The organism is Actinomyces oris, assembly GCF_001929375.1.
GTDB lineage: Bacteria > Actinomycetota > Actinomycetes > Actinomycetales > Actinomycetaceae > Actinomyces > Actinomyces oris_B.
In genome coordinates this window covers 1-115,343 of the sequence record NZ_MSGO01000005.1, presented here as the reverse complement: position 1 = coordinate 115,343, position 115,343 = coordinate 1, and the positions used below count along the sequence as shown (strand labels likewise).

Annotated in this window: 90 protein-coding genes and 1 riboswitch (1 of these 91 running past the window's edge); of the genes, 71 read left to right on the top strand and 19 right to left on the bottom strand. The window is 68.7% G+C overall.

What is annotated here, in order from left to right:
- The 19 genes from thrS to BKH32_RS00980 form a co-directional block, all read left to right on the top strand.
- Positions 1 to 1,554, top strand: the 3' portion of a protein-coding gene (gene thrS / locus BKH32_RS01070; RefSeq protein ID WP_143222641.1) for a threonine--tRNA ligase. It extends 498 nt beyond the left edge of the window; the window shows 1,554 of its 2,052 coding nt (coding positions 499–2,052); its start codon lies off the left edge, out of view; its stop codon occupies positions 1,552 to 1,554.
- Entirely contained in the window at positions 1,547 to 2,161 is a 615-nt protein-coding gene (locus tag BKH32_RS01065) for an HIT family protein (RefSeq protein WP_075248231.1), read from the top strand. Before thrS ends, BKH32_RS01065 begins: the two co-directional genes overlap by 8 nt.
- A 118-nt stretch (positions 2,162 to 2,279) precedes the next feature.
- Positions 2,280 to 2,912 (top strand): phosphatidylinositol phosphate synthase, encoded by a 633-nt coding sequence (pgsA, locus tag BKH32_RS01060; RefSeq protein WP_075248230.1) that lies wholly within the window; start codon positions 2,280 to 2,282, stop codon positions 2,910 to 2,912.
- Positions 2,909 to 3,907 (top strand): phosphatidylinositol mannoside acyltransferase, encoded by a 999-nt coding sequence (locus BKH32_RS01055; protein ID WP_075248229.1) that lies wholly within the window; start codon positions 2,909 to 2,911, stop codon positions 3,905 to 3,907. Before pgsA ends, BKH32_RS01055 begins: the two co-directional genes overlap by 4 nt.
- Positions 3,904 to 5,085, top strand: a complete 1,182-nt coding sequence (locus BKH32_RS01050; protein ID WP_075248228.1) for a glycosyltransferase family 4 protein — start codon at positions 3,904 to 3,906, stop codon at positions 5,083 to 5,085. Before BKH32_RS01055 ends, BKH32_RS01050 begins: the two co-directional genes overlap by 4 nt.
- Before the next feature lie 32 nt (positions 5,086 to 5,117).
- Positions 5,118 to 5,885 (top strand): hypothetical protein, encoded by a 768-nt coding sequence (locus BKH32_RS01045; protein ID WP_081376643.1) that lies wholly within the window; start codon positions 5,118 to 5,120, stop codon positions 5,883 to 5,885.
- Between the two features lie 244 nt (positions 5,886 to 6,129).
- On the top strand, positions 6,130 to 7,191 hold the full coding sequence (locus tag BKH32_RS01040; protein ID WP_256690273.1) for a PrsW family intramembrane metalloprotease: 1,062 nt from the start codon (positions 6,130 to 6,132) through the stop codon (positions 7,189 to 7,191).
- Between the two features lie 162 nt (positions 7,192 to 7,353).
- Entirely contained in the window at positions 7,354 to 8,256 is a 903-nt protein-coding gene (pdxS, locus tag BKH32_RS01035; protein WP_004564804.1) for a pyridoxal 5'-phosphate synthase lyase subunit PdxS, read from the top strand.
- On the top strand, positions 8,253 to 8,891 hold the full coding sequence (locus tag BKH32_RS01030) for an NUDIX hydrolase (RefSeq protein WP_075248226.1): 639 nt from the start codon (positions 8,253 to 8,255) through the stop codon (positions 8,889 to 8,891). The genes pdxS and BKH32_RS01030 overlap by 4 nt, the downstream gene beginning before the upstream one ends.
- A 63-nt stretch (positions 8,892 to 8,954) precedes the next feature.
- Positions 8,955 to 9,653: a pyridoxal 5'-phosphate synthase glutaminase subunit PdxT gene (gene pdxT / locus BKH32_RS01025; RefSeq protein ID WP_218638453.1), complete on the top strand. Its 699-nt coding sequence runs from the start codon at positions 8,955 to 8,957 to the stop codon at positions 9,651 to 9,653.
- Positions 9,654 to 9,697: 44 nt separating this feature from the next.
- The gene (locus BKH32_RS01020) at positions 9,698 to 10,462 is read left to right on the top strand and encodes a YebC/PmpR family DNA-binding transcriptional regulator (RefSeq protein ID WP_075248224.1); all 765 of its coding nucleotides are present in this window, start codon (positions 9,698 to 9,700) and stop codon (positions 10,460 to 10,462) included.
- Positions 10,463 to 10,533: 71 nt separating this feature from the next.
- Positions 10,534 to 11,139, top strand: coding sequence for a crossover junction endodeoxyribonuclease RuvC (ruvC, locus tag BKH32_RS01015; protein WP_256690349.1), 606 nt, complete (start codon positions 10,534 to 10,536; stop codon positions 11,137 to 11,139).
- 115 nt (positions 11,140 to 11,254) lie between these two features.
- Positions 11,255 to 11,908, top strand: coding sequence for a Holliday junction branch migration protein RuvA (gene ruvA, locus BKH32_RS01010; protein ID WP_075248222.1), 654 nt, complete (start codon positions 11,255 to 11,257; stop codon positions 11,906 to 11,908).
- Entirely contained in the window at positions 11,901 to 12,941 is a 1,041-nt protein-coding gene (ruvB, locus tag BKH32_RS01005) for a Holliday junction branch migration DNA helicase RuvB (RefSeq protein WP_075248221.1), read from the top strand. Before ruvA ends, ruvB begins: the two co-directional genes overlap by 8 nt.
- 174 nt (positions 12,942 to 13,115) lie before the next feature.
- The gene (gene yajC / locus BKH32_RS01000) at positions 13,116 to 13,478 is read left to right on the top strand and encodes a preprotein translocase subunit YajC (RefSeq protein ID WP_075248220.1); all 363 of its coding nucleotides are present in this window, start codon (positions 13,116 to 13,118) and stop codon (positions 13,476 to 13,478) included.
- A gap of 203 nt (positions 13,479 to 13,681) precedes the next feature.
- Positions 13,682 to 15,748: a protein translocase subunit SecD gene (gene secD, locus BKH32_RS00995; protein ID WP_075248219.1), complete on the top strand. Its 2,067-nt coding sequence runs from the start codon at positions 13,682 to 13,684 to the stop codon at positions 15,746 to 15,748.
- Positions 15,745 to 16,848, top strand: coding sequence for a protein translocase subunit SecF (secF, locus tag BKH32_RS00990; protein WP_075248218.1), 1,104 nt, complete (start codon positions 15,745 to 15,747; stop codon positions 16,846 to 16,848). Before secD ends, secF begins: the two co-directional genes overlap by 4 nt.
- Positions 16,845 to 17,402: an adenine phosphoribosyltransferase gene (locus tag BKH32_RS00985; protein ID WP_075248217.1), complete on the top strand. Its 558-nt coding sequence runs from the start codon at positions 16,845 to 16,847 to the stop codon at positions 17,400 to 17,402. The genes secF and BKH32_RS00985 overlap by 4 nt, the downstream gene beginning before the upstream one ends.
- 112 nt (positions 17,403 to 17,514) lie before the next feature.
- The gene (locus tag BKH32_RS00980) at positions 17,515 to 19,842 is read left to right on the top strand and encodes a RelA/SpoT family protein (protein ID WP_075248216.1); all 2,328 of its coding nucleotides are present in this window, start codon (positions 17,515 to 17,517) and stop codon (positions 19,840 to 19,842) included.
- Between the two features lie 18 nt (positions 19,843 to 19,860).
- On the opposite strand, the gene BKH32_RS00975 is transcribed toward BKH32_RS00980, so the two are convergent.
- Positions 19,861 to 20,457 carry a hypothetical protein gene (locus tag BKH32_RS00975; RefSeq protein ID WP_075248215.1) on the bottom strand — a complete coding sequence of 199 codons (597 nt, stop codon included), beginning with the start codon at positions 20,455 to 20,457 and terminating at the stop codon, positions 19,861 to 19,863.
- A gap of 169 nt (positions 20,458 to 20,626) precedes the next feature.
- Here BKH32_RS00975 and BKH32_RS00970 point away from each other — a divergent pair, with 169 nt between their 5' ends.
- Complete coding sequence (locus BKH32_RS00970) at positions 20,627 to 21,499, top strand: MerR family transcriptional regulator (protein WP_081376642.1); 873 nt, start codon at positions 20,627 to 20,629, stop codon at positions 21,497 to 21,499.
- A 119-nt stretch (positions 21,500 to 21,618) separates the two neighbouring features.
- On the opposite strand, the gene BKH32_RS00965 is transcribed toward BKH32_RS00970, so the two are convergent.
- Positions 21,619 to 23,319, bottom strand: a complete 1,701-nt coding sequence (locus tag BKH32_RS00965) for a DUF349 domain-containing protein (protein WP_075248214.1) — start codon at positions 23,317 to 23,319, stop codon at positions 21,619 to 21,621.
- A gap of 294 nt (positions 23,320 to 23,613) precedes the next feature.
- Here BKH32_RS00965 and BKH32_RS00960 point away from each other — a divergent pair, with 294 nt between their 5' ends.
- The 7 genes from BKH32_RS00960 (at position 23,614) to BKH32_RS00930 (ending at position 32,662) form a co-directional block, all read left to right on the top strand.
- Complete coding sequence (locus tag BKH32_RS00960; RefSeq protein ID WP_075248213.1) at positions 23,614 to 25,227, top strand: ABC-F family ATP-binding cassette domain-containing protein; 1,614 nt, start codon at positions 23,614 to 23,616, stop codon at positions 25,225 to 25,227.
- An 80-nt stretch (positions 25,228 to 25,307) separates the two neighbouring features.
- On the top strand, positions 25,308 to 26,123 hold the full coding sequence (locus tag BKH32_RS00955; RefSeq protein ID WP_075248212.1) for an MBL fold metallo-hydrolase: 816 nt from the start codon (positions 25,308 to 25,310) through the stop codon (positions 26,121 to 26,123).
- Between the two features lie 51 nt (positions 26,124 to 26,174).
- Positions 26,175 to 27,620: a histidine--tRNA ligase gene (gene hisS / locus BKH32_RS00950; RefSeq protein ID WP_075248211.1), complete on the top strand. Its 1,446-nt coding sequence runs from the start codon at positions 26,175 to 26,177 to the stop codon at positions 27,618 to 27,620.
- Positions 27,617 to 29,413 carry a dynamin family protein gene (locus BKH32_RS00945; RefSeq protein ID WP_075248210.1) on the top strand — a complete coding sequence of 599 codons (1,797 nt, stop codon included), beginning with the start codon at positions 27,617 to 27,619 and terminating at the stop codon, positions 29,411 to 29,413. The genes hisS and BKH32_RS00945 overlap by 4 nt, the downstream gene beginning before the upstream one ends.
- Positions 29,410 to 31,110 (top strand): GTPase family protein, encoded by a 1,701-nt coding sequence (locus BKH32_RS00940; protein ID WP_075248209.1) that lies wholly within the window; start codon positions 29,410 to 29,412, stop codon positions 31,108 to 31,110. Before BKH32_RS00945 ends, BKH32_RS00940 begins: the two co-directional genes overlap by 4 nt.
- A gap of 81 nt (positions 31,111 to 31,191) precedes the next feature.
- Positions 31,192 to 31,812: a CopG family transcriptional regulator gene (locus BKH32_RS00935; protein WP_075248208.1), complete on the top strand. Its 621-nt coding sequence runs from the start codon at positions 31,192 to 31,194 to the stop codon at positions 31,810 to 31,812.
- A gap of 115 nt (positions 31,813 to 31,927) precedes the next feature.
- Positions 31,928 to 32,662 (top strand): DUF4097 family beta strand repeat-containing protein, encoded by a 735-nt coding sequence (locus BKH32_RS00930; RefSeq protein WP_075248207.1) that lies wholly within the window; start codon positions 31,928 to 31,930, stop codon positions 32,660 to 32,662.
- Between the two features lie 96 nt (positions 32,663 to 32,758).
- Here BKH32_RS00930 and BKH32_RS00925 read toward each other — a convergent pair whose 3' ends face one another.
- On the bottom strand, positions 32,759 to 35,359 hold the full coding sequence (locus BKH32_RS00925) for a DEAD/DEAH box helicase (protein ID WP_075248206.1): 2,601 nt from the start codon (positions 35,357 to 35,359) through the stop codon (positions 32,759 to 32,761).
- 814 nt (positions 35,360 to 36,173) lie between these two features.
- Here BKH32_RS00925 and BKH32_RS14610 point away from each other — a divergent pair.
- From BKH32_RS14610 to BKH32_RS00905, 4 genes are all read left to right on the top strand, one after another.
- Entirely contained in the window at positions 36,174 to 38,642 is a 2,469-nt protein-coding gene (locus BKH32_RS14610; RefSeq protein ID WP_075248205.1) for a hypothetical protein, read from the top strand.
- Positions 38,643 to 38,820: 178 nt separating this feature from the next.
- A complete protein-coding gene (locus BKH32_RS00915) occupies positions 38,821 to 39,513 on the top strand; it encodes a DNA-directed RNA polymerase II (protein WP_075248204.1) in 693 nt (230 codons plus the stop codon).
- Between the two features lie 106 nt (positions 39,514 to 39,619).
- The gene (aspS, locus tag BKH32_RS00910; protein ID WP_075248203.1) at positions 39,620 to 41,437 is read left to right on the top strand and encodes an aspartate--tRNA ligase; all 1,818 of its coding nucleotides are present in this window, start codon (positions 39,620 to 39,622) and stop codon (positions 41,435 to 41,437) included.
- 46 nt (positions 41,438 to 41,483) lie between these two features.
- A complete protein-coding gene (locus BKH32_RS00905; protein ID WP_075248202.1) occupies positions 41,484 to 42,251 on the top strand; it encodes an alpha/beta fold hydrolase in 768 nt (255 codons plus the stop codon).
- A 58-nt stretch (positions 42,252 to 42,309) separates the two neighbouring features.
- On the opposite strand, the gene BKH32_RS00900 is transcribed toward BKH32_RS00905, so the two are convergent.
- The 3 genes from BKH32_RS00900 to BKH32_RS00890 all read right to left on the bottom strand — a co-directional run bounded on the left by BKH32_RS00900 (position 42,310) and on the right by BKH32_RS00890 (position 44,723).
- Positions 42,310 to 43,866: a serine/threonine-protein kinase gene (locus BKH32_RS00900; RefSeq protein WP_081376650.1), complete on the bottom strand. Its 1,557-nt coding sequence runs from the start codon at positions 43,864 to 43,866 to the stop codon at positions 42,310 to 42,312.
- Between the two features lie 220 nt (positions 43,867 to 44,086).
- The gene (locus BKH32_RS00895; protein ID WP_009398060.1) at positions 44,087 to 44,410 is read right to left on the bottom strand and encodes a hypothetical protein; all 324 of its coding nucleotides are present in this window, start codon (positions 44,408 to 44,410) and stop codon (positions 44,087 to 44,089) included.
- Positions 44,394 to 44,723, bottom strand: a complete 330-nt coding sequence (locus tag BKH32_RS00890; RefSeq protein ID WP_075248200.1) for an ArsR/SmtB family transcription factor — start codon at positions 44,721 to 44,723, stop codon at positions 44,394 to 44,396. The genes BKH32_RS00895 and BKH32_RS00890 overlap by 17 nt, the downstream gene beginning before the upstream one ends.
- A gap of 84 nt (positions 44,724 to 44,807) precedes the next feature.
- Here BKH32_RS00890 and BKH32_RS00885 point away from each other — a divergent pair, with 84 nt between their 5' ends.
- A complete protein-coding gene (locus BKH32_RS00885; protein ID WP_075248199.1) occupies positions 44,808 to 45,581 on the top strand; it encodes a glycerophosphoryl diester phosphodiesterase in 774 nt (257 codons plus the stop codon).
- Positions 45,582 to 45,638: 57 nt separating this feature from the next.
- Positions 45,639 to 46,256 (top strand): L-threonylcarbamoyladenylate synthase, encoded by a 618-nt coding sequence (locus tag BKH32_RS00880; RefSeq protein ID WP_075248198.1) that lies wholly within the window; start codon positions 45,639 to 45,641, stop codon positions 46,254 to 46,256.
- Here the strand turns inward: BKH32_RS00880 and BKH32_RS00875 are convergent.
- A complete protein-coding gene (locus BKH32_RS00875) occupies positions 46,243 to 48,585 on the bottom strand; it encodes an MMPL family transporter (RefSeq protein WP_075248197.1) in 2,343 nt (780 codons plus the stop codon). The two genes, BKH32_RS00880 and BKH32_RS00875, sit on opposite strands and share 14 nt — an antisense overlap.
- 178 nt (positions 48,586 to 48,763) lie before the next feature.
- Between BKH32_RS00875 and BKH32_RS00870 the strand changes: the two genes are divergently transcribed.
- The 13 genes from BKH32_RS00870 (at position 48,764) to BKH32_RS00810 (ending at position 63,515) form a co-directional block, all read left to right on the top strand.
- A complete protein-coding gene (locus BKH32_RS00870) occupies positions 48,764 to 50,203 on the top strand; it encodes a replication-associated recombination protein A (protein ID WP_075248196.1) in 1,440 nt (479 codons plus the stop codon).
- 218 nt (positions 50,204 to 50,421) lie between these two features.
- The gene (rpsD, locus tag BKH32_RS00865; RefSeq protein ID WP_009747225.1) at positions 50,422 to 51,045 is read left to right on the top strand and encodes a 30S ribosomal protein S4; all 624 of its coding nucleotides are present in this window, start codon (positions 50,422 to 50,424) and stop codon (positions 51,043 to 51,045) included.
- 237 nt (positions 51,046 to 51,282) lie between these two features.
- On the top strand, positions 51,283 to 53,994 hold the full coding sequence (gene alaS / locus BKH32_RS00860) for an alanine--tRNA ligase (RefSeq protein WP_075248195.1): 2,712 nt from the start codon (positions 51,283 to 51,285) through the stop codon (positions 53,992 to 53,994).
- A 39-nt stretch (positions 53,995 to 54,033) separates the two neighbouring features.
- Entirely contained in the window at positions 54,034 to 54,549 is a 516-nt protein-coding gene (gene ruvX, locus BKH32_RS00855) for a Holliday junction resolvase RuvX (protein WP_075248194.1), read from the top strand.
- Positions 54,546 to 55,757 carry an endolytic transglycosylase MltG gene (gene mltG / locus BKH32_RS00850; protein ID WP_075248193.1) on the top strand — a complete coding sequence of 404 codons (1,212 nt, stop codon included), beginning with the start codon at positions 54,546 to 54,548 and terminating at the stop codon, positions 55,755 to 55,757. Before ruvX ends, mltG begins: the two co-directional genes overlap by 4 nt.
- A complete protein-coding gene (locus BKH32_RS00845) occupies positions 55,750 to 56,733 on the top strand; it encodes a shikimate dehydrogenase (RefSeq protein ID WP_075248192.1) in 984 nt (327 codons plus the stop codon). The genes mltG and BKH32_RS00845 overlap by 8 nt, the downstream gene beginning before the upstream one ends.
- Positions 56,734 to 56,797: 64 nt before the next feature.
- The gene (gene aroC / locus BKH32_RS00840) at positions 56,798 to 58,030 is read left to right on the top strand and encodes a chorismate synthase (RefSeq protein WP_075248191.1); all 1,233 of its coding nucleotides are present in this window, start codon (positions 56,798 to 56,800) and stop codon (positions 58,028 to 58,030) included.
- Positions 58,031 to 58,106: 76 nt separating this feature from the next.
- Complete coding sequence (gene aroB / locus BKH32_RS00835; RefSeq protein WP_075248190.1) at positions 58,107 to 59,975, top strand: 3-dehydroquinate synthase; 1,869 nt, start codon at positions 58,107 to 58,109, stop codon at positions 59,973 to 59,975.
- Positions 59,972 to 60,538, top strand: coding sequence for a shikimate kinase (locus BKH32_RS00830; protein WP_075248189.1), 567 nt, complete (start codon positions 59,972 to 59,974; stop codon positions 60,536 to 60,538). Before aroB ends, BKH32_RS00830 begins: the two co-directional genes overlap by 4 nt.
- Positions 60,539 to 60,628: 90 nt before the next feature.
- The gene (efp, locus tag BKH32_RS00825) at positions 60,629 to 61,192 is read left to right on the top strand and encodes an elongation factor P (protein WP_075248188.1); all 564 of its coding nucleotides are present in this window, start codon (positions 60,629 to 60,631) and stop codon (positions 61,190 to 61,192) included.
- Positions 61,192 to 61,683: a transcription antitermination factor NusB gene (gene nusB / locus BKH32_RS00820; protein ID WP_075248187.1), complete on the top strand. Its 492-nt coding sequence runs from the start codon at positions 61,192 to 61,194 to the stop codon at positions 61,681 to 61,683. The genes efp and nusB overlap by 1 nt, the downstream gene beginning before the upstream one ends.
- 115 nt (positions 61,684 to 61,798) lie before the next feature.
- Positions 61,799 to 62,653: a hypothetical protein gene (locus BKH32_RS00815; RefSeq protein ID WP_256690232.1), complete on the top strand. Its 855-nt coding sequence runs from the start codon at positions 61,799 to 61,801 to the stop codon at positions 62,651 to 62,653.
- Positions 62,654 to 62,963: 310 nt separating this feature from the next.
- On the top strand, positions 62,964 to 63,515 hold the full coding sequence (locus BKH32_RS00810) for a hypothetical protein (RefSeq protein ID WP_081376640.1): 552 nt from the start codon (positions 62,964 to 62,966) through the stop codon (positions 63,513 to 63,515).
- Between the two features lie 124 nt (positions 63,516 to 63,639).
- Here BKH32_RS00810 and BKH32_RS14050 read toward each other — a convergent pair whose 3' ends face one another.
- Both BKH32_RS14050 and BKH32_RS14045 read right to left on the bottom strand, forming a co-directional pair.
- Entirely contained in the window at positions 63,640 to 64,116 is a 477-nt protein-coding gene (locus BKH32_RS14050) for a transposase (RefSeq protein ID WP_218638452.1), read from the bottom strand.
- Complete coding sequence (locus tag BKH32_RS14045; protein WP_218638451.1) at positions 64,113 to 64,538, bottom strand: hypothetical protein; 426 nt, start codon at positions 64,536 to 64,538, stop codon at positions 64,113 to 64,115. The genes BKH32_RS14050 and BKH32_RS14045 overlap by 4 nt, the downstream gene beginning before the upstream one ends.
- A 153-nt stretch (positions 64,539 to 64,691) precedes the next feature.
- On the opposite strand from BKH32_RS14045, the gene BKH32_RS00800 reads away from it, so the two are divergent.
- On the top strand, positions 64,692 to 65,300 hold the full coding sequence (locus tag BKH32_RS00800; protein ID WP_075248185.1) for a hypothetical protein: 609 nt from the start codon (positions 64,692 to 64,694) through the stop codon (positions 65,298 to 65,300).
- Positions 65,301 to 65,404: 104 nt separating this feature from the next.
- On the opposite strand, the gene BKH32_RS00795 is transcribed toward BKH32_RS00800, so the two are convergent.
- Positions 65,405 to 66,268, bottom strand: coding sequence for a glycoside hydrolase family 16 protein (locus BKH32_RS00795; protein ID WP_075248184.1), 864 nt, complete (start codon positions 66,266 to 66,268; stop codon positions 65,405 to 65,407).
- A gap of 391 nt (positions 66,269 to 66,659) precedes the next feature.
- Between BKH32_RS00795 and pyrR the strand changes: the two genes are divergently transcribed.
- The 12 genes from pyrR to BKH32_RS00735 all read left to right on the top strand — a co-directional run bounded on the left by pyrR (position 66,660) and on the right by BKH32_RS00735 (position 81,465).
- Complete coding sequence (gene pyrR / locus BKH32_RS00790; protein ID WP_075248183.1) at positions 66,660 to 67,331, top strand: bifunctional pyr operon transcriptional regulator/uracil phosphoribosyltransferase PyrR; 672 nt, start codon at positions 66,660 to 66,662, stop codon at positions 67,329 to 67,331.
- A complete protein-coding gene (locus BKH32_RS00785; protein ID WP_070663012.1) occupies positions 67,328 to 68,317 on the top strand; it encodes an aspartate carbamoyltransferase catalytic subunit in 990 nt (329 codons plus the stop codon). The genes pyrR and BKH32_RS00785 overlap by 4 nt, the downstream gene beginning before the upstream one ends.
- Positions 68,314 to 69,636, top strand: a complete 1,323-nt coding sequence (locus BKH32_RS00780) for a dihydroorotase (RefSeq protein ID WP_075248182.1) — start codon at positions 68,314 to 68,316, stop codon at positions 69,634 to 69,636. The genes BKH32_RS00785 and BKH32_RS00780 overlap by 4 nt, the downstream gene beginning before the upstream one ends.
- Positions 69,629 to 70,852, top strand: a complete 1,224-nt coding sequence (carA, locus tag BKH32_RS00775) for a glutamine-hydrolyzing carbamoyl-phosphate synthase small subunit (protein ID WP_075248181.1) — start codon at positions 69,629 to 69,631, stop codon at positions 70,850 to 70,852. Before BKH32_RS00780 ends, carA begins: the two co-directional genes overlap by 8 nt.
- 1 nt (position 70,853) lies before the next feature.
- Positions 70,854 to 74,213: a carbamoyl-phosphate synthase large subunit gene (gene carB, locus BKH32_RS00770; RefSeq protein ID WP_075248180.1), complete on the top strand. Its 3,360-nt coding sequence runs from the start codon at positions 70,854 to 70,856 to the stop codon at positions 74,211 to 74,213.
- Positions 74,210 to 75,094, top strand: coding sequence for an orotidine-5'-phosphate decarboxylase (gene pyrF / locus BKH32_RS00765; RefSeq protein ID WP_075248179.1), 885 nt, complete (start codon positions 74,210 to 74,212; stop codon positions 75,092 to 75,094). Before carB ends, pyrF begins: the two co-directional genes overlap by 4 nt.
- Positions 75,095 to 75,246: 152 nt before the next feature.
- Complete coding sequence (mihF, locus tag BKH32_RS00760) at positions 75,247 to 75,558, top strand: integration host factor, actinobacterial type (RefSeq protein ID WP_070663007.1); 312 nt, start codon at positions 75,247 to 75,249, stop codon at positions 75,556 to 75,558.
- A 57-nt stretch (positions 75,559 to 75,615) separates the two neighbouring features.
- Entirely contained in the window at positions 75,616 to 76,209 is a 594-nt protein-coding gene (gmk, locus tag BKH32_RS00755) for a guanylate kinase (protein ID WP_075248178.1), read from the top strand.
- 45 nt (positions 76,210 to 76,254) lie between these two features.
- A complete protein-coding gene (rpoZ, locus tag BKH32_RS00750; RefSeq protein ID WP_075248288.1) occupies positions 76,255 to 76,653 on the top strand; it encodes a DNA-directed RNA polymerase subunit omega in 399 nt (132 codons plus the stop codon).
- A gap of 12 nt (positions 76,654 to 76,665) precedes the next feature.
- A complete protein-coding gene (gene coaBC / locus BKH32_RS00745; protein WP_075248177.1) occupies positions 76,666 to 78,003 on the top strand; it encodes a bifunctional phosphopantothenoylcysteine decarboxylase/phosphopantothenate--cysteine ligase CoaBC in 1,338 nt (445 codons plus the stop codon).
- Between the two features lie 69 nt (positions 78,004 to 78,072).
- Complete coding sequence (gene metK, locus BKH32_RS00740; RefSeq protein ID WP_075248176.1) at positions 78,073 to 79,278, top strand: methionine adenosyltransferase; 1,206 nt, start codon at positions 78,073 to 78,075, stop codon at positions 79,276 to 79,278.
- A 39-nt stretch (positions 79,279 to 79,317) separates the two neighbouring features.
- Positions 79,318 to 81,465 carry a primosomal protein N' gene (locus tag BKH32_RS00735; RefSeq protein WP_081376639.1) on the top strand — a complete coding sequence of 716 codons (2,148 nt, stop codon included), beginning with the start codon at positions 79,318 to 79,320 and terminating at the stop codon, positions 81,463 to 81,465.
- A 47-nt stretch (positions 81,466 to 81,512) separates the two neighbouring features.
- On the opposite strand, the gene BKH32_RS00730 is transcribed toward BKH32_RS00735, so the two are convergent.
- From BKH32_RS00730 to BKH32_RS00700, 7 genes are all read right to left on the bottom strand, one after another.
- Positions 81,513 to 82,055: a TetR/AcrR family transcriptional regulator gene (locus BKH32_RS00730; protein WP_343213277.1), complete on the bottom strand. Its 543-nt coding sequence runs from the start codon at positions 82,053 to 82,055 to the stop codon at positions 81,513 to 81,515.
- A 321-nt stretch (positions 82,056 to 82,376) separates the two neighbouring features.
- Positions 82,377 to 83,735, bottom strand: coding sequence for an MFS transporter (locus tag BKH32_RS00725; RefSeq protein ID WP_075248174.1), 1,359 nt, complete (start codon positions 83,733 to 83,735; stop codon positions 82,377 to 82,379).
- Positions 83,736 to 83,865: 130 nt separating this feature from the next.
- Positions 83,866 to 84,879: a DMT family transporter gene (locus BKH32_RS00720; protein ID WP_075248173.1), complete on the bottom strand. Its 1,014-nt coding sequence runs from the start codon at positions 84,877 to 84,879 to the stop codon at positions 83,866 to 83,868.
- Between the two features lie 186 nt (positions 84,880 to 85,065).
- Positions 85,066 to 86,193 (bottom strand): serine/threonine protein kinase, encoded by a 1,128-nt coding sequence (locus tag BKH32_RS00715; RefSeq protein ID WP_075248172.1) that lies wholly within the window; start codon positions 86,191 to 86,193, stop codon positions 85,066 to 85,068.
- A 210-nt stretch (positions 86,194 to 86,403) separates the two neighbouring features.
- Positions 86,404 to 87,384 carry a carbamate kinase gene (gene arcC, locus BKH32_RS00710; RefSeq protein WP_075248171.1) on the bottom strand — a complete coding sequence of 327 codons (981 nt, stop codon included), beginning with the start codon at positions 87,382 to 87,384 and terminating at the stop codon, positions 86,404 to 86,406.
- Positions 87,385 to 87,387: 3 nt separating this feature from the next.
- A complete protein-coding gene (argF, locus tag BKH32_RS00705; protein ID WP_075248170.1) occupies positions 87,388 to 88,395 on the bottom strand; it encodes an ornithine carbamoyltransferase in 1,008 nt (335 codons plus the stop codon).
- A gap of 64 nt (positions 88,396 to 88,459) precedes the next feature.
- Complete coding sequence (locus BKH32_RS00700) at positions 88,460 to 89,683, bottom strand: arginine deiminase (protein WP_075248169.1); 1,224 nt, start codon at positions 89,681 to 89,683, stop codon at positions 88,460 to 88,462.
- A 344-nt stretch (positions 89,684 to 90,027) separates the two neighbouring features.
- On the opposite strand from BKH32_RS00700, the gene BKH32_RS00695 reads away from it, so the two are divergent.
- From BKH32_RS00695 to BKH32_RS00640, 12 genes are all read left to right on the top strand, one after another.
- Positions 90,028 to 90,708: an HAD family hydrolase gene (locus BKH32_RS00695; protein WP_075248168.1), complete on the top strand. Its 681-nt coding sequence runs from the start codon at positions 90,028 to 90,030 to the stop codon at positions 90,706 to 90,708.
- Positions 90,709 to 90,747: 39 nt separating this feature from the next.
- Entirely contained in the window at positions 90,748 to 91,722 is a 975-nt protein-coding gene (fmt, locus tag BKH32_RS00690; protein WP_075248167.1) for a methionyl-tRNA formyltransferase, read from the top strand.
- A gap of 209 nt (positions 91,723 to 91,931) precedes the next feature.
- The gene (locus BKH32_RS00685; RefSeq protein ID WP_075248166.1) at positions 91,932 to 93,323 is read left to right on the top strand and encodes an RsmB/NOP family class I SAM-dependent RNA methyltransferase; all 1,392 of its coding nucleotides are present in this window, start codon (positions 91,932 to 91,934) and stop codon (positions 93,321 to 93,323) included.
- A 38-nt stretch (positions 93,324 to 93,361) separates the two neighbouring features.
- Complete coding sequence (gene rpe / locus BKH32_RS00680) at positions 93,362 to 94,057, top strand: ribulose-phosphate 3-epimerase (RefSeq protein ID WP_075248165.1); 696 nt, start codon at positions 93,362 to 93,364, stop codon at positions 94,055 to 94,057.
- A gap of 377 nt (positions 94,058 to 94,434) precedes the next feature.
- Positions 94,435 to 96,270 carry an acetyl/propionyl/methylcrotonyl-CoA carboxylase subunit alpha gene (locus BKH32_RS00675; RefSeq protein ID WP_075248164.1) on the top strand — a complete coding sequence of 612 codons (1,836 nt, stop codon included), beginning with the start codon at positions 94,435 to 94,437 and terminating at the stop codon, positions 96,268 to 96,270.
- Between the two features lie 66 nt (positions 96,271 to 96,336).
- Positions 96,337 to 97,905, top strand: a complete 1,569-nt coding sequence (locus tag BKH32_RS00670) for an acyl-CoA carboxylase subunit beta (RefSeq protein ID WP_143222653.1) — start codon at positions 96,337 to 96,339, stop codon at positions 97,903 to 97,905.
- A 124-nt stretch (positions 97,906 to 98,029) separates the two neighbouring features.
- Positions 98,030 to 107,482, top strand: a complete 9,453-nt coding sequence (locus BKH32_RS00665) for a type I polyketide synthase (protein ID WP_081376638.1) — start codon at positions 98,030 to 98,032, stop codon at positions 107,480 to 107,482.
- A gap of 137 nt (positions 107,483 to 107,619) precedes the next feature.
- On the top strand, positions 107,620 to 108,153 hold the full coding sequence (gene acpS, locus BKH32_RS00660; RefSeq protein WP_075248162.1) for a holo-ACP synthase AcpS: 534 nt from the start codon (positions 107,620 to 107,622) through the stop codon (positions 108,151 to 108,153).
- Between the two features lie 233 nt (positions 108,154 to 108,386).
- A complete protein-coding gene (gene putP, locus BKH32_RS00655) occupies positions 108,387 to 109,880 on the top strand; it encodes a sodium/proline symporter PutP (RefSeq protein ID WP_075248161.1) in 1,494 nt (497 codons plus the stop codon).
- Between the two features lie 31 nt (positions 109,881 to 109,911).
- Entirely contained in the window at positions 109,912 to 111,066 is a 1,155-nt protein-coding gene (locus BKH32_RS00650) for a glycerate kinase (protein WP_075248160.1), read from the top strand.
- A 76-nt stretch (positions 111,067 to 111,142) separates the two neighbouring features.
- Positions 111,143 to 111,293, top strand: a riboswitch (FMN riboswitch).
- 133 nt (positions 111,294 to 111,426) lie between these two features.
- Complete coding sequence (locus BKH32_RS00645) at positions 111,427 to 112,422, top strand: ABC transporter permease (RefSeq protein ID WP_075248159.1); 996 nt, start codon at positions 111,427 to 111,429, stop codon at positions 112,420 to 112,422.
- 65 nt (positions 112,423 to 112,487) lie between these two features.
- Positions 112,488 to 113,471: an ABC transporter substrate-binding protein gene (locus BKH32_RS00640; RefSeq protein ID WP_075248158.1), complete on the top strand. Its 984-nt coding sequence runs from the start codon at positions 112,488 to 112,490 to the stop codon at positions 113,469 to 113,471.
- Between the two features lie 66 nt (positions 113,472 to 113,537).
- Here the strand turns inward: BKH32_RS00640 and hisG are convergent, their stop codons facing one another.
- The gene (gene hisG / locus BKH32_RS00635) at positions 113,538 to 114,383 is read right to left on the bottom strand and encodes an ATP phosphoribosyltransferase (RefSeq protein ID WP_075248157.1); all 846 of its coding nucleotides are present in this window, start codon (positions 114,381 to 114,383) and stop codon (positions 113,538 to 113,540) included.
- A gap of 58 nt (positions 114,384 to 114,441) precedes the next feature.
- Entirely contained in the window at positions 114,442 to 114,705 is a 264-nt protein-coding gene (locus BKH32_RS00630) for a phosphoribosyl-ATP diphosphatase (protein ID WP_075248156.1), read from the bottom strand.
- Positions 114,706 to 115,343: the final 638 nt, after the last annotated feature.

The window sequence follows — 115,343 nt, the reverse complement described above, 5'->3', positions numbered from 1 at the left end:
GCCGAGGGCGCCTCGGTCGAGGTCGGCGCCGGGGGGCTGACCATGTACGACAACGTCCGACGCGACGGCAGCGTCGCCTGGACCGACCTGTGCCGCGGCCCGCACCTGCCCTCGACCCGCCTCATCGGGCAGGGCTTCGCGCTGACCAAGTCCTCCTCCGCCTACTGGAAAGGCGACCAGTCCGGCGACTCCCTCCAGCGCATCTACGGCACCGCCTGGGCCACCAAGGACGAGCTCAAGGTCTACCAGACCCGTCTGGCCGAGGCCGCCAAGCGCGACCACCGCAGGCTCGGCGCCGAGCTCGACCTCTACTCCTTCCCCGAGGAGATCGGCCCCGGCCTGGTGGTCTTCCACCCCAAGGGCGCCATGCTGCGCCACCAGATCGAGCAGTACGTCGTCGACCGTCACCTGGACTACGGCTTCGACTTCGTCCACACCCCCGAGATCTCCAAGGGCGGGCTCTTCCACACCTCGGGCCACCTGCCCTACTACGCCGACACCATGTTCCCGCCCATGCTCGCCGACGAGGAGCGCGACGCCGAGGGCAACATCACCAAGGCAGGCCAGGAGTACTACCTCAAGGCCATGAACTGCCCGATGCACAATCTCATCTTCCGCTCCCGCGGGCGCTCCTACCGCGAGCTGCCGCTGCGCTTCTTCGAGATGGGCCACGACTACCGCTACGAGAAGTCCGGCGTCGTCCACGGGCTCACCCGCATGCGCGGCTTCACCCAGGACGACTCCCACACCTACTGCACCCCGGAGCAGGCCGGTGAGGAGATCCGCGCCCAGATCGACTTCTTCCTGTCCATCCTCAAGGCCTTCGGGCTGACCGACTTCTACCTCGAGCTGTCCACCCGAGACGAGGACGGCGCCAAGAAGGACAAGTTCATCGGTTCCGACTCCGACTGGGCCGCCGCCACGCAGGCACTCCAGGACGCCTGTGACGCCTCCGGGCTGGAGGTCGTTCCCGACCCGGGCGGCGCCGCCTTCTACGGCCCCAAGGTCTCAGTGCAGGTCAAGGACGCCATCGGCCGGACCTGGCAGATGTCCACCATCCAGTACGACTTCAACCAGCCCGAGCGCTTCGACCTGGAGTACACGGCCGCCGACGGCACCCACCAGCGCCCCATCATGATCCACTCGGCCAAGCTGGGCAGCGTGGAGCGCTTCATCGGGGTGCTCACCGAGCACTACGCGGGGGCCTTCCCCGCCTGGCTCTCCCCGGTGCAGGTCCGCCTCATCCCCGTGGCCGAGGCCTTCGACGCCTACGTCGACGACGTCGCCGCCCAGCTGCGCGCCCAGGGGGTGCGCGTCGAGGTGGACCACTCCGACGACCGCTTCGGCAAGAAGATCCGCAACGCCTCCAAGGACAAGATCCCCTTCACCCTCATCGCCGGGGGAGAGGACGCCGAGGCCGGTGCCGTCTCCTTCCGGTTCCGCGACGGCCAGCAGACCAACGGCGTGCCCGTCAAGGAGGCCGTGAGCCACATCGTCAGTGTCATCGACGCCCGTATCAACGACCCTGCGGGGGAGAAGCTGCACAGTGACTGAGGAAGCGACTGGAGAGACGATCAGCGCCCCCGGAGTCGGTGACGACGTCGAGGTGGAGGCGCCCTTCTACCACGAGGGCGCTCCGCAGGCCTTCCAGCGTCTGTGGACCCCGCACCGCATGGTCTACATCGGGGGGCAGAACAAGCCCTCGGACGACACCCCCGCACAGTGCCCGTTCTGCACCGGGCCGGAACGCGGTGACGAGGAGGCCCTCATCGTCCACCGGGGTCGGACCAGCTACGTCATCATGAACCTGTACCCGTACAACACCGGTCACCTGCTGGTGTGCCCCTATCGGCACATCTCCGACTGGACCGAGGCCACCGCGGCCGAGCGGCAGGAGATCGGTGAGCTGACCGCCACGGCCATGAGTGTGGTGCGCTCGGTGAGCCGCCCCCACGGATTCAACCTGGGGATGAACCAGGGCGAGGTCGCCGGTGCGGGGATCGCCGCTCACCTCCACCAGCACGTCGTGCCGCGCTGGAAGGGGGACGCGAACTTCATGCCCATCATCGGTCGCACCAAGCCCGTGCCCCAGCTGCTCGGTGAGCAGCGGGACATGCTGGCCGCCGCCTGGGCCGCCCGGACCGGGCAGAGCGGGGATTGATCCCCCTGGCCCTCCTCGATGCGTTCCGTCAGGCTGAGGGCGTCCCCGCCCGTCCCAGTCCATCCCATGCCATCACTGCCCGTCTCTCCGACTGCCCCATCCCAGACCTAAGGACCTCATGCTCGGCAACCACGGCCGCGGCCTGACCAAGGCCCTGTTCACCCGTCCCGCCCTCGTGCTCGGGCGGCTCGGGGTGACCCCCAACATGCTCACTGTCACCGGAACGGCCCTGTCCGTGACAGCAGCGGTCACTCTGCTGCCGCAGGGTCACTTCGTGGCCGGGCCCCTCGTCCTGCTCGTGGTGCTGGTGGCCGACTCCTTCGACGGCATACTGGCCCGAGCCACCGGGAAGAGCTCGGTCTTCGGAGCCTTCCTGGACTCCACCATGGACCGCCTCGCCGACGGCGCCGTCCTGGGCTCCTTGGCGGCCTGGGCGGCCCTGTCCATGCCCACCGGCGTGCTGCGCACCGTGACTGTCGCAGCGGCCCTGGTCGCCATCGTCATGGCGGCCACGGTTCCTTACGCCCGGGCACGGGCCGAGTCCATCGGCGCCACCGCCTCCGTGGGGATCGCCGAGCGCACCGACCGGCTCCTGGTCGCGCTCGGCGCCACCTTCATCGTGGGGCTCGGGGCGCCCCAGTGGGTGCTCACCATCGGTCTGCTCTACGTGGCGATCGCCTCCTTCATCACCGTGATCCAGCGTGTGCGCACCGTCTCCCAGCAGGTCCACCAGGCGGGTGATCCGGCATGAGGATGCGCCTGCCCGCCGTCTCCGACGCCTACCGCCTGGCCTGGCGCGGTACCCGCCACCTGCCCGCACCGGTGGGCTACGGCCTGGCGCACACCGTCGCCGACGCGCTGTGGGCCTGGCACCGCCTCCGACGCTCCGCCACCGGGGTGGGACAGCTCGAGCGCAACCTGTCGCGTGTCCTCCCCTCGGGGACGCCGCCACGTGCTCTGCGCCGGGCCACACGAGCAGGAATGCGCTCCTACATGCGCTACTTCTACGAGGCCTTCGCCCTGCCCGGAATCACGCCGGAGCAGGTCCTCGCGCGTGTGCGCACCGACGTCGATCCCCAGCTCCATGAGGACGTGCGCGCCGGCAGCGTCGTCATGGCTCTGCCGCACATGGGCAACTGGGACCTCATCGGAGCCTGGGCCTGCCGTGAGCTCGCCACCGTCCTGACCGTCGCCGAGCGCCTGGAGCCTAAGGACCTCTTCGAGCAGTTCGTCTCCTTCCGCCAGTCACTGGGCATGCGCATCATCGGCCAGGCCCACGGGGAGAAGGTCTTCGACCGTCTCCTGCAAGCGGCGAGCCAGGGGCACTACGTCGTCGCGCTCCTGGCCGATCGGGACCTGTCCTCGGCCGGTATCACGGCGCCGCTGGGCGCTGCTACGGCACGGGTGGCGGCCGGTCCCGCGGCGATCGCCCAGCGCCTTGGACGCCCTCTGTACGCCGCCTCGATCCACTACGAGCCGCTGAGCGGTCAGCGACGCCGTCAAGCCGGATCGCCCTGGGGGCTCGTGCTGACCGCCCGCAGGGTTCCGGTGCCCCAGCATCTGGAGGGACGCGAGCAGGTGGTGGCGCACACTCGCGCCTGGGTCGCCGAGCTGGAGCCCCTGATCGCCGAGCACGCCGAGGACTGGCACATGCTCCAGCCCGTCTTCGACGCCGACCTGGATCAGGAGCGCCTGGCTCGCAGTCACGCCCGCGACCGGCAGGTCGCCCACGAGGAGGACGCATGAGGATCGGTATCGTCTGCCCCTACTCCTTCGACGCCCACGGAGGGGTCCAGGTTCACGTCATGGACCTGGCCGGTGAGCTCTTCCACCGCGGCCACGAGGTCCAGGTCCTCGCGCCGGCCTCCCAGGACACCGACCTGCCGGACTGGGTCACCAGCGCCGGTGACTCCATCGCCATTCCCTACAACGGCTCGGTGGCGAGGCTGAACTTCGGCGCCCTCGTGGCCAGGCGCGCCAGACGCTGGTTGGAGGCCGGGGACTTCGACATCCTTCACATCCACGAGCCCATCACCCCCAGTGTCGGGATGCTGGCCCTCCAGGCCGCCACCGGGCCGGTTGTGGGCACCTTCCACGCCGCCATGGACCGCTCGCTGGCCCGCGAGCTGCTGAGCCCGGCGACGGTGCCGCTCATGGAGAAGCTCTCGGCCCGCATCGCCGTCTCCGAGGAGGCCCGCCGCACCCTCATCCAGTACCACGGCGGCGACGCCGTCGTCATTCCCAACGGCGTCAACGTGAAGCCCTTCGCCGACGCGCCCAAGGACGACCCCCGGTTCCGGGGCACGGATGAGGCCCCCACCATCTCCTTCCTGGGGCGCCTGGACGAGCCCCGCAAGGGACTGCGAGTCCTGGCTGACGCCATTCCGGCGGTGCTGGCGTCGGTGCCGGGGGCGCGCTTCCTCATCGCAGGGCGAGGGCAGGCCCAGGAGATCCGTGAGGAGCTGGCCCGCTTCGGTGACTCCGTGGTCTTCCTGGGGGGCGTCAGTGACGAGGACAAGGCCGCCATGCTGGCGTCGGCCAGCTGCTACGTGGCCCCGCAGACCGGAGGGGAGTCCTTCGGCATCGTCCTGGTGGAGGCCATGGCTGCCGGTACCCGGGTCATCGCCTCCGACCTCAAAGCCTTCTCCGACGTGCTCGGCGAGGGCCGCTACGGGGCGCTGTTCCACAACGAGGACGGCGGCGACCTGGCCCGAGTCATCATCGACACCCTGCAGGACGCCACGGCCGCCCAGGCCCGCGTCCAGGCGGCCTGTCAGGTGGTCGGCCGCTACGACTGGTCCGCGGTCACCGACGAGGTCCTCGACGTCTACGACATGGCTCTGTCCACCGCCCACACCCGGGTGGAGCCCGCCCCCGGTTCCCGCACCATGCTGGGCCGGCTGCGCGATGCCCTGGACGACTAGCAGCTGATCTCAGGAGTGATGAGGAACCGACCATGGCAGCAACCATGACGACGGCCATGACGCAGGTCGTTGATATCCCCGCCGGTGCGACCACGGCTCTACCAGTGCTTTCCTCCTCGGCCCCCGGTGCGATGACGGCGCCGATATGGAGCGTCGTCGTGCTGCTGGTCGGGCTGGCCGTGGCCACCGGGTGGGCCCTCTACGCCAGGGCGGTGCGGGTGGACCGGCTGCACCGGCAGGTGCTGGGAGCCCGGGCCACGCTCGAGGCCCAGCTCGTGCACCGGGCTGAGGCCGCAGCGGAGCTGGCCACCGTCCCCGCCCTGGATCCGGCCTCCGGACTGCTGCTCAGCCGGGCCGCGCGCGAGGCACTGGATGCCGAGGGACCTCTTGTCGACGACGGTCTGGACACCTCCACGCCTCTCGAGAGCACCCCCGCCCCTCATGCTGCTTCCTCCGGCGCAGCGCTCCCGGCGTCGACCACCCGCAGCCGGGCCCTCATCGAGTCCGACCTCAGCCGGGTCCTGCGGACGGTGGTGTCCGAGCCCGCGCGCCACGAGCTGTCCGCAGACCCGTTGAGCGTGCCCGCGCTCAACCGCCTGGACCGGGCATGCTCCCGCCTGGTCCTGGCCCGCAGGTTCCACAACACCCATGTCAGTGAGGCCCAGGCGCTCAGGGCGCGGCTACTCGTCCGGATGTTCCACCTGGCCGGGCACGCGCCCATGCCCCAGACCTTCGATGCCGACGACGACACCACCCCCGAGGCGCAGCCGGAGCGCGACGCCGAGGTGCAACCGAGGTGAATCAATGAGCATGCCCCCCAGTCCCTGGGCCCCCCGCCCCGGATACCGGCGCTCCAGCGCCCTACCGCAGCCCTCAGCCGACCCCGGTCCCCTTGCCGGAGCAGGGCAGCGTTATCAGGTTCATCGTGACAGTCAGGGAGCGGTTCCTTCGCGGAGCTCGGGTCCTGAGGGCGGCCGGCAGCAGTCGAGGCAGGTGGCCGCCCTCGTCCCGCCTGGCATTCCGGCGAGGGTCGGGGCGATTGTCATGCTGATCGCGATCGTTCTCTTTTCCCTGTACACCCTGCACTTCTTCTCAGGGCTTCGTGACGATTTCGGGCCGGTCGTGCTCCCGTCATCTCTGCTGGCTCTCATCCCGTTGAGCGGGGTGCTTGTGGCCACGATGCTGCTAGCGGGAGTGTTCTGGTACCTTCGCTGGGAACCCAAGCCACCCGGTCTGTTCACGACCGTCACTCTCGCGGTGGCGTTCCTGTGGGGGACGAGCGTGTCCACCCTGTGCTCCTTGGTGGTCAACGTCTGGGTGGCGCAGGTCATCACGGATGCCATGGGGGATCCAAGTACGGCCGCAGTGATCTCAGCGCCTCTGGTTGAGGAGCTGACCAAGGGGCTGGGCGTCCTGTTCGTCTTCCTCATCTGGCGTCGGACGATCAATGGGACGATTGACGGGGTCGTGTATGCGGCATTCACTGCCGCAGGCTTCGCCTTCGTTGAGAACATTCTCTACTTCGTTCAGGGGTGGGAGCATGTGGGGGCCATTTTCGTCATGCGAGGGGTCCTGTCCCCGTTCGCTCACCTGACGTTCACCGCCTGCACAGGGGTCGCCATCGGCGTCTCCTCCCGCCGGCGGTCTCAGTACGCATGGGCCTGGATGGCTCTGGTGGGCCTGGTCGGAGCGATTCTTCTTCACGCGACCTGGAACGGGTTCGTTGCTGCGAACTTCGGGGTGTATCTGCTGCTTCAGTTCCCCTTCTACGCTCTGTGCATCGGATTGGTCTCGTGGCTGCGTTGGAGCGAGCGTCGCTCGATGCGCCGCGGGATAGAGGATTACGCCCACGCCGGCTGGTTCTCCCCGGCCGAGGTCCAGATGCTCACCACCGGTGCAGGGCGCCGGGCGGCAAGGCGGTGGGCCGTCATCAGGGGGCCACAGGCCATAGCGGCCATGAACACGTTCCAGAAAGGTGCTGCGGAGCTCGCCCAGCTGCGCCAGCAGGCGGTGGACAGCCTTGATCAGGGTGAGCTGTCCGTCAAGGAGACCGAGCTGCTCAGTCGGATCAGCTCGGCGCGCCGAACCTTCCTGGGAGCCGGGTAGACGACGGCAGGAGCCGGATGTCTTTCCCCGGCTGGGGTCTCGCAGCGTGCGCACCGGGCACTGTTCTGGAGGCACGGGGTAGCATGCGGGGCATCAGCATTTTCATAGAGACGTTGCTGCCGCCCCTGTGCGGAGGCCACGGCTCACGGCAGAGGACCACGATTGAGCACAGAGCAGACCACCCCCAGCACCGGCACCCTCACCGTTAAGCGCGGCATGGCCGACATGCTCAAGGGCGGTGTCATCATGGACGTCGTCACGCCCGAGCAGGCCCGTATCGCCCAGGACGCGGGAGCCGTCGCCGTCATGGCGCTCGAGCGCGTCCCCGCCGACATTCGAGCCCAGGGCGGCGTCGCCCGCATGAGCGACCCCGACCTCATCACCGGCATCATCGAGGCGGTCTCCATCCCGGTCATGGCCAAGGCCCGTATCGGACACTTCGTGGAGGCCCAGGTCCTCCAGAGCCTCGGCGTGGACTACATCGATGAGTCCGAGGTCCTCACCCCGGCCGACTACGCCCACCACATCGACAAGCAGTCCTTCACCGTTCCCTTCGTGTGCGGAGCCACCAACCTGGGTGAGGCGCTGCGCCGTATCACCGAGGGTGCGGCCATGATCCGCTCCAAGGGTGAGGCCGGAACCGGGGACGTCTCCAACGCAGTGACCCACATGCGCACGATCCGCGATGAGATTCGTCGCCTGACCTCGCTGCCCGAGGACGAGCTCTACGTGGCCGCCAAGGAGCTCGCCGCCCCCTACGAGCTCGTCGCCGAGGTCGCCCGCACCGGTCACCTGCCGGTCGTGCTGTTCACCGCCGGCGGCATCGCCACTCCGGCCGACGCCGCCATGATGATGCAGATGGGAGCCGAGGGCGTGTTCGTGGGCTCGGGCATCTTCAAGTCCGGTGACCCCGCCAAACGGGCCGCCGCCATCGTGCGCGCCACTGCGCAGTTCGACGACCCCGACGTCATCGCCGAGGTCTCGCGCGGACTGGGTGAGGCGATGGTGGGGATCAATGTCGACGAGATCCCCGAGCCCCACCGCCTGGCGGAACGCGGCTGGTGACCGGCCCCCTGGCCGACGGGCGCCACCCGGTGCTGGTCCCCGAGGACTGGGACCAGCACCTCGACGCCACCGAGTGGAGCCTGGGGGAGGACGGTCTGCCCTTCAGGACGGCCGCCCGGGTTCTGGCCGTGACCCGGGACGGCGAGGTGCTGCTGCTGGTGGGGCACGACGCCGCGGACCCGGCTCACAGCTGGGTCTTCACCCCGGGAGGAGGGCTGCGCAGCGGCGAGGACCCCCGTGCCGGGGCCGTGCGTGAGCTGGTTGAGGAGTCCGGGATCGAGGTCGCCCCCGCGGACCTGGAGGGGCCCATTGCCCACCGGGAGGCGATCTTCCGCTTCGCCTCCGTCACGTGCCGCCAGGACGAGATCTTCTTCCTCCTGCACCTGCCGACCCGGCGCCCGATCAGGAAGGACGGCTGGACCTGCCTGGAGCGTGACGTCGTCGACTCCATCTCGTGGTGGAACGTCGAGCAGCTGCAGTCCGCCCAGCAGCGGGGCCAGGAGATCTACCCGGTGCGCCTGCCCGAGATCGTGGAGGAGCTCGCCTCCGGCTGGAACGGCCGGCGCCTCGACCTGACCGATCCGGTGGACCACGAGGTCCTGGCCGAGCTCGCGAACAACCCGGCCCGTCACTGAGACCCCAGCACCTGAAGGAGCCCGATGACTGACCCGAGTCACTCCCGCCACCCGGCCCACACGATGGATGCCCGCCACCCCCGGGCGCTCTTCCCCGCGCTCGTGGCACCCGACTCCCGTCCCACGATCGGGGTTCTGGCCCTCCAGGGCGACGTGCGTGAGCACTCCTTGGCCCTCGAGGCGGCCGGAGCGCGTCCCGTCGTCGTGCGCCGCGCCGCCGATCTGGGTGACGCTCCCGGCGACCGGCTCGACGGCCTGGTGATCCCTGGCGGGGAGTCGACCACCATGAGCACGCTGCTGGTCGCCTTCGACATGCTCGAGCCCCTGCGTGAGCTCATCGGCGCGGGCCTGCCCGCCTACGGCTCGTGCGCCGGGATGATCATGCTGGCAGACCGCGTCGAGGGAGCGCAGGAGGGTCAGGTCTTCCTGGGCGGCATCAACATGACTGCGCGCCGCAACGCCTTCGGCCGTCAGGTGGACTCCTACGAGGAGGACCTCATCGCCCCGGCGCTGGGCGCGGGGCGGGACCGACCGCTGCGCGCCGTCTTCATCCGTGCCCCCTGGGTGGAGGAGGTGGGCTCGGGCGTCGAGATCCTCGCCACGACCCGCGCAGGACGAGCGGCTGGGGTCGGTGGGGCCGACGGCGGTAGGATCGTCGCGGTTCGTCAAGGGGCCCTGCTCGCCACGTCCTTCCACCCGGAGGTCGGAGGCGACCACCGGGTCCACGACGTCTTCGTCTCCATGGTGACGCGCCGGGCCTGAGTACGTTCGGCCGCGCCCTCATCATCGACTCCCAAGGAGCACTTATGTCGGGTCACTCCAAGTGGGCCACCACCAAGCACAAGAAGGCCGCCATCGACGCCAAGCGCGGCAAGCTCTTCGCACGTCTCATCAAGAACATCGAGGTCGCCGCCCGCACCGGCGGCGGTGACCCCACCGGTAACCCCACCCTGTTCGACGCCATCCAGAAGGCCAAGAAGAACTCCGTGCCGGCGGACAACATCACCCGCGCCGTCAAGCGCGGCAGCGGCGAGGAGGCCGGTGGCGCCGACTGGCAGACCATCATGTACGAGGGCTACGGCCCCGGCGGGGTCGCCTTCCTCGTCGAGTGCCTCACCGACAACCGCAACCGGGCCGCCTCCGACGTGCGCGTGGCCTTCTCCCGCAACGGCGGGAACCTGGCCGACCCGGGCTCGGTGGCCTACAACTTCACCCGCAAGGGCGTCGTCGAGGTCGCCAAGGCCGACGGCGTGGACGAGGACTCCATCCTCATGGCCGTCCTGGAGGCCGGCGCCGAGGAGGTCGAGGACATGGGCGAGTCCTTCGAGATCTACTCCGAGCCCGGTGACATCGTCGCCGTGCGTACCGCTCTGACGGCGGCGGGGATGGACTACGACTCCGCCGAGGTCCAGTTCGTCGCCGGCACCAAGGTGGAGGTCGACGTCGAAGGAGCCCGGAAGGTCTTCCGCCTCATCGACGCCCTGGAGGACTCCGACGATGTCCAGAACGTCTACACCTCGGTGGACCTCAGCCCGGAGGTGGCCGCCGAGTTCGCAGGCGACGAGGACTGAGCCCTCTGGACGTCGCCGGTTCCCGGCCGCGTTCGGCCCGCGCCGTCGTCACCCAGCAGCGGGTCCTGGGAATCGATCCCGGGCTGACCCGCTGCGGTCTGGGATGCGTGGACGTCGACCCTCGCCGTCAGGTCCGTCTGGTGGAGGTCGGCGTGGTTCGCACGCCGTCGTCTCAGAGCCCCGAGCTGAGGCTGCTGACCATCACCGAGGCCATCGAGGACTGGATCGCCCGCCTGGGCCCATCGGTGGTCTCCATCGAGCGGGTCTTCGCGCAGGACAACCTGCGCTCCGTCATCGGGGTCGCGCAGGTCATGGGCACCGCGATGGCCACGGCGGCGCGCGCGGGCCTGGAGGTCGCCCAGCACACCCCTAGTGAGGCCAAAGCCGCCGTCACCGGGTCGGGAACAGCGGACAAGTCCCAGGTCCAGGCCATGGTCACCCGCATTCTCGGTCTGAGCTCCCCGCCCCGGCCGGCCGACGCCGCCGACGCCCTGGCCCAGGCGATCTGCCACGGCTGGCGCGGGGGCGGAACGGGAACGGACGATGCCACCGAGATGGTCTCCGCCGGGGGAGCGGTGCGTGTCTCGGCCCGCACGCCGGCACAGCGCCAGTGGGCCGCCGCCCAGGCCGCGGCCCGGCGCACCGGCGCCGTCGACCCGCGCCGGGTGCGGCGCTGAGGACCCTGCAGACCCCGGGCTGCTAGGATCCGAACGTCTGTTCGAGCCCTGTCGGCGTCCGTCGAGTCGGCCTGAAACCACTCGACCCGCTGAGAACACCCAGGAGAAGTCGCCCATGATCGCCTCCCTGCGCGGCACTGTCCTCAGTGTCGGCCTCACCGGCGCCGTCATCGAGACCGGTGGCGTCGGCATGAGCATCCAGGCCACGCCCACCACCCTGTCCGGCCTCAGGGTCGGTGAGGAGACCCTCGTCCACACCGAGATGGTTGTCCGTGAGGACTCGCTGACGCTGTTCGGCTTCGCCGACACCGATGAGAGGGACAGCTTCCGCACCCTGATGAGTGCCAAGGGGGTTGGAGCCAAGCTGGCGCTGGCGATGCTGGCCGTCCACACGCCCAACGCGCTCAGGCGGGCCATCGCCTCCCAGGACGTCGCCGCCCTCACACGGGTACCCGGCCTCGGCCCCAAGGGGGCTCAGCGCGTCATCCTGGACGTGGCCGATAAGCTGGGCCCTGTGACCGAGGACGATCTCGGGGTCGCGCAAACGGCTGCGCAGACCGCCGGAGGGGCGGAGACGTTGACCAGCGACGGTCCCGAGCCCCACGCCGACGTCGTCGCCGCCCTGGTGCAGCTCGGCTGGAACGAGGCCAGCGCGCGCCAGGCCGTCACCGCCGTGACGGCTGATGCCGCTGAGGCCGACCGGGAACCGGACATGGCGGCACTGCTGCGGGCCTCCCTGAGATGGCTGGGGGGCGGGCACCGTGGCTGAGCCCGATGAGCTCGACGGGCAGCGCCTGGTCGGCGGCGGCGCCGATGCCACCGAGCGTGCCGCAGAGGCGGCCCTGCGACCCAAGCGCCTGGAGGACTTCACCGGGCAGGAGGTGGTGCGAGGCCAGCTCTCGGTGGTGCTGCGTTCGGCCCTGGCCCGCGGGGTGACGGCTGACCACGTCTTGTTGTCGGGGCCGCCCGGACTGGGCAAGACCACCCTGGCCATGATCATCGCAGCCGAGGTGGACGGCTCTCTGCGCCTGACCTCGGGGCCGGCCATCCAGCACGCCGGAGACCTCGCGGCCATCCTGTCCTCCCTGGAGGAGGGCGACGTGCTGTTCATCGACGAGATCCACCGCCTGGCACGGACCGCCGAGGAGATGCTCTACCTGGCGATGGAGGACTTCCGCGTTGACATCGTCGTGGGAAAGGGGCCCGGCGCCACCTCCATCCCCCTGTCCCTGCCCCCCTTCACCGTCGTCGGAGCCACCACGAGGGCGGGTCTTTTGCCCGCGCCGCTGCGTGACCGCTTCGGCTTCACTGGGCACCTCGACTACTACGGGCCGGGCGAGCTCACCCGGATCCTCACGCGCAGTGCAGGCCTGCTGGGCGTGAGCCTGGAGGCGGACGCCGCCGAGGAGCTGGCCTCACGCTCCCGCGGCACACCTCGTATCGCAAACCGGCTGCTGCGCCGTGTCCAGGACTGGGCGGAAGTGCACGGGCGGCCCGGCCGGCTGGACCTCACGGCGGCCCGTGGTGCCCTGGATGTCTTCGAGGTCGACGCGCTGGGGCTGGATCGTCTGGACCGCCAGGTGCTCGAGGCTCTGTGCACCCGGTTCGGCGGTGGCCCGGTGGGGCTGACGACGCTGGCGGTCAGTGTGGGGGAGGAGCCCGAGACGGTGGAGACCGTGGCCGAGCCCTACCTGGTGCGCGAGGGGCTGGTAGTGCGCACCCCACGGGGGCGGGCGGCCACGCCGGCGGCCTACAGCCATCTGGGACTTGAGCCCCCGGCCGACGGATCATTGTTCTCCTGAGCGACAACCGGGTAATGTGACCATTTTGTAATCGGTTGGTACCCAGTTGTGCCCGACCACTCGCCAACGGTGGGTAAGGCTCTGGCCCACGTGCCATAGACTCGCCACCGCCGGCCTGTGACAGTCGTAGGTCTGCATCAGCCGAGACTGCCTAGTCGAAACGGAGAGGCCTCCATGTCGTCGTATTTCATCTGGATCATGCTCATCGGGATGCTCCTGATGATGTGGTTCGTCAGCCGCAGGCAGCGCGCGATGCAGGAGGAGCAGAAGCGCCGTACTGAGAAGGGCCTGGTCCCCGGCAACTGGGTCCGCACCATCGGCGGCTTCTACGGGACGGTCGTCGAGGTCGACGGTGACGTGGTCACCCTGGCCACGCCGCTGGGCGACGAGACCCTGTGGAGCAAGCGGGCGATCGCCGCCATCGAGGAGCCGCCCTTCGGCTCCGCCTCCGCCCACGAGGAGTCCGGCGCCGACGTCGAGCAGACCGACGACGACATCCGTGAATCCGCGCAGGACGCGGCCGAGCCGCAGTCCTGATAGCGCGCTGACGTACTCCCATGACGCCGGTGTGAATGCGCCCAGTGGCGCCCTGCAGGCCTCGCCTGCGCTTGGCCGCCCGCCTGGCCGAGTCCACTGGATTCGGTGCGTCTCATGGTCGTGCCCGCCAAGCATCCCAACCCACACTCACCTCAGCCTTCGGGCCATGCGCTCGAGCACACTCCACCCCAGGAAGGGACCACGTGTCCAGTAAGCAGCGAAAGCGCCCAGGGCGCCGCCTCCTGATGTTCATCCTCGTCCTCGTCATCGGTTTCGGCGCTCTCGTGGCGGGAAGCATGAGGCACAAGGCCTCGCTCACTCCCGGGCTCGCCCTCGACCTCGAGGGCGGTACCCAGCTCATTCTGACGCCCACCACTTCCGACGGCTCGGCGATCAGTGACAGTGATGTCGAGCAGGCCATCGAGGTGATCCGCCAGCGCGTGGACGCCTCCGGTGTCTCCGAGGCGCAGATCTCCCGCCAGGGTGGTCAGAACATCGTGGTCTCGCTGCCCGGAAAGCCCAGCCAGGCCACTCTGGAGCTGGTGCGCACCTCGGCCGTCATGTACTTCCGCCCGGTCCTGCGTGTCCTGCCGGGCAGCGCCCAGCAGGCCGCTAAGAACATCGCCAGCCAGAACCCCTCCGGTGCGGCGACCCCGACGCCGACGGCTCAGCCCAGCCCGAGCGCCAGCAGCGAGGCGACTCAGCCGGCAGCGGACTCGGAGGGCACTGAGGAGGGCTCAGGCGAGGACGAGCAGCCGACCGCGACCCCGTCGCCCACCGCGCAGCCCACGGCCCAGTCCACGGCACAGCCCAGGACTCCCGAGGCGATCGCCAAGCAGCTGGCGGATGTCAACCAGGACGGCGTCATCTCCTCCGACCCGCTCCCCGCTCAGGACAAGACGAACTCATCGGACTCCTGGATCACCGAGAAGCTCCTCTACGACGGCTACATGACCGACTGCTCCGACCCGAAGAATCTCACGGGGCAGACGCAGGACCCCAAGGTCGCCGTCATCTCCTGCTCCAAGGAGGCCGGCTCCCAGCACCACGGCGCCTACATCCTCGGCCCGGCCGAGATCACCGGGACCGAGCTCAAGAGCGCCAACTCGGGGCTGGAGACCGACTCCCGAGGTCAGGCCACCAACCAGTGGGTCGTCTCGCTGGCCTTCAACGCTGAGGGCACCAAGAAGTTCTCCGAGCTGTCCAAGCGGCTGCTGGCCTACCGCGACCAGGCGCGCGCCGCCGGCGCGCAGGGCGCTCAGAAGAACTCCCAGGCTCAGAACAGCGGGGACAAGGCCCAGTTCGCCATCGTCCTGGACGGCCTGACCATCATGGCCTCCGGCTTCAACGAGACCGTTCACTCGCCCATCACCGACGGTCGGGTCCAGATCACTGGTGGCTTCACCCAGAACCAGGCCAACACGCTGGCCAACCAGCTCTCCTTCGGCTCACTGCCGCTGAGCTTCACGGTCCAGTCCGAGCAGCAGATCTCCGCCACGTTGGGGACCGAGCAGCTGCGCAATGGCCTGATCGCCGGGCTCATCGGCTTCGCCCTCATCATCCTCTACCTGGCCTGGCAGTACCGTGGCCTGGCGGTGGTGGCCGTGGCCTCCCTGGTGGTGGCAGCGGCCGGCACCTACCTGGTCATCGCGGCACTGAGCGCGACCATGGGCTACCGCCTGTCCCTGGCGGGGGTGGCCGGACTCATCATCTCCATCGGTATCACGGTTGACTCCTTCATCATCTACTTCGAGCGCATCCGTGACGAGGTGCGTCAGGGACGGACCCTGAGGACCGCGATCGATGAGGGATGGAAGCACGCCCGACGCACGATCCTCATCTCCGACGCCGTCAACCTCGTGGCCGCGATCGTCCTGTACTTCCTGGCCGTCGGCGGGGTTCAGGGGTTCGCCTTCACCTTGGGGGTGACCACGTGCGTGGACCTGGCCATCATCATCTTCTTCACCCACCCGTTGATGGAGTGGATCATCCGTTTCCGCTTCTTCGGTGAGGGGCACCGGCTCTCCGGCCTCGACCCCGAGCACCTCGGGGCGACCTCCTCGACCTACGGCAAGGGGCGCGAGGTCGTCGCCGACCGTGTGGCCGGGTCACTGGCGCGCCGCAAGGCCGAGGCCCGCAGGAACGCCGAGAGCCCGGAGCGTGCAGCCGACGACTCCGACGGCGAGGCCGCCGACGATGAGGCTGAGCAGCAGGAGGGTGACGCGGTCGATGTCGCGGCCGACAAGGGAAAGGACGGTGAGACGAAGTGAAGTCTCTCGCCACGCTCGGTAACGAGCTCTACTCGGCCAAGACGTCCATCGCCTTCGTCGGCAAACGGAGGATCTGGTACCTCATCGCCGTCGTCATCATCCTCGGCTCGGCCACGCTCCTGGGCACCGTGGGACTCACCCCGGGCATCGACTTCAAGGGCGGTTCGGAGATCACGGTCACGGGACTGTCCTCTCCCTCAGAGCGTCCCGCCAACGAGGTCCTCTCCAAGAGCGATCTGGCGGCCAGCTCCTCGGTGACGACCATGGGGTCGTCGTCGGTACGGGTGCAGACCAACCAGCTGAGCAAGCAGCGCCTCGACTCGCTGGCCGGTCAGCTCGCCACCGCCTACAAGACCGACGCCTCCAACGTCTCAGCGACGACTGTGGGACCGACCTGGTCCTCCGACGTCACGAAGAAGGCGATTCGAGGACTGGTGCTGTTCTTCATTTTCGTCGGACTGCTCATCTGGGCGTACTTCCGCACCTGGAAGATGGCGGCTGCGGCCCTGCTCGCCCTGTGCCACGACATTATCGTCACCGTGGGCATCTACGCCCTGTCCGGATTCGAGGTCACCCCGGCCACGATCATCGGTGTGCTGACGATTCTGGGTTACTCCCTCTACGACACGGTGGTGGTCTTCGACAAGATCCGGGAGAACACTGAGGGTTTCGAGTCCCAGAGCCGATCCACCTACGCCGAGCTCGCGAACCTGGCGGTCAACCAGACCTTCATCCGATCGATCAACACCTCCGTGGTCGGTGTGCTTCCGGTGGCCTCGCTTCTGTTCGTCGGCGCCTTCATCCTGGGCGCGGGAACGCTGCGTGACATCGCTCTGACGCTGTTCATCGGCATGATCGCCGGGACCCTGTCCTCGATCTTCCTGGCCACCCCCCTCCTGGTGGACCTGCGCTCACGCGAGAAGCGCATCAAGGAACATGCCGCCAAGGTCGCCGCGGCGCGCCAGCACCGTCGGGAGGAGGCCGGTGACGACGCCGAGGAACTGGCTAAGATTGATGCGGCTCCGGCCGCCTCACCAGTCACTCCCGGCCACCACCTCGGCGTGGCGGCTCAGCCAAAAAGGAAGAAGAAGCGCAGATGACCGCTCCCGTGGCCTATTCCGAGTCGGTGCCCGAGTCTCTGACCAGGCTGGTCATGAGCCACCTGCGCGAGATTCCCGACTTCCCCGAGCCGGGGGTCCTCTTCCGGGACATCACTCCGCTCCTGACCGATGGACGGGCCTTCGCCGAGCTCGTCGAGGGGCTGGCCGATCACTACCAGGGTCGGATCGATGCGATCGCGGGGCTTGAGTCGCGCGGTTTCATCCTGGCGGCGCCCTTGGCGGTGAGGCTCGGGGTCGGAATGATCACGGTGCGCAAGGGCGGCAAGCTGCCCGGCCCGGTCATCGGCGTGGACTACGCACTCGAGTACGGCACGGCCCGGATGGAGCTGAGGCCCGAGACCGTCACCAAGGGCGCGCGCGTCCTGGTCATCGACGATGTTCTGGCCACCGGTGGGACGGCCGCCGCGTCCATCTCCCTCATTGAGCAGGCCGGCGCCTCGGTGGAGGCCATCTGCATGCTTCTGGAGCTGTCCGATCTCGGCGGTCGCCGCCAGCTCCAGGGGCGTGAGGTCGACTCGATCGTCATCTTCTAGCACGACGAGAATCGAGTGGCGCCTCCGCCTCGCCCCGTCCACAGCCACGGCTGATTCGGGCGTGGTGTCGCGCCGGCACGCCTCCGTGAGCTGACCGCTATATGATGCGTCAATGACGGAGACGAAGAACACCCCGGACACGTCAGGTGACAGTGTTGTCCCCGGCTCGCGTGTGCGCAGCCGTCTGGCGTGGTTCGGCTCCCGGGGACACTCCACACCAGCGGCCATCGAGCCGCTGCTGCGCGCGGTGCGCGCCAACCACCCCAAGGCCGACACGAGCCTCATCGTGCGCGCCTACGAGGTGGCGGAGAAGGCTCACGCCGGCCAGCGACGCAAGTCCGGGGAGCCCTACATCACCCACCCGGTGGCAGTGGCGACCATCCTGGCCGAGCTGGGGATGACGGCCCAGACCCTGGCGGCAGCCGTCCTGCACGACACCGTGGAGGACACCGACTACACCCTCGAGCGCCTACGTGCCGACTTCGGCGACGAGATCAGCCTGCTCGTCGACGGCGTCACCAAGCTCGACAAGCTCCAGTACGGGGAGGCCGCCCAGGCCGAGACGGTGCGCAAGATGATCATCGCGATGTCCAAGGACATCAGGGTTCTGGTCATCAAGCTCGGCGACCGGCTTCACAACGCCCGCACCTGGAAGTACGTCTCCGCGGAGAACGCCGCCCGCAAGGCCAAGGAGACCCTGGAGATCTATGCGCCCCTGGCCCACCGTCTGGGGATGAACACGATCAAGTGGGAGCTGGAGGACCGGTCCTTCAAGGCCCTCTACCCGGGCGTGTACGAGGAGATCGAGCACATGGTGGCTGAGCGGGCCCCGGCTCGTGAGGAGTACCTGCGCCAGGTCCGCCTCCAGATCGAGGAGGACCTGAGGGTCAACAAGATCAAGGGCGCCGTGACCGGGCGACCCAAGCACTACTACTCGATCTACCAGAAGATGATCGTGCGGGGCAAGGACTTCGACGACATCTACGACCTGGTGGCGGTGCGGGTCATCGTCGACACCGTCCAGGACTGCTACGCGGTGCTCGGCTCCCTGCACTCGCGCTGGACCCCCATGAGCGGGCGCTTCAAGGACTACATCGCCGTCCCCAAGTTCAACCTCTACCAGTCCCTGCACACGACTGTCGTGGGACCGGGGGGCAAACCGGTGGAGATCCAGATCCGCACCCACGAGATGCACCGCATGGCCGAGTACGGCGTGGCCGCGCACTGGCGTTACAAGGAGGACCCCAACGCCTCGGGCCCCAGCGCCCTGGGAGGCAGGCCCGGAGACTCCGACCAGGGCGACATGGGCTGGCTGCGCCAGCTCGTCGACTGGCAGAAGGAGACCCAGGACCCCACCGAGTTCCTCGACGCCCTGCGCTACGAGATGGCCGGGGACCAGGTCTACGTCTTCACTCCCAGGGGCGACGTCCTGGCCCTGCCCGCGGGAGCCACCCCGGTGGACTTCGCCTACGCCGTCCACACCGAGGTCGGCCACCGCACCGTGGGCGCGCGCGTCAACAGCCGACTGGTGCCCCTGGACACGCGACTGGAGAACGGTGACACGGTGGAGGTCTTCACCTCCAAGGCCATTAACGCCGGTCCCTCGCGTGACTGGCTCTCCTTCGTGGCCTCCACCCGGGCCCGCAACAAGATACGTTCGTGGTTCTCCAAGGAGCGCCGCGAGGAAGCCATTGAGGAGGGCAAGGGCGCCATCGCCCGCACCCTGCGCAAGCAGAACCTTCCCCTTCAGCGTCTCATGAGTCACGAGACTCTCATGAACGTGGCCAAGACCCTCGACAAGGTCGACATCGACGGCCTGTACGCCGCGGTGGGTGAGGGGCACGTGTCCGCCCAGCACGTCGTCGACACCCTGGTGGCCACCATGGGTGGGGAGGACGGCGCCGAGGAGACCCTCGCGGAGGGGATCCTGCCCACTCGGGCCACGACGCACCGGCGCCCACGAACGGCCGATGCCGGAGTCGTCGTCGCCGGCATGGATGAGGGCGACGTCTACGTCAAGCTGGCGCGCTGCTGCACCCCCATGCCGGGTGATCCCATCGTCGGCTTCATCACCAGGGGCTCGGGTGTCTCGGTGCACCGGGCCGACTGCCAGAACGTCGATCAGCTCCAGCGCGAGCCCGAGCGCCTCATCACCGTCTCCTGGGCGGATCACGCCCAGTCCGCCTACCTGGTCCAGGTGGAGGTCGAGGCCCTGGACCGCGGGGGCCTGCTCGCCGACATCACCAGGGCGCTGGCAGACAGCCACGTCAACCTCGTCAGCGCCAGCATCGGCACGAGCCGGGACCGGGTCGTCACCGGGCGGTTCGTCGTCGAGCTGGCCGAGGCCGGGCACCTGGACCACACGCTGGCGGCCCTGCGGCGCATCGACGGTGTCTTCGAGGCGCGCAGAAGCCTGTCCGCCGCGCGTCGCTCCAGCTGAGCAGATCCTGGGAGCCGGCTACGACGCGCCGGCCATGACCTCCTCGATGATGTGCTGCGCCCGCGGGCAGCCTCTGCTGGCAGCCCCGCGGCAGTGGTTGAGCGTGAGCAGGAGACGGACTCGGCTCACTCCGTGATCGCGGGCCGCCATGATGGCCTGCACTGCCTGCACCGGTGGCCCCAGACGGGCGATGTCGACGGCGGCCCGGGCGATCGTGGCGCAGGTGATACCACCGATCACGGTCGTGTCGCAGTGGGGCAGCCTGCCTCGTCTGGTCACCAGGTAGGGCAGTCGACTTCGACGGCCTCCGGGCAGGCTCACCTCCAGGGAATCGGGCGGGGGCCCGCCGACGTGCACCCACAGGGCGGTGCTCGCCAGAAGCACACCCCGGCAGGGCAGCGCAGCGGCAATGGCCCGCATACGTCCCTCGGTCGAGCGCAGAGTGTCGGCCGGTTGCAGGTTGCCCAGGATGTTGACCAGCAACCGGGTGTCGAGCCCGGCGCACCTGAGTACCTCCATGTCCTGGGGCGGAAGCGTGCCCAGGACGGGGGAGAGTGGGCGGGCGGACAGGTGGGCCACGGCGGCGTGGCCGGGTACTGGGACGAAATGAGTCATATGCCATCGTGGACGTCAACCGGCCGCCGGCGCCATAGTGAACCGGCCGCCTGTGGATAACCTCGTGGTGACCGCGAGGAGTTGACCCTCACGTGGCGGGAGGCTCCACGGTGGACGGCACGCGCGAGGGCACCTGCCTGCCGGAGCGAGTACTGAGGAAGGAGACAGGGTGAAGGATTCTCAGCAGCGTCATGCGGGAGTCGGGAGGCGTGGCACGGCAGCCGGGACCGCGGTTGACGCCGTGTCCAAAGATGCGGACATCGCCATGACGGTCGGTGAGGTCTCAACGCTTCTGGGCGTCAGTGTCCGGGCGCTGCACCACTGGGACGAGACCGGTCTGGTGCATCCATCCCGACGCAGTGCCGCCGGCTACCGGCTCTACGGCGAGGCGGACATCATGCGCCTCCAGCAGGTCCTCGTCTACCGGCAGACCGGCATGAACCTGACCGATATCAAGACGGTCCTTGATGAGCCGGGTGCTGACGCGATCACGCACCTGCGCCGTCAGCGCGAGCTGCTGCAAGGACAGGTCTCCCGCCTGCAGCAGATGCTCACCGCCATCGACACGATCCTGGAGATGCAGCAGCTGGGGGGCAGGCTCTCCCTGGCTGAGACGGCGGAGATCTGGGGGACCGACTGGGACCCTGTTTATCTCGAGGAGGCCCGTGCCCGGTGGGGTGACACGGAGGAGTGGGCCGAGTCGGCCCGGCGCAAGGCCCGGATGTCGCGCGCCGACTGGGAGCAGGCGCACGAGGAGACTGTCACTCTGGAGACCGCGCTTGCCGAGGCGATGCGCAGCGGCGTCGAACCGGGCAGCCCCGAGGCCAATGCCCTGGCGCGGTGGCACCGCAAGGATCTCAACCGGTGGTTCGAGGTCTCCCCCTCCAAGCAGGTCATCATCGCCCGCAGCTATGTGGCGGACGAACGTTATGCCCGCTACTACGACAAGCGTGCACCGGGCCTGGCGGCCTGGCTCAAGGACGTCATCGACGTCTGCGCCAGGTCCGAGGGAGTGGATCCCGCGACCGCCACCTGGGAGTAGCGGAGCTCCGGACCCGGGACGCCAGGACGAGACGTGAGGCGGGAATCGACACCGGTGGGTGGTGTCGACCCCGCCTCAGGTGCTCCTTCAGTCTCAGAGCTGAGCGGAATGTGCTCGGCTCAGGCCTTGGCCGAGCGCAGCACCTGCTCGAGCCAGGCCCGGCGAGCCGTCAGTGCGGCCTCGGCCTCGGCGATCTTCTTGGCGTCACCGGCGGCCTGGGCGGCAGCCAGGTCCTTCTCCAGCCCGGCGATCGCGTCCTGGAGCTGACCGGCCAGGCCCTCGGCGCGGGCCTTGGTCTCCGGGTCGGTGCGGCGCCACTCGGCGTTCTCGGCCTCACGGATCGCGTCCTCGACGGCGCGCATGCGGCCCTCAATGCGACGCACGGCGCCGCGCGGGACCCGCCCGGCCTCCTCCCAGGCGTCCTGAATGGGGCGCAGGGCCTTCTTGGCGGCCTTGATGTCCTTGATGGGCAGAAGCGCCTCGGCCTTGGCCACCAGCGCCTCCTTGACCTTGAGGTTCTCGGCGAACTCGGCGTCGACGGCCTCGTCCTTGGCACGGCGGGCGTCGTAGAAGACCTGCTGGGCGGCCCGGAAACGGGCCCACAGGGCGTCGTCCTCCTTGCGGGAGGCGCGTCCGGCCTTCTTCCACTCGGCCAGCAGGTCACGGTACTTCGCGGAGGTTCCGGCCCAGTCGGTGGAGGTCTGCATCTCCTCGGCGCGCTTGATGAGCGCCTCCTTGGCGGCCCGCACCTGCGCCTGCTTGGCGTCCAGCTCGCTGAAGAACTGGCGGCGGTGACGGTCGAAGGTGGTGCGCGCGTGGGAGAAGCGCTTCCACAACCCGTCCTCGGTGGGACGGTCCAGGCGCGGCCCACGCCGCTGCGCAGCCTTCCAGGACTCGAGCAGCTCACGCAGCTCGGCACCGGAGTTCTTCCACTGCGTGCGAGCCGGGTCCTGCTCGGCAATGGCCTCAGCGCGCTCGACGATCGCCGTGCGCTCCTTGAGGGCCTGCTCCTTGGCGGCCGCGCGCTCGGCGGAGACGGCCTCGCGCCGCTCGGCGGCCACGGTCTTGAGCGCGGCGAAACGGGCCCTCAGCCCCTCCAGATCGCCGACGGCGGCCGGCTCGGTCAGGGACTCGGTGATCGACGACAGGGTCGAGTCGATCTCACGGACGCTGAGCTGAGGCAGACGGGTTGCGAACAGGTCGATGGTCGCCTTGAGGTCCAGGTAGCGGCGCACGTAGAAGGCCATGGCCTCGGCGATCGGAGCATCGGGGAACTGGCCGACCTCGCGCTCGGCGCCGTCGTCCTGGACGTAGACCCGGCCCTCACCGTCCACGCGCCCCCACTTGGCGGCGTCCATGGCCTCCTGCGGGTCGACAGCCGGCTCGGCGGGCGCCGTGGAAGCCGCCGCGGGGGCGGGAACCTCGGTCGGGGTCGGCGTGGCGTCCTCCGGGGTGGCCTCGGCGGCCTGAACCTTCTCTGTCGGCTGCTCGGTCTGGGCGGGCTCCTTGGAGGCGGGGGATGCTGGCTCGTCAGAGGACGTCGCTGTGGGCTGCTCGACGCGCTGGTCCGCGGGCTCGCCGGGCGCGGGCTCCTTGGAGGACTCGATGTCGGCCTGTGTCTGTGGGGTGCTGGTCTCCGCTGACGCAACGGCCTCAACCGCGGGATCGGCGGGGGATGCGTCGGCCGTTGGTACCTGCTCCGTCGGGCTGGGCGCTGCCGACTCGTTCAGGTCGGTCGGCTGGATGGTCTGCTCAGCCTCGGGCTGGTTGTCAGACCGGTTGTCGGGCTGGTTCCGCTCAGTCACGGGATGCTCCTTCATGGGTTGACGGGGAGGGAGCGGCGTGACCGCTCCGTTCCGTTCGCGCCCGGCTGTCAAGCCGGGTGGTGGTGAGGTGCTGTCGGAGGACGGCAGTGCCGAAAGTCTACGTTCCCGCCGGCAGCATTCACCATCCTTCGCCCCACTGATTTCAGTTGATTCGTTGAGCGCCGATGCCCCTCACGAGCGGGCCGGTGTCGGTTCCCCAGGCCTCGTCGACGGCTGGCGCTGTTAGCATGTGACCATGCTCGCGTGACTCGCCCCTGTGCCCCCACCGCCTCATGCCAAGGACGAGTCATGCCTGCGATCAGTTTCTCCCATGTCAGCTTCTCCTACACCTCCGCCCCCTTGCTGGAGAGCATCAACCTTACGGTCTCCGATGACGAACGCGTCTGCGTCGTCGGCCCCAACGGATCGGGGAAGTCCACGCTCCTGCGCCTGGCCACCGGCGAGCTGTCGCCTGACCACGGGACTGTCAGCATTCCCGAGCAGCATGGCCCGCCGGCGGCCGACTCGGAGGAGTCGACTGCCACGTCGATCGAGGGCTACCTCGACGCCGTCTGCGCTGAGACCCTGGAAGCGCTTGATCGTTTCGAGCGCATGAGCGAGGCCATTGCCCAGGCCGGAGCTGAAACCGGCTCCCTCGCCGAGGAGTACGACTCGTTGCTGACCCGGCTTGAGTCGCTCGACGCCTGGAACCTGCCGGCTCGACGGGCTGAGGCGCTCGCCGGGCTGGGACTGGGGCGCGTGGATACAGGCCGCCTCGTCTCCTCCCTGTCGCCGGGCCAACGGGGGAGGCTGGAGATCGCCGCTCTGCTTCTTTCAGCCGGTCAGGCGCTGGTGCTCGACGAGCCCACCAACCACCTGGATGCCGGTGGCAGTAGCTACCTGAGCGAGATGATGGCGTCATGGCCCGGACCGGTCCTGTTCTCCTCTCACGATCGTGCCTTCATTGACGAGGTGGCCACCGCCGTCGTCGACCTCGACACAGCGCCGTGGCAGGCGCTCGCCACCGCCTCCGGGGACAGCGGCCCCATGGGTGCCTACCGGTGCGCGGGGCGATACAGCGACTACCTCGTGGAGAAGGCGCACGCCAGGTCGTCCCACCACAGTCTTCACCAGCGGCAGCAGGAGCAGCGGCGCAAGCTCGCGCGTCACCGTCGCGACTCCGAGATCGTTGGGCACAGCGGGGCAGCGCCCCGGACCGAGGCCCGCATAGCCCGGAAGTTCTACGCCGACCGCGCCCAGCGCGTCTCCACCCGGCGCCAGACGCAGGACGACCGTCGGCTGGAGGCGCTCGCCAGTACCGAGGTGCGCAGGCCCCGCTCCTACGACCTGCAGCTGGGCCTGACTGAACCGGCGCCGCGAACAGGGATGGCGGTATCGGCCCGGTCGGCTGCCGTACCCGGGCGCCTTGCACCGGTCACGGTCGACGTCATGACGGGCGAGCACCTGCTGGTCACCGGCGCCAATGGGAGCGGGAAGTCCACGCTTCTGACCTGGATGGGTAGGCGGTCAGCACCCACGGAGGACTCCGTCGGCAGCCTCACGGTATCCGGCTCGGTGTTCTGGATACCCCAGCACCTGCCGCGTCTCGGCGACCCTGGGGTGGATGAGGACGTGTGGACCGAGGGGATCGGGGACCGTGGCCGGGGGGCTCTGCACCCGCGCCTGTGGAACCGTCCCATCAGCGAGCTCTCCGACGGCAACCAGCGCCGCGTCCAGCTGGCCCTGGCCGCTGCTGCTGGGCCCGAGGTGCTCGTCGTCGACGAGCCCACGAACTACCTGGACCTGGACGCCCTCGAGATGCTCGAAGCCGCCCTGAGGACATGGACGGGCACGCTCATCGTGGCCAGCCACGACCGCTGGCTCATTGGGCACTGGTGGGGGAGGAGGCTTCACCTTCGGTGAGTCAGTCGGGTCCTGTGGACCTGGGCAGCGCTTTTACCGAATTGACACTGCTCCCAGGTGACCCAAGTAGGGTGGGAGGCATGATCTTGGAGCGCACCATCGCACCCGTGTTCGCAGCCAACTGCTACGTCCTGGCCGCAGGCCCGGGCGAGCCCGCCCTCGTCGTCGACCCCGGAGCCGGCTCCGTGCGGGGCGCCATGGCCCTGCTTCGCTCCCATCGGCTCACCCTGAGCGCCATCCTGCTCACCCACGGTCACGCCGACCACGTGTGGGACAGCCAGGCGCTCATTGAGGCCGCCCACGCCGAGGGCCTGCTCACCAGTGACGACGCCGTCGACGTGCCGGTCTACATCCCCGAGCGCGACCGCTACCGGCTCGAGGAGCCCGACATCACCACCGGTATCAGCGCCAACGGCATGAGCTTCACCGACATGGCAGGCAGCGAGTGGAAGCAGCCCGCCGACATCCGTCTCTTCCCGGCAGACGGCTTCTCCCAGGCCATTGAGCTGGTCCCCGGCATCGCGCTGCGCGCGGTCCCCGCTCCGGGGCACTCGGAGGGCTCCGCGCTGTTCTTCTTCGAGGCCCGCCTGGCCGACAACGCCCTGCTCTACGAGGCCGAGGTCATCGAGGACGATCCCTCCGCCGTTGACGAGGAGCACACCTACCTCATGGCACTCGACGGGGACGTCATCTTCAAGGGATCCGTGGGACGCACCGATCTGCCCGGCGGGGACCAGGTGCAGATGCTCGCCACCCTGCGCTTCCTGGCCAACGCCGTCGACCCGGCCACCATCCTGCTGCCCGGGCACGGTGCAGTGACCACCATGGAGCACGAGCACCACGGCAACCCCTACCTCGCCGAGGCCAAGATCCGTGGGGGAGACCTCAAGGCCTGATGGCGGCAGGGCCCGACGGCGACGCGCAGGCTCACTGCCCGTCATGACACAATGCGGACCATGGCACAGGTACGACAAGCTCTCTCCTCACTGTCCGGCTTCCCCGAGTGGCTCCCCGCGGGCCACATCGTCGAGCAGTACTTCGTCGACATCCTGCGCCGCACCTTCGAGCTCCACGGCTTCAGCGGCATCCAGACCCGCGCCGTCGAGCCGCTGAGCGAGCTGACGAGGAAGGGTGAGACCTCCAAGGAGGTCTACCTGCTCAGCCGCCTTCAGGCCGATCCCGCCGACGCCGAGTCCGAGACGGATCCGCGCAAGCAGCTGGGGCTCCACTTCGACCTGACCGTCCCCTTCGCCCGCTACGTCGTGGACAATGCCGGGCTGCTGACCTTCCCGTTCAAGCGCTACCAGATTCAGAAGGTCTGGCGCGGGGAGCGGCCCCAGGAAGGGCGTTTCCGCGAGTTCATCCAGGCCGATATCGACATCGTCGGTGACGGTGCTCTGCCGCTCCACCACGACGTCGAGGTCCCCCTCATCATGCATGAGGCGCTCAGCTCCCTGCCGGTTCCCGCGGTCACCATCCACGTCTCCAACCGCAAGGTCGCTCAGGGCTTCTACCAGTCGATCGGTATCGACCCGGACCGGCTCATCGAGGTCCTGCGCGTGGTCGACAAGCTCGACAAGATCGGCCCCGAGAAGGTGGCCGCCGAGCTCACCCAGAGCGTCGGCGTCAGCGCGCAGCAGGCGGCGCAGGCCCTCAGGCTCGCCACCATCACCGGCACCGATGGCAAGGACGTCTCCGATCAGGTCCTGCGGGCGCTGGCCGGCGCCGAGCCCACCGAGCTCCTCAACAAGGGCCTGGCCGAGCTGACCGTCCTGCTTGAGGCCACCGGACGCCGCCGCCCCGGCGCCGTCATCGCCGACCTCAAGATCGCTCGCGGGCTGGACTACTACACCGGCACGGTCTACGAGTCCTTCATGGCCGGTCACGAGGACCTCGGTTCAGTGTGCTCCGGGGGCCGCTACGACTCCCTGGCCACCAACGGCAAGCGCACCTTCCCCGGTGTGGGCATCTCCATCGGCCTGTCCCGGCTCCTGGCCCGCGTCATCGGTGAGGGGCTCGTGGAGGTCAGCCGCTCCGTGCCCACGGCGGTGCTCGTGGCCGTCACCGACGAGGCCCACCGCTGCGCCTCCGACGCCATCGCCGACACGCTGCGCGCCCGCGGCATCAGCGCCGACGTGGCCCCCAGCGCCGCCAAGTTCGGCAAGCAGATCAAGGCCGCGGACAAACGATCCATCCCCTTCGTGTGGTTCCCCGGCGCCGACGGAGCCCCCGACTCGGTCAAGGACATCCGCTCCGGCGAGCAGGTCGAGGCCGACGCCGCCACCTGGCAGCCGCCCACCGCCGACGCCGCCCCACGGATCACCGTCAGCCCGGCTGCGGCCTGCTCGCAGGCCGGTGGCCAGGACGGCAGTGAGGTCGACCCAGCCTCATGACCCACAGCCGGAGCGAGTCCAGCAGCACGCACCACGTCCAGCAGGCGACCAGGGCACTGTCCGCCCTCCGGGACAGCCTGACGGCCCTGTCCATGCCCTACGTCCTTCAAGGAACCGCTGCCGCCTCGGACAAGGCCACGCTCATCCGCGACCAGCTCGGCGACTACATCCTTCCCCGCCTGGCCAGCCTGGACGCCCCGCTGCTGGCCGTGGTCGGCGGCTCGACCGGGGCCGGCAAGTCGACCCTCGTGTCCTCACTGGTTCGCCGGCACGTGGCCAGGGCCTCCGCGATCCGCCCCACCACGCGACGCCCCCTGCTGCTGCACGCACCGACCGACGCCGCCTGGTTCGACACCGACCGGGTCCTGGGCTCCCTGTCGCGCATGCGCGTGGACGCCGACGCTCCGGCGAGCCCGGCCACCGACCACACGCCCAGAGAGCTCGAGCTGCGGGCCTGCGACGGTCTCCCCGAGGGACTGGCGATCGTGGACGCGCCCGATGTCGACTCCGTGGTCGAGGACAACCGGGACCTGGCCGCCACGCTCCTGGCCGGGGCGGATCTGTGGATCTTCGTCACCACGGCGGCGCGCTACGCCGACGCCGTCCCCTGGGAGCACCTGCGGGCCGCGGCAGAGCGGCACATCACGGCCGCCATCGTCCTGGACCGCGTACCGCAGGGCGCGCAGATCGAGGTGGAGGCTGACCTGCGGCGCCGGCTCGTGGAGGCGAACCTGGCTGAGGCGCCCGTTTTCACGATTCCCGAGACCGCTCTGGACGACGACGGATTCCTGCCCGAGTCCTGCGTGTCGCCGCTGCGTCAGTGGCTGGGGGCGCTGGCCTCCGACGCGGCCGCTCGCCAGGACGTGGCGCACCGCAGCCTGACCGGTGCCATTGGCTCCCTCCTGGCGCAGAGCGAGCTGCTCGCCGTCGAGCTGGGCTCCCAGGAGGCCGAGTACGCCGAGCTGCGTCGAGCAGCCACCTCCGAGCACGATGACGCTCTGGAACGCGTCATCGAGGCCACCGAGGACGGTTCCATGCTGCACGGTGAGGTGCTGGCCCGCTGGCAGGAGTTCGTGGGCACCGGGGACCTGTTCCGGTCCTTGGAGGTGCAGGTGGGGCGGGTCCGTGACCGCGTCACGTCGCTTCTGCGGGGACGTCCGGCCCCGGCCAAGCGCGTTGAGCAGGCGATCGGCTCCTCCCTGGTCGAGCTCCTGGTCGCCGAGTCCCAACGGGCCTGTCTGGCCACGGAACGCTCCTGGAGGCGGGCCGGCACCTCCCAGCAGGCGCTGAACCGGGCCCTGGCGGAGGTCCCCAGCCAGACCGGCCTGGAGGTCGTCGCCGCGGCCCTCGTCCACGACTGGCAGCGTCAGGTGCTCACACTCGTTCGAGCCGAGGGCTCCGACAAGCGCCTCACTGCCCGCCTGCTGTCCCTGGGCGTCAACGGCGCCGGAGTCGTCCTCATGATCCTCGTCTTCGCTCACACCGGCGGACTGACCGGGGGAGAGGTGGGTATCGCGGGCGGCACCGCCATCCTGGCCCAGCGCGTTCTGGAGGCCGTCTTCGGAGACCAGGCGATGCGCGGCATGACCAAGCGGGCCCGGGAGGACCTCAGTGAGCGTGCCACGGCTCTGTTCGCCAACCAGGCGAAGTGCTTCACCGACGCTCTTCCGCTGCCCACCCCCAGCGCGGACACGCTGCGAGAACAGCTCCAGGCCTGCCAGGAGGCGGCCACGTCGTTGCGCGCTCTGCCGGCTGCCCGCGGCCGCCGGACGGCCGGGAGGAGGGTCAGGTGACGACCGACCGCCCCGGCACGTCAGACCTTCCGCTGGTTCTTGAGGACCTGGCCAGGGCCGTCGACCTGGGCGAGCAGCTCGGTCTGGGCGAAGAGCTCACCCGGGCCCGGGACGTCCTCACCCAGGCCTCCCACCGTCGGCGTCTGGCGCCGCAGACCACGGTGGCGGCCCTTCTCGGAGCAACCGGGTCGGGCAAGTCCAGCCTCGCCAACGCCCTGACCGGCTCCGAGGTGTCCCGCACCGCCCGCACCCGTCCGACAACCACCCAGCCCCTCGCCATCGTCCCGGACACGGCTGCTGAGGCCACTGAGCTGCTGGACTGGCTCGCCATCAGCCACCGGGTGCGCGTCGACGGCGGCTGGGCCTTGGGCGAGACCACGGTGCTGGTCGATCTGCCCGACATCGACTCCGACGAGCCCGCGCACCGGGCCATCGCCCAGCGCATGGCGGGCAAGGTCGACGTCCTGGTATGGGTCCTCGATCCTGAGAAGTACGCCGACGGCGTCGTTCATCGAGATTTCCTCATTCCTATGGCGGCGCACGCCGAGGTCATGGTCGTCGCCCTCAACCAGGTGGATCGGCTCGACCCTGAGGGCCGGGACGCAGTGCTCACCGACCTCAGAAGGATTCTGGAGAGGGAGGGGCTTGGCGCCGTTTCGGTGATTCCCGTCAGTGCCCGCACCGGACAGGGCATTGAGACCCTGGCGCACGCCGTGGCCTCGGTCGCCTCGAACCGGCTGGCCGGTGCTCGAAGCCTCGTCGCCCACGCCCGGCGCGCAGCCAGTGACATGGGGCAGCGGATGGGGATCATCGCTCCATCTGCTTCACTCGCCGGTGCGCCGGACCCGGCCGCTCAACAGGCACCGCAGGTGCGTCACTGCCTCCATGCGCTCCGGCAGGCGGCTGCGAGCCTCGCCGGAGTCGACATCGTCTCACAGGCGCTCGAAGCATCGGACCGTCACCGGGCCCATGCCCGAGTCGGTTGGTTCTGGCTGCGATGGATCGCGCACCTGCGACGCGACCCGCTCCGAGCCCTTCACCTGGGAACCGGGCGCCCACCGACCCCCAAGGCCGCGAAGGCCGAACAATCCGACGGCGCCACGGGCCCCGGCGTCATCGACCTGAGCTCCCTGCCCCCCGCTGGGCCTGCGGCAACGGGCAGGCTGCGCAGCAGTGCTCACGTCTACGCCGTGGCGGCCTGCTCCGCTCTGCCCGGTGACCTGGCCGCCCAGGCTGTTCTGCGCAGTGACGAGCGCGCCGAGAGGCTTGCCGAGCCTCTGGAACTGGCTGTGGCCCAGGTGGACTACGGGGCGTGGAAGCGCCCGGCCTGGTGGGGGCTCGCCAACGTACTGCAGTGGGTGACCGCACTGACGGCACTCATCGGTGGGCTGTGGCTCGTGGCGATTCACGTCCTGGAGGACTATCTCCTGCTCATCAGCATCGACGTCCCTCGCTGGGGGACAGTCCCCTGGCCCACCATCCTCCTGCTCGGAGGTCTGCTGATCGGGCTGGTCCTGGCGGGGCTGGGAACGTTCCTGGCCCGCCTTCAGGCCAGGCGTCACAGCAGGCGGATCATTGAGAGCTTGCGCCGGGCCACCGACGAGGTCATCGACGTCGAGCTCGTTGAGCCGCTCAGGACCGAGACACAGGGATGGGCCGAGCTCACGCGGATTCTGGAGCGAATCACCTCTGGGTGACACCATTGACTCGCGCTGAATGATGTCATGATGGCATTACGGTCTCTGGACAGGCGTGGTTAATGGTGTCAGCATGGTGTCATGCGTTTGGATGCCTACACCGAGACCTTGCGCCGGACCCTCGTGGAGATCTCGTCCCTGGGCGACGAGCGGACTCAGGAGGTAGCCCACTCTCTGACGGCTGCGCTCGATCCGGCTCTACGACTCGTCACTCTGCAGATGCTCGCGGATACCGTCGATGAGCTCAACGGTGAGCTCGACGGCGTACACGTCGCCGTTGTGATGGACGGCTCGACCCCTCATCTCCTGGTCAATCAGGCAACGCCGTTGAACCAGGACGCAGAAGCCGTCGGTGTGCCGGTGCAGAACACTTCTCAAGTGTCTCAGGAACCCATGGCCCAGGAAGGTAACGAGGTTCGCACCACACTGCGCCTGCCCGAGTCCCTCAAGCAGCAGATCGACGTCGCAGCCCGCGCCCAGGGGCGCTCGGTCAACGCCTGGCTCGTCGAGGCGGCTCGCAGCGCGCTGGCCGGACAGGAGTCGCCGTCAGGCTCATGGAGCTCAGCGGGTACCTGGACCGCTGGCACCGGGACCGCTCATGGCGCCAGTGAGCTCGACGGCGCCGGAAATCGCTCCGGCCGGCCCACTGGCCCGACAGGGCGGCAGACCTCGGGGGTGACGCTCACTGGGTGGTTCGGCTGACCCGTACCGCCGCATCGTCTGCCACTGACCTACGCATCCCCGTTGTCCCACTCGTCCGCCGCCCGATCCTGTCGTGGCGGAGCGCGCAGATACCCGGAACCCGAGGAGAACTCCAATGCCGATCTGGACCTTCGACCTTCCCGATGACGCCCAGCCGAACCTCATCCTGGACCTGTCCTCCCTGAGCGTGGTGACTGCGCCGGGGGCTGGGCGCTCGATCACTGTCGAGGCTGATGAGCCTCTGGAACCGCTTCTGGATGTCACTGCTGACGGCGCCATGGTGACCATCCGTCAGATCGCGCTCGTGGGGCGTGAGCGTTTCGCTGGTATCTGGCCGTGGGGTCCGGAGACATCTCGTGTGCGTGTGACGGTGCCCGACCGCACCCGCCTTGATGCCAGTATTGATGCCGGATCGATCAGTGCGGAGCACCGGTGGGAGCAGGTGCGGGTGCGTACCTCGGCAGGGTCCATCCGACTGGGTGACTGCGTGAGTGCCCAGGTGCACGCCGACGCCGGTTCCATCGTCATCGGCACGCTCCATGATGGAAGTGTGAGGGCCCAGGCCGGCTCGGTGCGCATCCGCTCCACGACCGGCACGGTGTCGGCTCACACGGAGGCCGGCTCCGTCAAGGTCCTTGAGGCGTATGAAGGATTCCTGGACCTGTCCAGTCAGCTGGGCACTGTGTCGGTGGGAGTACCCGAGGGGACTGCGGTTCTGGCCGACTGCCATTCCGAGTTCGGCCGGGTGTCCACTGACCTGCCTCGTCAGCGCAACCCTGAGTCGCTTGAACGACGTCTCGAGCTACGGGCTCGCGCCCAGATGGGGACCATCCGGATCCGTCGAGCCTGATCGGCCACCAGCGCGACGATCACCGTCGGCAGCACGGGCTGGGGCGACAACTCATGTTGTCGCCCCAGCCCGTCGTGTCAGCGAGTAGCAGGGTACTCAGCGGTCGCCGCGCCCTCCGCGGAAGCCACCCCGGTGGCCGCCGAAGCGGTTCTGGTTGCGCTCGCCGTAGCCACGGCGGTCATCCTGGTAACCGTCACGGTCGTAACCGCGACCGCCCCGGTCCTCTCGCCGACCGCGGAAGCCGTCCCGGTCGCCACGGCGCTCCTCCCAACGACGGGTGTCACGGCGCTCCGAGCGGTCGTAGCCGCCCCTGCCGCGCCCGTCCCGGTCCTTCCAACCGCGCTCGCCGTCATCACGGCGGGGACGGAAGCCACGGTCCGACCGCTCGCCGCGCTCACCGCGGTCCTTGTTGTCTCTGCGGTCCTCCCAGTCGCGCCGCTTGGGACGACGCTCTGCTCCGTTGGGGCCGGACCAGCCGTGCCCCGGCCCCTCGTCGGGACGGATCCGCAGCTCACGGCCGGCAAAGGTCGCCCGCCCCATGACGCTCAGCTGCTCGGGGCTGAGGTCGGCGTAGATCGTGACCAGGGAGAAGGACTGAAGGATGTCGATCTTGCCGATGTCAGAGCCCTCGATCCCGCCTTCGTTGGCCAGGGCCCCCACGATCGCTCCGGGAAGGACCCGGTCCCGGTGGCCCACCTCCACGCGGTAGACGGTCCCGGGGCCCTCGTGCTCTCGGCGCCCTGAACGGTTGACTGAACGGCGTCCCTCGCCGCGGTCTGCCCGCTCGCCACGACGGTTCTTCTCGCGCCCGCCCTCGAAGGAGGCCGACAGGAAGGTTCCCTCGGAGTCGAGGTTCTCCTCCCTGCGGGCGCGCTGGGGGCGCTCACCGCCACGCTCCTCACGCCTGCGCGGTCCCTCGTCACCCACGGCCAGGGCCAGCAGCGTGGCCGCCAGCTCCTCGACGTCGATGTCCAGCTCCTGGGCGGCTCCGGCGACCAGCGGCAGGTACATGTCCAGACGGCCGCGCTGGTGGCGGGCCGCCGCCTTGGACAGGAGCTTGCGGGCGCGGTGCTCGGAGACGTCCGCGGGGGAGGGCAGGGTGATCTCCTCCAGACGGCTTCCGGTGAGGCGCTCGATCTGGCGGAGCTTGCCCTTCTCCTTGGGGGTCAGGAAGGTGACGGCCTCGCCGTGGCGGCCGGCGCGGCCCGTACGGCCGATGCGGTGCACGTAGGCCTCGGCCTCGCGGGGCACGTCGAAGTTGACGACCAGGCCGATGCGGTCCACGTCCAGCCCGCGGGCTGCCACGTCGGTGGCCACCAGCACGTCGAGGGTGCCGGCGCGCAGCCTCTCCACCAGGCGCTCGCGCTCGCGCTGGGGCACGTCACCGGAGATGGCGGCGGCCTGGATGCCCCGGCCCGCCAGCTCGATGGCGACGTCCTCGGCTGTGGACTTGGTACGCACGAAGACGATGGCCGCCTCGGCGTCGGTGACGGCCAGGACCCGGGAGACGGCGCCGATCTTGTGACGGAAGGGGACCACCGCGTAGGTCTGGTGGACGGTGGCGACGGTGGAGGCCGGCCTGGAGACCTCGATCTGAACAGGCTCGTGAAGGTGCTGACGCGCCACGGCCTGGATGGCCGGAGGCATCGTCGCTGAGAACAGGGCGGTGCGCCGATCGGCGGGAAGGGACTGAGCAATCGTCTCCACGTCCTCGGCGAAGCCCATGCGCAGCATCTCGTCGGCCTCGTCCAGGACGAAGTAGCGCACGTCGTCGAGCTGGAGCGCGCCCTTGTCAATGAGGTCGATGACGCGGCCGGGAGTGCCGACGACGACCTGGGCGCCGCCCTTGAGCGCACCGATCTGGGGGCCGTATGGGGCACCGCCGTAGACGGCCACCACCTCCAGGCCACGGGAGCGGGCGGCCATATCGGTGATGGCCTCGGCGCTCTGGAGCGCGAGCTCGCGGGTGGGGGCCAGGACGAGCGCCTGAACCACGTTGTCTCGGGAGTCGACGGCGTCGAGCAGCGGCAGCCCGAAGGCCGCCGTCTTGCCGGTTCCGGTCTGGGCCACGCCGACGACGTCACGGCCGGCCAGCAGAACCGGGATCGCCTCCTTCTGGATGGCGGTGGGGGTCACAAAACCCATGTCGGTGACGGCCTTGAGCAGGTCCCCGGGAAGCCCCAGGTCGGCGAAGGTGATCTCCTCATCCTCCTGGGCGGTCTTCATCTCGTTCTTGTCCCGGTTGCGCGGGGAGGCGGTGTGCTCGGCGTCGCGCTGGTGGCCGTCAGAAGCAGTGTCGGAATCAGCATCGGTGTCGATGAAGGGGGTGTGACCGTCGACCTCGTCCTCATCGATGTCGACGCCGTCGTCCTCATCGGAGTCGTCGATCCCGTCCTCCGGGTCGGCCTCGGGAAGGTCTCGGTCGACGTCGTCCGCCTCGTCGTCGTGGTCGACGTCCTCAGGGTCCTCGGGGGAGTCGGAGGAGGCGGGAGTGGCGAAGTCCTCGGGGGAGGAGGTGGTGTCGTCGCCGTGGTGCGGCGCGGCGACGACACCGTCCTCGTCGTTCCTGGCCGGGCCGGCCTGCTCGCCGCCGGAGAGCTCGGCGGAGAAGAGCGCATCGAGGCTGAGGGGGCCGTTGCTGTCGGCGCCCTGAGCGTCGGAGGCGCCGGGCGCGGTGCTGCTGGAGGAGGTAGTCATGAAGTTTTCCCATATCTGTCCCCATGAAGATGGAGGGGACCGCGGCGGAGTGTGGGGGAGGACCTTTTGTCCTCCACTCTTTGCCGTACCTGGCCCACCACACTCGCCCCGCACCCGGACTGGCCGGGTGACTCATGGGCTAACACGCACAGACTCACGGGATGCTCGTGCCGCACACCGGGTGCGGCAGGACCCGAACGGGGTCAACAGGGCACGGATCGCTCCTGTGCTCAGGCTACGGGAGAATCGGCGGCGCCCCGCACTCCACGGGCCGGATCACAGGTGAGGTCGGTCTCGCGGCATGCTTCGAGGGCTCCGCGGATCACGCCTTGCAACGGACACCATGTCCTGCCGCAGGGACTCGATGCTCACGAGTGGGGCCGGGGCTGTCAGCGACGGGGGCGCCTGAGCGCGCTCCCGCGTGTGGCCGTCGCGTCGGTACGAGGCGCGCTGCAGGGGCCGGATCTGCTGCGCAAATAAAACCGTGACACAAAAGAAATCTTGGCTACAAAGCGATCACGTACCCCAATTTATCGTTACCAATGCTCGAGTTTCCTCAAGGCTCCCGGTTCTGAATGGTCTCAACCCGACCGGTTGACGGGTTACCGCTGTGTATACTTAAACCGGAATCGACAACGCGGACGATGTTTTCGGGTGATAGCGGATTCTTAGAAGGGAGGCGTCCGTCTATCATCGTTCGCGAAAGGCAGTCGCGCCTGCTTCATGGTGCGTCCTTTCCTCGTGCATCTCGGTTGTCAGCCATTTGCTGTACGAGTAAGTCCATCTGCCCCCCGCCCATGAACGAGACCACGTCATGCAATACGCTCAGCGGCTGCTTGCCGCCCTCCCTTCCACCAGGGCTGGCCTGCGCACGATTCTTGCTGTTCTGACAGCCTTCGGCATTGTTCTGGCCACCGCCGGTGTGGCCGCCATGCCCCTCCTGAACGGAGGCAGAGCCGTTGAGGACTCCGAGAACGGCTCGGCCTGCCACCCGGCAGCCAGAATGGTCTACCCCGAGGGACAGTCGGCGCCCGAGTACGTGGTGCCGGTCTATGAGGCCGAGTACGGCGTCGATTCGATCCTGTCGGACTGGTGCGGTACCGCAGGGGAGGTCCTGGAGAACCCCACCATCACGCTCAACGTCGTCGAGGGCAAGACCATCACCCCCTACCTGCTCCCCGGCATCAAGGCCGAGCTCGAGCGCCCGGCTCCCACCAACGGCGAGCAGAAGGTGTTCATCCCGACTAACTATCTCGTCAAGGGCGTGCGTCAGGTCACCGGGGACAGTGGCTGGGAGGTCGGCACGAAGATCTTCAGCCTCACCTACACCAGCGGAACGGTGAGCGCGACCACGGGCCTGTTCTCCTTCGTCAAGCAGGACCCTGGCGCCATCGACCCTCCTTCTCCGAAGCCCACGCCGGAGCCCACGACCGGGCCCAGTGCTGAGCCATCGGAGAAACCGGGCTCCGAGCTGCCCACGGAACCACTCCCGCAGCCGACGGCCGAGCTGACCACGGAACCAATCCCGCAGCCGACGGCCGAGCCCAAGCCGGAACCGACTCCCGAGCCGTCAGCCGCGCCCACCGCAGAGCCGACCCCTGAGGCCACGACTGAACCGTCGCCGGCACCCTCGGTGTCTCCCACACCCACACCGTCACCGACTCCCTCTGCGGCGCCCAGCCCGTCGGCCAGTCCTTCCACGACTGCCTCGCCCAGCTCATCGCCCTCGCCTTCCCAGTCTCCCAAGCCCGAGCCGACTGCCTCCGCTCAGCCGAGCGCCTCCCCGAGCGCCACCGTCAAGACGTGCCAGGTCAAGCCCACCGTCCAGGTGCTCAGCTCCGATGGCTCCGACCCCCAGGGGAGCGAACCCGCCTACGACCCGGAGACCGCAGTCAGGGTCCGGGGTACGGGCTGGTGCTCGCAGGGGACGATGCTCGACGGCGAGAAGCCGGTCGAGATCAAGGTCGCGGCCTACGGTGGGTACGTGGTTCCGGGAACGCTCTCGGTTCCCGTCACCTTCCATCACGGGTCCTTCGACGCCCAGCTCAACCTGTCAGCCCTCTACTCCGGGGGGAAAGTCGACAAGGGGCGCTACTACCTTCAGCTCTCGCCCATCGATTCCGGGTTGACGGCCGCTACCAACGTCTTCGCCCTCAACAAGGCCGTCGCTCCGCAACCCAAGCCGGAGCCGTCCCCCGCGCCGAGCCCCGCTCCTACTGCGACCGCGGAGCCCTCGGCCACTGCGCAGCCCACCAGCGAACCCGCACCGGAGCCGACTGGTTCACCCACCAGCCCTGCTCCCACGCCCTCCGCTGCACCGTCGTCGGAGCCCTCCGCCTCGGCCGCCCCCTCGGCCCGTCCCTCCGAGACGGCGTCTCCGGCTCCCGCGCCGCACACCACCGGCCCCGATCAGAACACTCAGAGGCCGAACCCGGATGGCGGCGGACGCCCTGGAACGGGCAACGCCCCGGGCAACAACCCAGATGGCAGCCCGGGCTCCGGTGCAGGTTCAGGTACAGACACGGGCGCAGGCGGCCAGGGCGACTCCTCCGCGCCACAGGCACCCGATGCCGGATCAGACTCCCGCTCCTCGACCTCGCAGGACGGCTCCGACCCTGATCAGGCCAACGCTGGGGCGGTGCCCGCCCCGAATGCCGGAGGCTCAGGAGCTGAACGCCCCCATGCCTCGGAAGACTCCGCGGCCTCGGCGAAGAACTCACCTGAGGCTGACGCGTCCTCTCAGCGCACCGTCCGTCCCGACCGTAGCCCGGTGGCCCCAGTGAGCAGCGCTGCGCACCTGAACGCGGACAACGCCGGCTCGCTGTCCGGCTCCCGCCAGGGCAACATCGTCAACCTCGTCCTGCCCAAGTCCAAGGTGCAGTCGGGCGAGTGGGTCTCGGTGTTCGTCTTCCCCGGAGCCACCACCAAGGGCTGGGTGCAGGTTGACGATGCCAACAGCGTCTCCATCGATATCTCAACATTCGACTCCGGCTCCTACGAGCTGGCAGTGGCCGATCGTGACAACGGCCTCCTGGGGTGGGCGAAGCTGGAGATCTCCTCCGCCTCCTTCGATCCTCGCAATCCGGCACAGGCTCAGCTGCTGACCTTCCCGGACAAGGCGGCCGCGCACACCAAGGGGCTCAGTGCCAACGACGTGCTTCTGGGGAGCGCTGGGGGACTGCTGGTCGTCGGCGCCGTGAGCCTGCTGGTCGCCGCGTTCTCAGGGATGCCGCTGCGCGTACCACGGACCTCCCCGCAGCTGCGGCTGCCGCGCAGGCACTGAGACGGTGCAGTAGGAGAGCGTCAATGACATCGTCAAGGGGCCAGAGCACGCGGCCGTGGAAAGGAGGTGGGAGCAGATGATCCGGACATCCCGGACGACCGAGCGCATACGGCTCGATCGGCTTCCTGCGCCGGCTCGGCATTGGACCGGTTTCCAGTGTCTCCGGAGATCACCGCGGATGCTCGTCATCGTCTGCTCCGTCCTCCTCGCCTCCCTGGCGGCGCTGGTCTCCACCAGTCCCGTCGCCAGGGCGGACACCAAGACCGGTCCCTCCACCACAGGAACCGCCTCAACGGTCAGTCCCTCGACAGTCGCCGTCGGAGGAACGATCATGTACACGCTCTCGGGATTTCCCAGTGGCGTGACGGTCCAGGTCCTCGTCGACGACGGCGCGCTGGTCGCCTCGCGCCCCTCAGAGTCTGAGGTGGTCACCACGATCACCGTCAAGAAGGACGGCACCGCCGCAGGCTCCTTCGAGCTTCCCGAGTACGTCGAGCAGGGAAACCACTGGCTGCGATTCCGGGTCTTCGGGGCGCAGGGGGAGAGCGGCCAGGAGGGCAACGCGGCGGACTACACCAACAAGAGCCCCTACTTCACAGTATCGGGTGTCACGGTCATTGGCGGGTCCGCCCCTCCCACCGTTCCGCCGGCTCCGACGCCGCCACCCCGTCAGGTCGCGGCCATGGGACGGTCCAACGGAACCGCGGCCTCCGGCATCCAAGCCGTCGGGCCAGGTGGTGAGTCGACCGGTTTTCCGATCATCGGTGCCTCCATCCTCGCGCTCAGCGTGATCCTGGTGGTCCTGTCGGTACTCGTGGCGATCAACCGTCGCAGGATGGCGGCCTACCAACGTCGTCGGGCCATGGCCTGAGGACTGAGAGCCGAGCTCCTTGTAAACTGCCGCCGGCGCCCACCCGTCTCGTGGTGCGCCCCGACGGGCACCGGTTCAGTGCCCCACACGGAAGGAACTCAGCACCGTGCTGCGAACCCGTACCGCAGGCTCCCTGCGCGCCTCAGACGTCGGCCAGGTCGTGACCCTCACCGGATGGGTGGATCGGCGCCGTGACCACGGAGGCGTGGCCTTCATCGACTTGCGGGACGCCTCGGGGATCGCCCAGGTCGTCATCCGCGAGGAGATCGCCCACGACCTGCGCGCCGAGTACGTCCTGGCCGTCACCGGGGAGGTGAGTGCCAGGCCCGAGGGCAACGCCAACCCGAACCTTCCCACCGGCGAGATCGAGGTCGTCGTCTCCGACGTCGAGATCCTCAACACCTCCGCGCCTCTGCCCTTCCAGGTCTCCGACCACGCCGAGGACGCCGGACAGGTCGGTGAGGAGGCGCGCCTGCGCTACCGCTACCTCGACCTGCGGCGCAGCGCCATGCAGCACGCCATCCGCCTGCGCGCCAAGGTCAGTCAGGCCGCCCGCAGGGTCCTGGACTCCCACGACTTCGTGGAGATCGAGACCCCCACCCTGACCCGCTCCACCCCGGAGGGAGCCCGCGACTTCCTGGTGCCCGCCCGGCTGGCACCGGGTTCCTGGTACGCCCTGCCCCAGAGCCCGCAGCTGTTCAAGCAGCTCCTCATGGTCGCAGGCATGGAGCGCTACTACCAGATCGCCCGCTGCTACCGGGATGAGGACTTCCGCGCCGACCGCCAGCCCGAGTTCACCCAGCTCGACGTGGAGATGAGCTTCGTCGAGCAGGACGACGTCATCGCCGTCGCCGAGGACGTGCTGCGCGAGGTGTGGGCGCTTATCGACTACGAGCTGCCCACGCCCATCGCCCGCATGACCTACCGCGACGCCATGGAGAGGTACGGCTCGGACAAGCCCGACCTGCGCTTCGGCTGTGAGCTGGTGGACCTGACCGACTACTTCAAGGACACCACCTTCCGGGTCTTCCAGAACCCCTACGTGGGTGCCGTCGTCATGCCCGGCGGGGCCTCCCAGTCCCGACGCACCTTCGACGCCTGGCAGGAGTGGGCCAAGCAGCGCGGCGCCAAGGGCCTGGCCTATGTCACCGTCGCCGAGGACGGGACCCTCGGCGGGCCCGTCGCCAAGAACATCACCGACGCCGAGCGGGCGGGCCTGGCCCAGGCCGCCGGGGCCGAGCCCGGCGACTGCATCTTCTTCGCAGCCGGGCCCGTGGACTCCTCGCGCGCCCTGCTGGGCGCCGCCCGCCTGGAGATCGGCAAGCGCTGCGGCCTCATCAATGACGACGAGTGGTCCTTCGTCTGGGTCGTGGACGCACCCCTGTTCAAACCCTCCGCCGAGGCCAGGGCCGACGGCGACGTGGCCCTGGGCAAGTCCGCCTGGACCGCGGTCCACCACGCCTTCACCTCGCCCAAGCCCGAGTGCCTGGAGACCTTCGACACCGACCCGGGAGGCGCCCTGGCCTACGCCTACGACATCGTGTGCAACGGCAACGAGATCGGTGGCGGCTCCATCCGTATCCATCGCAGCGACGTCCAGGAGCGCGTCTTCAACGTCATGGGGATCGGCGAGCAGGAGGCCCAGGAGAAGTTCGGCTTCCTGCTGGACGCCTTCAAGTTCGGAGCCCCGCCGCACGGCGGCATCGCCTTCGGCTGGGACCGCATCGTCTCCCTGCTGACCCGGGCCGACTCCATCCGCGACGTCATCGCCTTCCCCAAGTCCGGTGGCGGCTTCGACCCGCTGACCGAGGCGCCCGCCCCGATCACGCCCGAGCAGCGCAAGGAGGCCGGGGTCGACGCCGTCCCGGACAACGAGTCCGGCTCTGCGGCGCAGGGCAAAGCGGACGGGATGAAGCAGAGCTGAGTTCGCCGGTCGCGTCCGCTCATCGCCTACACTCGATGATGTGACGATGCTTGCGCTGCACGAGTGGGGCGATCCGGCGGATCCGCCGCTGCTCTTAGTCCACGGCCTGACCGAATCGGCTACCGCCTGGCCCGACGCCGTAGCCCGCTGGTCCTCCCGGTATCACGTCCTGGCGATCGATCAGCGGGGGCACGGGGCTTCCCCGCGGTGGGACGACGAGACCCTGGCCCGGGCGCCGCAGACCATGCAAGAGGACCTTGAGAAGACACTGGTCCTGTTCTCGGAGCCGCCGGTCGTCGTGGCGCACAGTCTGGGAGGGCTCATGTCGCTGCGGGTGAGCGTCGCCCGGCCCGAGCTCGTTCGGGCACTGGTCCTGGAGGACGCCGCGCGTCCCACCGGGCACTGGGCCCCGGCCCCCTGGTTCGTGGAGCACCAGGAGCGCTTCCTGGACGCCTTCGCCGACGGCGGCGCGGCCGAGCGGGAACGCATGAGGCTCGAGACCTCATGGAGCGAATCCGAGATCGAGGGCTGGGCAGCGTGCAAGAGGCAGGTCGACCGCCGTTACATCCGCGAGGGCACCTATCTCGGCGAGGCCGACCTCATCAGCGCGATCAACCGGCTGAGGACGCCGACGCTCTACCTAGCACCCCGCCGCGGCAACATGGCTCCTGACCCCTCTGAGGTGACCAATCCGCTTGTGCGCCTGGTGCTGCTCGACGGCGTCGGCCACTGCGTGCGGCGGGACGCCCCGGAGGCCTACCACGGGCTGGTCGATCCCTTCATCGAGGAAGTCTTCGCCGGTACCGGCCGGTGACCCGCCCCTGTCTTGCTCCGTCCCCGCGCACGGCGGGGCACGTGAGACCATTGCAGACTTATAACCGGCCCAGGACGCAGGCGAAACCGCGACTGCCCGCGGCCCACTCCTCATCATTGGGACCGAGCGTGTTGATCGTGTAGCTGGTGGACAGGTCGAGTCCATAGCGCTCCGCGTAGACGCTGGTGCATGCGGCCTTGACCCGAGGGTCGTTCGTCATGGCCTCGGTGGCACTGGAAGCGGTCGTGGCCGGATCGAAGGTTCCGCCGGCGAAGACGATCCAGTCGGCCTGGGAGCAGTCGACCTGGCTGACGCTCGTGCCTCCCACGACCGAGGTCGTCCGGCTCAGGCAGGTTCCCAGAGGCCACGGCATGTCGTCGGAGTAGGGGATTCCCTGGGCGTTGACCTGCGCGGGAGTCGGGGCGGTTGTCGGAGACGGCGAGGTCTTCTGGGAGCCGGGGACGGTCGCCCGTACCGTGGCCGTGGGGCGGCTGCCGGCGCCCTGGTCCGCCTGGGCGCCGGCGTGCGAGACGGGAGAGGCTGAGGCCCGCTGGGCCGTCCGGTTCGCCGAGGACACCGAGTCGATGAGCCTCACGGCTCCCAGCGCGCCGGCGGAGATGGCAACGCCCGCTGTCACACCGAGTACCAGGAGCGTCAACGCCCTGCCCGAGCGCCGTGAGCCGGCCCCGGGCGCGGGGACCGGCGCAGGGAGGGGATGGGGAGTCCGCAGTGCCAAGTGAGGGGTGTTGAACGCACCGTTCGAGAGCTCTCCGACCCGAGCCAGAGCCCGGGCGAGCGCGTTGCCGTCGCGGTATCGCTGAGCGGGGTCAGGGTGCAGCGCCCGGTCGAGCAGCGGGCGTAACGCCTCGGGGATGCGCGTGTCGGAGGTGTCGATGGGCACCGACAGCCGGTTGATGATCTCCGGCAGGCTCTGGACCGCGCCGTCGGCGGTGCGCCGAGGCCCCCGACCGGTCAGGAGCGCGAAGAGAACGGCCCCCATCGACCACACGTCTCCACTGGGCGAGGGCTCGGCCAGGGTGAAGGCCTCCGGTGGAGCGAAGTCCGGCGTCATCGTCTCCAAGGTGACGGAGGACTCGATGCCCTCGCGCTGGATGGCGGCCAGGCCGAAGTCACTCAGCCGGGGGCTTCCGTAAGCGTCGATGAGGATGTTCCCGGGCTTGATATCGCGGTGGAGGACCCCGGCCTCGTGAGCAGCCCCCAACGCGGAGCACACGGCCGTGACGATGCTGACGGCCTGGGCGGCGCTGAGCTCGCCGCGCTCCAGGACCTGGGCCAAGGAGCCTCCGTCACAGCGTTCCATGACCAGGTAGGGGCGCCCGTCGGGAAGCACTCCGGAGTCGATCAGCGACACCGCGTTCGGGTGCCCGCTGATCCGGCTGGCGGCCGCCATCTCCCGCATGAAACGTCGGCGGTTGCGCTCGTCGTGCAACGGCCTGGAGTCGATCTTGACGGCCACCGGGCGCCCCAACGAGACCTGCTCCCCGGCGTAGACGGTGGCGAATCCTCCCTGACCCAGCGGCTGCCCCAGACGTACACCGGGCACAGGCGGTGCGACGTGCGCAAAAGCACCGGGAACAGGGAAGGGACTGCTCATGGGCACATGATCGTTGCGAGCGCGCATCGGCGCAAACCCGCCAAGCCCCGAACCTCATCCTCCAGAGGCCCGTCGCCGACTGACTGTGCCGGGTGCTGTCGGCTACAGCGACGCCAGAACCCGTGAGGGCCTCCTGCTGACGTACGTCATTCGGCAGGAGGCCCTCACGACGGCGCACCCCTGAACGCGGCGGGCGTCCAGGGGTGACTGACCCGGTCTGTCAGGCGGCGTGCGTGCAGGTCGGGCAGGAGCAGTCCTCGCAGGTGCACGAGGAGCAGGAGTCCGAGCAGTGCTCGCACGAGCAGGTGTTGTGGTTGCAGGTGGGGCAGGAGCAGTCCTCGCACTCGCACACGGCGCAGGGGTCCGAGCAGTGCTCGCACGAGCAGGTGTCGCACTCGTCGTAGTGACCGTTGTCCTCGTGGTGGGCGTGACCGTTGTGAATGTAGTCCACGTGGTCTCCGTGGATGACGGCGAGGTGCCCGCAGTCCGGGCCGTGGGTGTGGTGGTGGGCCTCAGCGGGGCGGTGCTCAGTGGTGGCAGTCATGATCGTGCTCCTTCGTGTGCTCGAGGGTGTCGATGAAGATGGATGCGACATGGTCGTCGATGAGGGAGTAGCTCTGGCGCTTTCCTTCGCGGACCGACTCGACCAGGTGGGCGTTGCGCAGGACCCGCAGGTGGTGGGAGACCAGAGGCTGGGACACTCCGAGGAACGTCACCAGCTCGGTGACGTCAGCCGGTGAGCTGATGAGGCGGTAGACGATGCTCGCCCTCATGGGGTGAGCCAGCGCCTTGAACAGCTGCACCACGGCCGAGTCCTCCCCGAGGGGGGACTCCGGTGGTGTGGCGACCTTTCGCATGCAAGGGATTTTATATCAAGTTGGATTGATGTCAAGGCGGCCTTCCGCGGAGCGTGATCGTGCGGCTCAGGTAGCATTCCGGCCATGTCATCGGCGATCTCAAGCAGTGGTGGGCGCGTGCGCGGCGACGAACGCATGATCTTCGGGCACCGAGGCCTGAGCTCACTGGCCCCGGAGAACACCATGGCCGCATTTCGCTGCGCGGTGGATCACCAGGTGGCGTGGGTGGAGGCCGACGTCGACGTCATCGGCGACGGAACGGTCATCATCTGCCACGACTCCACCCTCGACCGGACCACGAATCGCGCCGGTCGGTACGACGACCTGACGTTGGCCGACCTGGGCGGAATCGATGCCGGAGGCTGGTTCTCCCCTCGGTTCGAGGACGAGCCGCTGCCCACCCTGAGGGATCTCATCGACCTCATGAACGACACCGGCCTCAACGCCAACATCGAGATCAAGCCCAACGAGACCGGCAAGGAGGCGAGCCTGCGCCTCGTCGACGGCGTCATCGCACAGCTTGAGCGCCTGCGCCCGGACGTTGAGGTCATCGTCTCCTCCTTCAGCCACCTGCTGCTCCACCTGTTCAAGCAGCGTGCCCCGGAGGTTCCCGTGGGGTGCCTCTACGAGAGCCGGTCGCTGTCGGACGACTGGAGGAGCACCCTTGAGATCGTGGGCGCCGACTTCATCCATCCCGAGGACTCCGGCCTGACCCGGCAGCAGGTTCAGGCATTTCGAGCCGAGGGCTACGGCGTCAACGTCTGGACCGTCAACTCGCCGAGCCGGGCCAACGAGCTCTTCAACTGGGGGGTCACCGGCGTGTTCTCCGACGTCGCCCACCAGATCCCTCGCCGCTGACGTCTCCCTCCCCTCGGAACGCTATGTGAGAACCGTCACCCGAGGTAAGGTTGGGGCATGGCACGTTACATCGAGCTCCACCCCGTCAACCCGCAGGCGCGTCTGGTTGAGAAGGTCGTCGACACGCTGCGCGACGGCGGCCTGGTCGCCTACCCGACCGACTCCGGATACGCCCTGGCCTGCGCACCGGGCAACAAGGAGGGGCTGGACCGGATCCGCACCATCCGCCAGCTCGACGGCAAGCACAACTTCACCTTCGTGTGCGCCGACTTCGCTCAGGTCGGGCCGCTGGCCATCGTGGGCAACAACGCCTTCCGGCTCATCAAGCGACTCACCCCGGGACCGTGGACCTTCATCCTCAAGGGCACCAAGGACGTGCCCCGGATGACGCTCAACCCCAAGAAGCACACGCTGGGCGTACGCATCCCCGACCACACCATCACCCAGTCCCTCGTCGCCGAGTTCGGCGCCCCCATCCTGTCCTCCACCTTCATCCGCCCCGGCCAGGAGGAGCCCGAGACCAACGGCTGGGAGATCCAGGAGTCCTTGGGGCACCTCATCGACGTCGTGATCGAGGGTCCGGTCGGGCAGGGGGAGCCCACCAGCGTCATCGACCTGACCGACGACGTCCCCGAGGTGGTGCGTCAGGGCGCAGGAGACATCAGTCTGCTGTAACCGATCCGGGTACCGTCGTTCTCGCAGTACTTGCCGGGTCCGCATCGGCGTCGGACCCGGCAAGCAGTCGTTGCAGCCAACAGGGCGACCACCAGTTCCACTCGCCCAGAAGTGTCATCGTGGCCGGGACCAGCAACATGCGTACGATCGAGGCGTCCAGCGCCACGATCACCGCAAGGGCAAGGCCGATCTCCTTGACGGCGATGAGCTTGCCGGACACGAATCCCAGGAAGACCGCGACCATGATGAGGGCCGCGAAGGTCACCACGCGTCCCGAGCGCTGCAGCCCCAGCTCCACCGAGGTGTCATTGTCGCGCCCCGTCCGCCGGTACTCGGTGATGCGCGCCAGGAGGAAGACCTCGTAGTCCATGGCCAGGCCAAAACCGACCGTTGCTGCGGTCACCACCACTGCGGTCTCCAGTCCTCCGAGGGGAGTGAACCCCAGCAGACCGGAGCCGTGCCCGTTCTGGAAGACCCATACGAGGACTCCCATCGAGGCCGCCAGGGACAGGGCGTTGACGATCAGGGCCTTGACCGGGATGAGCAGCGAGCCGGTCATGAGGAACAGGAGGACGAAGGTGGCCACGAGTATGGCTCCCAGTGTCAGCGGCAGGCCATGGTCGACTGTCTCCCGGAAGTCAATCTGGTCGGCGGCCTGACCGGTCACCCACATGTCCGCCGGTGCCTTCAGGGCTCGGATCGCGCTCACAGCACGTTCTGCGGCAGTGGATGCCTCGTCGCCTGTGAGATCGAGGTGGACGACCGTGAAGCCCTCGGCCGAGGACTGGCCGAGCACCGCCTCGACCCCGGGCAGAGACGCCACCTCATCATTGATGAACGCCGAGATCCTCTCCCCGGTTCCCCGGATGATGACGGTTGCGTCCTGGCCGGCCACGGCGGGGTAGTCCTCACTCAGGGTCTGGGCGTACACGCGTTGTGAGGAGTCTGCCGGTAGCTGCTCAACCGTTGAGCTGATCGTGTGCAGGCGGAGAACCGGAAGCGCCAGCACCGTCAGGACAGCCAGACAGGCTGTCAGAATGGTCCAGGGGCGGGCGTGCACCCAGCGGGCCAGGGCGGCGAAGACGCCGCGCTCGCGGCTGACGTCCCCGATCCGGTGCAGGAGACCACCAAGGAGGGGAACGCGTTCCAGCACAGACGGCCGGGCCACGCGCTGCCCCAGCAGGACCAGGACGGCGGGTATCAGGGTGACAGCCGCCGCAACCGCGATGAGCACGACGACAGCACCGGCCAGGCCGATCGATCTCAGGATCCCACCGCCCATGAGCGAGAGCCCGAACAGGCTGATCGCAATGGTCACGGCCGAGAAGACGACCGTGCGTCCGGCGGTGAGGATTGTTGTGGTCATGCAGGAGACGACAAGAGGGTCGCGCCGACGTGCCGGAGGTCGGCCGTCAGCGGCGTCCGGCAGGTTCCCGGCGTCGTAGGCCCGGGCCAGCTCCTCGCGATAACGCGACGTCATCAGCAGGGCGTAGTCGATCGATAGTCCCAGTCCCAGAACGCTGGCGATATTGACGACGAAGGACTGCAGGGGTGTGCCCAGACTCAGGAGATAGAGGGCGCCCAGGGTGCAGGCAACTGACGCCAGGGCGCCGACGAGGGGCATGCTGGCAGCCAGAAGGCCACCGAAGACGAGGACCATGATCATCAGGGCCACCGGCATGGCGATCATCTCGCCGGTCACCAGATCCTTGCGGGTCTGGTTGGTGATGGAGTCGGTGACCAGCTGCTTGTGAGAGACGATCCCGGTGGCCGAGGGCTCGACGTCGTGCAGCTCGCCGGGAACCCGCATCAGACGAGTCTCGACGGCGTCAACGGCGTCGTCGAGTCGGCGGCTGTGCTCCGTGTCCGTGGCAGGAACGACAGCGGCAGCCTTGGGGTTGACGGTCACCACGATGAGAAAGCTGTCGAGGTTCTTCGAGACCAGCGCCTGCGCAGCGGGGGTGGCGAGCGCTCCCGGGCTCAGGAAGGGGTCCACCACCTTCTCGACACCACTCATGGCGGCCAGCTCCTCGTGGACCTTCGCCAGCGCCGGGACGATCCGCTCCCGGTGCTCCGTCCCTTTGAGATCAACCCCGCGAACCAGCAGGGTTACCGGCACGCTGTCGCCGGCCAGAGAGTCGAGAACCTGTTGCCCGGTGGCGCTCTCTGTCCCCGGGATCGAGGCCGAGCCGGCCTCCAGCCGTGAGAACAGTCCTCCGCCTCCCCAACCGGTCAGGGCGGTGATCGCCAGGGCGGTGGACAGGACCACCCAGGTGATGACGACGAACCAGGCGTCCTTGACAACGCGACGCGCAAGCCAGGCGAGCATAGACGATTGTATGCACTTCCCAGCCGGTTCTCCGGTGTCACCAAGGGCTGTGCCCCGTATCCTTCGAGCAACGGTGCAGGACTGCTCAAAGGCTGGACGGAGACCTGTCGGAGGCCGGCTCTGCCGCCGAGGCGCGGGTGAAGGCGGAATCGTGCGCAGGGGAGGATAGGGTCGCCCCATGGACCTGTTCGAGTCGGCCGGTACGGATGACGCCGGGATCCCTGTGGACTCCCACGCACCGCTGGCCGTGCGGATGCGTCCGCGCACGCTTGACGAGCTTCAGGGGCAGGCGCACCTGCTCGCCCCCGGATCGCCCTTACGACGACTCGTCGAGCCGGCCGAGGCGGACAGGCGCTCCCCTGCGGGCGAGCAGGACGGCGCCGCGCGGCCCTCCGGATCCTCCCTGTCCTCGGTCATCCTGTGGGGACCGCCCGGAACCGGCAAGACGACGCTGGCCTACCTGGTGGCACGGGGCAGCGGGCGCAGATTCGTGGAGCTGTCGGCGGTCACGGCCGGCGTCAAGGACGTGCGCGCCGTCGTTACCGATGCCAGGCGCCGTCTGGCGGCGGGGGAGGAGACGGTACTGTTCATCGACGAGGTGCACCGCTTCTCCCGCTCACAGCAGGACGCCCTGCTGCCCAGCGTGGAGAACCGGTGGGTGACACTCATCGCGGCCACCACGGAGAACCCGTCCTTCAGCGTCGTCTCACCGCTGCTGTCCCGCTCCCTGCTCCTGACGCTCCAGCCTCTGGGGGCCGACGACATCGGGCGCCTGGTCGATCGCGCCGTGAGCGATGAGCGGGGCCTGGCCGGCACCGTGGACATCAGCGAGGAGGCGCGCGGTCAGATCGTGCGCATGGCCGGTTCCGACGCCCGCAAGGCGCTCACGGTGCTGGAGGCCGCCGCCGGCACGGTCCTGGCGCAGACGCCTGCTTCCGGCACGTCGCCCCTCATCGAGGTCGCCGACGTCGAGCGGGCAGCTGACGTGGCGGCAGTGCGTTACGACCGCGCCGGAGACCAGCACTACGACGTCATCAGCGCCTTCATCAAGTCGATGCGCGGCTCGGACCCCGACGCCACGATGCACTATCTGGCGCGCATGATCGCAGCCGGGGAGGACCCCCGTTACATCGCCCGCCGCATCGTCATCCACGCCGCCGAGGACGTCGGGCTCGCCGACCCCACGGTGCTGTCCACTGCCGTGGCCGCCCAGCAGGCGGTCGCCATGATCGGGATGCCGGAGTCCGGCCTCATCCTGGCCGAGGCCGCGCTCGCCGTGGCCACCGCCCCCAAGTCCAACGCGGTCACCGTGGCGCTCAACGAGTCACTGGCCGATGTGAGAGCCGGCAAGGCCGCGGCCGTGCCCGCTCACCTGCGCGACGCCCACTACGCCGGGGCCGAGGGACTCGGGCACGGCAAGGGCTACCGCTACCCCCATGACTTCCCCCACGCCGTCGTCGGCCAGCAGTACCTGCCCGACGGGCTCGAGGGTGCTCGGTACTACCGGCCCACCGGCAACGGCTTCGAGAAGCAGCTGGCCTCCCGCCTCGAGGCGGTCCGGCGCATCCTCGACGAGCGGTGGTGCACACCGCGAACGCCTGACTCGAGCAGCGGTTGAGGACCGTCTCACACCGAGCGGTTCCGACGTAGGTTTTCGCCGGTGAGCACGCTAGAGTTCTCGAGTTGTCCACGTCGTGGACGGCTGGAGGCTCCTGCAGGTGTCACCGGCCGACGTCGATGCGGACCTCCTGGGGTCCCGGCCCGAACCGAGGCTTGACCCCGCGCCGTCGGCACCAGCCACGGCGTGCGACCACCGATCCGACAGGAATGACACATATGAGCTCTTCACGCTCCCGCCGTCAGGTGCGCCTCTCCCGCGCCCTGGGCATCCCGCTGACCCCCAAGGCCGTGCGCTACTTCGAGCGCCGCCCCTACGGCCCCGGTGAGCACGGCCGCGCCCGCCGCCGCACTGAGTCCGACTACGCCGTCCGTCTCAAGGAGAAGCAGCGTCTGCGCGCCCAGTACGGCATCCGCGAGGCCCAGCTCCAGCGTGTCTTCGAGGAGGCCCGTCGCGGTCAGGGCCTGACTGGTGAGTCCCTCGTCGAGCTGCTCGAGATGCGCCTGGACGCTCTCGTTCTGCGCTCCGGGATCGCCCGCACCATCGCCCAGGCCCGCCAGGACGTGGTCCACCGCCACATCCTCGTCGACGGCAAGGTCGTGGACCGCCCCTCCTACCGAGTCAAGCCCGGCCAGACCATCCAGGTCCGTCCCCGCTCCCAGGTGATGGTGCCCTTCCAGGTCGCCGCCGCCGGCGCGCACCGCGACGTGCTGCCCCCCGTCCCGGAGTACCTCAACGTGGACCTCGAGAAGCTCTCGGCCACGCTGGTGCGCCGCCCCAAGCGCGACGAGGTCCCCGTGACCTGTGACGTCCAGATGGTCGTCGAGTACTACTCGCGCTGACCCTCACGCTCACCTGACGCCGGGGCGCCCCGGACCCTTGAGAGGTTCGGGGCGCCCCGGCGTGGGAGTACGCTCACCATGGAGCAACCCGATCGGCTCCGAGTCCACAGGCGACTGGTTCGACCGTCTCCGCCGTGCACCGGTCCGGCCGGTCGGCCACACCACACCATCCACCCGCCCAGCACCAGGCCCGAGAGCCGCAGTGCCCGGCCACACCTCGAACAGGATGAGGACCCCATGCGCACATCCGAGATCCGCAGCCGCTGGCTGGACTACTTCGCCGCGAACGAGCACGAGATCCGGCCCTCGGTCTCCCTGGTGTCTCCCGAGCCCTCCATCCTGTTCACCGTGGCGGGCATGGTTCCCTTCATCCCCTACATCCTGGGTACCGAGGAGGCCCCCTGGCCCCGGGCCGCCTCGGTGCAGAAGTGCATCCGCACCAATGACATCGACAATGTCGGTATCACGACGCGCCACGGCACCTTCTTCCAGATGAACGGCAACTTCTCCTTCGGCGACTACTTCAAGGAGGGGGCCATCTCCTACGCCTGGGGCCTGCTGACAGGCAGCCGTGAGGAGGGCGGCTACGGTCTGGACGGGGACCGGCTGTGGATGACGATCTGGGAGGAGGACCAGGTCTCCCTCGACTACTGGACCCGGGAGATCGGGGTTCCCGCCGAGCGGATCCAGCTGCTTCCCTTCAAGGACATCTCCTGGTCCACGGGCCAGCCCGGCCCGGCCGGCTCCTGCTGCGAGATCCACTACGACCGCGGCCCCGCCTACGGGCCCGACGGCGGTCCCGCCGTCGACACCCAGGGCGACCGCTTCCTGGAGATCTGGAACCTCGTCTTCGACGAGTTCCTGCGCGGAGAGGGCAAGGGGCACGACTTCGAGCTCCTGGGCAAGCTCGATCAGACGGCCATCGATACCGGTGCCGGTCTGGAGCGCCTGGCCTTCATCATGCAGGACAAGCCCAACATGTATGAGATCGACGAGGTCTTCCCCGTCATCAAGGCCGCCGAGGAGCTCTCCGGCAAGGTCTACGGCCGCGGCTCGGCCGGCCCCGAGGCGGGCGAGGCCTACCACGACGACGTGCGCATGCGGGTCGTGGCCGACCACGTGCGCTCGGCCCTCATGCTCATCTGCGACGGCGTGCGCCCCGGCAACGACGGGCGCGGCTACGTCCTGCGTCGACTCATCCGCCGGGCCGTGCGCTCCATGCGCCTGCTCGGCGTCGACGAGGCCGCCATGCCCACCCTGCTGACCGTCTCGAAGGACGCCATGAAGGCCTCCTACCCCGAGCTGGAGACCGGCTGGAGCACCATCTCCGAGGTGGCCTACGGCGAGGAGGACGCCTTCCGCCGCACCCTGGCCGCCGGCACCACGATCCTGGACACCGCGGTGGCCTCGGCCAAGAAGGAGGCGGGCCGCTCCGGGCGCCCGCTGGTGTCGGGCAAGAGCGCCTTCGAGCTGCACGACACCTACGGCTTCCCCATCGACCTCACCCTGGAGATGGCGGCCGAGCAGGGGGTCGACGTCGATGAGAGCGCGTTCCGCAGCCTCATGAATGAGCAGAAGGAGCGCGCTCGGGCCGACGCTCGCGCCAAGAAGACCGGCCACGCCGACATCCGCGTCTTCCGTGAGCTGGAGAAGGAGATGGGTGGCGGCTCGGCCTTCCTGGGCTACACCGAGTCCTCCGCCGAGGCCACCGTCGCCGGGATCCTCGTCGACGGCGTCCCGCAGAGCGTCGTCACCGCCCCGGCCGAGGTCGAGGTCGTCCTGGACCGCACCCCCTTCTACGCCGAGATGGGTGGCCAGCTCGCCGACCGGGGCACGATCCGGCTGGCCGACGGCGGCACCGTCGAGGTCGATGACGTCCAGGCCCCCGTCAAGGGGCTGCACGTCCACCGCGGCACCCTGACCGAGGGCACGATCGCGGTGGGGGAGAAGGCCTTCGCCCAGATCGACTCGGCGCGCCGCCTGGCGATCGCACGTGCCCACACCTCCACCCACATGGTGCACAAGGCGCTCCACGAGATCGTCTCCGACAACGCCACCCAGGCCGGCAGCGAGAACTCCCCCTCCCGCATGCGTTTCGACTTCCGCCACGGCTCCGCTCTGGCCTCGGACCAGATCTCCGGCATTGAGGAGCGGGTCAACGCCAGGTTGTCGGAGGACCTGGTCGTCACCGATGAGGTCATGGACATCGACGCCGCCCGCGCTGCCGGCGCCATGGCCCTGTTCGGGGAGAAGTACGGCAAGGAGGTGCGCGTCGTCTCCATCGGGGGTGACTGGTCCAAGGAGCTGTGCGCCGGCACCCACGTCCCCAGCACCGGGCACATCGGCCGCATCGCGGTGCTGGGCGAGTCCTCGATCGGTTCGGGGGTGCGCCGCATCGACGCCCTCGTCGGTGAGGGCGCCTACGGCTACCAGGCCAAGGAGCACGCGCTGGTCTCCCAGCTCTCCACCATGGTCGGGGGCCGTCCCGAGGATCTGCCCGAGCGGGTCGAGAGCCTCATGACGCGCCTGAAGGACGCCGAGAAGCGCCTTGCCGCGGCCGAGCAGGCGGCGCTGTCCGCACGCACCGCAGGCATCGTCTCCGACGCCGTCCGGCTGGGCGGGATCCGTCTCGCCTCAGCCGATCTGGGGACCGTCGGCTCCGCCGACGCCGTACGCTCGCTGGCCCTCGACGCCCGCAGCCGGCTCGGTGAGGCAGAGCCCGCCGTCGTCGCCGTCGGCGCGGTGCTGGGCTCGCGTCCGGTGGTGGTGGTGGCCACCAATGCCGGTGCCCGTGACAAGGGCATCCGGGCAGGTGTCCTGGTTCGCACCGCCGCTCAGGTGCTGGGCGGCGGCGGCGGTGGCAAGGACGACCTGGCCCAGGGCGGTGGTCAGAACCCTCAGGCTCTGGATGAGGCGCTGCGCGCCGTCGCCGAGCAGATCCAGGCCTGATCCGGTAAGCCGGCTCGCCCGCACTGCATAGCAGATCACGTGACAGACTCATCGGCTCGACCCGCCTCGACGGAATTCCGTCCCGGCGTACGCATCGCCTTCGACGTCGGTAAGGCACGTATCGGTGTCGCTCGTTGCGATCAGGACGCGATCCTGTCGTTCCCTGTGGCAACTCTCAGGCGGGACCGCTATGGTGCAGACCTCGACGAGGCCGTTGACCTCGTCGAGGAGTACGGTGCCTTCGAGGTGATCGTCGGTCTGCCCAGGCACATGGGCGGCGGCAGCTCGAGCTCGACCAGGGACGCTCGTGCGTGGGCGCGAGACCTGGCGAGCCGTCTGCCGCAGCAGGTGCGCGTCCGGCTGGTCGACGAGCGACTCACCACCGTCACTGCTCACCGGGATCTGCACGCGGCCGGCCTGAAGGAGAGGAGCTTTCGCGGTATCGTCGACCAAGCGGCAGCGGTCGTCATCCTTGAACAGGCCATCACAACTGAGCGGATGTCCGGGGTCCCGGCCGGTGAGCGAGTCCACCCGATCAAGAGAGGCAGAGCGTGAGCCACGACGATTTCTTCGCCGAGCTCGGCATTCAGCGCGATGAGGACGCTGGCGACGCCAAGGACAAGCCCAAGAGCCGCAGGCAGCGGCGCATGGAGAAGGTCCAGCGCCGGCAGCGCAAGCGGCGCCGGCACTGGCTGACAAGCCTTGTCATCGTCATCACTCTCGCGGCTGTCGGCGTCCTGGGCTACAAGGCCATCGGGATCATGCGTGACGCCTCCGCCCAGGCGACTCACGCCGAGGACTACAGGGGCGAGGGCGAGGGCGAGGTCACCGTGACAATCCCGGAGGGGGCCTCCGGAGCGGATATCGGTGACATCCTCCACAACAAAGGCGTCGTCGCCTCCGGCAAGGCCTTCACCAATGCGGCGAAGAACAACCCGAAGGGCAACACGATCCAGCCGGGCACCTACAAGCTCAAGAAGAAGATGTCAGCCAGCTCCGCGCTCCAGGCGCTGCTCGACCCTGAGAGCAAGGGAGATCACACGCTGACCATCCCCGCCGGCGTCTCCAAGCAGATCGTCAAGGACCGCCTCAAGAAGGTCGGCAACTTCACCGATGAGCAGATCGAGGCGGCCTACGCCGACTCCGCTGCTATCGGTCTGCCCGCCGAGGCCGGCGGCAACGTCGAGGGCTGGCTCGCCCCGGGCACCTACGACGTCACCGAGAACGCCACGCCGAAGGACCTGATCAAGAAGATGGTCTCCCAGACCGTCACCCAGCTCAAAGAGCTCAAGGTGCCCAAGGAGGACTACCAGAAGGTCCTGACCAAGGCCTCCATCGTTGAGCGAGAGGTCAACAGCGAGCGGTACTACGGGCAGGCGGCGCGGGTTATCGAGAACCGCCTGGCACAGACCGACGGGGAGACCCATGGGCTGCTCCAGATGGACTCGACAGTGCAGTACGGCCTGGGGCGTTACGGCGGCATCCCCTCCGAGGCGGAGACTCAGGACGCCAACAACCCGTACAACACCTACGTTCACAAAGGCCTCCCGCCAGGGCCGATCGGCAGTCCCGGTGAGGAAGCCATCAAGGCGGTGCTCAACCCGCCGGCCGGAAGCTGGCTCTACTTCGTCACGGTCAACCTCGAGACCGGTGAGACCCTGTTCGCCTCCACCAACGAGGAGCAGAAGGCCAACACCAAGAAGCTCAACGACTACTGCAAGAAGAACCAGGAGATCTGCAACGGCGAGAAGAAGAGTGGCTGAGTCGCCGGCGGCAGTGATCCGCCACCGCGCCGCCGTCATCGGCAGTCCGGTGAGCCACTCGCTGTCACCCGTGCTGCACCGGGCCGCCTACGCCGGGCTCGGACTGGACGACTGGTCCTACGAGCGGCTCGAGACTGCGCCTCCGCAGCTGCTCGGGCTGCTCGCCGATCTGGCCGCTCCGGCTCAGGGCGGGCCCGCCTGGGCCGGGCTGAGCGTCACCATGCCCCACAAGCAGACGCTCCTGGCGCACCTGGACGTCATCGACCCCCTCGCCGAGGCCGTCGGTGCCGTCAACACCGTGGTGGCACAGCGCAGTGGTGCGGGGGCCGCGCTCCTGGCCGGCTTCAACACCGATGTCGCAGGCATCGTCGGCGCACTGCGGGAGGCCTCCCGCAGACCGGTGCCAGGCTCCCAGGGTGACCATCTCCGGGTCGAGCAGGCGGTTGTGCTCGGCTCGGGCGCCACCGCCTGCTCCGCCCTCGCGGCGCTCGGAGAGCTCAAGGCCGGTCGGATCACTGTCGTGGCACGCCGGCACGCCGGCCCCGGTCGTGCACTCAGCGCCGCCCACCGCATGGGGCTGGATGTCGAGACCCTCACCTGGAAGCCGACCGACCCTGCGTCCAACATTGAGGCGGCCCAGCTCCTGGCGACAGCGGACGTCGTCATCTCCACCCTGCCCGCACATGCGGCCGACCCGCTGGTGGATCCGCTGAGGAGTGCCCTGGAGCAGGCCGGCGGCACTCGACCAGGAGCCGTCATGCTCGACGTCGTCTACGCCCCCTGGCCCACCGCCGTCGCCGGTGCTTGGGCGCACGCCGGAGGAGCCCTCGCCCCGGGCTGGCTCATGCTCCTGCACCAGGCGGTGCCCCAAGTTCAGCTCATGACCGGGCATCAGCCGGACATCGAGTGCATGCGTGCGGCACTGCGCTCGGCGCTGGCCCCGGCCTCGACGACCCCGCTCAGCACCGACGACTGATCCGCGCCGGCAACCCCGACGCGGGAGACCGAAGTCGGCATCGGCGTGTGAGAGTATCTGCCTCATGCTTCAATGGATGACGGCCGGGGAGTCCCACGGCGAGGCTCTGACCGCGGTGCTGGAGGGCATGCCCGCGGGCGTGCGGATCACCAGTGAGGACATCCGGGCCGCACTGGCCCGGCGTCGCCTGGGGCACGGGCGCGGTGCCCGCCAGGCCTTCGAGCGCGACGAGCTGCGGGTGCTGGGAGGCATCCGCCACGGGAGCACCATCGGCAGCCCCGTCGCCCTGCAGATCGGCAACTCCGAGTGGCCCAAGTGGTCCACGGTCATGAGCGCCGACCCCGTGGCCCCCGATGAGCTGCTCATCGACGCCGGGACCGGTGACGAGCGCGAGATCGCCCGCAACCGCCCGCTGACCCGCCCCAGGCCCGGGCACGCGGACCTGCCAGGGATGCTCAAGTACGACCTGCCCGAGGCCCGCCCGGTCCTGGAACGGGCCTCAGCCCGAGAGACCGCCGCCCGGGTGGCGCTGGGGGCCCTGGCCGAGGCCCTTCTGGCGCAGGTCGCCGGTATCAGGCTGGTCAGCCACGTCGTGAGGATCGGTTCAGTCGCCCTGCCCGACGACGTGCCCCCGCCGAGCGCTGAGGACACCGCGCGCCTGGACGCCGACCCCGTGCGCTGCACGGATCCCGCCACCAGTGCCGCCATGGTCGCCGAGATCGACGCCGCCAGGAAGGACGGCGACACGCTCGGGGGCGTCGTCGAGGTCATCGCCACTGGTGTCCCGGTGGGACTGGGCACCCATGTCAGCGCCGACCGCCGCCTCGACACGCGCCTGGCATCCGCACTCATGGGGATCCAGGCCGTCAAGGGCGTGGAGATCGGCGACGGCTTCGCCGAGGCGGCCCGGCGGGGCTCAGCGGCCCACGACGAGATCATCTCAGTGGTCTCCGGGACGCTCACCCGGGCCACCAACCGTGCCGGCGGCATCGAGGGCGGCATCTCCAACGGCTCCGATGTGCGGGTACGGGCCGCGTTCAAGCCGATCTCCACGGTACCCAGGGCCCTGCGCACCGTCGACCTGGTCACGGGCGAGGCCGCCACCGGGCTGCACCAGCGCTCCGACGTGTGCGCCGTCGTCCCCGGATCGGTGATCGCTCAGGCCATGACCGCCCTGGTCCTGGCCGATCTTCTACTGGACAAGACCGGAGGGGACTCGGCCGATGAGGCCCGACGAAACCTCCGTTCCTACCTGGCCCGCATCACCGAACGGACGCAGTGGCGAACCGAGCAGTGAATCTCGTGGCAAGTCGCTCTGCGCGGGCGATACTGGTACCACCCACAGCGATCTCAACGGAGAGGGAGTCACGATCATGACCTGGAAGCGTGTTCCGACCATCGCTCTGCGCGACGACCAGCTGCCTCTGGTACTGGTGGGGCTGCCCGGCGCGGGCAAGACCACTCAGGCCAGGCTCCTGGCTCAGGCCCTGGGAGTCCAGGTCACCGACACCGACGCCGAGATCCGCCGGCGTGCCCGCATGACGATTCCCGAGATCTTCGCCTCCGAGGGGGAGGAGTGCTTCCGCGACCGCGAGCACCGGGCCATGCGGGCAGTCCTGGACTCCCCGGCGGCCGCTCAGGGCGTCATCGCCCTGGGTGGGGGAGCGGTTCTGCGCCCCGAGAACCGAGACCTGCTGCGCGGTCACACCGTCATCTACCTGTCCGCCTCCCCGAGCACCGCCGCCAAGCACGTGGGTGACGGGACCGGGCGCCCTGTCATGGCCCCGGACGCGGACTCCGACCAGGCCCGTGCCGCTCAGCAGCGCTGCGAGGAGCAGGGCGAGCACGCGGGCGTCCTGGCGCGCATGGAGGCCCTCCACGCTCAGCGCTCACCGCTGTACTCCGAGGTCGCCACGCTCACCGTGCCCACCGATGGGCTCAGCCCCCAGCAGATTGCTGCGCTCATCCTGGTGGCCCTGGGCGTCCAGACGGCTCAGGCGGTCAGTGTCCTGGCGCCCATGGCCGAGGGGCAGGCGGACTCCGCCACCGCCTCGGACGGGGCCGGTGGCTCGCCCCGGCGCGTCCGTGTCCGCCTCACGGCAACCACGGAGGTTGGCAGCGGTGCACGACGGGTCAGCGTCGCCGGCGAGAGACCCTACGACGTGCTCATCGGTCACGGGATCCTGGCCGAGCTGCCCCGCATCGTGCAGGGCGCTCCAGGGGCGGGTGCGGGAGGCGTCGCCGTCATCCACGCCAAGGCACTGGCCGACCGCGCCGCCGCGGCCGAGGCGGCGCTGACCGCTGAGGGCCTGCGCGTCCTGCGCCTCGAGGTTCCCGACGGTGAGGCGGCCAAGAAGGCGCGCGTCCTGGAGTACCTGTGGGAGCGGCTCGGCTCCTTCCGTCTGGGCCGTGACGGGCTCGTCATCGGTCTCGGCGGTGGGGCGACGACGGACCTGGCCGGCTTCGCAGCCGCGACCTGGCTGCGCGGCGTTCCCGTGGTGCAGGTGCCCACCACGCTGCTGGCCATGGTGGATGCCGCCGTCGGCGGCAAGACGGGTATCGACACGCCCGCCGGCAAGAACCTGGTGGGTGCCTTCCACCCGCCGGCCGCTGTCATCGCCGACCTGGAGACGCTCTCCACGCTGCCGGCCGCCGAGCTGCGGGCCGGACTCGGCGAGGTCGTCAAGTGCGGTCTCATCGCCGATTCGGTCATCCTCGACCGGGTCCTGGCCGATCCCGCCGACTGCCTGACCTGGGACTCTCCAGTACTGGCCGACCTGGTTACCCGATCCGTCGCGGTCAAGGCCGCCGTCGTGGGGGAGGATCTCACTGAGGCCGGCCTGCGGGAGGTTCTTAACTACGGGCACACCTATGCCCACGCGATCGAGAAGGTCACCGGTTACTCCTGGCGTCACGGAGAGGCGGTGGCCGTCGGCTGCGTCTTCGCCGCCGAGATCGCCCACCGCAACGGCAATCTGAGCAGTGACGCACTCGCCCTGCACCGGCAGAGCCTCGAGGCGGTCGGCCTGCCGACCCGCTTCCCCGAGGGAGAGGGGCACTGGGAGGAGCTCAAGGAGGCCATGATGAACGACAAGAAGGTGCGCGGCGGCCGACTGCGACTCGTCCTGCTCGACGACATCGCCAGGCCCGTGCGGGGGCAGACGCCGGAGGAGAGTGTTCTCCGGTCGGCTCATGAGGCTGTCACCGATGGGCCCCGTCAGGCAGAAGGACACCGGGATTGAGCGGCGAGGCGCCGGGTGCCCTCATCCTCATCGGCCCGCCGGGTGCCGGCTGCTCCAGCGTGGCCCGTGCCATCGGGGATGCTCAGGGCCTGCCCGTGCTCGATCTGGGCCGGCTCGTTGCCGACGAGCTGGGCACCCGCCCCGACCTGGCGCTCGTCGCGGTGCCGGAGACCGAGTACCGCCGCGTCGAGGCCGACACCGCTGCCAGGCTCCTGGAGCGCACCGAGACCGGGAGCGCCGTCATCGCCCTGGGATCGGGCTGTCTGAGCGCCACAGGAGTACGCCAGGGCCTGGAGCGTCTCAGGGTCGCCAACCGCCAGACTCACCACGTCGTGGCCCTGACCTGCGCCACCCGGGCCCTGGCCACCCGTAACGGTCTTGACGCGCCCCGATCCGTTGCCCTGGGAACCATCCACCACCAGTTCGTCCAGATGCTGCACGAGCGTCAGGCCCAGTGCCGGGACCTGGCCGACGTCGTCATCGACACCACCTCAACGACCCCCGACGAGGCCGGCCAGAAGGTCATGAGCGCCGTCGCAGCCGAATTGTCCCGTCACTCGTGATCGGTGCGACACGCCCGTCACGGGGTGAGCGCGGTGCCTCGCGGTAGGATCAGCGCGTCCCAGATGCAATGCAACAGTGAGGAAACCCTCGTGGCCACGACGAACGACCTGAAGAACGGCATGGTGCTCAACCTCGAGGGCCAGCTGTGGCAGGTAGTGGAGTTCCAGCACGTCAAGCCCGGCAAGGGCCCCGCCTTCGTGCGTACCAAGATCAAGAACGTCCTGTCCGGCAAGACCGTCGACAAGACCTTCAACGCCGGCCTCAAGGTCGAGACCGCCACCGTTGACCGGCGTGACATGCAGTACCTCTACAAGGACGGCGACGACTACGTCTTCATGGACGTCAAGTCCTACGAGCAGACCTACGTCCCCTCGGCCACCGTCGGCGACGCCGCCACCTTCATGCTGGAGAACCAGGAGGTCATCGTGGCCTTCCACGAGGACGCGGTCCTGTTCGTCGAGCTGCCGGCCTCCGTGGTCCTGACCATCTCCCACACCGAGCCGGGACTCCAGGGCGACCGCTCCAGCGCCGGCACCAAGCCCGCCACCGTCGAGACCGGTGCTGAGATCCAGGTCCCCCTGTTCCTCAACACCGGGGACAAGGTCAAGGTGGACACCCGCTCCGGCTCCTACATCTCCCGTGTCAACGACTGATGACCGAGCATCCCGAGGAGGACTCGAGCCACTCGAGCCCCGCGTCGCGCCACCCGGTCACCGCCCGCACCAAGGCACGCAGGCGTGCCATCGAGATCCTCTTCGAGGCCGATCAGCGCGGGATGCTGGGCGCTGAGGGCGCTGAGGAGCTGCGCTCCTTCGCACAGCTGCGCGCCGTCAGCTCGGCCAACCACACTGAGGCCCCTGCCTACACCCGGGAGATCCTCAACGGTGTGTGCGACCACCTGGGCGACGTCGACGAGACGATTCAGACCTACGCCCAGGGGTGGACCCTGGGGCGCATGCCGGCCGTCGACCGCGCCATTGCGCGAGTCGCTACCTGGGAGATCGTCTACAACGACGACGTCGACGCTCCTGTTGCCGTGGATGAGGCCATGACGCTGAGCCGGATGCTCTCCACCGACGAGTCTCCCAGGTATCTGGGAGGGCTTCTGGGGCGTATCGGCGACCTCGCGGACACGTTGCGCTGAGTCATGGGGTAAGGGACTCACGGCATGGGGCGGACTCCCTATGCCGTGAGCTGCGCCCATCCGGCACCGTTGGCCTAGGCTGAGGCCATCCCCTCTGCCGATGCTGGAGCACCCCGTGAGTCACCTACCTCCCCAGGAGCCCAACGACTACCCCTACATCAAGGGCACCGGCGCACAGACGGGCGGGGCGAGCAGCACCGAGAACCCCGCAGCGGTGCCGCCTGCTCCCGATGACGCCGGCTACCCCTGGGCGGGACCGGCACCGGTCTACCCCGCAGGGCCTTATCCCTTCGGAGGCTTCCAGCTGCCTTCAGGAGCTCCCGGTGGGTATCCGTGGAACGGACCCATGCCTGTTCCCTCCGGTCCCTACCCCCCGATGGGACTGACCCCGGTTCTTGGATTCGCCTGGAACGACCCGGTGCGCACATGCGAGCTCAAACGCGCCGCGAATCGTAGGGTCTCGCTCTCCAGCGGCATCATCGGCGTCGTCACCATGATCATCCAGATGATCATCATCGTCACCATGTTCCTCGCCACCGAGTACATGGGCCAGCAGGACTCGTTCTTGCTGTTCGTCTCCCTGCTCATCGTGATCTTCGCTCCGATATTCGTTGGCATCGGATGGATCACCACCTTCATCCTCGCTCTCATCGCCTGTATTCAGGCCCGTTCCCGCATGCCCCAGGTCCAGCCCGATGGATGGGTCGAGGCCAAGACACCAACGATGGCGCTGTTGGTCACGAGCATCGTGGCGGGACTGCCCACCGTCATCATGTACGTGATCCTGTACGAGAGACTCTCGCGCTACCATCTCGCTGATTTCATCGATGGATTCCTGGAGCCATTGCTCATCTTCTGCGGCCTGCCGCAGGTCCTGATCGCGGTGGGGTTCGCCTTTCTTCTCGGCATGAGTAAGGCGCTGGACCCAGCGGTCAGAGAGTCTCAGGCCCCGGGAACGCAGCCGGCATGATCTCCCGGTGCCGATAGAACTCGGACGCCGGCGTACCATCGAGATCCTCTTCGAGGCCAATCAGCGAGGGATTACCGAGCGCTGAGCCATGGAACAAGGGGGGCTCACGGCAAGGGGTGGACTCCCTATGCCGTGAGCTGCGCCCATCCAGCACCGGTGGCCTAGGCTGAGGCCATCCCCTCTGCCGACGCTGGAGCACCCCGTGAGCCACCTACCTCCCCAGGATCCCAACAACGACCCCCATATCCAGGGCGCCGGTCACCCACGGAACACCCCCATACCTGTTCCTTACGGCCGCTACAAACCCACGGTGGGGCAGACACCTGCTCCTGGCTTCGGCTGGAATGACCCGGTCCTGACGACGGTTCAGCGCAAGCGCTCCGCGACCCGCACGGTTTCACTCTTGAGCGGCATCGTTGGGATGATCACCATGATCATCCAGATGATCTTTACCACTACCTTTCTCGCCTTGCTCATCACCCACGGGGAGTACGACCTGCCGTATGGATTCTTTGCCCTTTTCGTTGTGCTCGTCACCCCGTATATCGTTGGTGTTGCTTGGGTCGCTACTTTCATCCTTGCTCTCATCGCTTGTATTCGGGCGCATTCTCGGACGCCTCAGGTTCAGCCTGATGGATGGGTCGAGGCCAAGATGCCAACGTCGGCTCTGCTGGCCGCGAGTGTCGTGGCGGGACTTCCCACCTTTATCGTTTGTGTCGTTTGGCCTTTGATGGCCTTGTCCGGCTCCGCTCTCGAACCACTGCTTGTCGTGTGCGCCCTGGTGGAGGTTCTGATTGCAGTGGGGTTCATCGTTCTGCTCCGCATGAGTAGGGCTTTGGACCCGGCGGTGAGAGTGCCTTAGGAGCCGGGAGCCCGGGATACTGAGTACTGAGTCCTGGCGCGAGAGGGCGCGCGGCATGGGGTGGGCTCCCGCGCCCATCCGACTCCGGTGGCCTAGATGATTGATTCCAAGGGGGTGTGGGTGGTTAGTGGTCGTAGGGGGTCAGGGAGCATAGGTGGGGGTTGCCGGTTTTGTCGTTGTGCCAGATGGTGGCCGTCAGGGCCAGGATGCGTTGAGCGACGCGTGCGGTGACTGCGGTGGGGGTGCGCCCGTTGTGCCGCTCGAGCTGGTCGGTGAGGGTGTCGAAGACGGACTCGATCCTCTGGCGTAACGGGCGCAGGAGACCGGCGCCGGGCCGTGGGGTCTGGTTGCGTGCGGCTGGGTGCAGCAGGGTCAGCCCTGCCTGGTTCGGGTCGTCCTCCAGGTCCTTGGAGCGGTAGCCCTTGTCGGCGATGATCGTGTGGGCGCTGGTGGGCGCCAGGTGCTCGAGCATGCTGCGCAGGACCTCGCGCTCGTCCTGGCTGGGACTGGTGACTGCCCAGGCCACCGCAAGACCGTGAACGGTGCACACCAGGTGCAGGCGCAGGCCCCAGAAGAAGCGTGAGTGCGAGGCGCTGGTCACCCGTAGCCGGCCCATCCCGCCAGGGCTGAGCGCATCACGGTGGGCCCAGAGCGGGCGCACTCAATGGGGGTGGAGTCGACCAGGTGCACGTCGTCGGTGTAGACGCTGGTGGTGGTGGCCAGTGCGGCCGCCAACCACCCGATAGTGCCGGCCAGGGCGCGCAGGCGCTTGTTGTAGCCGGACTGGCCCGGGATGTAGGGGAACATGCCTGTCAGGTGCTTGCGGGCGTAGCGCAGGAAGCGTCTTTCGGTGTTGATGCCCACCAACGGTGCGATGGCGGCCAGGGTGAGGACCTCGGCGTTGGTGATCGCCGGGGTGATCCTCACCCGCGGGCGGCGCGGGAGGATCTCAGGGTGGGTCTTCAGCAGGTCATCAGCAGTGACGTACAGTGCGGTGGCGAGGGTCTCCAGGTCGGTGTCCACTTTCTCAAGCTCCCAGCGTGAGGAAACGGTTCTAGCAGCACCGATCCTGCGAGATCCTCGCCCCTACCCCAAGCCCCCACACCAACCCACACCCCCTTGGAACCAATCATCTAGGCTGAGGCCATCCCCTCTGCCGATGCTGGAGAGTACCCTATGCCTGTTCCTTACGGCCGCTACAACCCTTCGATGGGGCCGGCTCCTGTTTCTGGCTCCGGCTGGAATGACCCGGTCTTGAGGGAGGTACAGCGCAAGCGCTCCGCGACCCGCAAGATCTCGCTCTCCAGCGGCATCATCGGGATCATCACCATGATCATCCAGATGATCGTCACGACCACCTTTTCCGCCGCCATCACCTTCCCAGGGGCGCAGCACCAGGACCTGGAGTTCACACTCCTTGATTCCCTTGCCCTTCTCATGCTGATCTTCGCCCCGTTCATCGTTGGTCTCGGATGGATCGCTACTTTCATCCTTGCTCTCATCGCTTGTATTCGGGCGCATTCCCGGACGCCTCGGGTCCAGCCTGATGGATGGGTCGAGGCCAAGATGCCAACGTCGGCTCTGCTGGCCGCGAGCATCGTGGCGGGACTTCCCACCCTCATCATGTATGTCACTTGGCCCTCGGACGCCTCCGAATCACTGCTTGTCGCCTGCGGCCTGAGCCAGCTCCTGATCGCGGTGGGGTTCGCCTTTCTTCTCCTTACGAGCAAGGCGCTGGACCCAGCGGTCAGAGAGTCTCAGGCCCCGGGAACGCAGCCGGCATGATCTCCCGGTGCCGATAGAACTCGGACGCCGGCGCATCCCCTCAGCCTGCGCCACCGCGTCCTGGTGAACCAGGCCGGAGCGCAGGCTGAGGGGCGCCGCATCAGCTACTCATCCATGGCCCGTACGACGATGTAGTCAATATCCACCTGGGCATGAGTGAAGCCCTCGTGCTTGAGCCGCCCCCGGTGGATGCTTCCGCTGTGCGTGGTCAGGCAGATGTGGTACGCGGCGTCGTCACCGAAGCACTCATCGAACTCCTTCTCCGATGCCGAACGCGATACCTCGTGGTAGGGATGCCCGTCGAAGAGGAAGAGAATGCTCTCGGGGGTCTTCTCCATCCCGTAGGTGTGCCACTGGGCGAGGTCGGGCCGCGGTGAGACCCCCAGGTTGCTTCCTTTGCCCCCCGCCTGGCCGTAGTGCACAGTCGACTCGGCGATGCCGGTGGCGCTGCCGCCACCATAGGTCTCCACGACATCGATCTCGCCCCCGTTGTCATCGTCGTCCGCCCGCAACCAGATGCCGGCGAAGAGGCCCTCAGTCGACTGGGGGAAACGCGCCCTGGTCTCCAAGGAGCCGTAGACGAAGGAGAACAGCCCCTGCGTGGTGACAAAGGCCTGGTTCACGTAGCGGAGGGTCGCCTCCTTGTCGAAGCGGTTCTGGAATCCCTTGAGGGCAGTGGCGCGCTTGCGCCACAGGAGGTGCCCGACACCGTTGCTGACGCTGTGGGTGTCATGGGTGAACACCCCCCAGTCATAGCTGGCGCAGGACTCGGGCTCCGAGCGGTTGTTACGCCAACGTGACGGGGAGAAGTCCGTCCCGCTGGAGAACTGCTCATTGAAGATGATGCTGCTGAAATCGTAGGACGATTCGGCCGCCGCTGCAGGCGAGGGGGAGGCGAGGCCTGTGGCGGCCAGTCCTGCCCCGGCGCTGAGGCCGGTGATGATCGAACGTCGGGTAGGGAGTGTCATGAGGGCGTTCCTTGCTTGAGAAGAAGTCGCTGACGCAGCAGCAACACCGGACTTTTCCTGCCCCGCGACATCGTTCAGCTCTCAATCGGGCTCAGATGGATCCGGCACTCACTTCTCAAGCTCTCGACATGTTGTGACGATCTCGCAGTCAGCGTCTGACGACGCCTGAGCATTGGGCTAAGAGTAAACATTGTCACGGATGATGTGTAGACGCGAGACACGTCCTGCTGCAGCTGCCATCGGGTGCCGAGCCGTTTCGCAGCCGTTGACGTGACCTTCGTCTCGGAGGTCCGTTCTGCGTGGGTGAGCACAACCCGACGGAGGTGACGTACACTCGCTGGCGACCGACATCCTTTAAGTCCGTCCAGAGAGGCGGGGAAGGAGGCCTGAAATGGCCGAACGTTTGTCAGGCGCCTTGAGCGCACCATCTCAGGGCAAGGAGATCCTCGGACCTCCCGATATAGCCCGCTCCCTGTTCCGTATCGCGCACGAGATCCTGGAGCGCAACCACGGGACTCAGGACATCGTCGTTCTAGGGATCCCCAGCGGGGGAGCGCCACTTGCGCACAGACTCGTCGAGGCGCTCGCCGTCGCCTCGGGTGAAGGCACGCAGTGGTCCAAGCAGACGGGGCAGGCGCAGACCGCCGACGCCAAGGTTCCGGTCGGCACCCTGGACATCACCATGTACCGCGATGACCTGGGACGTCACCCCATCCGAGTTCCCCGCCCCACGGAGATCCCCCAGGGAGGCATTGACGGCAAGGTCGTCATCCTCGTCGACGACGTCCTCTACTCCGGGCGCACCATCCGAGCCGCCCTCGACGCCCTGGGCGCCGTGGGCCGTCCTCGGGCCGTGCAGCTGGCCACACTCGTGGACCGCGGACACCGGGAGCTGCCCATTCGTGCTGACTACGTGGGCAAGAATCTGCCGACCTCCCGTACCGAGAAGGTCGTGGTCTCCCTGACCGAGCTCGGCGCCTCCACCGACGCCGTCACCATCGTCCCCGCAGACGTCCCCACTGAGCGTTCGAGTGAGCGCAGCAACCAGGAGGCCACCCGATGAAGCACCTGCTCTCCGCCAAGGACCTCACCCATGACGAGGCGGTCATGGTCCTGGACACCGCCGAGGCGATGGCCGCCACCCAGCGCCATGCGGTCAAGAAGCTCCCGACACTGCGCGGCAAGACCGTGGTGAACCTCTTCTTCGAGGACTCCACCCGCACCAGGCTCTCCTTCGAGGCCGCCGCCAAGCGCCTGAGCGCCGACGTCATCAACTTCTCGGCCAAGGGCTCCTCACTGTCCAAGGGCGAGTCCCTCAAGGACACCGCCCAGACGATCATGGCCATGGGGGCGGACGCCGTCGTCGTGCGCCACTCCGCCTGTGGCGCCGCGCACCTGCTGGCTCACGCCGGCTGGATCAACGTGCCGGTTCTCAACGCGGGGGACGGCACCCACCAGCACCCCACCCAGGCCCTCCTGGACGCCATGACGCTGCGGCGCTGGTACGTCCCCGGAGCGCCTGCCACAGCGGACGGCAGCCCCTGCCCGCAGGGGCGCGACCTGGAAGGCGCCCGCCTCATCATTGTCGGCGACGTCCTGCACTCCCGGGTGGCCCGATCCAACGTGGACCTCATGACGGCGCTCGGCGCCAAGGTCACCCTCGTGGCGCCTCCCACACTGCTGCCCGTCGGCATGGACGACTGGCCCTGCGAGGTCTCCTACAACCTCGATGAGGCGATCGAGGAGATTCAGCCCGACGCAGTCATGATGCTGCGCATCCAGCGTGAGCGCATGAGTGCCGCCGGCGGGGGCTTCTTCCCGAGCCCTGCCGAGTACTCCAGCGTCTACGGTCTCACCTCCGCCCGTCGCCGGGCCATGCCGGAGCACGCGATCGTCATGCACCCCGGCCCCATGAACCGCGGCCTCGAGATCACCGCCGAGGCCGCCGACGACCCCCGCTCGCGCATCATCGAGCAGGTCGGCAACGGAGTCTCCGTTCGCATGGCCGCCCTCTACCTCCTCCTCGCTGACGAAGGGAACCAGCTGTGACCTCCCACCTCCTGACCGGTGTCCGCCCCTACGGCGAGGACCCCACTGACATTCTCATCACCGACGGCACCATCACCGCCATCGGTCCTGACGCAGCGGCGAAGGCCCCGGCCGACGTCCAGCGCCATGACCTGGACGGGCTCGTCGCCCTGCCCGGGCTCGTCGACATCCACACTCACCTGCGCGAGCCCGGAGGGGAGTCCGCTGAGACCATCTACTCCGGTACCCGCGCCGCAGCCGTCGGCGGCTACACCGCCGTCTTCGCGATGGCCAACACCACGCCCGTCCAGGACAGCGCCGGTGTCGTTGAGCAGGTGCTGCGGCTGGGCCGTGAGGCCGGCTGGGTGGACGTCCATCCGGTGGGCGCCGTCTCAGCGGGACTGGCCGGTGAGCACCTGTCCGACATGGGTGCCATGGCGACCTCCGCCGCCCGAGTGCGCGTCTTCTCCGACGACGGCAAGTGCGTCTCCGACCCCGTCCTCATGCGTCGAGCCCTGGAGTACGTCAAGTCCTTCGACGGCGTCATCGCCCAGCACGCTCAGGACCCCCGCCTCACCGAGGGATCCCAGATGCATGAGGGTGTCGTCTCCGCCGAGCTGGGCCTGCGCGGCTGGCCTGCAGTGGCCGAGGAGTCGATCATCGCCCGCGACGTCCTGCTGGCCGAGCATGTGGGCTCGCGTCTGCACGTGTGCCACCTGTCCACCGCGGGCAGCGTCGGCATCATCCGCTGGGCCAAGTCCCGCGGCATCAATGTCACCGCCGAGGTCACGCCGCACCACCTCCTGCTGACCGACGAGATGGCCCGCACATACTCCCCGCTGTACAAGGTCAACCCCCCGCTGCGCACTACCGAGGACGTCGAGGCGGTTCGCGAGGCCCTGGCCGATGGCACCATCGACGTCGTCGGCACCGACCACGCCCCGCACCCGGTGGAGGACAAGGACTGCGAGTGGCAGGCCGGAGCCTTCGGCATGACGGGCCTGGAGACTGCCCTGAGCGTCCTGATCGAGACGATGGTCAGCACCGGCCGCATGACCTGGCGCGACATCGCCCGGGTCATGTCCTCGGCCCCGGCCAGCATCGGGCGCCTGAGCGACCAGGGGTGCGAGCTCGAGGTCGGGGCCCCGGCCAACATCACGGTGGTCGATCCCGAGGTGCGCCGCACCGTCGACGGCTCCGCCCAGTGGACCGGCTCCACCAACACCCCCTACGCGGGCATGGAGCTCCCGGGGCAGGTCATGGCCACCTTCCTCCACGGTCGTCCCACCGTCCTGGACGGGGCTCCCGTTGAGGCCCCGGCCGGCTTAGCTCATGCCTGAGTCGAGTCACCGCCCAGCCGCCCTCCTCGTCCTGGAGGACGGCTGGGCCCTGCGGGGCCGCAGCTACGGGGCTCAAGGGCGCACCATTGGAGAGATCGTCTTCTCCACCGGGATGACGGGGTACCAGGAAACACTCACCGACCCCTCCTACCACCGCCAGATCGTGGTGCAGACCGCGCCGCACATCGGTAACACCGGGGTCAACGACGAGGACGCCGAGTCGGACCGTATCTGGGTTGCCGGCTACGTCGTACGCGAGCCCGCTCGACGAGCTTCCAGCTGGCGCTCCCGCCGCGAGCTGGAGGACGATCTGCGTGACGCCGGCATTGTCGGCCTCTGCGAGGTCGACACCCGGGCCCTGACCCGGCATCTGCGTGAGGCCGGCGCCATGCGCGGCGGCATCTTCTCCGGTCAGGCCCTGCCGTCCGGTGCTACCGACCCCGGTGGTCCCAGTCAGGCCTGCATCGACATCTGCCTGGAGGCCGTGCGCAGTGAGCCTCCCATGAGCGGCCGTGCCCTGGCCGCCGAGGTGACCACTCCCTCCGGCTACGTCGTCGAGCCCACCGGGCCGGCCGAGGGGCAGGAACCGGTCGCGGTGCTGGCCGCCATCGACCTGGGCATCAAGTCCCGCACCCCGTGGCAGTTCGCTGAGCGCGGCGTACGTGTCCATGTCCTGCCCCAGTCCACGACTCTCTCCGAGCTCCTTGCCCTCAGGCCTGATGGCGTCCTGTTCTCCAACGGCCCCGGTGACCCGGGAAGTGCCGACGCCGAGATCAGTCTCCTGCGCGGCGTGCTCGACGCGCGCATCCCCTTCTTCGGCATCTGCCTGGGCAACCAGCTCCTGGGACGGGCCCTGGGCTACGGCACCTACAAGCTCGCCTACGGGCACCGCGGTGTCAACCAGCCCGTTGTGGACCGCGCCACCGGCAAGGTGGAGATCACGGCCCACAACCACGGCTTCGCCGTCGACGCGCCCGTTGACGAGCCCTCCATAGCCCCCTTCGACAACGGCCGTTACGGTCGGGTGGAGGTCTCCCACCTGGGACTCAACGACGGCGTCGTCGAAGGGCTACGGGCACTGGACCTGCCGGCCTTCTCCGTCCAGTACCACCCCGAGGCCGCTGCCGGTCCCCATGACGCCGAGCACCTCTTCGACCGATTCATCCGTCTCATGCGGGAGCACCGCCGGGGCCAGGACCGCGAGGACACGAACTGACATGCCTGCTCGCTCTGATATCACCTCCGTCCTCGTCATCGGATCGGGCCCCATCGTCATCGGGCAGGCCTGCGAGTTCGACTACTCCGGCACCCAGGCCTGCCGCGTCCTGCGCGTTGAGGGAATCCGCGTCATCCTGGTCAACTCCAACCCGGCCACGATCATGACCGACCCCGACGTCGCCGACGCCACCTACATCGAGCCAATCACCCCCGAGGTGCTGACCACCATCATCGCCAAGGAACGGCCCGACGCCCTCCTGCCCACCCTGGGCGGGCAGACCGCCCTCAACGCCGCCATGAGCCTGGTCGAGCGCGGTGTGCTCGATGAGTACGACGTCGAGCTCATCGGCGCCTCCGCCGCGGCCATCAACGCCGGGGAGGACCGTGACGAGTTCAAGGACGTCGTCGAGCGCTGCGGCGCCGAGGTCGCCCGCAGCGTCATCGCCCACACCATGGATGAGTGCCGCGCGGGAGTCGATGCCCTGGGCGGCTACCCGGTCGTCGTGCGCCCCTCCTTCACGATGGGTGGCCTGGGCAGCGGCGTCGCCTTCAATGACGCGGACCTGCATCGCATCGCCGGGGCGGGTCTGGCGGCCTCCCGCACCACCGAGGTCCTCCTGGAGGAGTCGATCCTCGGCTGGAAGGAGTACGAGCTCGAGCTCATGCGCGACACCGCCGACAACGTGGTGGTCGTGTGCTCCATCGAGAACGTCGACCCCGTGGGAGTGCATACCGGTGACTCCATCACCGTGGCCCCCGCCCTGACCCTCACCGACCGCGAGCTCCAGCGGCTGCGGGACATCGGCATCGCCGTCATCCGGGAGGTCGGGGTCGATACCGGGGGCTGCAACATCCAGTTCGCCGTCGACCCTGCCACCGGCAGGATCATCGTCATCGAGATGAACCCGCGCGTCTCGAGGTCCTCGGCCCTGGCCTCCAAGGCCACCGGCTTCCCGATCGCCAAGATCGCCGCACGCCTGGCCGTGGGTTACACGCTCGACGAGATCCCCAACGACATCACCGGCTCCACTCCGGCATCCTTCGAGCCGACCCTGGACTACGTGGTCGTCAAGGTCCCGCGCTTCGCCTTCGAGAAGTTCCGGGGCGCCGACCCCAGGCTCACCACCACCATGAAGTCGGTGGGAGAGGCCATGGCGATCGGCCGCTCCTACACCGAGGCCCTCCAGAAGGCCTTGCGCTCCCTGGACAAGAAGGGATCCGTCTTCCACTGGGACGGACCGGACCCCAGTCAGCAGCAGACCGCTGAGCTGCTGGAGTCCATCGCCGTCCCCAGCGAGCACCGGCTGGTCGACCTCCAGCAGGCCGTACGCGGCGGAGCCACGATTGCTCAGCTCCACGCGGCCACCCGCATCGACCCCTGGTTCCTGGACCAGATGCTGCTTCTTGAGGAGGTGGCCCAGGAGGTCAAGGGCGCATCCGCGCTCACTCCGGAGGTCCTGGCCCTGGCCAAGCGCCACGGCTTCTCCGACGTCCAGGTCGCCACCCTGCGTGGCATCAGCGAGGACACGGTGCGAGAGATCCGCCACGCCTTCGGCCTGCGGCCCGTCTACAAGACCGTGGACACCTGCGCCGCCGAGTTCGCCTCGCGCACCCCCTACCTCTACTCCAGCTACGACCTGGAGACCGAGGTGGCATCCCGTGAGCGTGAGGCCGTCATCATCCTGGGCTCGGGCCCTAACCGAATCGGCCAGGGCATCGAGTTCGACTACTCCTGTGTTCACGCCGCTATGGCGCTGTCCGATCGTTACGAGACCGTCATGGTCAACTGCAACCCCGAGACCGTCTCCACCGACTATGACATCTCCGACCGGCTCTACTTCGAGCCCCTGACCTTCGAGGACGTCATCGAGATCTACGAGGCGGAGCTGGCGGCCGGCCCCGTGACCGGTGTCATCGTCCAGCTCGGTGGCCAGACGCCGCTGTCTCTGGCCGCCAGGCTGGCCGAGGCCGGGGTGCCGATCCTGGGGACAAGCCCCGAGGCCATCGACGCCGCTGAGGACCGCGAGGCCTTCGGCGTCGTTCTTCAGCGAGCCGACCTGCCCGCACCGGCGCACGGAACCGCTCTGAGTGATGAGCAGGCGCGCTCAGTGGCCCAGAACATTGGCTATCCGGTCCTGGTGCGCCCCAGCTATGTGCTCGGTGGTCGCGGCATGGAGATCGTCTACGACGCCCAGGGACTCGACGACTATCTCCAGCGCGCCAGTCTTGAGCCCGGAGGCGTCTACGGGACCGGGCCACTACTCATCGACCGTTTTCTCGACGACGCCATCGAGATCGATGTCGACGCCCTGTACGACGGCAGCGAGCTGTTCCTCGGCGGGGTCATGGAGCACATCGAGGAGGCCGGTATCCACTCAGGTGACTCCGCCTGCGTCATGCCGCCCATGACCCTGTCCGACACGGAGATCGCCCGTATCCGGCGCTCCACTGAGGCGATCGCCAAAGGGGTGGGTGTGCGAGGGCTGCTCAACATCCAGTTCGCCCTGGTCTCCGATGCTCTCTACGTCATCGAGGCCAACCCTAGGGCCTCGCGCACAGTCCCCTTCGTCTCGAAGGCATCCGGAGTGCAGCTCGCCAAAGCGGCGGCCCTCATCATGACGGGGGAGACGATCGCCTCGCTCAGGTCCTCCGGCCACCTGCCCAGGGCCGACGCCGCCGTTACCGATCCCGATGACCCGATCGCCGTCAAGGAGGCGGTCCTACCCTTCAAACGGTTCCGTACCACCGAGGGCCGCGTGGTCGACACGATCCTGGGTCCGGAGATGCGTTCCACCGGAGAGGTCATGGGTTACGACGTCGACTTCCCCCGGGCCTTCGCCAAGTCCCAGGCCGGTGCCTACGGTGGCCTACCAGGAGAGGGCACGCTGTTCGTGTCGGTGGCCGACAGGGACAAGCGAGCCATCATCCTGCCGGTGGCCCGGCTCGCAGAGCTCGGCTTCACGGTCCTGGCCACCACCGGGACCGCACAGGTGCTGCGCCGCAACGGGATCGAGGCCATGGCTGTGCGCAAGATCAGTCAGGGCGTCGGCGCCCACGGCGAGCAGACGATCGCCGGACTCATCGAGTCCGGAGCCATCGACATGGTGGTCAACACCCCCAAGGGCCAGGGTGCCCGCGCCGACGGGTACTCCATCCGCGCGGCCACCACCGGCGCCGACCGTCCCATCATCACCACCGTCCAACAGCTCCAGGCAGCGGTCCAGGCCCTCGAGGCCCAGCTGCGCGGTCCCTTCCAGGTTCGCAGCATCCAGGAGCACATCGCCGCCCGCCGATCCCGACGAGGCTCGGTTCCCGAGCCCCACCCCGTGGCCCCCGTTGACGACAAGGAGACCAGATGAGTCCCGCAGCCTCTCACCAGCCCAGTCGTACCAGACGCCCCTTCGGCTCCCGTCTGGCTGACGCCATGGATGACCACGGCCCCCTGTGCGTCGGCATCGACCCCCACCCGAACCTGCTCGAGGCCTGGGGGCTGGCCGACTCGGCGGCGGGGCTGCGGGACTTCGCCCTGCGGACCGTCGACGCAGTCGAAGGACACGTGGCCGCCGTCAAGCCGCAGTCCGCCTTCTTCGAGCGTCACGGCAGCGCCGGCATCGCGGTCCTCGAGGAGACCCTGGCGGCCCTGCGCGACGTCGGCACCCTGTCCGTTCTCGACGTCAAGCGCGGTGACATCGGTTCCACCATGGCCGGCTACGCCCAGGCCTACCTGTCCGACGACGCTCCTCTGGCCGCCGACTCCATCACCGTCTCGCCCTACCTGGGCTACGGGTCCCTCGCCCCTGCGTTCAACCTCGCCGAGGCCAGCGGTCGGGGCGTCTTCGTCCTGGCCCTGACCTCCAATCCGGAAGGAGCCGGGGTCCAGCACGCCGTCAACGGGGACCAGGCCGTGGCCGCCGGCATCGTGGAGGGCGTGGCCGCGTCCAACGCCCAGGCCAGTGGCGAGGGCCGGCTCGGCTGCGTCGGGCTGGTCATCGGAGCCACCGTCGGCGGGGCCGTCTCTGACCTGGGAATCGACCTGCAACGCGCCAACGGCCCGTTGCTGGCGCCCGGGGTCGGTGCCCAGGGAGCAGGGCCGGCCGAGCTGGAGGCCGTTTTCGGGGCGGCGCGCCGTCAGGTCCTGGCCTCCACCTCACGCGGGGTTCTCAAGGCCGGCCCCTCCATCGAAGCACTGCGAAAAGCCGCGTCGGCGTCTTCCTACGAGGCTGCGACGGCCCTCCGCTGAGTCTTCAGACGCTGTAGCCCGCCTCGGGTTCGGGGTGTGTGCGGAAACACGAAGTCGGTTGTGGAATACGGGCCCCTGCGAATGCGAGTGCACGTGACCCGACTTATGCTCGTGGTGCGGGTCACTGGTATTCGACCGGGAGGAGACACACCATGACGCTTCCAACGCTGACACCCGAGCAACGGGCTCAGGCACTGGAGAAGGCGGCTGCTGCGCGATCGCAGCGCGCCCGTATCAAGTCCGAGCTCAAGAGTGGGGAGCTCAAGCTCTCCGAGTTCTTCACCGCCTCAGAGACAGATGATGTCCTGGGCAAGATGAAGGTCAGGGCACTGCTCGTCTCACTGCCACGCGTGGGGACCACAACAGCTGACGCCATCCTTGCCGATGTGCATATCGCCGAGTCCCGGCGGGTGCGTGGACTGGGAGCGAATCAGAGGGCGGCGCTGGTGGAGCGCTTCGGCTAGGAAGACCGCTCAGACGCAGGGTCGTGCCAGCAGCTCCCGATAGGCCATGATGTGGCCATGACCGACGTTGCTGCCACAGACCCGTCCGTTCCTGCTCTCGCCCGCCTCACCGTTCTGGCCGGCCCCACGGCGGTGGGCAAGGGCACTGTCGTCGCGGAGCTGCGCAGACGCCATCCCGACCTGTTCGTCTCGGTCTCGGCCACCACCCGTCAGCCTCGTCCCGGTGAGGCCGATGGTGTGCACTACCACTTCGTCAGCGACGAGGACTTCGACTCGCTCGTCGCCAGCGGCCAGATGCTGGAGTGGGCCCTGGTCCACGGCGCGTATCGCTACGGAACTCCCCGCGGCCCGGTTCAGGACCGCCTCGATGCCGGATGTCCTGCACTGTTGGAGATCGACCTGGCCGGCGCCCGGCAGGTGCGTCGGGCGATGCCTGAGGCCCGCCTCGTCTTCCTCGCGCCACCGAGCTGGGACGAGCTCGTCCGCAGGCTCATCGGACGCGGTACCGAAGACGCCCAGGAGCAGGAACGGCGCCTGACCACGGCACGCACCGAGATGGAAGCGGCCGGCGAGTTCGACCACGTCGTCATCAATGACACCGTGGCGAGCGCCACCGCGGAGCTGGAGAGACTCATGGGGTTGGGCAGTTAGAATAACGTGGCTCTGAACTATCGAGACTGAACCGGAGGCATGCACATGCTCGGAACCTCTCCCCAGCCCGAGGGCATCACCAACCCGCCGATCGACGACCTTCTGGAGAAGGTCGACTCCAAGTACGGGCTCGTGGTGGAGGCCGCCAAGCGCGCCCGCCAGATCAACACCTACACCCAGCAGCTCGAGGACAACCAGTTCGAGTTCTTCGGGCCGCTGGTCGACTCCGAGGTCGGCGAGAAGTCGTTGGGCATCGCTCTGCGTGAGATCGCCGAGGACAAGCTCGAGGTCATTCCCGGGGACGTGGCCCGCGCCCGCCGCGCCGAGGCCGAGGAGGCCCGTCGGGCCGCCGAGGCCGACATGTTCAGCGACATCTCGCTGGATTCTCCGCTCTCCCTCGAGGGGGGCGAGACTCCCACCAGCCTCGACGACATCCAGTTCTGAGCCGGGCTCGCCATGGACGAGCCGTACACTGCTGTGAGTCAACGCGCCGTGACCGCCTTCGAGCGGCCACGGCGCGTCGTCGTCGGCGTGGCCGGGTCGATCGCCGCCTACAAGGCCCCCTTCGTTATTCGACTGCTGCGTCAAGCCGGACACGAGGTCAAGGTGGTGGCCACCGAGTCGGCACTGAGGTTCATTGGTGCTCCGGCGCTGGCGGCGGTCAGCGGCCGGACCGTATCCACCGGGATCTTCGACGACCCCGCTGCAGTCGAGCACGTGGCCGTGGCCGAGTGGGCCGAGCTCGTCGTGGTTGCTCCGACCTCGGCGGACCTGCTGGCGCGGGTGCGGGCAGGGCGGGCCGACGACATGCTCACCGCGACGATACTGACCTGCCAGGCCCCCGTCGTCCTGGCGCCGGCCATGCACACCCAGATGTGGGTCAACCCCGCCACCCGGGAGAACGTGGCGGTGCTGCGTGAGCGCGGTCTGACGGTCATCGAACCGGACTGCGGGCGCCTGACCGGCAAGGACTCCGGTGTGGGACGGATGCCCGAACCCGAGCGGATCGTGTCGCAGGCCCTGGCCGCCCTGATACGGCCCGCCGCCGGGGGGGCAGCAGCGCAGGACGCCCCGGGGGAGGGTGACAAGCGGCTGGAAGGGCGGCACCTCGTCATCTCCACCGGCGGTACACGCGAGCCCATCGATCCGGTGAGGTACCTCGGAAATCGCTCCTCAGGGCGTCAGGGCTGCGCGCTGGCGGCGGCGGCCGCCGAGCAGGGAGCCCGCGTCACCCTGGTGCAGGCGCACGTGGCCTCCGACCTGCTCAACGCCCTGCCTGCGGAGGTGACCGTCGTTGCCGCAGGTACCGCCTCAGACATGCTCCGAGCCGTGCGCGACAGCGCCCGAGACGCCGATGCCGTCATCATGGCGGCAGCTGTCGCCGACTACCAGCCCGTCACCGTGGCCGCCAGCAAGCTCAAGAAGCAGGTGCCCGCCGGATCGGATCACCTCAGCGAACCCCTCATGTCCATTGAGCTCACCACCAACCCGGACATCCTGGCCGGGCTGGTGAGCGACCCGCCCCGGCCCGGCCAGATCGTCGTCGGATTCGCCGCCGAGACCGGGGACGAGAACGGTGACGTGCTCTTCCACGGCCGGGCCAAGGCCCGCCGCAAAGGGGCCCACCTTCTGGCGGTCAACGCGGTGGGGGAGGAGCTCGGCTTCGGCGACGTCCCCAATGCCGTTGTCGTCCTGGACGCCCACGGCACGGAAGTGGCGCGGGGACAGGGCAGCAAGATGGAGGTCGCCCGTCTTCTCATCTCCCTGACCGCTGACCTGATGGACGCGACCTGACGCCCGACTTGCGCATTTTCGTGGGTAACGCCACGACGGATCAGTTCTCGCGGTGACTACGATGGGCAGGTGAGTTCCTCCTTGCGTCTGTTCACGTCCGAGTCGGTCACCGAAGGACACCCGGACAAGATCTGCGACCGTGTCTCTGACGCGATCCTCGACGCCATCCTCGAGCAGGACCCCACCGCACGCGTCGCGGTTGAGACGATGGTGACGACCGGCCTGGTGCACGTCGCCGGAGAAGTCACCACGGAGAGGGCCTACGTCGAGATCCCCGAGATTGTTCGCCAGGAGATCTCCACCATCGGCTACACCTCCTCAGACGTCTGCTTCGACGCCCGCTCCTGCGGTGTCTCGGTTTCGATCGGGCAGCAGTCCGCGGATATCGCGGCCGGAGTGGACAAGTCCCTTGAAGCCCGCCGGGATGACACGGACATCGATCCTCTCGACATGCAGGGCGCCGGCGACCAGGGGCTCATGTTCGGCTACGCCTGTGACGACACTGCGGCCCTCATGCCGCTGCCCATCCATCTGGCGCATCGTCTGGCCGAGCGACTGGCCGCTGTGCGCAAGCAGGGAATCCTCCCGGGACTGCGCCCCGACGGCAAGACCCAGGTGACGATCGGCTACGACGGTCAGCGCCCGGTGAGCCTGCACAACCTGGTCATCTCCACCCAGCACGACGCGGACCGCACGCGTGCCTGGCTCACCGACGCTCTGCGCACGGAGGTCATCGAGCCGGTGCTGGCCGCCGAGGCCGAGGCCGGCACCGATCTCGACACCGCCGACACCGAGGTCCTCATCAATCCTTCGGGACAGTTCGTCATCGGCGGTCCGGCAGGTGACGCGGGGCTGACGGGACGCAAGATCATCGTGGACACCTACGGTGGAATGGCCCGCCACGGCGGGGGCGCCTTCTCCGGCAAGGATCCCTCGAAGGTGGACCGCTCCGCCAGCTACGCCATGCGCTGGGTCGCCAAGAACGTCGTCGCAGCGGGACTGGCCAGAAGGTGCGAGCTCCAGGTGGCCTACGCCATCGGCTCCGCTCACCCGGTGGGTGTCTACGTGGAGACATTCGGGACGGCGACGGTTCCTGAGGAGCGCATCATGGAGGCCGTCAACGAGGTCTTCGACCTCCGTCCGGCCGCGATCGTGCGCGACCTCGACCTGCTGCGTCCCATCTACCGCGCCACCAGCTCCTACGGCCACTTCGGGCGTCCCGGCTTCAGCTGGGAGGCCACCGACCGCGCCGAGGCGCTGCGCCAGGCCGTCTGAGTCCCGTGTACTCAGGTCGGGAGACTTCCGAGGGCTTGTATGGCAACCGGCTACGACGACGCTGCTTCTGCCTGCGGTGAGTCGGATCGGTCCGCACGTGGTCATGGGGTGAGCAGGCAGGGCGAGTTGCTGGAGCTGCCGGAGCCCGGTCTGCGCACGGTGACGGTGGCCGGAGTCCACGACCCGGTGGCCAGGGTTCTCCTGGACTCTCCGGTGCCGCACCTCGACCGCACCTTCGACTACCTGGTGCCCGCGGCGATGGCGCAGCAGGCCCTGCCCGGCACCCGGGTGATGGTTCGATTCGGCGAGCAGGAGATGCGCGGATGGATCTGGGGGCGGGGGGCCACGACAACCCATATCGGTCGGCTGACTGCGCTGCGCCGAGTGGTCTCCGACCTCCCGGTCCTGCCGGAGGGCTCACGCCGCCTCATCGAGGCCGTCGCCTCCCGCAGCTGCGGGACACGCTCCGACGTCGTCCGTCTTGCGGTTCCGGCCAGGCACGCCACGACTGAGAAGGCCGAGAGGGACAAGGCTCCCCTCGACCTTCCCGCTTGGGAGCCGCCGTCCTCGAGCGAGCACAGCTGGCGGCCTTACGACGGTGGTGAGGAGTACCTGAGCCGGTTGGCCCACGGTGGGGCTCCACGCGCGGTCTGGTCCGCCCTGCCGGTACAGCCGCGGCCGCATGAGGCACGTTCGTCGGGCGACAATGGTCGGCCTGTCCCGGTGGTTGATCCGTGGCAGGTCTGTTTGGCCCGGGCCGTCCAGGCCACCTTGGCGAGCTCTCGCAGCGCCGTCATCGTTGTGGCGACGACTCATCAGGCTGAGACCCTCGCTGCCCGGCTCAGGCGCGACCTGGAAGGCGAACCGGTGGTGGTGCTTTCGGCCGAGCATGGGCCCTCACGCCGTTATCGGGCATTCCTGGCTCTGCTGCTGGGGCGCGCCCGGGTGGTCGTCGGCACCAGGTCGGCGGCTTTCGCTCCGGTGCACCGGCTCGGGCTGGCGGCCGTCTGGGACGACGGTGACAACCGGTTGGAGGAGCCTCACGCTCCCTACAGTCATACGCGCACGGTCCTCGCCCTGCGCTCGACGTTGGAGGGAGCCGGCCTGCTCATCGGAGGATTCAGCCGCTCCGTGGAGGCACAATCACTCGTCGAGCAGGGATGGTGTCAGAGCCTGGCGGCTTCCCGACACGTTGTGCGCGCTGTCGTGCCTCGCGTGGAGGCTCCTGGCCCGGCTGAGCTGGACCGGGAGGGCGCTTCCGGAGCGGCCCGCATCCCATCGCTCGCTCATCGAGCACTGCGGCGCGCCCTGCAGGACGGACCAGTGCTTGTTCAGGTGCCGCGCGCCGGGTACGCGCCGTTGGTGGCCTGTACCCGGTGCCGCTCGGCGGCTCACTGCTCTGTCTGCGGCGGTCCGTTGGCGATGGAACATCGGGGTCGTACCTCCTGTCGTTGGTGTGCTCGTACGGTGGGGCAGTGGGACTGCCCCGAGTGCGGCGGCCATGGACTGAGGATGGTGACGGTCGGTTCCACGCGCACGGGGGAGGAGCTGGGGCGGGCCTTTCCCGGTGTCCCCGTGGTGGTCTCAGGAGCGAGGGAGGCCCACGGCGTCGTCGATGAGGTTGACAACACGCCACGCCTCGTTGTGGCGACACCCGGGGCAGAGCCGGTGGCCGAGGGCGGATACCGGGCCGTCCTGCTGCTCGACGGCGGTGCACTGTCCTCCCGCCCCGATCTTGGTGCAGGCGGTGAAGCACTGCGCCAGTGGTCCAATGCTGTGGCACTGGCGGCGCCGTCGGCCCGCGTCGTCCTTCTGGGGGGCCCGGATCCGGTCGCCGCACAGGCTCTCGTGCGATGGGACCAGGTGGGTTTCGCCCGAAGGGATCTCATGGAGCGAGCCGAGCTGCACCTTCCGCCCGCATGGCGAGTGGCACGCTTGGACGGCCCGGTAGGCGGCGTGGAGACTCTCCTGGCTCAGGCCGAAGCCGATGGTTTTGAGGTGCTGGGCCCGGTGGCCCCACCACCCGTTCGCGGCCAGGTGCCCCCCGGTGCTGCCAGGGCTCTGGTGCGCGCTCCGCTGTCACGCGGCAAGGCGCTTGCCACTATGCTCGGGGTAAGACTGCGTGACCGCTCTACCCGGCGCGAGGAGCCGGTGCGTGTCGAGCTCGACCCCACCCGTTTGTGGTGAGGATGCCTCGAAGAGGCGAGGGGGAGACAGCCCGGCGGGGACGGGCCCTATCCGGCGGCGCTACTCGTCGCCGCTGCGATAGGCGGCGTGGCATGGGTGCTATGAGGCGACGCAGTGCTCACTGTGTCACCAGGCGCCTGGAAGGGAGGCATGCCGTGGGCCAGGGAGATGAGATCCGTCAGTAGTCCCCCGGCTGTGGCCTTGACGTTCCACCCCTCACTGAGAGCGGTCACGGCAGCACCATCGACGATGGCGATGACCATTTCCGGCTCGAGCGGGCTGTCGAGCCGGCGCAGCACACGGCGCAGGGCGGCATTGAGACGTTGCCGTCCTTGGCGGTAGGCGTGTTTGACCGGTGATGCCTGGCTGGCTGAGATGAGCTGAAGATAGTGCCCGAAGTAGGCGCCATGGGCGGGAAGGGTAGCCTGGAGGATGAACCGCACCCGCTGGGGGACGTCCGGAACGCCCTTGAAGGCCTCCACTCGGTCGGCGACTTCCTCCGCGCGGGAGGCCCACAGTCCGATGTTGACCAGCCCCGCCTGATGGAGGAGATCCTCCAAGCCGTCGAAGTAGTAGGTTGTCGCCGACAAGGAGCACCCGGCTCGCTTGGCGACACTGCGATGGCTGATTGCGGAAGGGCCTGACTCACGGATGATGGCGGCCGCGGCTTCGATGATGGCTTGACGCCGGTCCTCGCCTCGCGGTGTCACTCGCGGTTCTGCTCGAGATCCTGCGGGTACGGAGGCGTCGCTACTCGCTGCCTCTCCAGCGGCATCTGCACCAGTACTAGCCATGCCTTCATCTTACGACGATGAGACGTTCATGTCCGTAACAAGACGGTGATAATGGCCTCGTAAAGAAGCGATCTATACCCGGCCTGTCACAAAGTGCTCTGAATGAGTCACTCGAGTTCAGGGCTGAGTCTGCTCCTCAGTCAGCTCCGACCCATGAATCGTACGAGAGCGGAGGATTGCCACCATGGCGATCAGCGCGATCACCGTGAGATAGACCGCCGGTGCCAGAGGGGAACCAGTCACCTTGATGAGCCATGTGACAATGAACGGCGTTGTTCCACCAAGAAGTGCGTTGGCCCCGTTGAAGGACAGAGCGAAGCCCGAGTAGCGCACATTGGTCGGGAAGGACTCCGCCAGGAAGGTGGCCAGTGTTCCATCATTAGCCGTCAGCGTTATAGCGAAGACGATCTCACACAGGATGACCACTGCAAGCATGCCCGCGGCCTTCGTCATCACAACGAACAACGGAATGGTGAGAACGATGAATGCGATGCAAGCGGCGATGAGCATCCGACGGCGCCCGAAGGAGTCCGACAGATGCCCCATGAGAAAGATCGCACCAATGTACACCACCAGCATCACGGAGGTCGCCAGAGTGGAGATGTCCTGGGAGAACCCGAGCTCCTCGTGAACATACGTCGGCATGTACGTGAGGAGCATGTAGAAGGCAACCGCGTTGAGGCAGGACACGCCGAAGGTGATCAGCGTCTCGTGCAGGTGGTCTCGCAGCAGCAGACGCAGCGGCTCGGACCAGCTGGCGGTCTTCTGCTCCTGCGGCATCTCCGCACGCATCTCCTGGTATGCGGGGGAGTCCTCCAGGTGTACCCGGATGTAGCGGCCGATGAGTCCCAACGGCCCCGCCAGGAGGAAGGGGACTCGCCACCCCCAGGTGTTGATTGCGTTGTCACTCAGGACTGTGAACATCCCCGTGACCATGAGAGAACCGGCGAGCAGGCCACAAGCAGTGGAGGCGGGAACCAATGACGTGTATATGCCGCGTCGGGACGGAGGCGCGTACTCAGCGAGGAAGGTTCCGGCACCCGCATACTCGCCTGATGCGGAGAACCCCTGAATCATTCGCAGGACAAGCAGGCCAATGGCACTTGCCATTCCGATAACCGAGTATGTAGGCAGAAGTCCGATGAAGAAGGTCGACCCGGACATGATGAGAATCGACCAGGACAGTGCCCAGCGGCGTCCCCAGCGGTCTCCCCAGGCCCCCCATACAACAGCTCCGATTGGGCGTAGAATGAAGGACATCGCGAATACGGCGTACGTTGAGAGCAACTGGACCGATTTATCCGCCTCTGGGAAGAAGGCGTGACCGATAACGGCGACCAGGTATCCGTACGAAGCGTAGTCGAACCACTCAATGAAGTTTCCGATGAAGCTCGCTTTCGCTGCGCGCCTCAGTGCGAGACTCCGTTCTGAGTCCAGGTGATGGTCTTTCGTACTTCCTGAGTGGGAGGTGTTCATAGCCTATGGCTCCGGCTCGGTGGATGTCAACGATGACGTAATAGCGTCTCACGGAGAGACGTTGATGATTATACATGTGATCCTGTCAGCCCGCTGTAAGTTAACGCAGGCAGACAGGATCACATGATGATCAGGCCTTGGAGGCGCGTGACTTCCGGGAGGCGGCATCCACGATGATCGGGGCCAAGCCCCCTCCGACAATGAGCAGTCCTCCGATCGCTCCCATAGGCGTGAGCTTCTCTCCCCAGACGAGGAGGCCGCACACGATGGCGACCGGGCACTCCCAGTACGAGATCGTCGAGTACTCGACAGCGGGCAGGTTGCGCCCTGCAACAACCAGGAACCCCAGTGCGAAGAGTCCGCAGACGACGAAGAGGGCCACTGCCCACATCCAGTTGGTGGCGGTGAAGGAGGCCACCCCGTGCCATGGACGCAGGACAATGGACATGACCAGCGTCGCGCAGGCGGCCCAGAAGAAGTTCCAGACACCGCGGACGACTGAGTCAACATCCTTGCGGTACCCGTAGAAGAACAGGGCCAGGCCATAGAAGACACCGGACAACAGGCCTAAAAGGTCTCCCAGGCTCTTCTGAGGGAACTCGTCAGTCTTGCCCGCCAGATCCAGTCCGAAAGTCAGGCTTCCGTTCTTGAAGTCGATGATGCCGATGGTCAGCAGCATGCCTAGGAACACAAGAGACAGGAAAACTCCGGAGAGCACACTGATCTTCTCTTTTCGGAAGATACGTGCGAGCACTGCACAGAACAGGGGTCCTGTATAGATGAGGAAGACGGCATTGGAAATGGTCGTCATCAGCGTTGAGGAGATGTAGCAGCCCAGGGACAGGCCGATGCTCACTCCTCCCAGGATCACGGTCGTGCTCAGACGGGTGCGCTGGAACAATCCCGCTTTCCCGGTGAAGATGAGGATGAGGATGAATCCGAGCAGTCCGACGCTCATGCGCCCAAAGGCCAGGAACGATCCGATGACGGACTTGTCGGCGTGTTCGAGGCCGGCGGTCGTGCCACGACTGATGGTGCCGACAAGCCCCATCCCGGTAGCGGAGAGAAGCATGGCGATGGCGCCCAGCTTCTTGTTCATCACGTACTCTGTGACAGAGGATTCAGCGGACGAAGTCTGTGACATGGCAGTTGTGTCTCCTGAGTTCTCCCCCGGCGTGCGCGACGGATCGGCGTCCTTGCCGAGCCTCACGCGGTCAGTTCGGCCTTCCCAGTCCTATGGAGCGTCCGCTGACCGCGTTACGAAGAGCAGAGCCGGGAAAGGTGCGGGGCGGCGGTCCGATCCATGAGCCACCGCCCCGCACCCTTGAGATCAGACCAGAGTCGGGTCAGCGACCTGGTTGGGGAAGTAGTCCTCGCAGCCGCCCTCGCGGTAGACGTCCGCCGTCGCGCAGTGGAGACCACCGCCGAAGGCGTAGGCGTCACGGAAGGGAACCGGGATGACGTTCATGCCGAGCTTGTCCATCTGCTCCATCTGGTGGACCTCGCTGGCCTCGACACACACGGTCTTGTGGTCGATGACGAGGCAGTTCATGGACAGCCAGACGGAGGAGTAGCACAGCGGCGGCGGCACCTCGTGGGCCGGGGGAGCCGCGTCGACGATCTGCCAGTCGTTGGCCTCGAAGATCTTGCGCTGCTCCTCGGGCAGACGGCGGTGCGGGTTGTTGATGATGAGCCCGGGCCGCAGCGGCACGAAGGTGGCGTCAATGTGGATCGGGTAGGGGTCGCCGGGGAAGTTCACCGCGTGCACCCGCAGGTCCGGGTAGTAGCGCTTGAACCACTCCATCGCCTTGCGGTTGGTGGTCAGACCGTGCTGGATGAACAGGTCCTTACCCACACGCATGACGTCGGCGGCGTCCCACATCGGCTCGAACTCGGTGGTCACGAAGTCCTTGGCGGCGGTGCGCTCAAGGCGCTCCTCCAGGGAGATCCGCTCGTCGTAGTAGTTGTGCTTGTAGGACTTGTCCGTCAGCCGAGGACGAGGGGCCTGGGTCCACTTGAACTCCGGGTCCTCCTCGAAGTACTGGTTCATGAGGGGCCAGTAGGCGAGGTACTCGAAGTACCGGCAGCGGAACGAGTTGGCCGATGCCATGATCTCGTCACCAATGGTGAGCAGGATGTCGCGCGGGGGCATCTGGGTGAAGCCCGACTCCGTGCGGAAGTCAGGCGTCTGAATGGCCTGGTTCCACTGCAGCGGCGTGGGGCGGTCCACCTGGACGCCCAGACCCTCGAGGATCTTGACGTAGTTGTCGAGCTGCTCGTTGGCGGCCTCAACGGTGGCGGTGGGGCGGGGGCCCCACATGCCGCGCATCTCGGAGTCGATCGGCACCTTCTCAGAGGTGGCGGGCTCCTCGGGAGGGATGACCGAGAAGTCGGCACGTCCGACGATGACGCGCTTGAGAGGATCGAAATCGTTCCAAGAGTTGACGATCTTCGTCATGAGTAAGTCACTCCTTTGTGCTCGATGTGTGGTGCGTGAATGTAAGACAGGTGATGTGTCTGTGGTTCAACACTGTCATTCTATTCTGAAGGAACCGCAAAAGTGGCCGTAGGAGCGTCTGAATAAAAGAATGATTGCTGAACCGTGGCACGGTCATTGTGGGTTGAGGGTGCTCACCACCTCCTTGAAAGACCGATGCCGTTGCGCCGGTCAGGCCCTGCGAATGCGAGTGTCGAGTTGCTCGGGAATTGGGGGATGGATATCGTCGGGGCCTCCGTAGTTGCCTCCAGGGGTCACGATAGTCCCTGCCTTGCCCTCAATGATGGAAACGGCGTCCTCAAGACGTCCGATTGCCGCCATATCACCAGTCAGCTCAACAAATCGGCATACCGCCTCAACCTTTGGTCCCATGGAGCCACTGGGAAGTCCCATGGAGCGCAGCTCTGCCGGCGTCGCCCTCGGAACCTGTTTCTGATTCTCGGTTCCGAAGTCCTTAAACACGCCATCAACGTCTGTGAGGATGAGAAGCGCGTCGGCTTCCAGGGCCTCAGCCATGACGGAGGCAGTCAGGTCCTTGTCGATAACGGCCTCAATGCCCCTGAGCTTGCCCTCCTCGCTGCGGATGACGGGAACACCGCCGCCGCCGGAGCAGACGACGATCGCGCCGGCGTCCAGCAGCGAACGCACCAGGCGGGTCTCGATGACGCGCTGCGGCATGGGGGAGCCGACGACGCGGCGGTAGTGCTCGCCGTCGGGCTTGACCACCCAGCCCCGCTCCTCGGCCAGCTTCTCGGCCTCCTCCTTGGTGTACACCTCACCGACGAACTTGGTGGGGTTGGAGAAGGCGGGGTCGCCGGCCATCACCAGGGTCTGGTTGACCATGGCGGCCACGTGGCGTCCCGGCAGGGCGTTCTGCATGGCTTGCAGCAGCCAGTAGCCGATCATGCCCTGGGTTTGGGCGCCGAGGGTGTCGAAGGGGTAGGGCTCGGAGAGGCGCTCGTCATTGGCCGACTGCAGGGCCAGGACACCCACCTGGGGGCCGTTTCCGTGAGTCAGGACCAGCTCGTGCTTCTCCGCCAGCTTGGCCAGCTCGCGGGCCGCGATCTCGACATTGCGGATCTGGGTGCTGGCGTCGGGCTTCTCCCCCCGACGCAGCAGGGCATTTCCTCCGAGGGCAACAACGATTCTCACGATTCAGTCCCACTCTCCGAGGGTCGCGACCATGACGGCCTTGATGGTGTGCATGCGGTTCTCGGCCTGGTCGAAGGCGACGTTGCGCTCGGTCTCGAAGACGTCGTCGGTCACCTCCAGTCCGTCCATGCCGGTCTTGGCGAAGATGTCCTCACCCACCGTGGTGTTGCGGTCGTGGAAGGCCGGCAGGCAGTGGAGGAACTTCACGTCCGGGTTGCCGGTGGCCTCCACCAGCTTGGCGTTGACCTGGTAGGGCTTGAGCAGGGCGATGCGCTGGTCCCAGACCTCCTTGGGCTCACCCATGGAGACCCACACGTCGGTGTAGAGGAAGTCGACACCCTTGACGCCCTGGGCGGCGTCGTCGGTGATGAGGATGCGGGCGCCGCTGTCCTTGGCCAGCTTCTCGGCCTGAGCCACCACCTCGGGAGGGGTCTGCAGCTCCTTGGGAGCCACCATCCGCACATCCATCCCCATGAGGGCCGCCGAGATGAGCAGCGAGTTGGCGACGTTGTTGCGGGCGTCCCCGAGGTAGGCGAAGGAGATCTTCTCGATCGGCTTGTCGGCGTGCTCCAGCATGGTCAGCTGGTCGGCGAGCATCTGAGTGGGGTGCCACTCGTCAGTCAGCCCGTTCCACACCGGCACGCCGGAGAGCTCGGCCAGGGCCTCGACGTGCTCCTGCTTCTTGCCGCGGAACTCGATGCCGTCATAGAAGCGGCCCAGGACCCGGGCGGTGTCCGCCACGGACTCCTTGTGCCCCATCTGGGAGCCGGAGGGGTCGAGATAGGTGACCTGGGCGCCCTGGTCGTAGGCAGCCACCTCGAAGGAACAGCGGGTGCGCGTCGAGGTCTTCTCGAAGATGAGGGCGATGTTCTTGCCGGTCAGTCGCTTCACCTCGCGGCCGGCCTTCTTGTCCTTCTTGAGCTGGGCGGCCAGCTCAAGAAGGATGTTCCACTCCTCGGCCGTGAAGTCGAGCTCTTTGAGGAAGTGGCGGTTGTGCAGGGGGTGGGTCATGAGGATTCCTTTGTCCTGTGTGTGTTGTGCTGACAGTTCTTCATGGGTGCCGGCCAGGGCCGGCTCAGGCAAGCGGGTCCCGCAGGGTCGGGCAGCTCATGCAGTGCGGGCCGCCGCGACCGCGGCCGACCTCCGAGCCGGGAATGGTCAGGACCTCGATGCCCTGAGAAGTAAGATAGTCGTTGGTGTTGACGTTGCGTTCGTAGGTGACGATGACGCCGGGGGCGATGGCCAGGGAGTTGGAGCCGTCGTCCCACTGCTCGCGGGCGGCGGCCATTGAGTCCTGGGGCGTGATGAGGACGTTGAGCTCGTCAACACCCAGGGCCTGGGCGATGACGCGGTACATGTCCTCGGGGGCGTTGCGCGTGACGCTGATCTGCTTGTCGCCGTCCGCGTGCAGCGTGAGCGTCGGCAGCATCCCCAGACCTCCGTAGACGGTGAACGTGCCGACGTCGACCATGGTCATCACCGTGTCCAGGTGCATCTGCGCGCGCGTCCGGTTCATCTCGACGGCGACGATCTGGTTCACCTTGCCTCCGGCGAAGAGCCGGCTGGCGAGTCTCTCGATGCCCTGCGCGGTGGTGCGCTCGGAGACTCCGACCAGAACGGCGCCGTTGCCGATGATCTGGACGTCGCCGCCCTCGACGGTGGCGGGGCCGGCCTGCGTGCCCTCGGACCATACGGGGAACTCGGAGCCCGCGAATCGGGGGTGCCAGCGGTAGATCGCCTCGTAGTTGATGGTCTCGCGCTGCCGGGCCGGCATCATCATCGAGTTGATGGACACCCCGTTGTAGATCCAGCAGGACGTGTCGCGAGTGAAGAGGTGGTTGGGCAAGGGAGGCAGAAGCAGGTCGTCGTCGCCCATGGAGGCCAGCACGAGCGAGTCCGGGCAGGAGGTGCGCTCGAGCAGCTCGGCCTTGGTGATCCCGGCGATGAGCACCTCGGCCAGCTCGGCCCCGGACATCCCGTCGGCCAGGGCGCGCAGCGGCTCTGTGGCGCAGGGGCCGTTGGTGTTCTCGTTGACGACTCGGTCCAGGACGTATTCCCTGGCCTCGGGAACCTCCAGGGTCTGGGCCAGCAGGTCGCTGAGGTAGAGCACCTCGATATCGCGGTCGGTCAGAACTCGTGCGAACTGGTCGTGCTCCTCCTGGGCCCGTTCAAGCCACAGGACGTCGTCGAACAGGAGGTGGTCCTTGTTCTGTGGAGTGAGTCGGAGCATCTCGTTGCCGGGCCTGTGCAGGATGACCTGGCGAAGCTCCCCGATTTCGGAATCTACGGAGAATTCCATGACTCCCTCTCTGACACAGCAGTGTGTCGCCGACGTAGATCATGATGCGCATCACGCGCTCTGACTATCGAAGTGGTACGCCTGTACCGGATTGGTACGAGCGTACCAGGGTCCTTGGTGATTGAAAACCCCTGGTAGGAAGAAGTTCAGAGCAAGTTGATCGAGCGTTCGTCGTCGAGGCGTGATGTGGCTCCCACCAGGCACTTCGCCACTTCTGGAGCTGCTCTTGAACGCCCCTGGCCTTCGGCTGAGGCGGCTCGGCGTCGGTAGATGACTGACAAGCCTCAGGGGAGTTCCGGCCCGGTCGGAGCCACCTGAGCCCCCGACAGCGCAGGCATGGGACGATGCCGGACGTGAATGCACTGATCCCGAGCCTCGAGACCGTCACACCCTTAGCCCCTGTGAGCGCCGTCGTCCTCGACTACGGCAACGTCCTGTACACCTGGGAGCCCATCGCGGCCGTCGCCGGATACGTCTCGGCCGACGCCTGGGAGGAATTCGTGGTCGACGGCGGGTTCCTGTCCTGGAACGAGCGGCTGGACCGGGGGGAGCCCTTCGAGCAGGTGCTCGCCGACTGCATCCGGGCCCACCCCGATCGCCCTGACTGGGCGGAGATCCTCTCCTTGTACCGCGAGCGCTTCGCCGCCTCACTGACCGGTCCCGTTCCCGGGATGGCGGCCCTGCTCGACGAGCTCCTGGAGGAAGGCGTGGCGCTGTACGGGCTGACCAACTTCGACGCCGAGCCCTTCGATGCGGCCAGGCTCCTGGTTCCCCAGCTCGAGCGCTTCGTCGGAACCGTGGTCTCCGGGCGCGAGCACCTGGCCAAGCCCGATCCAGCCGTCTTCAACCTTCTGCTGAGTCGCTACCGCCTCCAGGCCTCCAGCACCCTGTTCATCGACGACTCGCCGGTCAACATCGAGGCGGCCGGTCGGCTGGGGCTTCGCACCCATCGCTTCACCGGCTCAGGGCGGCTGCGGGCCGAGCTCATCGCCTTGGGCCTGCTCCCCACGCCGGGCCGGCACTGAACCCCGCACCGGGCGACCTGGAGCCTTAGACTCGGGCGCATGCGTGTGCTTTTCGCCGGAACCCCCGAGGTCGCCCTGCCCACCCTGGAGGCCCTCATCGCCAGCGAGCACGACGTCGTCGGGGTCCTGACCCGTGCGGACGCTCGCAAAGGACGCGGCCGGATGCTGCATCCCTCGCCGGTGGCGGCCATGGCTCGCGACGCGGGGCTCGACGTGCGCACCCCGGCCACCCTCAAGGGCGAGCAGGCCGACGACGTGCGCGACTGGGTGCATGCCCTGAGGGCCGATGTCGCCGTCGTGGTCGCCTACGGACGCCTGGTGCCGGCCGACCTGCTGGACGTGCCTGAGCACGGCTGGTTGAACCTGCACTTCTCGCTGCTCCCCGCGTGGCGCGGAGCCGCGCCGGTCCAGCGGGCGGTCATCGCCGGTGAGGAGGTCACCGGGGCCTGCGTGTTCCGGCTCGAGGAGGGGCTCGACACCGGCCCCGTCTATGGCCGAATCACCGAGGCCATCAGGGGCCGGGATACCAGCGGGGACCTGCTCGAGCGGCTGGCGCGTGCCGGGGCGCCCCTGGTCCTCGACGTGCTGCGCTCCGTTGAGGACGGCAGCGTGCGCCCCGAGCCGCAGGACGACGCGCTGGCCACCCTGGCACCCATGCTCTCCTCCGCCGACGGCCAGATTCGCTGGGAGGAGCCGGCACTGAGCATCGACCGCCGGATCCGGGGCGTCAGCCCGGCGCCGGGCGCCCACACCAGCTACCAGGGGGCCAGGTTCCGTCTGGGGCCGGTGACCCCGGTCCCGGAGGTCACCGATCTCCTGCCCGGTCAGCTGCGCGCCACCAAGCACGAGGTTCTCGTGGGAGCCGGTGGCTGCGCCGTCCGTCTGGGGCAGGTCGCGCCCGCCGGGCGCAGCTGGATGCCCGCCGACGCCTGGGCCCGGGGAGCGCGCCCGGAGGTGGGCGTCATCCTGGGGACCTCGTCCGCCACGAACGATGACGCTGAGGGGATGGGCTGATGGGAGAGCGATCGGCACGCCGGAGCACGTCGGGCGGCCACGGCGAGAGCCGACGAGGCGGAGGCGGCGTGCCCGGGAGACGCCGGGAGCAGCGTGGTGGTCGTCATGAGGGCGGACGAGGCCGGGGCCGGCGCTCCTCCGGGCGGGACGGCCGGCCGACAGGAGCGCCACAGCGCTCGGCGCAACGCCGAACAGACCCGGCGCGCCAGGTGGCTCTGGAGGTACTCACCCGTGTTCGTCGCGACGACGCCTTCGCCAACCTCCTCCTGCCCGAGCTGCTGGAGACCGCCGACCTGGATCGGCGTGACGCAGGCTTCGCCACCGCTCTGACCTACGGGACCCTGCGGCTTCGGGGGCGCTACGACGCCATGATCGCCACCTGCACGGACCGTCCCCTGGAGCGCATCGACCCTGCCGTGCTCGACGTCCTGCGCCTGGGATCCCACCAGCTCATGGGCATGAGGGTGGCCCAGCACGCCGCCGTGAGCACCACCGTGGATTTGGCCACCACCTCCTGCGGGCGCGGCGCCGCCACCTTCGTCAACGCGGTCATGCGTCGGCTCAGCGGGCGGGACCTGGACTCCTGGATGGCTGAGCTGCGCCAGAACGCACCCGATGAGACGACCGCCCTGGCCCGCACCCAGTCGCACCCGGAGTGGATCGTCAAGGCGCTGCACCAGGCCCTGGTCACCCACGGCCGCAGCGGCGAGGAGCTCGAGGCGCTCCTGGCCGCGGACAACGCCGACCCCGAGGTGGCCCTGTGCGCCAGGCCCGGCCTCATCGCCCCGGAAGCGCTGGCCAAGGCCGCCCGCAAGGCCGACCGGGCCCACGATGTCGAGCCGCGTCCCGGCAGGATCAGTCCCCTCGCCGTCGTCATGGTCGGGGGAGACCCGGGCCGGATCGAGGCGATCCGCGACGCGAGGGCCGGGGTGGAGGACGAGGGCAGCCAGCTGGTCGCGCTCATGGCGGCACATGCCCCTGTCGAGGGCCGCGACGAGCACTGGCTCGACCTGTGCGCCGGCCCCGGAGGCAAGGCTGCCCTGCTCGCCGCGAGGGCCGCGCAGACGGGTGCTCAGCTGCTGGCCAATGAGGTCAGCCCCCATCGGGCCGACCTGGTGCGCTCCGCCCTGCGCGCCATCGCGCCGGACGTGGCCAGGGTGCGATGCGGCGACGGACGCGACCTGGGCCGCGATGAGCCCGGCGCCTACGACCGGGTCCTGGTCGACGCCCCCTGCACGGGGCTCGGTTCGCTGCGCCGTCGCCCCGAGGCCCGCTGGCGCCGAGAGCCGGGGGACGTCACCGTCCTGGCCGAGCTTCAGCGCGAGCTGCTGGCCAGCGCCCTGCACGCCGTGCGGCGCGGGGGAGTGGTCACCTACGTGACCTGCTCCCCGCACGCCCTGGAGACGAGCCTCGTGGTGCGGGACGTGACGCGACGTCTGGAGCGTGAGGGCCTGCGCACCGAGCCCCTGCACGCCGGGGACGTCGCCACCCGTCTGGCCCCTCAGCCGCCGGCCGGATCCGACCGGGAGACGCTTCAGCTCTGGCCCCATCTCGACGGTACCGACGCCATGTTCTGCGCCTTGCTGCGCCGCACCAGCTGACTGACCAACCACACCAGCGCATCATGAGGAGCATCCCGATGACGGCCATCCATCCCTCGATCCTCAACTGCGACATCGCCCACCTGGCCGACGAGCTCGACCGGGTCACGGGAGACGATGACGCCCCGGGCGCCGACGGGCTCCATGTCGATGTCATGGACAACCACTTCGTGCCCAACCTGTCCTGGGGACTGCCGGTGGTCGAGACGGTGCTCGCCCACTCCTCGCTGCCCGTGGACGCCCACCTCATGATCCACGACGCCGACCGCTGGGCGCCGGCCTATGCCGAGGCCGGCTGCCAGATCGTCACCCCCCACGCCGAGGCCACGACGGCACCGGTGCGCCTGGCGCGCGAGCTCCACCGACTCGGCGCCGGCGCAGGCATCGCCCTGAGACCCGCCACCCCCCTGGAGGCCGTCGCCGATGTGCTGGGGGAGTTCGACCTCCTCCTGCTCATGACCGTGGAGCCGGGCTTCGGGGGCCAGTCCTTCATCGAGTCGATGCTGCCCAAGATCCGCCGGGCTCGCGAGCTGGTCGGTGCCAGAGGGCTCGACCTGCGCGTGCAGGTCGATGGCGGCATCACCACCCAGACCATTGAGCGCGCGGCCGAGGCCGGGGCGGATGTCTTCGTGGCCGGCTCAGCGGTCTACCGGGCCGACGACGCCCTGGCTGCCATCTGCGAGCTGCGTGAGGCGGCCTCCTCGCACCGCCATGACACGTGCAGAGGCCGCTGACGACGCCGAGGGGTGCTGACCGTGGCTGGAATCGACGCCCCGCTAGAGGAGAGGCGCATGATGCAGATGTGACGGCCGGTACGCAGGGCCGCTTCACCCCATGAGACTTGTGGGAAACCTCAAAGGTATTCGAGGGGCAGGGAGCACCTTTGTGAGGCCCCCGTTATGCCGCCCCATTACTGGGGTCTCGATTGTTACACCAACGCAACTCTTGGTCTTTGTGAGGTTTCCACAAATGGAATGTGGTGCCCTGACCACGTAACGTCGGTGTCCGGTGGAGCTGCCCCTCGACGATTGTAGGGAAGGCACGGATCCACCCCGCGGGCCCGAGGAGGGCCCGCCGCCAGCCCGGCACCGTCCAGGTAAGGAGACTCTTGGTGACCCTCTCCCGTATCCTCATCGCCAACCGTGGCGAGATCGCACTGCGTATCGTGCGAACCGCCCGCGATCTGGGGGCGACGTCGATCCTTCCGTACACGCCCGAGGACCTCATGAGCCCCGCGGCAGAGCTCGCCGACGAGGCCTACGCGCTGCCCGAGGGAGCGTCCTACACCGACGCGGCAGCGCTCCTCGAGATGGCCCGCGCCACCGGTGCCGACGCCATCCACCCCGGTTACGGATTCCTGTCCGAGGACGCCGACTTCGCCCGCTCCATCATCGAGGCCGGTATCACCTGGGTCGGGCCCTCGCCTGAGGCCATGGACGCCCTCGGGGACAAGATGAGCGCCCGGGCCACCGCCGAGCGGGCCCAGGTCGCCCCGGTGCCGGGCATCACCGACTCGGTCACCGACGCCGAGACCGTCATCGCCTTCGCCGCCGCCCACGGCTACCCGGTCGCCCTGAAGCGCACTGACGGTGGTGGCGGCCGCGGCATCACCGTCCTGCACAACGACGACGAGGTCAGGACCACCCCGGCCTTCGAGTCCGCGGCGCAGGGCGGCGGCACCCTCATCCTGGAGCGGTTCGTCACGGCCGCGCGCCATGTCGAGACCCAGTGCGCCCGCGACTGCCACGGCGGCTTCGCCGTCGTCTCCACCCGCGACTGCTCCCTGCAGCGACGCAACCAGAAGCTCCTCGAGGAGGCTCCTGCCCCCTTCCTGCCCGAGGGTGTTCACGACCGTCTCGTCGAGGCCTCCCATCGCCTCCTGGAGACGGTCGATTACGTCGGGGTGGCCACCTGCGAGTTCCTCCTGACCCCCGAGGGCGATGTCTGGTTCCTGGAGGTCAACCCCCGTCTTCAGGTGGAGCACTGCGTCACCGAAGAGGTCACCGGCACCGACCTGGTCGAGGTCCAGCTGCGCATCGCCGAGGGCGGTCACCTCGGGGAGCTCAATGAGCCCCGCGGTCACAGCCTCGAGCTGCGCATCACCTGTGAGGACCCCGCCTGCGGTCTGGCCCCCTCCACCGGCGCTATCACCCGCCTGCGCTGGCCGGCCGGCCCTGGTATCCGTATCGAGTCCGGAGTCACTGAGGGCGATGTCGTCACCCCCTTGTTCGACCCGATGCTCGCCAAGATCATCGTCACCGGCGCCAGCCGGGAGCAGGCCATCGCCCGAGCCCGGCGCGCCCTGCGGGAGACGGTGGTCGAGGGCGTCACCGTCTGTACCGCCCTGCACACCGAGGTCCTCACGCGCCCTGACTTCACCGCACCCGACAGCGCCGGGCGACTGGCCGTGACCACGCGGTGGATCGAGAACGAGGTGCTGCCCGATCTCGGCGACGCCGCGGCGACGTCGGAGGCCGACGGCTCAGCGGAGACGGTCGCCAACCCGCGTACCCGCTCCAGCTACGTCATCGAGCTCAACGGCCGCCGCATGCAGCTGACCCTGCCTGACGGGATCCTCACCCCCTCCAACCCGGCGCGAGGCTTCAGTCCCCGCAGCAACCGGGCCCAGCCGCTGCGCGGCCGTTCGGGCGCGACCCGCTCATCTCGAGGCGCTGCCCCTGGCGACACCGGGACCGCCGGCGGTGAGCCCGGCGTCATCTCCGCCCCCATGCAGGCCATCGTCACCCGTATCTGCGTGGAGCCGGGCCAGCGGGTCTGCCAGGGCGACCTGCTCGTGGTCCTGGAGTCCATGAAGATGGAGAACTACGTCCACGCACCGAGTGACGGCACCATCTCGGAGATCCCCGTCAGCGCCGGACGCACCGTCTCTGCCGGCGATGTCCTGGTGCGCATGCACACCCCCGAGAACGACTCCGAGGAGGCCTGAACCGTGACCACCGATCCTCTCTCCGGCCCCGGAGCACCTGCTGAGGCACCGGCCCAGGGAACCACCATGGCCGACTCGGCCGCCACCACCGCCTTCCGTCAGCGCATCGCCCGTGTCGACCGGGAGGCCGAGGAGCGCGCCGCCGCCCGTCAGCACGCCAAGGGCAAGCGCACCGCCCGCGAGCGCATCAACGACCTGCTTGACGACTCCACCTTCCTGGAGATCGGCCGCTACACCGGTTCGGGCGCCGGTGACAAGGCCCGTCCCTCGGGCGTCGTCACCGGCTTCGGCCAGATCGACGGGCGCCAGGTGGCCGTCTACTCCCAGGACTTCTCCGTCTCCGGCGGCGCCCTGGGCACCATCGAGGGGGACAAGATCGTCCGCCTCCTGGACGACGCCCTGCGCCTGCGAATCCCCGTCATCGGGCTCATCGACTCCGGCGGTGCCAAGATCCAGGAGGGCGTGGGCGCCCTGCGCCAGTACGGACGCATCTTCAACCGCACCTGCGCCGCCTCCGGACTGGTCCCGCAGATCAGCGTCATCCTGGGGCCCTGCGCCGGTGGCGCCGTCTACAGCCCGGCCCTGACAGACTTCGTCATCGCCACCCGCCAGGCCTCCCACATGTTCGTTACCGGCCCCGACGTCGTACGCGCCACAACCGGTGAGCAGATCAGCGCCGAGGACCTCGGTGGTGCGAAGATCCACGGCTCGGTCTCCGGGGTCGTCCACTACGTGGCCGACGACGAGGAGGACGCGCTGGGCCAGGTCCGCACCTTCCTGGCCTACCTGCCCTCCTCATCCGGGGTCAGCGCCCCCCTGTACGCCTACGACGACGCCGACGCCCAGGCCGACGCCGAGGCCGCCCGCAGCGTCGGCGAGATCGTCCCGGCCTCCACCCGGCAGGCCTACGACGTCGTCGAGGTGGTCTCAGCCGTCGTCGACCACGGCGAGCTCGTCCAGGTCCAGGAGGAGTTCGCCCCCAATGTCGTGGTCGGCTTCGCCTGCTTCGAGGGCCACCCGGTGGGGATCGTCGCCAACCAGCCGCTGGTGGACGCCGGCACCCTGGACGTCGACGCCTCCGAGAAGCTCGCCCGCTTCGTGCGCTTCTGCGACGCCTTCGGGCTGCCGGTGGTCACCTTCGTCGACGTCCCCGGCTACCGTCCCGGAGCCGAGCAGGAGCACGCCGGCATCATCCGCCGTGGCGCCAAGGTCATCAACGCCTACGCCACCGCCACCGTGCCCCTGGTGACGATCGTCCTGCGCAAGGCCTACGGCGGCGCCTACATCGTCATGGGCTCCAAGGCCATCGGCGCCGACCTCAACTTCTGCTGGCCGGGAGCGGAGATCGCCGTCCTGGGCGCCGTCGGCGCCGTCAGCATCATCCACCGCCGCGACCTGGCCAAGGTCCGTGACGAGCAGGGGGAGGAGGCCGCCGCCGCCGAGCACGAGCGGCTCGTGGCCGAGTACACCGACGCCGTCATCAACCCCGACAAGGCCGTGGCCATCGGTGAGATCGACGCCGTCATCGCCCCCGAGGACACCCGCAACGTCATCGTCGACTCACTGGCCGCGCTGCGTGCCAAGAACGACGCCCGCCCCGAGTCACCCAAGAAGCATGACAACATCCCCCTCTGACCCCGGCTCCGAGTCCCACTCGCCGCCACGTCCACCGCGTCCCCCGTCTTCACCTCATCTCAGTTCTGGTAACCGTTCCGAGACCACCGACCACGCCGTCGCAACACCGAAGGACACCACTACCGTGCACACGAACTCGCAAGCCCCCAGCCCCGCGACCACCATCGCTGAGCGCCTGAGCGGAGGCGAGCCCTACATCATCACCTTCGGAGGACAGGCCACCCCCTGGCGCCAGACGCTGGCCGACCTGGTCTCCCTGGACCACGCCCTGGCCGATGACGTCGCGGCGGTCGACCGGGCCGTGGCCGAGCGCCTGGCCCCCGTGTCCACCGACCTGCTCACCGTGACCCCGCGCGGCTCACGGCTCCTGAACGACGAGGCCGCTCCGGTCGCCCCCCAGCACCGCACCACCGCCGACGGCGCAGACGTCTCCGTGCCCGGCATCCTCATGGCCCAGCACGCCGCCCTGGCCTCCCTGCCCGGCGCCGGTATCGACCCGGCCGCCCACGCCCCGGTGGGCGCCATCGGCCACTCCCAGGGCGTCCTGGGAGTCAGCCTCCTTCAAGCCGTGCAGGCCGGTGAGCGCGAGAGAGTCATCGAGGTTCACGCCATCGCCCGCCTCATCGGTGCGGCGGCCACCCGCACCACTCGCCGCCTCGACCTGGGCACGGTGGGGGAGTCCACCCCCATGCTCTCGGTGCGCGGTGTCACCCGCAGCGTGCTCGACGCCGTCCTGGCACGGGTCCCCGGCTCCGAGCGGATCTCCGTGGGCGTGACCAACGGCCGTCAGGCGCACATCCTCTCCGGGCGGCCCGCCGACCTCGAGCGCGTCGTCACCGCCCTGGAGGCCGCCGCCGCCCGCAGCGCCAAGGCCCGCAAGGACCGCCGCCGCGGTGGCGCCGTGCTGGCCCCGGTCACCGAGTTCCTCACCACCTCGGTCCCCTTCCACACCCCCCTGCTCGCCGGTGCCGTCGACGACGTCGCCGCCTGGGCGGCCACCTGCGGCCTGAACGAGAAGCTCGCCCGTGAGCTGGCCACCGCCGTGCTCATCGACCCGGTCGACTGGCCCGGCCTGGTCACCGGGGCCCTAGCAGCCGGATCGGCCGCCCCGGTGCGCACCGTCCTGGACCTGGGACCGGGCAACGTCCTGGTCCGTCTCACCGAGGGCGTCGTGGCCGGTACCGGTACCACCGTCGTGCCCGCGGGGACCGCCAAGGCCATTGACGACCTCGACCGCGCCGGTGCGGCCCCCCGCCCCGGCGTCGACCGCTCCCGCTTCGCTCCGCGCATCACCCGCCTGCCCGACGGCCGCCTCACCCTCGACACCGCCTTCACCCGCCTGACCGGACGCAGCGCGGTACTCCTGGCGGGGATGACCCCCACCACCGTGGATCCGGCCATTGTGGCGGCCGCCGCCAACGCCGGCTACTGGGCCGAGCTCGCCGGCGGGGGCCAGACCACCCCCGCCGTCCTGACCGAGAACCTCGAGGGCCTGGACAAGGCGCTCGAGCCGGGGCGCACCGCGGCCTTCAACGCCATGTTCATGGACCGCTACCTGTGGAACCTGCACCTGGGGACCCAGCGCCTGCTGTCCAAGGCCCGCGCCGGGGGCGCCCCCATCGACGGCATCACCATCTCCGCCGGTATCCCCGAGCTCGAGGAGGCCACCGCGCTGCTCGAGCGCCTCCACGCCGAGGGCTTCCCCTACATCGCCTTCAAGCCCGGCACCGTGGACCAGATCCGTCAGGTCCTGGCCATCGCCCGTGCCGTGCCCGACAGCCCCGTCATCATCCAGATCGAGGACGGGCACGCCGGTGGCCACCACTCGTGGGAGGACCTGGACACCATGCTCCTGGCCACCTACGACGCCATCCGCGCCGTGACCAACGTGGTGCTCGTCGTCGGCGGCGGCATCGGCACGCCCACCCGCGCCGCCGACTACCTCACCGGCCGCTGGGCCGAGGCCTACGGCACGGCCGCCGCCCCCGTCGACGGCGTCATGATCGGCACCGCCGCCATGACCTGCCTGGAGGCCAAGACCAACGACGACGTCAAGCAGCTCCTCGTCGACACCCCCGGAATCCCCGAGGACTCCGGGGTCGAGGGCGGCTGGGTCGCCTCCGGGGAGTCCATCGGCGGCATGACCTCCGGGCTGTCCCACCTGCGTGCCGACCTCTACGAGATCGACAACTCCTCGGCCCGGGCCTCCCGCCTCATCCAGGAGCTCGCCGGTGACGAGGCCGCCATGGCCGCACGCCGTCAGGAGATGATCGACGCCCTGGCCAAGACCGCCAAGCCCTACTTCGGCGACGTCGAGGAGATGACCTACCTTCAGTGGGCCACCCGCTACGCCGAGCTGTGCGTCGCCCCCCACGAGGGGCGCTGCGCCACCCGCGCCGACTGGGCCGACGAGGGCTGGTACGACCGCTTCATCGACCTGCTGCACCGCATCGAGGCCCGCCTGAGCCGGGCCGACCACGGCGAGATCCCCACGCTCTTCGCCGACTACGACGCGGTCATCGACTCCGACGCCGCCCTGGCCGCCCTGGCCGAGCACTACCCGTCGGCCGCCTCCACCCTCGTGGAGCCCGTCGACGCCGCCTGGTTCGTCGACCTGTGCCGCAAGCACCCCAAGCCCGTGCCCTTCGTGCCCGTGGTCGACGCCGACATCCTGCGCTGGTGGGGCACCGACTCCCTGTGGCAGTCCCAGGACCCGCGCTACACCGCCGACCAGGTGCGCATCATCCCCGGTCCGGTCGCCGTTGCCGGCATCACCACCATTAACGAGCCGGTCGGCGAGCTGCTGGGCCGCTTCGAGACCGCCGCCGTCGAGGCCCTCCAAGAGGCCGGCACGGGTGAGCAGGAGGCCGCCGGCCGTCTGGGTGCCGCCCCCGCCGTGGCCGACGGCGTCCTGGCAGCCCCCGTGGCCGACGCCAAGGAGCTCGTCCAGGTGGCCCCCCACGTCCTGTGGAACGGCCACCTGACGGTCAACCCGGCCACCGTCCTGGACGACGACGCCTACAACGTCGTCGCCCGCCCGGACGTGGCTGAGGACGCCTACGACCTCGACATCCGCCTCGACACCCACTGGGACGGCGCTCCCGGCGGAGACGAGATCCACGCCGTGCGCCGCCTCGTGGTGCCCCTGCGCCTGGCCCGCGCCTGGGACGGCGCGGCCCCGCTGGTCGACCCCGAGCGCATCAGCGAGACGATGAATGACCTGCTGCGGGCCACCGCAGGCGTGGGGGCCGTGTCCATCACGGGCGACGACGTCGACCACCTGCCCGAGGTCCGCGCCGCGCGAGCCGGGGCCACGGACGCCCTGGGGCGTCCCGCCTCCCAGCCCTTCGGCACCATCCACGGCTCCTTCACGCTGGCCAGCACCTTGGGCCACGACCACGCCTCGGTGACCGCCGACGCCCTGCCTGCGGACCTGTCCGCCGCGCCCTTCGTGCCCGACGCCCTGCTCGGCCCCTGCTGGCCGGTGGTCTACGCCGCCCTGGGCAGTGTTGTCGAGGACGGCATGCCGCTCATCGAGGGCCTGCTCGGTGCCGTCCATCTGGACCACACCATCGACCTGCACCTCACCCTCCACCAGCTCCAGCAGGCCGCGGCCACGACCAGCCCCACGATCAACGTCACCGGCTGGGTCGCGGCGCTGGAGGAGTCCAGTGCCGGCCGCGTCGTCGACGTGCGCCTGGAGCTGACCGACGCCGGCGACGGCACCATCGTGGCGCTCATGCGCGAGCGCTTCGCCATCCGCGGCCGCGCCTCCGGCAACGCCGTGCCCAGCGCCCCCGAGCTCGCCGGCGGCACCGGGCGCGAGACGGCCCCGGCCGCACGCCGCATCCTGCGCCGCACCACCGTCACCGCGCCCGCGGACATGACGGCCTTCGCCCGGGTCACCGGTGACTTCAACCCGATCCACACCTCCTACAACGCCGCCCACGTGGCCGGCATGGAGGCCCCGCTCGTCCACGGCATGTGGCTGTCGGCCACCGCCCAGCAGGTGGCGGCCTCCACCGCGGCCGACGGCTCGCGCCACGTCCTGGCCGGCTGGACCTACGTCATGACCGGTCCGGTGGAGCTGAGCGACGACGTCGAGATCACCGTGGAGCGCACCGGCCTGGTGGTCGGCGGTGGCTACGTCCTGGAGGTCGTCTGCCGCATCAACGGCGAGGTCGTCTCCCGCGGCACCGCCGTGACGACGCCCGAGCCCACCGCCTACGTCTACCCCGGTCAGGGCATCCAGGCCCCCGGCATGGGGCTGGACGAGATGAACTCCTCCAAGGCCGCCCGGGAGATCTGGGAACGGGCCGACGCCCACACCCGCGCCGAGCTGGGCTTCTCCGTCATCAACCTGGTGCGCGACAACCCCACCGAGATGACCGCCCGCGGCGTCACCTACCGTCACCCCGAGGGCCTGCTCAACCTCACCCAGTTCACCCAGGTGGCCCTGGCCACCGTCGCGATGGCGACCACTGCGCGCCTGGCCGAGGCCGGCGCCCTCGTGGACAGCGCCGCCTTCGCCGGCCACTCCCTGGGCGAGTACACGGCGCTGAGCGCCTACGGGCGCGTCATGCCCGTGGAGACGACCATCTCGATCGTCTTCCAGCGCGGCTCCACCATGCACTCGCTGGTGCCCCGCGACGCCGACGGCGCCTCGAACTACCGCATGGGGGCCCTGCGCCCCAACCAGGCGGGCATCAAGGCCGACGAGGTCGAGGCCTACGTGCAGTCGATCTCCCAGGCCACCGGAGAGTTCCTCCAGATCGTCAACCACAACCTGGCCGGCGTCCAGTACGCCGTGGCCGGCACGATCAAGGGCCTGGACGCCCTGGCCGCAGACGCCCGTGCCAAGGCCAAGGCCCGCGGGGGCAAGAACCCCTTCATGCTCGTCCCCGGCATCGACGTGCCCTTCCACTCCGAGGTGCTGCGCCCCGGCGTGCCGGAGTTCCGCACTCGCCTGCTCGAGCTCGTCCCCGAGGACCTGGACATCGAGCGCCTGGCGGGCCACTACGTGCCCAACCTCGTGGCCCGCCCCTTCGCCCTGACCCAGGACTTCGCCCGTTCGATCCTTCAGGTCGTGCCCTCCAAGCCCGTCGAGGAGATCCTGGCCGACTGGGACTCCTGGGTGAAGCGCCCCACGGAGCTGGCCCGCGTCCTGCTCGTCGAGCTCCTGGCCTGGCAGTTCGCCTCCCCGGTGCGCTGGATCGAGACCCAGGAGGTCCTGCTGTCCTCCCCGAGCGAGGGCGGCCTGGGGATCGAGCACATCGTCGAGGTGGGGCTGGCGGGTTCCCCCACCCTGGCGAACCTGGCCACCAACACCCTGCGTCTGCCCCAGCACGCCGGGCGTCACGTCACCGTGCACAACGCTCGCCGCGACGAGGCCCGGGTCCTGGCCACCGACACCGACCCGGCCGTCGAGCTCACCGAGCCGGACTTCGACGTTCCGGCCGCCGAGGAGCCGGCTGCGGAGGCCTCGGCTCCCGCGCAGGCCGCTGCGGCCGAGCAGGCCCCGGCTCCCGCAGCCGAGGCCGCACCCGCTGCGGCGGCTCCGGCCGCCGCCGGACCGGTGGACGACCTGCCCTTCGGCGCGACCGACGCCCTGACGGTGCTGCTGGCCCACGCCTCGCGCATCCGTCCCGAGCAGATCGGTGCCACGGACACCACCGAGACACTCACCAACGGAGTCTCCTCGCGTCGTAACCAGCTCCTCATGGACCTGGGAACCGAGCTCGAGCTCGCCTCCATCGACGGCGCCGCCGACGCCGACATGACGGCCCTGGCCGCCACGGTCGCCAAGGGGGCCCCCGGCTACAAGGCCTTCGGTCCGGTCCTCACCGAGGCCATCCGCGTGGGGCTGGGCCGTCTTCTGGGCCCCTCCGGCGTGCGCGCCTCCCGCGTCGCCGACCGCGTCACCGGCACCTGGGGCCTGGGGCAGGGGTGGGTCTCCCACGTGACCGCCGCGCTGTTCCTGGGGACCCGGGAGGGCGCCTCGATGCGCGGCGAGGACCTGGCCTCCCTGGGCTCCTCGGCCCCGCTGACCAGCGTGGGCGCCGTGGACGCCCTCATCGACTCCGCCGTCCAGGCTGTCGCCGCCGATCATGGCGTGAGCGTCGCCAAGCCGAGTGCCGGCGGTGCCGGGGGCGCAGTGGTCGACTCTGCGGCCCTGGACGCCTTCGCCCAGAGCGTCACCGGCTCCGAGGGAGTCCTGGCCACCACCGCCCGCACTCTCCTGGACGCCCTGGGCCTGGCCGAGAAGGCCACTGTCCCGGCTGACGCCGACGACGAGGCCTCCCGTACCCGGGCCGCCATGGCCGCCCTGGACGCCGAGCTGGGCGCCGGATGGGTCAAGTCGGTCACCCCGGCCTTCGCCCCCGAGCGCGCCGTCCTCATCGACGACCGCTGGGCCACGGCCCGTGAGGACGTCGCCCGACTGGGCTCCGGCGAGACCGACCTGGATGCCTCCCGCCGGCTCCTGGCCCCCGAGCGCTTCGTGGGTCTGGGACAGACGGTGGCCGATCACGCCACGTGGTGGGCCAAGCAGGTCAAGGCCTCTGACCTGGCCGACGGCACCGAGCGCGCCGCCGCCCTGACCGCGATCGCCCAGGCCGCGCCGAAGGCCCCGCAGGCCGGTGACGCCACGGTGCGCTGGTCCGAGGACGTCGCCGTCGTCACCGGTGTGGCCCCCGGCTCCATCGCGGCGGCCGTCGTCGGGGAGCTGCTGGCCGGTGGCGCCACCGTGGTGGCCACCAGCTCGCGCCTGACCCACGAGCGCCTCGAGTTCGCCACCACCCTGTACCGCGAGCACGCCGCGGCCGGCGCCAAGCTGTGGATGGTTCCCGCGAACCTGTCCTCCTACCGGGACGTCGACGCCCTGGCCGAGTGGATCGGCAACGACCAGGTGGTCACCACCGGTGGCTCCACCAAGGTCGTCAAGGAGGCCCTGGTTCCCACCCTCCTGTTCCCCTTCGCCGCACCGCGCGTCTCGGGCACGCTGGCCGACGCCGGCCCCGCGGCCGAGTCCCAGACCCGCCTGCTGCTGTGGTCGGTGGAGCGCACCATCGCCGCCCTGAGCGCCATCGGCACCGACACCCACGTCGACCACCGTCTGCACGTGGTCCTGCCCGGCTCCCCGAACCGGGGCACCTTCGGCGGTGACGGCGCTTACGGCGAGGTCAAGTCCGCCCTGGACGCGATCGTCAACCGCTGGTCGTCGGAGCGGGCCTGGGCCCAGCGCGTCACTCTGGCCCACCCCCGTATCGGCTGGGTCAAGGGCACCGGCCTCATGGGCGGTAACGACCCGCTCGTCGCCGCCGTCGAGGCCGTCGGGGTGCGCACCTGGACCACGGAGGAGATCGCCTCCGAGCTCACCGACCTGTGCACCACCGAGGTGCGCACCCGAGCGGCCCAGGCCCCGGTGAACGCCGACCTCACCGGGGGGCTGGGTGACGGCATCGACCTGGTGGCCCTGCGCGAGAACGCCGCTGCTCAGGCCGCCGGGCCCACCGAGGAGACCGAGGCCCCGGCCGTCATCAAGGCCCTGCCCACCCCGGTGGTCCCGACCCAGCCCACCGCCCCCCACTGGGGCGAGGTGAGCGCCGACCTCGACGATCTGGTCGTCATCATCTCCACCGGAGAGGTCTCCACCTGGGGATCGGGCCGTACACGCCGCGAGGCCGAGCTGGGCATGAGCGGCGGGGAGGACGTCGACCTGACCGCCGCCGGCGTCCTCGAGCTCGCCTGGGGCATGGGGCTGCTCACCTGGCAGGACAGCCCCAAGGCCGGCTGGTACGACACCGATGGGGAGATGGTCGAGGAGTCCGACATCCTGGACCGCTACCGCGACGAGGTCGTGGCCCGCTGCGGTATCCGTCAGTTCGTCGACGACGGCGTCATCGCGCCGATCGCCGACGAGGAGGTCACCGTCTATCTCGACCGCGACATCACCCTGTCGGTTCCCGACGAGGCCACGGCCCGCACCATTGAGGCCTCCGACCCCGAGCACACGCTCGTGGTTCCCGACGCCGAGACCGGCGAGTGGACCGTCACCCGCCTGGCCGGCTCACTGGCCCGGGTACCGCGCCGCGCGGCCCTGTCGCGCACGGTCGGCGGCCAGTTCCCACGCGACTTCGACCCGGAGCGCTGGGGCATCCCCGCCTCGATGACCCAGGGCATGGACCCGATCGCCTCCTGGAACCTGGTCACCGCCGTCGACGCCTTCCTGTCGGCCGGTTTCACCCCGGCCGAGCTCCTCAAGGCCGTTCACCCCTCCGACGTGGCCTCCACGCAGGGCACCGGCTTCGGCGGCATGGAGTCGATGCGCAAGATGTTCGTCGGCCGGTTCCTGGGGGAGGAGCGTCCCAGTGACATCCTCCAGGAGGCCCTGCCCAACGTCGTGGCCGCCCACGTCATGCAGTCCTACATCGGCGGTTACGGCGCCATGGTCCAGCCGGTGAGCGCCTGCGCCACCGCGGCCGTCTCCATCGAGGAGGGCTGGGACAAGATCGCCCTGGGCAAGGCCGACGTCGTCGTGGCCGGCGCCATCGACGACATCTCGATCGAGTCGGTCGTCGGCTTCGGCAACATGAACGCCACCGCGGAGGCCGCGGCCATGCGCGCCAAGGGCATCTCCGACCGCCACTTCTCGCGCGCCAACGACCGCCGCCGCGGCGGATTCGTGGAGGCCGAGGGCGGCGGCACGGTGATCCTGGCCCGTGGTTCGGTGGCGGCCCGGATGGGGCTGCCGGTCGCCGGTGTGGTTGGTTTCGTCTCCTCCTACGCCGACGGAGCCCACACCTCGATCCCGGCCCCCGGCCTGGGCGCCCTGGGCGCCGGCCGCGGCGGGCGCAGCTCGCGCCTGGCCAAGGCTCTGGCGGCCCTGGGCGTGGAGGCCGACGACATCGCACTGGTCTCCAAGCACGACACCTCCACCGGTGCCAACGACCCCAACGAGTCCGAGCTGCACACGCGTCTGGCGCGCGCCCTGGGACGCTCCGAGGGCAACTCGCTGGTGGCGGTCTCGCAGAAGACCATCACCGGTCACGCCAAGGGCGGTGCCGCCGTCTTCCAGGTCGCGGGCCTGACCGAGATCCTCGCCTCCGGCGTGGCTCCCGGTAACGCCTCCCTGGATGTCGTCGACGCCCCCCTGGCCAAGGACGTCTTCTGGGTGTGGCCGCGCAGGCCCATCCGCCTGGCCGGCCGTGGCGGCCAGGACGGCCGCGTCCCGGGGGCCGGCCCGGTGCGAGCCGGTCTGCTGACCTCGCTGGGCTTCGGACACGTCTCCGGTCTCATCGCGATCGTCCACCCCGGCGCCTTCGAGGCCGCTCTGCGCCAGGCCGAGGGCCAGGAGGCGGTTGACGCCTGGTTGGCCTCCGCCAACGCCCGCCTGGCCGCCGGTACCAGGCGTCGCCGCGCCGGCATGATCGGCCGGGCCCCGCTGTTCGAGCAGGTCCAGGGCCGGCGCCTGGGGGAGGAGTCCAAGCAGCGCGACCCGCATGAGGTCGAGGCCGCCATGCTGCTCGACCCCGACGCCCGGCTGGGCTCCGATGGCGTCTACCACGCCGGCGAGTGAGCTCATCACGATAGCGGACAGGGCCGGTTCTACTGACGATGGATACCGTCTGTAGAACCGGCCCTGTCCGGCTCACATGGAAATGTCAAAGGAATTGACTCAATGATATGTAAGCCTTTTTTCTTTGGGATTCGGTGATGACACAACCGCGGCTTCCTGACACCCCGCAGACGTCCCCCGGTTCCACTGTTCTGGCGGTGGGCATGGACCTGGTGCACATTCCAGGTTTCTCCGCCCAGCTCGATCAGCCCGGCACCGTCTTCGCACAACGCGCCTTCACTGCGCGCGAGCTCCGAGAGGCCCGGAGCCGCTCACAGGAGAGGGGGACGAGCCCGGCCCAGCACCTGGCGGCGCGGTGGGCGGCCAAGGAGTCCTTCATCAAGGCCTGGAGCCAGGCGCATATCCGCAACGCAACAAGTCGCGGAACGAGCGCTTCCCCGGTTATCCTGCCTCAGGACGTCGACTGGCGTGAGATCGAGGTTGTCACCGACCGGTGGGGCCGCCCTTCTTTACGCCTGAGCGGCACCGTTGCCCATGCTGTTGAGCACAGCCTCGGAGAGGAGGTATCGACCCCAGGGTGTTGGCCGGTTTCCATGAGCCATGACGGTGATTACGCCTCGGCCATCGTTCTTCACGTGCGTTGCGTCGTGCCCGCACAGAAAGCACGATGAAGAAACCTTGACGATGATCAAGTGAGCGGTCACTGCTGTCCGTCATGTCATGTACGGATTTCCACATCATCCGCGGTGCTTGCCTGTCACTCATGGTCGCGCCATCAGGAACATCAACGGCGAGCCGCGACATACTGCGCACGCCGATCCGGATCACTCACGAGACTCCACGAGTCCTTCCTCCAACGGCACTTGCGGTATGTCTCCCCTCTGACTGACGTGAGGACATATAGATGACTGCCACTACCTATCAAGCCATCGCGATGATCGTCTATTTCGTGGTCATGCTTTCCATCGGGGGCTGGGCCTATCTGCGAACGGACAACTTCGACGACTACATGCTCGCCGACCGCGACCTCAATCCGTGGGTGGCAGCACTGTCGGCGGGAGCCTCGGACATGTCGGGGTGGCTGCTGATGGGACTACCGGGAACCCTGTACGTCAGCGGACTGGTCGAGGGGTGGATCGCCGTCGGACTGACGGTCGGTGCCCTGGCGAACTGGCTGTTGGTGGCTCCTCGCCTGCGCGCCTACACCGAGGTCGCCAACAACTCGATCACCGTCCCCAGCTTCCTGGACAACCGACTCCACGACACGCGCCGGTTGCTGCGGTGGTCCAGTGGCCTCATCATTCTGGTCTACTTCACCTTCTACGTCTCCTCCGGCATGGTCGCCGGCGGCCGTTTCTTCGAGTCCTCCTTCGATATGGACTACCACCTCGGCATGGTCATCGTCGCCGCCATCACCGTGGTCTACACGCTGATCGGCGGGTTCCTGGCCGTGTCCTACACCGACTTCGTCCAGGGAGTCATGATGGTGGCCGCCCTGGTCATGGTCCCCGTCGCAGGGATCATTCGACTCGGGGGAGTGTCCAACCTGGCCAAGGCGGTCTCCGAGGTCGACGCCCACTACTGGGCCATCTGGGGGCCGACGACGACGCTGCTCGGCGTCACCTCGGCGCTGGCCTGGGGGCTGGGCTACTTCGGTCAGCCGCACATCATCGTCCGGTTCATGGCTATCCGCAGCCCCAGGGAGGCCGTGGCCGGCGGCACCATCGGAATCGGTTGGATGCTCTTCGCCGTGCTCGGTGCTGCCGGCACCGCCGTCGTCGGCGTGGCCACCTACCACCACGACAAGAAGCAGCTGGCCGACCCGGAGACCGTCTTCATCACGCTGGGCAAGCTGCTCTTCCACCCGTTGGTCGCCGGATTCATGCTGGCAGCCATTCTCGCCGCCATCATGTCGACGATATCCTCCCAGCTGCTGGTCACCTCCTCGGCGCTCATCGAGGACCTGTACGGCTCCTTCGCCCGCACCCGAGAGGAGAAGATCAGCGGCAACCGCATGGTGCTCTACTCGCGCATGGCGGTTTTCGCCATTGCTCTGGTCGCGGCGGTCATGGCCTGGAACCCCAGTAAAACGATCCTCGACCTCGTGGCCTTCGCCTGGGCCGGCTTCGGCGCCTCCTTCGGCCCCACTATTCTGCTGTCGCTGTACTGGAAGCGCTTGAGCGCCGTAGGGGCTTTCGCCGGAATGATCACCGGGGCCGTCGTCGTCATGATCTGGGGCAACATCTCCGGTGGCCCGGGAGGCATCTTCGACCTCTACGAGATCGTGCCGGGATTCCTGGGCAACCTGGCCGTGGCCTGGGGTGTGTCTTGCACGAGTCAGCCCTCCCAGGAGATCTCCGAGGAGTTCGACGCCGCTGTCGCCGCCTCACGCGCGTAGCCGGTCTGGGGAGTCGGACAGTACCGCAATCATGAGGATCGTCATCGCACCCGACTCCTTCAAGGAGTCCATGACCGCCGTGCAGGCCGCTCGGGCCATGGCGGTCGGGGTGCGGGACGCCCTGCCCACCACGTGCCTGGTCGATCAGGTCCCCGTCTCCGACGGCGGAGAGGGTTTCGCCGAGGCCGTCACGGCCGCCTGGGGCGCCTCGTGGCAGGAGGTGACCACGGTTGACGCCCTGGGCAGGCCCCGGATGGCGGGCTTCGGACTCGACGGCGCTCGGGCCGTTGTCGATCTGGCCTCCAGCGTGGGGCTGGAGCACATCGCGCCGGGAGAACGGGACGTCATGCGCTCCTCGACCGCAGGGCTCGGTCATGTCATCACTGCCGCGGTCGACGCCGGTGCCCGCTCACTGCTCATCGGACTGGGTGGGTCGGCCTCCAACGACCTGGGCCTGGGGATGCTCGTGGCCCTGGGCGCCCGCTGCCTGGATGAGCGGGAAGGCGAGGTGGAGCCGGTACCCGCCGAGTTCTCTCGCATCCGGCGGATCGAAGTCGGGCCGGCTCGCCGTCGCCTTGAGGGCGTGAGCCTCACAGTGGCCGGTGACGTGACGAATCCGCTCACGGGTCCCCACGGCGCGGCAGCCGTCTTCGGGCCGCAGAAGGGACTGACCGGGCCTGCGATCACATGGGTCGACGGTGAGGTGACGCGCCTGGCCGGAGTCCTCGGCCTGAGCCACTGGGTCTGCCGCCCGGGCACCGGGGCGGCAGGCGGCACCGCCTTCGCCCTGGCAGCTGTTCTCGGGGCGGAGCTTGCCACCGGCATTGATCACCTGGCTCGCGTCGTCGGGCTGCGTGAGCGGCTCGAGGAGGCCGACCTGCTGCTGACAGGGGAGGGGACCGTCGATGGGCAGTCCCTGGATGGCAAGGCGGTCAGCGGAGTGCTCCGCCTGGCCTGCGAGTACGGGGTGCCCTCCATCGTCTTCGCCGGACGGGTCAGGATCGATGCCGCGGCTCAACAGCGTCTGAGTGATCTGGGAGCCCAGTGCATCATCCAGATCTCCGACCCTTCCGAGACATTGGAGACGTCTCTCAGACGGGGCCCAGAACATCTGCGCCGGGCGGTTGCGGACGCTGTGGGGCACTGTTCTGCTGATGGTGACCAGCTCGAGCCGCGCCCTGAATGACAGCCCACGAGCGCGCTCAGCCATGAAGAGGTCCCGGCTACCGCGTGGGATGGTTGCGTTGTATTCTTGCCGCCAGCAACGTGCTCCGGGGTCGGTGAAAGTCCGAACCGGCGGTCATAGTCCGCGACCCGCTCGCACCACACCCGCCTGAAGCGGCCATGGATGCGGCGGCTGAGCCGGTGGAATCCCGGCACCGACGGTGAAAGTCCGGAGGGGAGGATGCGCGTGGCGCTCGGCGGGGAGGCCCGCAGCTCGAGACGTTGTCTCGAGCTCACGGACAACCGTGAGCTCACAGGATGGGGGATCGAGCGGGCGCCCAGCACGTGTGTGCGCCGACCGACGGCGCACAGGCGGACCCCGGTGCAGCCGGGAGCGCCCGTTCCCGGAACGACCCGGGAGGACACTGCCGTGTACAGCCCCAGCCCCATCGGCAAGGCCGCACGCCCCCATGCTTCCCCCACCGCGGTATCCAGTGACGTCCTGGAGCCGTTGACGTCCTCAGGCTCGCCGGTGCCCTCGCCGTCGGAGTCCGTCTCAGAGTCGCCGCAGACGCCTCCGGCTCACCGTCAGCGTCGTGTCCGTGCTGCAGGACATCGCGGCCCGTGGCCGGCGCTTCTTCTCGGCACTGCTTTGCTCGTCGCCTGGCAGGCCGCCGCTGCCTCGGGCGTCGTTCCGGCCATCTTCCTGCCCAGCCCGCTGGCCGTCATCACACGGATGTGGCTGGGTCTGACCCAGGCGGGGCTGGCCGCCTACGCCGGGGTGACGCTCAAGGAGGCGCTCCTGGGTTGTCTGCTGGCCGCGGCCTTCGCGCTGCCCCTGGCCTGGGTGCTGCACCATTGGCGGTTCTTCTCCCGAGCCGTCCTGCCCTATGTCGCTGCGAGCCAAGCGGTTCCCGGTATCGCCCTGGCTCCGCTCCTCGTCCTGTGGATCGGCTACGGCACCCTGCCGGTGGTGATCCTGTGCGCCTTCATGGTGTTCTTCCCCATCACGATCACCGTGCTGCTGGGCCTGCGCGGCCTGGACACGGACATCATCGACGCGGCCCGGCTCGACGGCGCGCACGGGCTGAGCATGCTCGTGCACATGGAGCTGCCGATGACGCTGCCGGCGATCTACACGGGACTGCGCACAGGGTTCACCCTGTCCATCACAGGCGCAGTCGTCGGAGAGATGATCATGGGCGGCGACGGCCTGGGAATGCTGTTGTCCACCCAGCGCGACAAGGTGGACACCACGGGCATGTTCTCCACCATCACCCTCCTGTGCATCCTGGCCACCACCATCCACTGGGCGCTCCACGAGCTCGAGCAGCGCAGCCGCACCGTGGACGCCCTGCGTGGCCGGCGCGCCGGCTGAGCCACCTCGACCAACACCCCGCACCCCCATCGCCCTGCCCCGATCCACCCGGAAAGGAAACACTCATGCCCCTCTCACGCCGCCACCTGCTGACAGGAGGTCTCGTCCTGACCGGAACCGGCGTGCTCGCCGCCTGCTCGTCAAAGGCAAGCAGCCCACTGACCATCGGTCTGACCTACACGCCCAACATCCAGTTCGCCCCCTTCTACATGGCCAAGAAGGACAGTAAGTACGCCTCCGGGGTGAGCCTGCGCCATCACGGGGCCCAGGAGGGGCTCTTCGACGCCCTGCTCGGCGGGAAGGAGCAGCTCGTCGTGGCGGGAGCCGACGAGGCCGTCGTCGCCGCCTCCAACGGGTCCGACCTCGTCGTCGTCGGCGGCTACTACCAGTCCTACCCGGCCTGCCTCATCGTGCCGGAGAGCTCTGCGATCAAGACTCCGGCGGACCTCAAGGGCAAGACCGTCGGCACGCCGGGACGCAAGGGGGAGACGTGGTACGCCCTCCAGCTGGCCATGGACACCGCCTCGCTGAGTGAGTCCGACCTGACGATCCAGGACATCGGCTACACCCAGCAGGCGGCGCTCGTCGGCGGCAAGGTCGACGCCGTCGTCGGCTTCTCCAACAACGACGCCGTGCAGATCAAGCAGGCCGGTACCGCGGTGCGCACGATCCAGCCGGCCGAGTCGATCCCCCTCATCGGCGCCTCCCTGGTGACGACCCGGGAGCTGTTGGACTCCCGGCGCCAGGACCTCCAGGCGGCGGTCAAGGCCTCAGTGGAGGGCATGACCGCTTTCGTCAAGGATCCCGACGCCGCCGTCGAGGCGACCAAGGAGCACGTGCAGGACCTGGTTGACTCCACTCAGGCCGCCAACGCCCGCGAGGTCGCCGTGGCCACGGGCAAGCTGGTCAGCGGGGAGGGCAAGGCGGCCGTCGGCTCAGTGCGGGTCGACGACTTCACACCGATGATCGAGTTCCTCGCCTCCCACAAGATCCTGGGCGACAAGAAGCCCCCCAAGGCGGCTGAGGTCTGCGTGCCCCTGACTCAGTAGAGAGCAGGAGAGAGCAGGAGACCGGGACAGGGTATCAGGCCCGGGGACGTCCCCCGGGGGAGGCGTCTACAGCCGGCAGGCCAGCAGTGAGGAGACGAGGATGGCGCGCGCCCCGACCTCGTAGAGCTCATCCATGACCCGGTTCATGTCCGCCCGCGGGACCATGGCGCGCACGGCCACCCAGTCGGGGTTCTGCAGCGGGGAGACGGTGGGGGACTCGATGCCCGGGGTGAGGGCCGTCGCCAGGTGCAGCTTGTTCATGGGGATGTCGTAGTCGACGAGCACGTAGGCGCGGGCGCGCAGCACCCCCTCCAGCCGCCGCACGAGCGTGGCCAGCCCGGGCTCTCCACGGAACTGCTCGGTGGTGATGAGCACGGCCTCGCTGACGAGGATCGCATCCCCGAAGGTCTCCAGGCCGGCCGCCCGCAGCGTTGTGCCGGTCTCGACGACGTCAGCGATGAGGTCGGCCACGCCCAGCTGGACGGAGGACTCCACGGCGCCGTCGAGGTGAACGGTCTGGGCCTCCACTCCCCGGGAGGCCAGGTAGTTGCGCACCAGGACGTCGTAGGAGGTAGCCACGCGGCGCCCGGCGACGTTGGCCAGGGAGCTCATCGTGCCCTTGGGGGCGGCGAAGCGGAAGGTGGAGCGGGAGAAGCCCAGGGGCAGGTGCTCGACGGCGTCGACCCCGGAGTCCAGCAGCAGGTCCCGGCCGGTGATGCCGGCGTGCACCGTGCCCTGGCCGACGTAGACGGCGATGTCGCGTGGCCGCAGGAAGAACAGCTCGACGTCGTTGGCCTCGTCGACGAGCACGAGCTCACGGCCCGTACGGCGGGTGCGGTAGCCCGCCTCGGAGAGCATGGTGATGGCGGGATCGGACAGGGAGCCCTTGTTCGGGACGGCGATACGCAGCACGGCGGTTCCTGATCTGTGGTGGGGGAGTCGAGTGAGGAGGCCTGAGAGGCCTGAGGACCTACAGGTAGCGGTAGACGTCCTGGAGGCTGTAGCCCTTGGCGACCATCATGACCTGGGCGTGGTAGAGCAGCTGGCTGATCTCCTCGCAGGCGGCCTCATCGGACTCGTGCTCGCAGGCCATCCAGGCCTCGGCGGCCTCCTCCACGAGCTTCTTGCCGATGAAGTGGACCCCGCGGTCCAGCTCCTCCACCGTCCCGGAGCCCTCAGGGCGGGTGGCCGCCTTGTGCTGCAGCTCGTCGAAAAGGTTCTCAAAGGTCTTCATGGGCCTAGGCTATCGGAAAGCCGGTGGGCCGATGACCGGCTCCGTTCCATCTTGTGACGTTTGAGGCTCCTGCAGGATCGGGTTGCTACCCAGGTACGAGAGCCGTCGCTCATGATGTCGGCGGGGGACCGGTTCAGTGCTCACGCAGTGGGCAAGGGCCGTCCCTTCGTCGACGTCCTCGGAAGAGAGTTCTGAGAGCTCTGCGGTTCTGGCTCGACTCGCTCACGCGCACGGGGAGTGACAACCAGCAGCTGTGCAGAATCTGCCGCCCCTTGTGAGGAGCTCGTGTCGGTCCTGCTCCGAGTTTTCCACAGGGTGGCCTCGGGGTCTGGTGCGGGGGTGTTGGGGCGGGTAGTGTCAATACACCGCTTGGACGGGCAGTGTTGCCTGGCCGGGTGGGGTATGGAGTTGTTGTGGTGGCGAGGAGGCTTTTGTGATGAGTGCGTCCCTACGATCCCCCAAGCCCGTGGGTGCCCGGGAGCCGGTGTCCGGCTCTGGCCAGGTCGCCGTGTCGGAGCGGCGCCCCATCGCGATCAGACGTCGCGGTAGGCGGGAACTCAATGCTCCCAGCGAGCCCGGGGAGCAGGTGGTTGCGAGGGGAGGGTCGGAGCGGCCGAGCGGCCGGTCAGCCACTCCGG

Bases quoted from the DNA above. Each gene is read 5' to 3' on its own strand.
- pgsA (WP_075248230.1), top strand. From the start codon at position 2,280: ATGCTCGGCAACCACGGCCGCGGCCTGACCAAGGCCCTGTTCACCCGT.
- BKH32_RS01055 (WP_075248229.1), top strand. From the start codon at position 2,909: ATGAGGATGCGCCTGCCCGCCGTCTCCGACGCCTACCGCCTGGCCTGG.
- BKH32_RS01050 (WP_075248228.1), top strand. From the start codon at position 3,904: ATGAGGATCGGTATCGTCTGCCCCTACTCCTTCGACGCCCACGGAGGG.
- BKH32_RS01045 (WP_081376643.1), top strand. From the start codon at position 5,118: ATGGCAGCAACCATGACGACGGCCATGACGCAGGTCGTTGATATCCCC.
- BKH32_RS01040 (WP_256690273.1), top strand. From the start codon at position 6,130: ATGCTGATCGCGATCGTTCTCTTTTCCCTGTACACCCTGCACTTCTTC.
- pdxT (WP_218638453.1), top strand. From the start codon at position 8,955: ATGGATGCCCGCCACCCCCGGGCGCTCTTCCCCGCGCTCGTGGCACCC.
- BKH32_RS01020 (WP_075248224.1), top strand. From the start codon at position 9,698: ATGTCGGGTCACTCCAAGTGGGCCACCACCAAGCACAAGAAGGCCGCC.
- ruvA (WP_075248222.1), top strand. From the start codon at position 11,255: ATGATCGCCTCCCTGCGCGGCACTGTCCTCAGTGTCGGCCTCACCGGC.
- yajC (WP_075248220.1), top strand. From the start codon at position 13,116: ATGTCGTCGTATTTCATCTGGATCATGCTCATCGGGATGCTCCTGATG.
- BKH32_RS00985 (WP_075248217.1), top strand. From the start codon at position 16,845: ATGACCGCTCCCGTGGCCTATTCCGAGTCGGTGCCCGAGTCTCTGACC.
- BKH32_RS00980 (WP_075248216.1), top strand. From the start codon at position 17,515: ATGACGGAGACGAAGAACACCCCGGACACGTCAGGTGACAGTGTTGTC.
- BKH32_RS00975 (WP_075248215.1), bottom strand. From the start codon at position 20,457: ATGACTCATTTCGTCCCAGTACCCGGCCACGCCGCCGTGGCCCACCTG.
- BKH32_RS00965 (WP_075248214.1), bottom strand. From the start codon at position 23,319: ATGAAGGAGCATCCCGTGACTGAGCGGAACCAGCCCGACAACCGGTCT.
- BKH32_RS00960 (WP_075248213.1), top strand. From the start codon at position 23,614: ATGCCTGCGATCAGTTTCTCCCATGTCAGCTTCTCCTACACCTCCGCC.
- BKH32_RS00955 (WP_075248212.1), top strand. From the start codon at position 25,308: ATGATCTTGGAGCGCACCATCGCACCCGTGTTCGCAGCCAACTGCTAC.
- hisS (WP_075248211.1), top strand. From the start codon at position 26,175: ATGCGGACCATGGCACAGGTACGACAAGCTCTCTCCTCACTGTCCGGC.
- BKH32_RS00945 (WP_075248210.1), top strand. From the start codon at position 27,617: ATGACCCACAGCCGGAGCGAGTCCAGCAGCACGCACCACGTCCAGCAG.
- BKH32_RS00935 (WP_075248208.1), top strand. From the start codon at position 31,192: ATGCGTTTGGATGCCTACACCGAGACCTTGCGCCGGACCCTCGTGGAG.
- BKH32_RS00930 (WP_075248207.1), top strand. From the start codon at position 31,928: ATGCCGATCTGGACCTTCGACCTTCCCGATGACGCCCAGCCGAACCTC.
- BKH32_RS00925 (WP_075248206.1), bottom strand. From the start codon at position 35,359: ATGACTACCTCCTCCAGCAGCACCGCGCCCGGCGCCTCCGACGCTCAG.
- BKH32_RS14610 (WP_075248205.1), top strand. From the start codon at position 36,174: ATGCAATACGCTCAGCGGCTGCTTGCCGCCCTCCCTTCCACCAGGGCT.
- BKH32_RS00915 (WP_075248204.1), top strand. From the start codon at position 38,821: ATGCTCGTCATCGTCTGCTCCGTCCTCCTCGCCTCCCTGGCGGCGCTG.
- BKH32_RS00905 (WP_075248202.1), top strand. From the start codon at position 41,484: ATGCTTGCGCTGCACGAGTGGGGCGATCCGGCGGATCCGCCGCTGCTC.
- BKH32_RS00900 (WP_081376650.1), bottom strand. From the start codon at position 43,866: ATGAGCAGTCCCTTCCCTGTTCCCGGTGCTTTTGCGCACGTCGCACCG.
- BKH32_RS00895 (WP_009398060.1), bottom strand. From the start codon at position 44,410: ATGACTGCCACCACTGAGCACCGCCCCGCTGAGGCCCACCACCACACC.
- BKH32_RS00890 (WP_075248200.1), bottom strand. From the start codon at position 44,723: ATGCGAAAGGTCGCCACACCACCGGAGTCCCCCCTCGGGGAGGACTCG.
- BKH32_RS00885 (WP_075248199.1), top strand. From the start codon at position 44,808: ATGTCATCGGCGATCTCAAGCAGTGGTGGGCGCGTGCGCGGCGACGAA.
- BKH32_RS00880 (WP_075248198.1), top strand. From the start codon at position 45,639: ATGGCACGTTACATCGAGCTCCACCCCGTCAACCCGCAGGCGCGTCTG.
- BKH32_RS00875 (WP_075248197.1), bottom strand. From the start codon at position 48,585: ATGCTCGCCTGGCTTGCGCGTCGCGTTGTCAAGGACGCCTGGTTCGTC.
- BKH32_RS00870 (WP_075248196.1), top strand. From the start codon at position 48,764: ATGGACCTGTTCGAGTCGGCCGGTACGGATGACGCCGGGATCCCTGTG.
- rpsD (WP_009747225.1), top strand. From the start codon at position 50,422: ATGAGCTCTTCACGCTCCCGCCGTCAGGTGCGCCTCTCCCGCGCCCTG.
- alaS (WP_075248195.1), top strand. From the start codon at position 51,283: ATGCGCACATCCGAGATCCGCAGCCGCTGGCTGGACTACTTCGCCGCG.
- aroC (WP_075248191.1), top strand. From the start codon at position 56,798: ATGCTTCAATGGATGACGGCCGGGGAGTCCCACGGCGAGGCTCTGACC.
- aroB (WP_075248190.1), top strand. From the start codon at position 58,107: ATGACCTGGAAGCGTGTTCCGACCATCGCTCTGCGCGACGACCAGCTG.
- nusB (WP_075248187.1), top strand. From the start codon at position 61,192: ATGACCGAGCATCCCGAGGAGGACTCGAGCCACTCGAGCCCCGCGTCG.
- BKH32_RS00800 (WP_075248185.1), top strand. From the start codon at position 64,692: ATGCCTGTTCCTTACGGCCGCTACAACCCTTCGATGGGGCCGGCTCCT.
- BKH32_RS00795 (WP_075248184.1), bottom strand. From the start codon at position 66,268: ATGACACTCCCTACCCGACGTTCGATCATCACCGGCCTCAGCGCCGGG.
- pyrR (WP_075248183.1), top strand. From the start codon at position 66,660: ATGGCCGAACGTTTGTCAGGCGCCTTGAGCGCACCATCTCAGGGCAAG.
- BKH32_RS00785 (WP_070663012.1), top strand. From the start codon at position 67,328: ATGAAGCACCTGCTCTCCGCCAAGGACCTCACCCATGACGAGGCGGTC.
- carA (WP_075248181.1), top strand. From the start codon at position 69,629: ATGCCTGAGTCGAGTCACCGCCCAGCCGCCCTCCTCGTCCTGGAGGAC.
- carB (WP_075248180.1), top strand. From the start codon at position 70,854: ATGCCTGCTCGCTCTGATATCACCTCCGTCCTCGTCATCGGATCGGGC.
- pyrF (WP_075248179.1), top strand. From the start codon at position 74,210: ATGAGTCCCGCAGCCTCTCACCAGCCCAGTCGTACCAGACGCCCCTTC.
- mihF (WP_070663007.1), top strand. From the start codon at position 75,247: ATGACGCTTCCAACGCTGACACCCGAGCAACGGGCTCAGGCACTGGAG.
- gmk (WP_075248178.1), top strand. From the start codon at position 75,616: ATGACCGACGTTGCTGCCACAGACCCGTCCGTTCCTGCTCTCGCCCGC.
- rpoZ (WP_075248288.1), top strand. From the start codon at position 76,255: ATGCTCGGAACCTCTCCCCAGCCCGAGGGCATCACCAACCCGCCGATC.
- coaBC (WP_075248177.1), top strand. From the start codon at position 76,666: ATGGACGAGCCGTACACTGCTGTGAGTCAACGCGCCGTGACCGCCTTC.
- BKH32_RS00735 (WP_081376639.1), top strand. From the start codon at position 79,318: ATGGCAACCGGCTACGACGACGCTGCTTCTGCCTGCGGTGAGTCGGAT.
- BKH32_RS00725 (WP_075248174.1), bottom strand. From the start codon at position 83,735: ATGAACACCTCCCACTCAGGAAGTACGAAAGACCATCACCTGGACTCA.
- BKH32_RS00720 (WP_075248173.1), bottom strand. From the start codon at position 84,879: ATGTCACAGACTTCGTCCGCTGAATCCTCTGTCACAGAGTACGTGATG.
- BKH32_RS00715 (WP_075248172.1), bottom strand. From the start codon at position 86,193: ATGACGAAGATCGTCAACTCTTGGAACGATTTCGATCCTCTCAAGCGC.
- argF (WP_075248170.1), bottom strand. From the start codon at position 88,395: ATGACCCACCCCCTGCACAACCGCCACTTCCTCAAAGAGCTCGACTTC.
- BKH32_RS00700 (WP_075248169.1), bottom strand. From the start codon at position 89,683: ATGGAATTCTCCGTAGATTCCGAAATCGGGGAGCTTCGCCAGGTCATC.
- BKH32_RS00695 (WP_075248168.1), top strand. From the start codon at position 90,028: ATGCCGGACGTGAATGCACTGATCCCGAGCCTCGAGACCGTCACACCC.
- fmt (WP_075248167.1), top strand. From the start codon at position 90,748: ATGCGTGTGCTTTTCGCCGGAACCCCCGAGGTCGCCCTGCCCACCCTG.
- rpe (WP_075248165.1), top strand. From the start codon at position 93,362: ATGACGGCCATCCATCCCTCGATCCTCAACTGCGACATCGCCCACCTG.
- BKH32_RS00670 (WP_143222653.1), top strand. From the start codon at position 96,337: ATGGCCGACTCGGCCGCCACCACCGCCTTCCGTCAGCGCATCGCCCGT.
- acpS (WP_075248162.1), top strand. From the start codon at position 107,620: ATGACACAACCGCGGCTTCCTGACACCCCGCAGACGTCCCCCGGTTCC.
- putP (WP_075248161.1), top strand. From the start codon at position 108,387: ATGACTGCCACTACCTATCAAGCCATCGCGATGATCGTCTATTTCGTG.
- BKH32_RS00650 (WP_075248160.1), top strand. From the start codon at position 109,912: ATGAGGATCGTCATCGCACCCGACTCCTTCAAGGAGTCCATGACCGCC.
- BKH32_RS00640 (WP_075248158.1), top strand. From the start codon at position 112,488: ATGCCCCTCTCACGCCGCCACCTGCTGACAGGAGGTCTCGTCCTGACC.
- BKH32_RS00630 (WP_075248156.1), bottom strand. From the start codon at position 114,705: ATGAAGACCTTTGAGAACCTTTTCGACGAGCTGCAGCACAAGGCGGCC.